Origin of the sequence: Pseudomonas syringae (assembly GCF_023278085.1) — a bacterium.
Classification (GTDB): domain Bacteria; phylum Pseudomonadota; class Gammaproteobacteria; order Pseudomonadales; family Pseudomonadaceae; genus Aquipseudomonas; species Aquipseudomonas syringae_Q.
The window spans coordinates 397,213-512,555 of the sequence record NZ_CP066265.1 but is presented as its reverse complement, the minus strand read 5'-3'; the positions used below and the strand labels follow the sequence as shown (position 1 = coordinate 512,555).

The window sequence follows — 115,343 nt, the reverse complement described above, 5'->3', positions numbered from 1 at the left end:
CGCTGGCATCTGTCGCCGTTTGTCAGCGCCGACTATGCCCATATCGATGTCGATGGCTATTCGGAAAAAGGCGAGCGCTCTACAGCCCTCACCTTTAGCGATCAAACCCGCAAATCCCGGCGTGCAGGTGTCGGTTTGCAGGGCAAATTCCAGGTGACGCCGAGCACACAGGTGTGGGGAGAAGTCGCACGGGAAAGAGAGTTCGAGACCGGTCAGCAGGACGTGACCATGGCGCTCAACAGCGTGCAGTCAGTCGGTTTCACGCTGGAAGGCTACACCCCGCAACGCGACCTGAACCGGGCAACCCTCGGCGTCAGCCAGAAGCTTACTCAAGACCTGACACTGCGTGGTAACTACAACTGGCGCAAGAACGACGACGTGACGCAGCAAGGGGTTAACGTTGCGTTGAGCCTGAGTTTCTAGACAGGCCGTTGAAGCGTAGTGGCGATACTCCGAATATCGTGCCCACGCTCTGCGTGGGCACACCATTCTGGACGCTCCGCGTCCACTCTTGAGTATGCGGTGAGGCGTAGAATTGTGACGCGGAGCGTCACGCAAAGCATTCCCACGCTGGTGTGGTATGACCCCCGAAGGTTGGATACAACCTTTGGAGGCATCATGGGTAGATATACAGAACAGGCAAAACTCGCGGCCGTGCAGGAATATTGTGCCGGCAAGGCCGGTTTGAGGGATGTTGCACATCGCCACGATGTGGATTTTTCCTGTCTTAGGCAGTGGGTTGCGGCCTATCAGATTCATGGCGTAGCGGGCCTGCAAGAGAAAAAACGCCAGCGCTACAGTGACGAGTTCAAGCTGACTGTTTTGAAGCGCATGCATGATGAGCGTTTATCTCTGCGCCAGACAGCGGCCTTGTTCGATATCCGTCAGTTCGGCATCATCGGTCTATGGCAGCGCTATTATGAAGAGGGAGCCTTTGATGCCTCCTCCAAGCCACCCACAAAAGCCGGACGCCCAAGAAAGATGACGACTGCACTTCCCCCTGTGAACGCCCCCTCAATCGACGATGAATCGCGCTCGCGTGACGAGTTGCTTGCCGAGGTGAAGCAACTGCGGATGGAGGTCGACTATCTAAAAAAGCTCGATGCCTTGGCTCAGAAGAAGCAACGAATAGCGCAACAGAAAAAGCGCAAATCGTAACCGAACTGAGACTGGGGCATTCTCTGGATGGCCTGCTGAAGCTTGCCGGTCTGGCGCGCAGCACTTTTTACTATCAACAAAAGGTACTGCAAGCGGGCGATAAGTACGCCGGGCTCAAAGACCTGATTCAGACAGCTTTCTACGAGCATAAAGGCCGGTATGGCTATCGTCGTATCACGGCAGCGTTGCGGCGCGCAGGCCATCTTGTGAACCACAAGACGGTGCAGAAACTGATGGGGCAGCTAGGCCTGAAGAGCCTGGTGCGTGTGAAGAAATACCGTTCTTACAAGGGCGAAGTAGGCAAGGCTGCGCCCAACATTCTCAAGCGTGATTTCAAGGCCCAACACCTTAATGAAAAATGGGCCACGGACGTGACCGAGTTCAAAGTGGGAGGCCAGAAGCTCTATCTGTCGCCCATCATGGATCTGTACAACGGCGAAATCATTTCCTATGCAATCGCCAGGCGCCCGCTGTACTCCATGGTCGACGAAATGCTTGAAGGAGCGTTCAAGAAGCTTGAGCCGCATGAAAAGCCTATTTTGCACTCAGACCAGGGCTGGCAATATCGGATGCCTGTTTACCAACGATTACTCAATGAGCATTCGATCACATGCAGCATGTCGCGCAAGGGCAACTGCTACGACAACGCGGCTATGGAAAGTTTTTTTGGCACGCTGAAGTCCGAGTTTTTCTATCTGAACAAATTTAACGATCTGGATGAGCTTCATGCCGGCATCGACGAGTACATTGAGTATTACAATCACTCACGCATCAAACTGAAACTTAACGGCCTGAGCCCTGTGGAATACAGAATGCAGGGGAACGATATCCCAACTATCGTGCGACGCTCCGCGTCGGCATTCCGTTCTGGACGCTCTGCGTCCACTCTTGAGTGTGCGGCGCGGCGCAGATTTGTGACGCGGAGCGTCACCCAAGGCATTCCCACGCTGGAGCGTGAGGAACGATAACTCTCTAACTACCAACTATCGTGCGACGCTCCGCGTCGGCATGCCGTTCCGGACGCTCCGCGTCCGATCTTGAGTACACGGTGCGGCGCAGATTTGTGACGCGGAGCGTCACGCAAGGTGTTCCCGCGCTGGAGCATGAAGAGCGATAAACCGACTATCGTGCGACGCTCCGCGTCGGCATGCCGTTCTGGACGCTCTGCGTCCGCTTTGGGACGCAAAGCACCAGGCCGACTCAATCCTCGGCGGTCTGCGAGGCCAAGGCTACAGCGCGGAACATGGCGCGGCGTTTGTTCAGGGTTTCTTCCCATTCCAGTGCTGGCACCGAGTCGGCGACGATGCCGCCGCCAGCCTGCACGTGCAGCTCACCGTTCTTGATCACCGCAGTACGGATCGCAATCGCGGTGTCCATGTTGCCGTTCCACGCCATATACCCCACCGCGCCGCCGTAGACACCACGTTTGACAGGCTCCAGCTCGTCGATGATTTCCATCGCGCGGATTTTCGGCGCACCGGACAAGGTGCCGGCGGGCAGAATCGCTCGCAGCGCATCCATCGCCGTCAGCCCGCTTTTCAGCTGGCCAGTCACGTTGGACACAATGTGCATCACATTGGAATAACGTTCGATCACCATCTTCTCGGTCAGTTTGACGCTGCCGATCTCGGACACCCGACCCGTGTCGTTACGCCCCAGATCGATCAGCATCAAGTGCTCGGCGATTTCCTTGTGATCGGACAGCAGGTCTTCTTCCAGCGCAAGATCCGCCTCTTCAGTGGCGCCACGCGGCCGCGTACCGGCAATTGGCCGCACGGTGATCAGGTTATCCTCGACCCGCACCAGCACTTCCGGCGAGCTGCCTACTACGTGGAAGTCACCGAAGTTGAAGAAGTACATGTACGGCGTCGGGTTAAAGCAGCGCAACGCCCGATACAGATCGATAGGCGCAGCCGCGAAATCGATGGACATACGCTGTGACGGTACGACCTGCATCACATCGCCCGCGAGGATGTACTGCTTGATCGTGTCGACCGCGGCTTCATAGTCATCCTGCGTGAAGCTGGAGCGAAACACCGGATCGGCAGCGGGAGGCCTGTCCAGATCCAGACCGCGACGCGGCGTGATCGGCTGGCGCAGCTTGTTCATCAGTTCATCGAGCAGCGCGACGCCACTGTCGTAGGCATCCTGTTGCGCCGGATCAACCAGCACGATGGCGTGCATCTTGCCCGCCAGGTTGTCGAACACCACCACCGCATCGGAGACCATCAGCAGGATATCCGGCACGCCCAGCGGGTCCGGGTTAGGACAGTTGGCCAGACGTTTCTCGACATAACGCACGCAGTCGTAGCCAAAGTAGCCCACCAGCCCACCGTTGAAGCGCGGCAGACCGGCAATGGTCGGCACGTTGTAGCGCGCCTTGAAGGTCTCGACAAAATCCAGCGGATCTTCGACATCCAGGCTTTCGATTTCGACGCCGTCATGGGTCACGCTGACGTGATGACCATGCACACGCATGACGGTGCGGCATGGCAGGCCGATGATCGAATAACGACCCCATTTCTCGCCGCCCTGCACCGATTCCAATAGATAGGAGTTCGGTTGATCGGCAAGTTTGAGGTAGATCGACAGCGGCGTATCGAAGTCAGCCAGGGTTTCGCGGGCAAGCGGGATGCGGTTATAGCCGTCAGCGGCCAAACGCAGAAATTCTTCACGGTTCATGAGCAACCTCGTGGTTTGAGGATAAAACGGTCAGTTGAGCAAACGTGCCGGCAGGCCGGCCAGAATCAAGTCAGGCGCGCCAACGCCAGCGGGCCAGGGCCTTGATGACTTTCATCCAGAGTTTGCGAGTGACCACCACGATGGATTCTCTTAAGGAGGGACGTTTGATGTCGGGCAACAGTATCTCAGCGTCCCGATCCAGGCAACCGGGAATCAGCCTGCGCAGATCATCGATCACCAGCGCCGGGTTTTCCTCGGCAATCGGCCTGCCGTGGTTGTAGCCATAACTCAGCGCCACGCAGGCTACACCGGCTGCTTTGGCGGCCTGCACATCACTGCGCGAGTCTCCGACAAACAGCGATTGCGAGGCTGGAATACCGGCCATTTTCATGACGAAGAACAGTGCAGCCGGGTCAGGCTTTTTCTGTGGCATGGTGTCGCCGCCGATGATCCAGCGGAAGAAACGCCCCAGCTTCATCTCATCGAGCAACGGCGCCACGAAACGCTCCGGCTTGTTGGTGATGAGCGCCATCTCGACGCCCATCTTCTGCAACCACTTCAGGGTTTCGCGTACGCCGGGGTAGACCGCCGTGAACTCATGCTTTTCGGCATAGGCGCGCATGAATATCTCCAGCGCCTGCGCGGCCAGCGCGTCATCGACGCCACTGTGATCGAGATCATTGGCCAGCGCCCGGCGTACCAGCACCGGCGCACCATTGCCGATCCAGGTGCGGACCGCATCAAGACCGGCGGGGGAACGCCCAAGCTCGGTCAGCGTCTTGTCCACCGCGACGGCCAGATCAGGAACCGAATCCACCAGGGTGCCGTCCAGGTCGAACATGATCAGCCTGGGCAGCTTGCCTGCAAACAGCGTTTCAAGGCCGCTCATGCGCGGGCTGACGCCAGCTCTGTGCGCATTTTATCGATCACTTCGCGATAGTCCAGCGCGTTGAAGATCGCCGAGCCTGCCACGAAGGTATCAGCACCTGCCGCCGCGATTTCGCGGATGTTGTTGACGTTGACGCCGCCGTCGATTTCCAGCCGGATATCCCGCCCGGAAGCCTCGATCAGCGCCCGCGCCTCGCGCAGCTTGTTGAGCGTGCCGGGAATGAATTTCTGCCCGCCGAAGCCGGGGTTGACGCTCATGAGCAGGATCATGTCGACCTTGTCCATCACGTACTCCAGCAGGTTCAGCGGCGTGGCCGGATTGAACACAAGACCGGCCTTGCACCCGCCCTCGCGGATCAACTGCAGCGAGCGGTCGATGTGCTGGGTCGCTTCCGGGTGGAAGGTGATGTACGTGGCGCCGGCTTCGATGAAATCGCCGATGATGCGATCCACCGGGCTGACCATCAGGTGCACATCGATGGGCGCAGTCACGCCGTACTTGCGCAACGCGCTGCACACCATCGGACCAATGGTCAGGTTCGGGACGTAGTGATTGTCCATGACATCGAAGTGGACGAAGTCAGCGCCGCAAGACAGCACATTGTCGACTTCCTCACCCAGACGGGCGAAGTCAGCGGAAAGGATCGATGGGGCAATAACGAAGGGCTGCATGACGCACCTGTTTGAGCAGAATCACGGTGCGCGGATTGTACGCCAAGCTTCGCCTGGAGCGGTAAGGTTCGAGTGGCAAGCCTGGAGCTGCAAGCCTCAAGCCTCAAGCCTTTTGATTTGCTTCTGCTTATAGCTTGCAGCTTGCAGCTTGCAGCTTGCCGCTCAAAGTTCACTGCGCCGTTCTCAGTTTTTCGCTGCGCCCCCTCAGCCACTCCAGCACCAGTAGCAACACCACCGAGAAGCCGATCAGCAGGGTCGCGGCGGCGGCGATGGTCGGGCTGAGGTTTTCGCGGATACCGCTGAACATCTGCCGAGGCAAGGTCGCCTGTTCCGGTCCGGCGAGGAACAGCGTCACGACGACTTCGTCGAACGAGGTCGCGAAGGCGAACAACGCGCCGGATATGACGCCCGGCGCAATCAACGGCAAGGTCACGCGCCGGAACGCAGTCAGCGGCGAGGCACCCAGGCTCGCAGCAGCGCGCACCAGGTTGTGGTTGAAGCCCTGCAAGGTCGCCGACACGGTAATGATCACAAACGGCACGCCCAGCACCGCGTGGACCAGAATCAACGAGGTGTAGCTGTTGCCCAGCCCCAGTGGCGCGAAGAACAGGTAGCTGGCGACACCGACGATCACCACCGGTACCACCATCGGCGAAATCACCAGGGCCATGACCAGCGCCTTGCCAGGGAAGTTGCCACGGGTCAGGCCGATCGCTGCCAGCGTACCGAAGCCCATCGCCAGCAGGGTCGCGGCCGGGGCGACGATCATGCTGTTCTTCAGCGCCCGCATCCATTCGGCAGAGTTGAAGAAGTCCTGATACCACTGCAACGAGAAACCTTGCAGCGGGTAGACCAGAAAGCTGCCCGAGTTGAACGACAGCGGCACGATGACCAGCACCGGCAGCACGAGAAACAGCAGCACCAGGGTGCAGAGGATGCGCAAGGCGTAATACCAGATGCGCTCGATCGGCGACGTGTAGGGGTTCAACATGATGAAGCTCCTCAGCTCAGACGCAGGCGGCTGGCGCCGACCAGCCAGCTATAGATCAGGTACAGCACGATGGTCGCCAACAGCAACAGCCCGCCGAGCGCCGTTGCCATGCCCCAGTTGATGCTGGTGTTGGTGTAGAACGCGACGAAATAGCTGACCATCTGGTCGTTCGGGCTGCCCAGCAAGGCCGGAGTGATGTAGTAGCCGATCGACAGAATGAACACCAACAGGCAGCCAGCGCCGATCCCGGCGTAGGTCTGCGGAAAGTACACGCGCCAGAAACTGGCAAACGGGTGGCAGCCCAGGGAAATGGCAGCGCGCATGTAGGTCGGGGAGATGTTTTTCATCACGCTGTAGATCGGCAGAATCATGAACGGCAGCATGATGTGCACCATCGAGATGTACACCCCGACCCGGTTGAAAACCAGTTCCAGCGGCTTGTCGATAATGCCCATCGCCAGCAGCGCGCTGTTGATCAGACCGCTCGACTGCAGCAGCACGATCCAGGCAGCAACGCGTACCAGAATCGACGTCCAGAACGGCAGCAGTACCAGAATCATCAGCAGGTTGCTCTGCCGTGCAGGCAGGTTGGCCAACAGGTAGGCCAGCGGATAAGCCAGCACCAGGCAGATGGCGGTGATCACCAGCCCCATCCAGAAGGTGCGGGCGAAGATATCCAGATAGATCGCCTGATCCGGGGTCGCGGGGGCCACTTCACCGAGGTCGTCGATGCGGTGATCAACGGCTGCCAGCAGGTAATACGGCGTGACGCTGCTGGTATTGCGGCGTACCGCCTGCCAATAGGCCGGGTCGCCCCAACGCTCATCCAGCGCTTCAAGCGCTTCTTTATAGGAGGCCGGTTCGGTCTTGAACGGCAGCGCGCGAGCGGTTTTGCTCAGCAGGCTGCGGTAGCCGGCCAGTTCGATGTTCAGCCGCTTGGACAGATCGCCCAGCGTGGAATTCTTGCGCGTTTCAGCCAGGTCCAGGCTCATTGCCTTGTAGACCGACTCGGGCGGCAGCCCTTTACCGTCCCATTTCTGCACTTCGACCACGGTGGTCGGCAGCGCAGTCACGACTTCGGGGTTGCCGACGCTCTTGTAGAGCAGCGCGGCGATGGGCACCAGAAACACCAACAACAGGAAAATCACCAACGGCGCGATCAGTGCCTGAGCCTTCCAGCGGTTGACCCGCTCGGCGCGAGCGAGACGTTGCTTCAAGTTGGGGCTGGCGCCTTCAGTCAAGGGCACGGCGATGGCCATAGCGAACTCCGGAATCTTTCAACAAGGGGGCGCTCCCTGCAGCAGGGAGCGCCCGGATCTGACTCAACGCAAACGGATTACTTGGCAGCCCAGGCAGTGAAACGCTGCTCCAGCGATTCGCCGTTGTCGGTCCAGAACGCTACATCCATCTGCACCTGATCCTTGATGTTTTCAGGCGTGGTCGGCATGTTCTGCAAGGTTTCCTTGTCCAGCAGCTTGACCGCCTGCGTGTTGGCCGGGCCGTAGGCAATGTTTTGCGAGTAGGTCTTCTGCTGCTCGGGGCTCAGCATGAAGGCGATGAACTTCTTCGCGGCATCGGCGTTTTTCGAACCCTTTGGAATTGCCCAGGCGTCGAAGTCATACACGCCGCCGGTCCAGACCACCTTGAGGTTGCTCTCTTTCTGCACGGCAGCGATTCGGCCGTTGTAGGCGGAGCTCATCACCACGTCGCCGGAAGCGAGGTACTGCGGCGGCTGTGCGCCGGCTTCCCACCACTGGATGCTCGGCTTGAGCTCATCGAGCTTCTTGAAGGCGCGATCTTGACCGTCTTTGCTGGCCAGTACCTTGTAGACGTCTTTCGGTGCCACGCCGTCGGCCATCAAGGCGAATTCCAGGGTGTATTTGGCGCCTTTGCGCAGGCCGCGCTTGCCTGGAAATTTCTTTGTGTCCCAGAAATCGGCCCAGCCAGCCGGCGCAGTGGTGACCTTGTCCGCGTTATAGGCCAGCACGGTGGACCAGACGAAGAAGCCTGCGCCGCAGGTGCTGATAGCGCCCGGCACGTAGTCGGCGGCATTGCCCAGCAGTTTCGGATCAAGCTCTTCGAACATGTCTTCGTCGCAGCCACGCGCCAACTCCGGCGACTCGACTTCGACCAAGTCCCAAGACACGCTTTTGGTGTCGACCATGGTTTTGACCTTGGCCATCTCACCGTTGTACTCACCGGCGATGATCTTGCCGTTGCCAGCCTTTTCCCACGGTGCGTAAAACGCTTTTTCCTGGGCAGCCTTGTTGGCGCCGCCGAACGATATGACGGTCAGATCAGTCGCGGCCATGGCTTGCGCCGCGCACATCAGGCCCAACGTGATAGCGGTGAACTTCAAGGATTTCAACATGTGTTCTTTTCTCCACGAGCAGTGTTGGTAAGCGATTGGGATGGGCGATTGGTTCGCCTCTGTTATTGCTTTTATCGGTAGATCAATGCACTTCCTGCAAGGGGTCGAGCGCGCGAACGTGCTCGACTTGCCAGCCGATCGGCACCACGTCGCCCACGCTCAACGTCGGGTCCAGTTCGGCAATCGGCTGTTTGACGAAGAAATCGGTTTTGCCGGCGACTTCCAGACGCACACGTACGTGGTCGCCCAGGTAGATGAACTCGGCCACACGACCGGAGAAACGATTGGCACAACTTTCGCTGCGGCCATTGAGGTTGATGCGCTCAGGGCGGATCGACAGGGTGACCGGGCCGCCCGTCTGGCCGACATTGATGGCCAGCGCATGCACTTTCTCGCCACGCTCCAGTTCGACGACACAACGATCACCGTCCTGGCTGACCAGACGCCCATTGAGCCGGTTGTTTTCACCGATGAAGTTGGCAACGAAGGTGTTCTTCGGTTCTTCGTACAGGCTGCGAGGTGGCGCGATCTGCTGGATTTCGCCCTGATGGAACACGGCAACCCGGTCCGACATGGTCAGGGCTTCCCCCTGATCGTGGGTCACATAGACCACGGTCACACCGAGGCGCTGGTGCAGGTGCTTGATCTCCATCTGCATGTGCTCGCGCAGTTGCTTGTCGAGTGCGCCAAGCGGCTCGTCCATCAGCACCAGCTGCGGTTCGAACACCAGCGCCCGAGCCAGGGCCACACGCTGCTGCTGACCACCGGACAATTGGGCCGGGTAGCGATGCGCAAAGCTGTCGAGCTGGACCATGCCCAGCGCCTTTTTGACCTTTTCGCCGACGTCGGTCTTGCTCATGCCGCGTACCGTCAGCGGGAACGCGAGGTTCTCGGCGACCGTCATGTGCGGAAACAATGCGTAGTTCTGGAACACCATGCCGATGTCGCGCTTGTGCGGCGGCACGTTGTTAATGGCGCGGCCACCGAGGAGGATTTCGCCTGCTGTGGGCGTTTCGAAACCGGCCAGCATCATCAGACTGGTGGTCTTGCCGGAGCCGGAAGGTCCGAGCAGGGTCAGGAACTCGCCTTTGCGAATGTCCAGGTTGAGGTCTTTGACGATCAGTGCTTCGCCGTCGTAGCTCTTCTGCACACCACGAAAGCTGACCAGAACATCACTCGCTCCAGCGCTTGTATCGACGTCGCTCATTACCCACACCTTTGTTTTGTCTGCGTGGGCTCAAGACTAGAGCAGCCCGAACACCCCGCAAATCGGGGGCCGGGAGAGAATTGCCTAGGCCAGGTGGAAGGCAGAGGGTAGGGATTGCCCTACAGCAATGGCGCGATTGGATATGTCGCTCCGCACATCTCTCGCCCCTGCGCGTGGTAATAAATTGCGTGCCACTCTGCGTCGCAAGGGACGCGGAGCGTCCGGAACGGCATGCCCACGCGGAGCATGGGCACGATAGTGTATTCCCGGCCGCCTCTCGTTCCTCACGCTCCAGCGTGGGAATGCAGCTCGCGACGCTCTGCGTCGCAAAGAGGACGCGGAGCGTCCGGAACGGCATGCCCACGCGGAGCATGGGCACGATAGTGTTTTCCCGGCCGCCTCTCGTTCCTTACGCTCCGTGGGAATGCAGCTCGCGGCTCTCTGCGTCGCAAAGAGGACGCGGAGCGTCCGGAACGGCATGCCCACGCGGAGCATGGGCACGATAGTATTTTCCCGAACGCCTCTCGTTCCTCACGCTCCAGCGTGGGAATGCAGGTCGCGGCGCTCTGCGTCGCAAAGAGGACGCGGAGCGTCCGGAACGGCATGCCCACGCGGAGCATGGGCACGATAGTGTTTTCCCGAACGCCTCTCGTTCCTCACGCTCCAGCGTGGGAATGCAGCTCGCGACGCTATGCGTCGCAAGGGCCGCGAAGGATTGGTACGAGGGTCAGCCGGATTGTCGTTTTCAGACTCAGACCAGCTTGTGTTCCATCGCATATTTGACCAAGTCGGCCAGGGAGTTGAGCTTCATTTTCTGCATCAGCCGGGCTTTGTGGGTGCTGATGGTCTTGCTGCTCAGGGCCAGTTGCTGGGCGATGTCGTTGACGTTGGCGCCTTGGGCCAGCCGTTCGAATACCGAGAACTCGCGCTCCGATAACAACGAATGCAAAGGCCGACTATCAGTGAGGCCGACTTCGAACACCATGCGGTCGGCCAGATCCGGGTCGATGTAGCGCCCGCCCGCGGCCACACGCCGAATGGCCGTCAGCAGCAACGCAGGGTCGCTGTCCTTGGTGGCATAACCCGCCGCGCCGACTTTCAGGGCGCGCGCCGCCATCTGCGCCTCGTTGTGCATCGACAACACCAGAATCGCAGGTGGATGGGTCAACGCCCGAATCCTCGGGATGGCTTCAAGGCCGTTGACGCCGGGCATGGAGATATCCAGCAACACCACTTCACACGCCACGTGGCGCAAGGTCTCAAGCAGCTGCTCGCCATTGCTGGCTTCGCCGACGACCTGCAGGTCCTTGGCCAGACCAATCAACTGTTTGATCCCCTCACGCACGATGGCGTGATCTTCGGCTACCAAAACACGAATCACGGATGTCGCTCCTGTGCGGTGGGGTCCATCGGGATGTAGGCGCGCAAGGTTGTGCCCTCACCGACCTCGCTGTCCAGTTCAAGTCTGCCGCCCAGCATCAGCACCCGCTCGCGCATGCCCACCAGACCGAACGACAGCGCCCTGCCCGACTCGACGACAAAGCCTTGCCCGTCATCGGCGATGGTCATGCATAAGATGTCGTCTTGCAGCGTCAGACTGATCTCAACGGTATGCGCCTGAGCATGGCGCATCACATTGGTCAGTGCCTCCTGCAGAATCCGGAACATACCGGTTGCCTTGGCATCACTGAGGGTCGGCAGGTTGTCCGGCACTTGCACCAGGCAGGGAATCTGCGTGCGCGCCTCGAACCGGCGCGCCTGCCATTCGATGGCCGACGCAATGCCGGCATCGAGAATTGGCGGCCGCAAGGCAGTCGCGACATCGCGTACCAGCTGGAACAACTGCGCGATGAGGCGCTTCATGCTGTCCAGACGTTCACTCAAGCCTGGGTCCAGGTCGGCGTAGGCCAGCTCGCACATTGATGTTTCCAGCTTCAATACGGTCAGCATTTGACCCAGTTCGTCATGCACTTCCCGGGCAATACGCGCCTTCTCTTCTTCACGCACGCTTTCCAGGTGCGCCGACAATTCACGCAACTGATCATGGGCGCGTCGCCGTTCGCTGACATCACTGAGGAACACCACGAGGTATTCCGCTTCGTGAAAACGCAGAAAGCTCAACGACACATCGGCGGGCAGAAAACTGCCGTCGGCGCGCAGGCAGTGGGTCTCGAACACTTGAGGGCTGTCTTCGCGGGAACGGGCGTTTTTCCACAGGTTGAGCCAGCGATCCATGTGCAGACCGGGTTCGAAATCGATCAACGGGCGCTCGACCACCTGCCCCGGCGCATAGCCCAGCATCGTCTCCGCCGCGCGATTGGCGTAACGCACGCGACTGTCCCAATTGACCCACAGAATGCCGACGGTGCTTTGATCGATGGAAAACTGCGCCAGCCGCAACGCCTCTTCACTCTCGACCCGACGGGCAAGGTTCTCGCGCGCGGTCAGTAACTCCTGTTCCAGCGCATGTTGCTGACGACGCTGCCAGATCACAATCGCAAAGCAGGCCAATAGCATTACCAGCAACAGAATGCACAGGTTCTTCCAGAGGCCGGTGGCGTCACTGAAATGCGCAGGGTTCAAGGGCATCCAGCGGGTGTGCAACTGTTCCAGCTCCCTCGCCGGAACCGCTTTTAAAGCTTCGCTGACGATCGCCGCCAGTTCCGGCACATCGCGGCGTGACGCTACCCGCAGCAGTTGCGGAAAACCGATGTCGCCGACCACTGCCAGCCCGGCGAACTCCGGCTCACGCAGCAGGCGACTCAATTGCGCCTCATCGACCACGGCATAGCGCGCCTGCTGACTGAGCAGCAATTGCAGCGCCTGGCGCTCCAGCGGCACGCCTTGCAGGTTCAGGTGCGGAAAATTGCTGCGCAGATAATCGGCGGTCGAGCCAGGCATGCGCACCGCGACTCTGGACAGGCTGTCGAGCTTCTCCAGATCCACCGCCGTGCTGCCGTCACGTTCGCCGATCAACAGTTGCGACACACGCAGATAAGGATCGGAAAACAGCCACAGACGCAGTCCGGCCGGGGTCTGCATCAAGCCCGGCGCAACATCTATTTCGCCGTTGAGCAACGCCCGTTCCAGCGCAGCCTGGTCGGCAAAGTTCCGCCACAACAACTCGACAGGCAGCGTCCGCGCCAGGGCGTTCATCAGGTCGACATTGGCGCCGGACAATTGCTGCAGGCGCTGATCGAACTGGGCGTAAGGCGCACGCAGTACCAGGCCGATCCGCAACGGGCCATGCGCCTTGAGCCAGTCGAGCTGCGCCGCGTTCAGTTGCGCAGTTGCAGGCGCTCCAGACACGTCAGCCTGCGTATTCGCCATCTGGACCATCAAGAGCAAAGCCAGGCAGCCGATAAAACCGGTGCGCAGAAGACGAATGATCAACGTGTCGTTCTCATGTGTGCGTATGACGGTCATGTGCCGCTAACGCTCAGGCCTGACAAAAGCCGATCAACCCATTAGGCTGCCGGGATAGTTTCTGGCTTGGAATATCCGATGTCCTACACCTTTCGCGCAATGTTTCCTGCATTGTTTTTGTCATTGATGCTGCCTTGCGCACTGCCTGCGATGGCGGCTGACCCGGCCCCCGGCAAGGACGCTGCCGCCGAAGCGCCGGTGGAACGCGCCCCGTTGCTCAGCCGTTCGCAAGAGGACTCGATTGCCCTGGAGCGCCAGTTGCCGCCTCAGGACCAGCAACAACTGCAAGCCGGAGACGAAAGTTTTCTGGCGCTCTGGAAGCCAGCGAACAGTGACGCGCCACAGGGCGCCGTCATCATTTTGCCGGGTGACGCAGAGTCGCCGGACTGGCCGGACGCGGTCGGGCCGTTGCGCCGAAAATTTCCGGACGTGGGCTGGTCAAGCCTGAGCATTACCCTGCCGGACGCCGAGGACGACACACTGGCGGCACGCGAGCCCGACGCCACGACAGAGGGCAGTGACAAAGACACAGCAGCCGACAAGCCTGCCAGTACAGCAAAAGACGCGCCGAAAGACGCCACTGCAAAGACGCCGGACCCGGCGGCGGAAGCAGAAGCACTGGCCAGCGCTGCAACGGCAAAAGCGGCTGCCGACGAAGAACGCAACAAGGCTCGTGCCGAACGCATCTTCGCGCGAATCGAAAGCGCGATCAGCTTCGCCCAGCAGAACAAGGCACGCAGCGTCATACTGCTCGGACACAGCAGCGGAGCCTACTGGGCAACCCGATTCCTCAGCGAACGCCCGTCCCCAACCGTGCAGAAGCTGGTGATGGTGGCGGCACGCGAACCGGTCAACGCCACCCCGTCATTACTGGACATGATACCGACGCTGAAAATCAAGACCGCCGATTTCGTCTACAAGAATCCGGCGGACCTGGCCGCAAAAGCACGGCTGCAGGCCAGCAAGCGCACCAAAGGCCCCGGCTTTACCCAGATCGCCCTGATCAATATCGTGGGCAACGAAGACACTGAGCAAGAGCAGCTGTTTCGGCGGATTCGCGGCTGGATAGAACCCAAAGAAGACAAGTAGGCACCCGGCACCAAGCCCCGTGCACGGTCATGTAAAACCGCGCCGGGCCTTGATCACTCGATAGGCGTTATGCAACTCGCTGGTTTTCTCGGTTGCCATCCGTACCTGCTGCGCATTGGCGCCCGAACCGGCGATCTTGTCCGGATGATGACGACTGAGCAGGCGCCGATAAGCCCGCTTGACGCTCAGAGGATCAGTGTCCGGCTTCACGCCGAGCAGGCTCATCGCGCCCCTGTAATCATCGCCAACGCTGATCGGCGAGCGCTTCATCGGGTCGTATTCGGCGGCCAGCGCCTCGACCTGCTGCTGTGACCAGCCCAGCCACATGCCCCAGACACCGATCAGCTCGCGCTCGACCCGCGAGGCCTTGCCATCGGCCCAGGCCATTCGCCAGCAGGCACGCAACAGCTCTTCGGCCATGTCCGGCTGACGCTGCAAACCGCGCAGGTAACTGCGCAGCCCGTCAGCACCATCCCGGCCGCGCTTGAACGCATTGATCGCGCGCAACTGGTCGGCTTCGTTGAGGTTCAGGCGGCGCATTTCGGTCCGGGCCTGATGAATGTGACTGGCCACCACCCGCCCTTCACTCTTGGCGAGTCGCCCCAGCAGTACAAACAGCAGCCCGTCCTGAGCAATCGCCGCACGGCCGCCGAGGCGCTCGCGCACCTGCGCCCAGCTATGCAGTTTCAATCGCCGGTCCAGCGCCTGACCCAACAATGCACCGAGCATCGTGCCCGGAATGCTGGCGATGGCATAGCCAATACCTGCGCCGATCAGTGTGCCGGGCCACAGCATTCAGCGTGTCTCCGCAAGCAATTGCTCGACTTCTGCCAGACGCTCATGAGTGCCGACATCGACCCAGCGCCCTTGATAATGCTCGCCCGTCACCAGCCCCTGCTGCATCGCCTCGCGCAGTAACGGCGCCAGCTTGAACGCCCCCGGCTCACAGCCAGCAAACAGGCGTGGATGCAGGATGGCGATACCGCTGTAAGTCAGGCGCGGAGCTGCCGAATCGTCGTCACGAACCTGACCGTCGATCAGCGAGAAATCGCCCGTCGGATGGTGCGCCGGGTTGTCGACCAGCACCAGATGCGCCAACCCGGAGAGCGGCACGCGCAGGGCACTGAAATCGTAGTCCGTCCAGATATCGCCGTTGACCACCAGAAAAGGCTCGAGCCCCAGCAACGGCAATGCCCTGTGAATCCCCCCGCCGGTTTCCAGCGGCTGGCCTTCAGGGGAATAGCGGATGCTCAGATCGAAACGCTGACCGTCACCCAGATGATCTTCTATCTGCTGCCCCAGCCAGGCGTGATTGATCACCAGCTGGTGAAAACCGGCTGCACCCAATGCGTTCAGGTGGTACTCGATCAGCGGCACATCGCCAACACGCACCAGCGGCTTGGGCGTGTGCAGGGTCAGCGGGCGCATTCGTTCGCCTTTTCCGGCGGCGAGAATCATCGCTTTCATGCAATCCTCTTCAACACAGTCAATATTTTTCCTGAGCGGCCAGCTGCGCGCTCAGGCAGAGATCTCTGCGGGTTGCTGCAAGCTGGTGAGCAATTGCCCCAACTGAGCCAGCTCTGGACGTCGCGACAACACCGCTTCTATATAGGCGAAGAAGCGCGGCACATCGTCCAGATAACGCGGCTTGCCATCGCGGTGGCAGATACGCGCGAAAATCCCGATGACCTTCAGATGCCGCTGCACGCCCATCAGCTCACTGGCGCGCTCGAAGGCTGCAAAATCGTCCTGCACCGGGATGCCGAGGGCGCGCGCCTGGACCCAGTACGTCTTGAGCCAGTCACTGACCCGCTCTTGCGGCCAGCTCAGGAAAGCGTCCTTGAACAGACAGGTTACGTCGTAGGTGACCGGGCCGTACACCGCATCCTGGAAATCCAGCACGCCGGGATTGGGCTCACTGATCATCAGGTTGCGCGGCATATAGTCGCGATGCACCAAGACTTTGGGCTGCGCAAGGGCGCTGTTGATCAGCAGCTCGCTGACCTGCTGCCAGTCGGCCTGTTGCGCCTCGTCCATTTCGATGCCCAGATGGCGCTTCACGTACCACTCGGGGAACAACTCCAGCTCGCGACGCAGCAAAGCCGTGTCGTAGCTGGGCAGCGGCGCGTCCATCGGCAACTGCTGGTACGCCAGCAGCGCCTGGATCGCGTCGGCGAACAGTGCATCGGCGTTATTGGCGTCAATCACGTCCAGATAGGTCTGGCGACCCAGGTCATTGAGCAACAAAAAGCCTTGCGTCAGGTCTTCGGCATAAATTTTCGGAACATTAATGCCCGACTTTTCCAGCAAATGAGCAATATCCACGAACGGTTTGCAGTTTTCCTGCGGTGGAGGGGCGTCCATGACAATAAAAGTTCGACCGGCGCCCTCCCAGCGAAAATAACGGCGGAAACTTGCATCACTGCTGGCCGCAGTCAACGTGGCCGGGGGCACGGCGCCCCAATTCTGCGCTGCAAACAACGCTGGCAGCTGCTCATCGAGCCAAACTTTCAAGGATTGAAGGCGTATATCTTGATCTGACATTACAAGGGTCTCCGACGGCGCTAGCCGTCAAGCGGGTCATGCTTTATTATCCGGAATCTTTTTCAGCCCATCGAGAGGCGTGCGGCCCCCCCGCGGGCAGATGGCGCGCAGGAAGCCCGGACTAATAAGATGGCATTGAAATCCCCCGCGTTTCGTAAAAAATTTCCGTTGCTCGTAACCGGCAGTCTGCTGGCGATGCAACCTCTGGCCACTCAGTTCGTGGTCGCCGCGGAACAGTATGACTGCTCAGTCTCTGCTTCGGGTGCCTGGAACTGTGCGCCGAAATCCAGTACTGCTGCTGTAGACCTGCCTCCGCGCCCCGTGCATGACACGACGTCGGTCAGTTCCAACGGCACGGTCTCATCAGAGAGCACCTCTTCTTCGAGTGGGCAGGCTGCGGGCACGCAACTGGTCACCGAAGCCAAGGGCAAAGGCCTGAAGTCGCGTAGTGCTGACTACAGCCACCTCGATTGGGTTCCTCGCGACAAGCTTACCGCAGCACAACTGGCCGAAACCGGCCCGTATTGCTCGGGCGCTTACGTCGAGCCTGTTCGCCCGGGCATGGACGACAAGACCAAGATGAGCGAAGCGCCGATGTTCGTGGGAGCCAAGGCTTCGCGATACGAACAGGACGCGCAGGTCGCGACACTCGCCGGTGATGTCGTCATGCGTCAGGGCAGCATGCAGGTAGAGGCCCAGGAGGCCGCTCTGCATCAGGCCGAGAACCGTGGCGAGCTGAACGGCAATGTCCGTTTGCGCGACAACGGTGCGCTGATCGTCGGTGACAAGGCAGAGTTGCAGCTCGATACCGGCGAAGCCCGTGTCGACAACGCCGAGTACGTCCTGCACAAGTCGAATATTCGCGGTAACGCCCTGTACGCCAAGCGTGCAGAGAACGCGATCATCCGCCTCAAGGACGGCACGTACACCACGTGCGAACCGAACAGCAACGCCTGGACACTCAAGGGCAACAACATCACGCTGAACCCGGCCACCGGCTTTGGTACAGCGACCAACGTTACCCTGCGGGTCAAGGACATACCGGTACTCTACACGCCGTATATCTACTTCCCGATCGACGACCGCCGTCAGTCCGGCTTCCTGCCACCGACCATTGCGGCAGGCGGCGATAACGGCTTCACGCTGGTAACCCCTTACTATTTCAACCTGGCGCCGAACTATGACGCCACGTTGTACCCGCGCTACATGGCAGACCGCGGTCTGCTGATGGAAGGCGAGTTCCGTTATCTGACCAAGGGCAGCGAAGGCCAGTTCGGCGGCGCGTACCTGAACGACGAGAACGACGAGCGCAAGTTGCAGTCGGACTACGACAAGACCCGCTGGATGATCAACTGGCAGCACGTTGGCGGGCTCGATACGCGCTGGCTGACCAAGGTCGACTACACCGACATCAGCGACCCGTACTACTTCCAGGATCTGGAAACCGACCAGATCGGCGTCAAGAGAACCGACTACATCACCCAGCAGGGCTCCCTGACCTACCGTGGCGACAGCTACTCGGCAGTGCTCAACGCTCAGGCCTACAAGCTGGCGACGGTCGCGAACATCACGCCTTACAACCGTCTGCCACAGCTGACGGTCAACGGCACGCTGCCGTATAGCCCGGGCGGCCTGAAGTTCGATTATCAGACCGAGGCTGTTCGTTTCGAACGTGATCTGCGCAGCGGCGCGTTCATCGACGAAAATGGCAACTCCGAGACACGCCTCGACAACAACATCACAGGTCTGGCTCGCGCCAACGGTGATCGTCTGAATCTGGCGCCGTCCGTCAGCCTGCCGATGAACTGGAGCTACGGTTTCCTGACGCCGAAGCTCAAGTATGTCTATACCCAGTACGATCTGGATCTGGACAGCAGAGGCAAGCAAACGCTTCTCGCCGGCGAAGAGTACAGCAGCAGCCAGAGCCGCAGCGTGCCGATCTTCAGCGTCGACAGCGGTCTGTATTTCGATCGCAATACCAACTGGTTCGGCAAGGATTATCGCCAGACCCTGGAACCGCGCCTGTTCTATCTCTATGTACCTGAGAAAGACCAGAACGACATCCCGGTATTCGACACCAGCGAAAGCACGTTCAACTATGCCTCGCTGTTCCGTGATAACCGTTTCACCGGTTCCGACCGCATCGGCGACGAGAACAAGCTGTCGCTGGGTGTTACCAACCGCTGGATCGAAGACAACGGCTTCGAACGTCAACGCTTCAGCATCGGTCAGGCCCTGTATTTCGAAGACCGCAAGGTGCAGTTGCCAGGTGTCGTGTTCGCAGATCGCGATGACGCCAAGGCCAACGTTTCGCCTTACGCCCTGGAATACGAATACCGCTTCAACCGCGACTGGCGCTTCAACTCCGATTTCAACTGGGATCCGGACAGCAAGAGCACCCGTTCGGGCAGCGCTATGTTCCATTACCAGCCTGAAGCCGAACCCAACAAGGTCGTCAACCTTGGCTATCGCTATCGCAACGACCAGATTCGTTACGACGAAAGCACTGGCCGCTGGGTCGTCGGTGGCGGTGACTACGGGACTCCGGGTTCACCGAACTACGTGAAGGACTACTACAAGATCCAGCAGCACGACTTCTCGGTCATCTGGCCGATTGTGCCGCAGTGGAGCGTGATCAGCCGCTGGCAGTATGACTACAACCGTCAACGCACCCTCGAAGCTTTCGGTGGGTTCGAATACGACAACTGCTGCTGGAAAATGCGTCTGGTCAACCGCTACTGGATCGACTACGACGAGTTCAGCCAGGCAGCGCCTCAGAACGAGAAAGGCGACCGCGGCATATTCCTACAAATCGTGTTGAAGGGGCTCGGCGGTGTGACTGGCGCCAAGGTAGACAGCTTCCTCGACAAAGGCATCCAAGGTTATCGTGAACGTGAAGACCAAGCTTTCTGATTGTCTGCGCCCGCTGATGCTGGGCGCGTTACTGCTGAGCGGAGCTGTACACGCCGCGGTTCAACCTCTGGACAGTGTTGTGGCCATCGTCGATAACGACGTGATCATGAAAAGCCAGATGGACCAGCGTGTTCGTGAAGTTCAGCAAACCATCGCCAAGCGCGGCTCTGGCGTACCGCCAGCCGAAGCACTGCAAAAACAGGTTCTGGATCGTCTGATTCTGGAAAACCTGCAATTGCAGATGGGTGAGCGGGCCGGCATTCGTGTCAGCGATGAAGAACTGAACCAGGCGATCGGCACCATTGCCCAGCGCAACAACATGAGCGTGGAGCAGTTCCGCGCCGCGTTGGCGCACGACGGCCTGTCTTATGACGATGCGCGCGAGCAGGTTCGCCGGGAAATGATCATCAGCCGGGTGCGTCAGCGCCGGGTGGCTGAACGTATCCAGGTCTCCGAACAGGAAGTGAAGAACTTCCTGGCCTCCGATCAGGGCAAGGCTCAGCTGTCTGAAGAGTTTCATCTGGCCAACATTCTGATCGCGACACCGGACAGTGCTTCCTCGGAGACCATCCAGGCTGCAGCCATGAAGGCCAAGAGCATTTATGACCAGCTGAAGAAAGGTGCCGATTTCGGCAAGCTCGCCACCACCAATTCTTCCAGCGAAAACGCACTGGAAGGTGGCGACATGGGCTGGCGTAAAGCCGCTCAGCTGCCGCCGCCGTTCGGTGACATGCTCAGCTCGATGCCTATTGGTGACGTGACACCTCCGGCGCGTACGCCAGGTGGTTTCATTATCCTCAAGCTGCTCGAAAAGCGTGGTGGTCAGGGTCAGGCACAGATGCGTGATGAAGTGCATGTGCGTCATATCCTGATCAAGCCAAGCGAAATCCGCAGCGAGGAAGCGACCAAGCTTCTGGCAGAGAAGATCTACGAGCGCATCCAGAACGGCGAAGACTTCGCTGCGCTGGCCAAAAGCTTCTCGGAAGATCCGGGCTCGGCGCTCAACGGCGGTGATCTGAACTGGGTTGACCCTAACTCGCTGGTTCCTGAATTCCGCGCTGTCATGAACGATACGCCGCAAGGCGTGCTGTCCAAACCGTTCAAGACCGCCTACGGCTGGCACGTCCTGGAAGTTCTTGGCCGTCGTGCCACAGATGCAACCGGTCAGGCTCGTGAGCAGCAAGCGCTGAGCGTACTGCGTAACCGCAAGTACGACGAAGAGCTGCAAACCTGGTTGCGTCAGATCCGTGACGAAGCCTACGTTGAAATCAAACTCCCTGGCGCGACCCAGGCTGCACAGTGAAACCCAAGCGTTTCGCACTGACACCCGGCGAGCCGGCCGGCATAGGTCCTGACCTTTGCCTGCTGCTCGCCACGCAGCCTCAGCCCTACCCCCTGATTGCCATCACCAGCCGTAGCCTGCTTCTTGAGCGGGCCGCGCAACTGGGCGTGGCAGTCAATCTGCTTTATGTCACCCCGGACGCCCTCCCCGACCTGCCAGCACCTGCTGGCAACCTGTACGTCTGGGACACGCCTCTGGCAGCCCCGGTCGTCACCGGCGTGCTGAACAAAGCCAACGCTGCCTTCGTACTTCAGACCCTGACCCGCGCCGGGCAAGGCTGCATCGACGGGCTGTTCAGCGGCATGATTACCGCCCCGGTACACAAGGGCGTGATCAACGACGGCGGGATCGCCTTCTCCGGACACACCGAATTTCTTGCCGAACTGACCCACACCGAACAGGTGGTGATGATGCTGGCAACCGGCGACCTGCGTGTGGCACTGGTGACCACTCACCTGCCCCTGCGTGACGTGGCCGATGCCATTACGCCTGAACGGCTTGAGCGCGTGACACGCATTCTGCACGCCGATCTGGTCAACAAGTTCGGCATCGCCCACCCGCGCATCCTGGTCTGCGGCCTCAACCCTCATGCGGGCGAAAGCGGGCATCTGGGTCGAGAGGAAATCGACATCATTGAACCGACTCTGGAGCGTCTGCGCAGCGAAGGCCTGGATTTACGCGGCCCACTGCCCGCCGACACTCTGTTTACCCCCAAATATCTGGAGCACTGCGATGCGGTGCTGGCGATGTACCACGATCAGGGCCTGCCCGTGCTGAAATACAAAGGTTTCGGCGCAGCCGTCAATGTGACGCTCGGCTTGCCGATTATCCGCACCTCTGTCGATCACGGCACAGCGCTGGATCTGGCTGGCAGCGCGAACATCGACACCGGCAGCCTGCACGTCGCACTGCAAACCGCTTACCAGATGGCCGAGACCCATTCATGACCGAGCAATACCAACACCGGGCGCGCAAGCGCTTCGGGCAGAACTTCCTGCACGATGCAGGCGTTATCGACAAGATCCTGCGGGCCATTCGGGCCAAATCCGAAGAGCGCCTGCTGGAAATCGGCCCCGGCCAGGGCGCACTGACTGAAGGCCTGCTCAACAGTGGTGCCCAACTGGACGTGGTCGAGCTGGACAAGGACCTGATCCCGATCCTCAACAGCCAGTTCGCCAGCAAGCCGAACTTCAGCCTGCATCAAGGCGATGCCCTGAAATTCGATTTCAACAGCCTCGGTGCAGCGCCACACAGCCTGCGCGTGGTCGGCAACCTGCCGTACAACATTTCCACGCCGCTGATCTTTCACCTGCTGCAAAACGCCAGCCTGATTCGCGACATGCACTTCATGCTGCAGAAGGAAGTGGTCGAGCGCATGGCGGCCGGGCCTGGCGGGGGTGACTGGGGCCGTTTGTCGATCATGGTTCAGTACCACTGCCGCGTGGAACACTTGTTCAACGTCGGGCCGGGCGCGTTCAATCCGCCGCCGAAAGTGGACTCGGCCATTGTGCGTCTGGTACCGCACGAAACACTGCCCCACCCGGCCAAGGACCACCGTGTCCTGGAGCGGGTGGTACGTGAAGCGTTCAACCAGCGTCGCAAGACCTTGCGCAACACGCTCAAGCTGCTGCTCAGCAGCGACGAGATCACCGCTTCCGGAGTGGATGGCAGCCTGCGCCCCGAACAACTGGACCTGGCCGCATTCGTGCGCCTCGCCGACACGCTCAGTGAAAAGGTTGTGACGGAGTAAGCTCCCGGGACAGGTAAACGGTTATTCAGTCGTATCTTTCCGTCTACTTGTCCTAGACTGTCCTATCTGCCGCACACGCGCGTTTTTTCGCAATGGATTTCAAGGCCTACTGCATGTCCGATTCTCGTTATCAGGTCGACGTCAGCGTCGTCACGCGCTTTCTCGCAGAACAATCGCAGCCCGAGCAGAACCGCTTTGCGTTCGCCTACACCATCACGGTACTTAACAACGGCACACTGCCCGCCAAGCTGCTGTCACGGCACTGGGTGATCACTGACGGTGACGGCCATGTCGAGGAAGTCCGTGGCGAAGGGGTCGTGGGTCAGCAGCCGCTGATCAAAGTGGGGCAGAGCCACACTTACAGCAGCGGCACGGTCATGACCACCCGGGTGGGCACCATGCAGGGCACTTATCAGATGCTGGCCGAAGACGGTAAACGCTTCGACGCCGTGATCGTGCCCTTCCGCCTTGCGGTCCCGGGTTCGCTGCACTGATGGCGGTTTACGCGGTCGGCGACCTGCAAGGTTGCCTTGATCCCCTGAAATGCCTGCTGGACCACGTCAGTTTCGACCCTTCCCGGGATCAATTGTGGCTGGTGGGCGATCTGGTCAACCGCGGCCCCCAGTCACTGGAAACCCTGCGTTACCTGTACAACATCCGGGAATCGCTGGTCTGCGTGCTGGGCAACCATGATCTGCACCTGCTCGCGGCGGCCCGCAATGTGGAGCGCCTGAAGAAAGGTGACACGCTGCGCGAAATCATCGAAGCAGCGGATCGCGATGAGTTGCTGGGCTGGCTGCGCCGACAGAAACTCATGCACTACGACGAAGGCCGCAACGTCGCCATGGTGCATGCCGGCATCCCGCCGCAATGGTCCTTGAAAAAAGCCCTCAAGTGCGCTGCCGAAGTTGAACAGGTGCTTCAGGACGACCAGGCGTACGGCGCGTTTCTGGATGGCATGTACGGCAATGAACCGGCCAAATGGGACAGTAACCTGTCCGGCGTAACGCGCTTGCGGGTCATCACCAACTACTTCACACGCATGCGCTTCTGCACCAGAGACGGCAAGCTCGATCTGAAGAGCAAGGAAGGGGTCGGCACCGCGATACCTGGCTACGCGCCCTGGTTCAGCCACCAGAGCCGCAAGACCCGAGACGTGAAAATCATTTTCGGCCACTGGGCGGCACTGGAAGGTCGTTGCGACGAACCCGGAGTCTTTGCGCTCGACAGTGGCTGTGTCTGGGGTGGCGCCATGACCCTGTTCAACGTCGATACGCTTGAACGCCATCAATGCAATTGCGATGCTGTAGGCAATGCCGCGCCCGGCCCCCTCATCATCGGTATGCAGCCCGGTAGCGCCGACACTCAGCAACCTCAGGCTCAGGAGCCCAAGCAATGACCGAATTCAAACGTATCCCGCCTGAACAGGCTCAGGCACTGCGCGAACAGGGCGCCGTACTGGTCGATGTTCGTGACGCGCAGGCTTTTCAAAGCAATCACATTCCTGATTCCCAGCACCTGGACAATCACTCGATTGCCGACTTCATCGCCAAGGCCGACCTGGACAAACCGCTCGTCGTGGTCTGCTACCACGGCAACTCCAGCCAGAATGCTGCAGCCTATCTGGTCGGTCAGGGTTTCTCTGACGTGTACAGCGTGGACGGTGGTTTCGAACTGTGGCGCGCCACTTATCCGGCCGAAACCGCACAAGGCTGATACAAAATATTTTTATGACAGCTGATCCCGCGTTATACGCGGGCTCGCGCTGCATCTGACGAACGGTCAGCCCCTCTTCTCGCGCATCCCTTCTTTATCTTTCCGAATCCGAACTATCCTAAGCCTCAGGCCATCCGTATTCAGGGGAGAGCCGGTACACCGGCGCGTGGGTCATCGGTAGTTACTTTTATGGTGTTCTGGGGGGTAAACAGCATCTGGATGCTCAGACGCTGCCAGCATCGACTGATGATTCGCCGCCGGCTCTACGTATCGAGCGAGGTGACGTCATGAGTATATTCAGCCACTTCAAAGACCGCTTTGAAAGCACACGACAGGAAGAGCTCTCGTTACAGGAGTATCTTGAGCTCTGCAAACAGGATCGCAGCGCCTATGCCTCTGCCGCAGAACGTCTGCTGCTCGCCATTGGCGAACCCGAACTGGTGGACACGTCCGTCAATTCCCGGTTATCGCGAATATTCTCCAACAAAGTCATACGCCGCTATCCGGCCTTTGCCGACTTCCACGGGATGGAAGAGTGCATCGACCAGATCGTCTCGTATTTCCGCCATGCCGCCCAAGGCCTGGAAGAGAAGAAACAAATCCTCTATCTGCTCGGCCCGGTGGGCGGTGGTAAATCGTCCCTGGCTGAAAAACTCAAGCAACTGATCGAAAAAGTCCCGTTCTACGCCATCAAGGGCTCGCCGGTTTTCGAATCGCCCCTGGGCCTGTTCAATGCCAGTGAGGACGGTGCGATTCTCGAAGAAGACTTCGGGATTCCGCGACGCTACCTGAGCACCATCATGTCGCCCTGGGCGACCAAACGTCTGGCTGAGTTCGGGGGCGACATCAGTCAATTCAAGGTCGTAAAACTCTACCCTTCTGTTCTCAATCAGATCGCTGTCGCGAAAACCGAACCGGGCGACGAGAACAACCAGGATATCTCCGCGCTGGTCGGCAAGGTCGATATCCGCAAACTGGAAGAATTCCCGCAAAACGACGCCGATGCATACAGCTACTCGGGCGCACTGTGCCGGGCCAACCAGGGCCTGATGGAATTCGTCGAGATGTTCAAGGCGCCGATCAAGGTCCTCCATCCATTGCTGACCGCCACCCAGGAAGGCAACTACAACAGTACCGAGGGGCTGGGGGCGATTCCGTTCACCGGTATTCTGCTGGCGCACTCCAACGAATCGGAATGGCACAGCTTCCGCAACAACAAGAACAACGAAGCCTTCATCGACCGTATCTACATCGTGAAGGTGCCGTATTGCCTGCGCGTCAGCGACGAGATCAAGATTTACGACAAGCTGCTGTTCAACAGCTCGCTGGCCAAGGCGCATTGCGCGCCAGACACCCTGAAAATGCTCGCGCAGTTCACCACGCTGTCGCGCCTCAAGGAGCCGGACAACTCCAATATCTACTCGAAGATGCGCGTTTATGACGGCGAGAACCTGAAGGATACCGATCCAAAGGCCAAGTCGATTCAGGAGTACCGCGACAGTGCGGGCGTCGATGAAGGCATGAACGGCCTGTCCACGCGTTTCGCGTTCAAGATCCTGTCCAAGGTCTTCAACTTCGACCCGCACGAAATCGCTGCCAACCCGGTCCACCTGCTCTATGTGCTGGAACAGCAGATCGAACAGGAGCAATTCCCGGCCGAAACCCGCGAACGCTACCTGCGTTTCATCAAGGAATACCTGGCGCCGCGTTACATCGAATTCATCGGCAAGGAAATCCAGACCGCGTACCTGGAATCCTACAGCGAGTACGGCCAGAACATCTTCGATCGCTACGTGCTGTACGCAGACTTCTGGATTCAGGATCAGGAATACCGCGACCCGGAAACCGGCGAAATTCTCAACCGCGTGGCCTTGAACGAGGAACTGGAGAAGATCGAGAAACCGGCCGGCATCAGCAACCCGAAAGATTTCCGCAACGAAATCGTCAACTTCGTGCTGCGTGCTCGCGCCAATAACAACGGCAAGAACCCGACCTGGCTCAGTTACGAAAAACTGCGTGTGGTGATCGAGAAGAAAATGTTCTCCAACACCGAGGACCTTCTGCCGGTTATCAGTTTCAACGCCAAAGCCAGCAAAGAGGATCAGCAGAAACACAACGACTTCGTCACACGAATGGTCGAGAGGGGCTACACGGACAAGCAGGTACGGCTGCTATCCGAATGGTATCTGCGCGTGCGCAAGTCGCAATAAGGCAGGTGCAAGCTTCAAGCTATCGGCTGCAAGCGAACTGCGGTCAAGCCCTGAATGGAGGGCTGACGCCGCATTCGCTCGCAGCTTGAAGCTTTCAACTTGAAGCTCCCCGGAGGGGCCTATGAGTTATGTGATCGACCGACGTCTCAACGGCAAGAACAAGAGCACGGTAAACCGGCAGCGGTTTCTGCGCCGTTACCGTGACCATATCAAGAAGGCAGTGGAGGAAGCCGTCAGTCGACGCTCCATTACCGACATGGAACATGGCGAACAGATCAGCATTCCCGGGCGCGACATCGACGAGCCGGTGTTGCATCACGGGCGTGGTGGCAAACAGACGGTGGTTCACCCCGGCAACAAGGAATTCACCACCGGTGAGCACATCGCCCGCCCGCAAGGCGGCGCTGGCGGCAAGGGGCCTGGCAAGGCGGGTAACTCCGGCGAAGGCATGGACGAATTTTCGTTCCAGATCACCCAGGAAGAATTTCTTGAGTTCATGTTCGAGGACCTGGAACTGCCCAACCTGGTCAAACGCAACCTGACCGGAACCGACACCTTCAAGACTGTGCGCGCCGGGATCAGCAACGAAGGCAACCCGTCTCGCATCAACATCATTCGCACCCTGCGCTCGGCTCATGCACGGCGTATCGCACTGTCTGGCAGCAGCCGCGCCAAACTCAGGGAAACGACCAGCGAACTCGAGCGCATGAAGCGCGAAGAGCCCGACAATTTCGGTGACATTCAGGAGCTGGAAGTAGAAATCGAACGCCTGAAGGCACGCATTCGACGCGTCCCTTATCTCGACACGTTCGACCTCAAGTACAACCTGCTGGTCAAACAGCCCAATCCCAGCTCCAAAGCGGTCATGTTCTGCCTGATGGACGTCTCCGGCTCCATGACCCAGGCCACCAAAGACATCGCCAAGCGATTTTTCATCCTGCTGTACCTGTTCCTCAAGCGTAACTACGACAAGATCGATGTTGTGTTCATTCGCCACCACACCAGCGCCCGCGAAGTGGACGAGGAAGAGTTTTTCTATTCCCGGGAAACCGGCGGCACCATCGTCTCCAGCGCCTTGAAACTGATGCAGGAAATCATGGCGGCACGCTACCCGAGCAGCGACTGGAACATCTATGCAGCACAGGCCTCGGACGGCGACAACTGGAACGATGACTCGCCGATCTGCCGGGAAATCCTCACCAAACAGATCATGCCCTTCGTGCAGTACTACACGTACGTGGAAATCACGCCGCGTGAACATCAGGCCTTGTGGTACGAATACGAGCGCATCGGCGAAGAGTATGCCGATACGTTTGCCCAGCAGCAGCTGGTCTCTGCCGGTGATATCTATCCGGTATTCCGCGAACTCTTCCAGCGAAGGTTAGTGTCATGACCGCCAGAGAGCAGAAACGCCAACCCCTTTCCACCGGGTCAGAGTGGACATTCGAACTGATACGGGCCTATGACCGGGAGATCGGCAGGATTGCCGAGCGTTACGCCCTGGACACTTACCCCAACCAGATCGAAGTGATCACCGCCGAGCAAATGATGGACGCCTATGCCTCGGTAGGCATGCCACTGGGCTACCACCATTGGTCCTACGGCAAACACTTCCTCAGCACTGAAAAATCCTACTCACGAGGCCAGATGGGTCTGGCCTACGAGATCGTGATCAATTCCGATCCGTGCATCGCTTATCTGATGGAAGAAAACACCATCTGCATGCAGGCATTGGTCGTTGCCCACGCTTGCTATGGGCACAACAGCTTCTTCAAAGGCAATTACCTGTTCCGCACCTGGACTGACGCCAGTTCGATCATCGATTACCTGGTGTTCGCCAAGCAGTACATCATGCAGTGCGAGGAACGCCATGGCATCGACGCCGTGGAGGACTTGCTCGACTCCTGCCACGCGCTGATGAACTACGGCGTGGACCGTTATAAACGCCCCTACCCGATTTCTGCCGAAGAAGAACGGCGTCGCCAGAAGGACCGCGAGGAGCACCTGCAACGGCAGATCAACGATCTGTGGCGGACCATTCCGAAAAGCGCTGACAAGGCCGGCAAGGAAGACAACGCCCGCTTCCCTGCCGAACCACAGGAAAACATTCTTTACTTCATCGAGAAACACGCGCCGCTGCTGGAGCCCTGGCAGCGCGAAGTGGTGCGGATCGTGCGCAAGATTGCGCAGTACTTCTACCCACAGCGCCAGACCCAGGTGATGAACGAAGGCTGGGCGACCTTCTGGCATTACACGCTGATGAACGACCTGTATGACGAAGGCCTGGTCACCGACGGCTTCATGATGGAGTTCCTGACGTCGCACACCAGTGTTATCTACCAGCCGGGCTTTGACAGCCCTTACTACAGCGGCATAAACCCCTACACCCTCGGGTTTGCCATGTATCAGGACATCCGGCGGATGTGCGAACACCCGACCGATGAAGACCGGCAGTGGTTTCCGGAAATTGCCGGCACTGACTGGTTGACGGCGATCAAGTTTGCGATGAGCAGCTTCAAGGACGAGAGCTTTATCCTGCAGTACCTGTCGCCCAAGGTCATCCGCGACCTCAAGCTGTTCAGCATCATGGACGACGACCAGAAAGAAGACCTGCTGGTGCCCGCCATTCACGATGAAAACGGTTATCGGACCATCCGCGAAATCCTCGCGGCGCAGTACAACCTCGGCAATCGTGAGCCCAACATCCAGATCTACAGTATCGACCGGCGCGGCGACCGCTCGCTGACCCTGCGTCACCAGCAGCACAACCGCAAACCACTGGGTGACTCGACCGACGAGGTGCTCAAGCATCTGCATCGGCTATGGGGTTTTGATATCCACCTGGAAACCCTTCAGGGCGATGAGGTGGTCAAAGTCCATCACGTTCCCCCGAAAGGCGAGCATGCCGACAGTGAGTTTTCCCGGCGTGATCTGGCGGTCGTACACCTGTAGTTGCTGGACGCGAGAATGACCAGACCACCATTCATGCAGTTTTAGCCTCCGTAAGCGCGACGCAAGGTTTATCCTGTCGCGCTTACGGAGGTTTTTTATGCAGATTTATAAAGTTGGCGGTGCTGTACGTGATCGCCTGCTGGGACAGCCTGTCACTGATATTGACTGGGTAGTGGTGGGTGCAAGTACTGAAGAAATGCTGATCAAGGGCTATCGCCCGGTCGGCACAGACTTTCCGGTGTTCTTGCATCCGCTGACCAACGAGGAATACGCGCTGGCACGCACCGAGCGTAAAAGCGGCGTCGGCTACGGCGGGTTTGTTTTTCACGCCAGCCCGGAGGTTACCCTTGAGCAGGACCTGATCCGCCGTGACCTGACCATCAATGCCATGGCGGAAGACAAGGACGGCAATCTGACCGATCCCTACAATGGCCAGCAGGATCTAGAAGCGCGTATTTTACGCCACGTTTCGCCCGCATTCGCCGAAGATCCGCTCAGGGTCTTGCGCGTCGCCCGGTTTGCCGCACGCTACGCCGACTACGGTTTCACGATTGCGCCCGAGACCCTTGACCTGATGCGGCAGCTCAGTGAATCAGGCGAACTCAAGGCGCTGACCGCTGAGCGGAGCTGGAAAGAAATCTCCCGCGCACTGATGGAAAAGCAGCCTCAGGTGTTCATCCAGGTGCTGCATGACTGTGGCGCGCTCAACGAATTGATGCCTGAAGTCGAAGCGCTGTTTGGCGTGCCGCAACCGGCTGCGCATCACCCGGAAATCGACACCGGCGCACACGTGCTCAGCGTGCTTGAGCAGTCAGCCATTCACCAGCACCCACTCAGCGTGCGCTGGGCGTGCCTGCTGCATGATTTGGGAAAGGGGCTGACGCCTGAGGCCGAATGGCCCCGACACATCGCCCACGAGCACACGGGCTTGCGGCTGATCAAGGCGGTCAACGAGCGCTTTCGCGTGCCGAGGGAATGTCAGGAACTGGCGTTGCTGGTTGGTCAGTACCACACCCATGGGCACCGGGCGCTGGAACTGAAACCCTCGACCTTGCTGGAGCTGTTACACAGCTTCGACGTCTACCGCCGCCCGCAGCGGTTCGAAGAGTTCATTGCCGCCTGCGAGATGGACGCGCGCGGACGGCATGGCTTTGAACAGCGCAGTTATCCACAGGCCGACTACCTGCGCGGCGCAGCCGAGGCGGCCCGGGCAGTGTCGGTGCAACCACTGCTGGAACAAGGCTTGAAGGGCAAGGAACTGGGCGACGCGCTGAAGAACGAGCGCTTGAAAGCGCTGAAAGCCTACAAAGCGGAGCATGCTGCCTGACTGCTTCGCGCACAAGTTATCGCTGCCACGCTCCAGCGCTCGGCGTTATACATAAGTCTCGATGAGCCTGAAAATCGGGCTGAAACCTCGATAAATCTCGTTCCCACGCTCCGCGTGATAATGCATTTCGTGACGCTCCGCGTCACATTGCAGCCATGGCGCATTACTCAACCCGGCCCGAGATACAGGCTGCACCAAAGCCTGAGAATCCTTGGCGCTTGATACCGCGTCAGGCTGCAGATTTGTGACGCGGAGCGTCACCCAATGCATGCCAACGCGGAGCATTGGCAAGATAGTCAGTTGGACTTGCGTGTAACGCGGAGCATTGGCAAGATAGTCAGTTGGACTTGCGTGTAACGCGGAGCCTTGGCAAGATAGTCAGTTGGACTTGCGTGTAACGCGGAGCCTTGGCACGAGAGGGATTCGCTGGAGCGTGATTGCGACCTCAACTACGCAGCAAATCCTCAGGCGTCAGCGGCACACCGCGCCACTCAAAAGCCACAGGCCAAAGCTGCTGGTCAATCTGCGCATCAGCCCAGAGTGTGCTGAATGACGCACCCACCCCAGGATGCAGACGTTCGGGGGCGATCAACGCCAGCGGGCGCAGTACGAAGGCATTCTTCAGAATCTCTGCCCTGGGCAAAATCAGCCCGTCGAAGTTACCGACCTGCTCGCCATACAGCAGCACGTCGATGTCCAGCGGCAGACCGACTCGGTTCGGGGCATAGCGACCGTTATCGGCTTCGATGACTTTCAGGCGGCGATCCAGCTCCGCCAGCGGCAGGTCGGTCAGCGCCGACACCACCAGATTGAAGAATGGCCCGCTCTTGATGCCCACCGCATGGCTCTCGAAAACCGGCGAGCAGCGCATGTCGGTCAGAAAGCCATCCAGCGCATCCAGCCCTGCCTGCAGATGCCGTTCGCGCTCGATATTGCTCCCCAGGCCGAGGAAAATCCGCGTCAGCGACATCCGCGCTCGATCTCCACGCCGACACCGGCTGCCGCAGCAACAGCACCGGGCTTGGTCAGTTTCAAACGCAACCAGGGGATGTTGAATTCGCTCATCAACACTTCAGCCAGACGCTCGGCGAAGGTCTCGACCAGTTGAAACTGCGCCTGCTCGGCGAAAGCCTGAATTCGCGCTGAAACACTGGCGTAGTCGAGTGCCTTGCTCAGGTCGTCACCCGCAGCAGCGGGTCGGTTGTCCCAGGCAAAACTGAGGTCCAGACGCAGGCACTGGCGAATGCCACGTTCCCAGTCGTAAGCGCCGATGACCGTATCGACCTCAAGACCCTCGATGAAAACTCTGTCCAAGCCTGTTCTCCACTGCACGACAAGGGCGCGATGCGCCGTTAGAATCAGGGCATCCTCGCCCGGAATGGTTAGCATGTTTTGGTTACTGGCGACCTTCGCCTACCTGCTCGGCTCGCTGTCCTTCGCCATCCTGCTCAGTCGCCTCAGCGGCAGCCCGGACCCTCGTGCCAGTGGCTCCGGCAATGCCGGTGCGACCAACATGCTGCGTCTGGCCGGAAAAAAACTGGCCATCCTGACCTTGCTCGGCGACCTCTGCAAAGGCCTGATTCCGGTATGGCTCGCCGGTAGCTGGGGCCTTGATCCATCACAGCAAGGCTGGATCGGCGTCTGCGCAGTGCTGGGCCATCTCTTCCCGCTGTACTTTCGGTTCCGCGGTGGCAAAGGCGTCGCAACCGCCGCCGGCGTGCTGCTCGGCCTTTACCCGCCAGCGGCAGCCCTGGCGATAGCGGCCTGGCTGCTGACGCTGTACCTGACCCGCACCAGCTCACTAGCGGCACTGATCGCCACACCCCTGACGCTGCCATTACTGGCCTGGCAGGAACCGCATGCGTTGCTGCCAATGAGCGTGCTGACCTTGCTCATCGTCTGGCGCCATCGCGGCAATCTACGCGACCTGCTCGCCGGGCGCGAACGGCATTTCTGAGAGGGGACGTGAATGCCGCTCACCGTTGCCTGCCTTCGCAGCCCCGACAACTACAGACCCGACAACTACAGCGGCAACAACTGCTCCATGGGCCAGCGCGCCTGCACGCTGATACTCAAGTCTTCCTTCTGCCCAGCCTGCAAGCGCTGACAGCCGGCAAAGGCGATCATTGCGCCGTTGTCGGTGCAAAACTCCGGGCGGGCGTAGTAAACATGCCCATGCAGATCGCTCAGCATACTTTCCAGTGACACCCGTAGCGCCTTGTTGGCGCTGACGCCGCCAGCGATGACCAGGCTCTTGAGCCCGGTCTGCTTGAGCGCGCGCTTGCACTTGATGGTCAAAGTCTCCACCACCGCCTGCTGGAACGCCAGCGCGATGTCGCAGCGGGTTTGCTCACTGTCGTCTCCGGCACTCTGGCACTGCTGCCAGGTATTGAGCGCCGAGGTTTTCAAGCCGCTGAAGCTGAACGCCAGGCCCGGACGATCCGTCATTGGCCGGGGAAAGACAAACCGTCCCGGCACACCCTGCATGGCCGCTTTTGATATTTCCGGACCACCCGGATACTGCATGCCCATCATCTTGGCGGTCTTGTCGAACGCCTCGCCCGCAGCATCATCCAGCGTCTCGCCCAGCAGCTCGTACTGACCGATTCCGTCGACGCGCACCAACTGCGTATGACCACCGGACACCAATAAAGCGACGAACGGAAACTGCGGCGGGTTTTCTTCCAGCATCGGGGCCAGCAAGTGGCCTTCCATGTGGTGAACGCCCAGCGCCGGAATATCCCAGGCAAACGCCAGCGCCTGGGCGCATGACGCACCGACCAGCAGCGCACCGACCAGACCGGGCCCTGCGGTGTAGGCAATGGCATCGATATCAGTGGCCACGCAGTCCGCTTCGGCCAGCGTCTGACGAATCAGGGGCAGCATGCGCTTGACGTGATCGCGCGATGCCAGCTCCGGCACCACGCCACCGTAGGCGCGGTGCAGGTCGATCTGACTGAATAAAGCATCCGCCAGCAAACCGCGTTCGCTGTCGTATAACGCGACGCCGGTTTCGTCGCAGGAGGTTTCTAATCCCAGTACTAGCATGGGTTTGCGCCTTGTAGGGGGCAGATTTGAAGGCGCGCATAATAGTCGCCGCCCGAGGTGCCGACCAGCGGTTTTCGATCAGAGGCTTTGCATTCCTCTCAATGAGGGGTTAACATCCGCAACCCTTAAAAACCGACGTACTTTTGTGCAGTGTTTGCACGAAGCGTTGACCCCGGTAATGAATGAAGGTAGCTCTGGATGCCAGCCGTCAAAGTTAAAGAGAACGAACCCTTCGACGTAGCTCTGCGTCGTTTCAAGCGCTCCTGCGAAAAAGCCGGTGTTCTGGCTGAAGTTCGTAGCCGCGAATTTTACGAGAAGCCGACTTCGGAGCGTAAGCGCAAGGCAGCAGCTGCTGTCAAACGCCACGCCAAGAAAGTCCAGCGCGAACAGCGCCGCGCCGTTCGTCTGTATTAATTTACAGACGTGCGTCGCAAGCTTCTGCCTTGCCCAGCCAACCAGCTGGGCTGTCGGCAGTTGCAGCACTGTTAGAGCTGTATAGCAGCGAGAGCCTCGCGCTAGCTAATTGACAGATGTCCAGGCCGCACATGCGACCCGGGTTTCAGTCAAGCACGTCCGGCCTGCTTGCAGGCAACACTGGTCATGCCCACACGGGCAACAAGACGGCCAGTGAACAAGACGAGTATGCCTTGATGACTTCGCAAGAAGCTCAGCCAAGGCAGCGTCTCGTTTGATATCAGATGAACATCCAAGGCTGCGGCCCGATGATCAACTCGACCATCATGCACTCAACTCCTGCCGATTTCAGCGCCGACCTTCGGACACAAAGACGTGCCCGCGTATTGCTGTCGTCGCACAAAAGACGGCTGACAGGCTGACGGAAGACTCGTAGAGTCATCCGATATTTTTGTGACACGCTTGAATGACGAGAACGCCATGGCCGGGCTGATTCCCCAGAGCTTTATCGACGACCTTCTGAACCGCACCGACATCGTCGATGTTGTCAGTTCTCGCGTGCAGCTCAAGAAATCCGGGAAGAATTACAGCGCGTGCTGCCCGTTCCACAAAGAGAAAACCCCCTCTTTCAGTGTCAGCCCGGACAAACAGTTCTATTACTGCTTTGGCTGCGGCGCGGGCGGTAACGCGCTCGGCTTCATCATGGATCACGACAACCTGGATTTCCCCCAGGCGGTCGAAGACCTGGCCAAAGCCGCCGGCATGGAAGTGCCACGCGAACAAGGCGTAAAAGGCCAGAAGCCACGCCAGCCGACAGACTCCCCGCTCTACCCGCTGCTGAACGCCGCTGCCGAGTTCTATCGTCAGGCCCTGAAAAGCCATCCGGCGCGCAAGGCAGCAGTGGATTACCTCAAAGGGCGCGGGCTGTCGGGCGAGATCGCACGGGACTTCGGCCTGGGCTTCGCGCCACCCGGCTGGGACAACCTGTACAAACACCTGAGCAGCGACGCGCTACAGCAGAAAGTCATGATCGACGCAGGCCTGCTGATCGAAAACGCAGAGACCGGCAAACGCTACGACCGCTTCCGCGACCGGGTGATGTTTCCGATCCGCGATTCGCGCGGGCGCATCATTGCCTTCGGCGGCCGCGTCCTCGGCGATGACAAACCCAAGTACCTGAACTCCCCGGAAACCCCTGTGTTCCACAAGGGTCAGGAGCTGTACGGGCTGTTCGAGGCGCGCAAATTCAATCGCAACCTCGACGAGATCATTGTCGTCGAAGGCTACATGGACGTCATCGCCCTGGCCCAGCAAGGTCTGCGCAATGCGGTGGCAACACTGGGCACGGCGACCAGTGAAGAACATTTGAAACGCCTGTTTCGAGTCGTGCCCAACGTGCTGTTCTGCTTCGACGGCGATCAGGCCGGACGCAACGCCGCGTGGCGAGCGCTCGAGGCTGCACTGCCATGCCTGCAGGATGGCCGAAGGGCGCGCTTTCTGTTTCTCCCGGAAGGCGAAGACCCGGATACGCTGGTGCGCTCCGAAGGCACCGACGCGTTCAAGGCGCGTATCAATCAGCACGCGCAGCCGCTGGCCGATTACTTTTTCGAGCAATTGACCAAAGAGTCCGATCCGCGCTCGCTGGAAGGCAAGGCACACATGGCCACCCTCGCGGCGCCGCTGATCGATAAAGTACCGGGCGCCAACCTGCGCACGCTGATGCGTCAGCGCCTGAGTGAAATTACCGGGCTTAGCGGGGAGGCGGTCAGTCAGCTGGTGCAGAGCGCACCGGCGGACGCACCACCCAGCTATAATCCATATGTCGACTACGACGCGATGCCTGACTTCGCCGACTATCAGCCACAAGGCGGTTACGAAGCACAGCAGGAATGGACGCCAAAGAAAAACGGCGGCCCGAATCAGAAAAAGTGGGACAACACGTTCTCGGGCAAAAAAGGCAAGCGGCAGGACTTCGGACCGCGCACGCCGCGTGTACCGACCGCCGTCGAACCGCCAATGCAGGCCGCACTGAGAACACTGCTGCATCACCCGGAACTGGCCGAAAAGGTCGAAAATGCCAGCCACTTCGCGGCAGAAGACCAGTCAAACGCACAATTACTGGTCGCGCTGATTGAAGCCAGGCAAAAGAATCCCAACCTTCGGTCGTTACAGTTGATAGCACGCTGGCACGGGACGGAACAGGGTCGATTGTTACGCGCCCTGGCCGAAAAGGAATGGCTGATTGAGGCCGATAACCTTGAACAACAGTTTTTCGACACTATAACTAGTCTATCCGCTCGCCAACGCGAGCGCAGTCTGGAACATCTGATAAGCAAAGCTCGTCAAACCGAGCTGAGCCCAGAAGAGAAAATTCAGCTTCGGGAACTGCTAAATCGCAATGTTCCAGCACAAACCCCGACCTCAACTGGCGCGTGAGGTCATAGCTCGGGTATAATCCTCGGCTTGTTTTTTGCCCGCCAAGACCTTCAGTGGATAGGGTGTTATGTCCGGAAAAGCGCAACAGCAGTCTCGTATCAAAGAGTTGATCACCCTGGGTCGTGAGCAGAAGTATCTGACTTACGCAGAGGTCAACGACCACCTGCCCGAGGATATTTCAGATCCTGAGCAGGTGGAAGACATCATCCGCATGATCAACGACATGGGGATCCCGGTACACGAGAGTGCTCCGGATGCGGACGCCTTGATGCTGGCCGACGCCGATACCGACGAGGCGGCCGCAGAAGAAGCGGCTGCAGCGTTGGCAGCGGTCGAGACCGACATCGGTCGTACCACCGATCCCGTTCGCATGTACATGCGGGAAATGGGCACCGTTGAACTCCTGACCCGTGAAGGCGAGATCGAAATCGCCAAACGTATCGAAGAAGGCATCCGTGAAGTGATGGGCGCAATTGCGCACTTCCCTGGCACGGTTGACCATATCCTCTCCGAATACACACGTGTCACGAGCGAAGGCGGTCGTCTTTCCGACGTTCTGAGCGGTTACATCGACCCGGATGACGGCATTGCGCCGCCTGCCGAAGTGCCTCCGCCTGTCGACCCTAAAGCCGCCAAGGCTGAAGGTGATGACGAGGAAGAAGAAACGGCCGATGCCACCGATGACGAGGAAGAGGTCGAAAGCGGCCCTGATCCGGTCATTGCCCAGCAGCGCTTTGGTGCCGTTTCCGATCAAATGGAAATCACCCGCAAGGCGTTGAAGAAATTCGGTCGCAGCGACAAGCACGCTATTGCTGAACTGGTTGCGCTCGCCGAACTGTTCATGCCGATCAAGCTGGTTCCAAAGCAGTTTGAAGGTCTGGTAGAGCGTGTGCGCGGTGCCCTCGAGCGTCTTCGTGCTCAGGAACGCGCCATCATGCAGCTGTGCGTACGTGATGCACGTATGCCGCGCGCCGATTTCCTGCGCCAGTTCCCGGGCAACGAAGTTGACGAAAGCTGGACCGATGCCCTGGCTAAAGGCAAAAGCAAATACGCTGAAGCCATTGCGCGTCTGCAGCCAGATATCCAGCGTTGCCAGCAGAAGCTGTCGGCACTGGAAGAAGAGACCGGCCTGAAAATCGCCGAGATCAAGGACATCAACCGTCGCATGTCGATCGGTGAGGCCAAGGCCCGCCGCGCGAAGAAAGAGATGGTTGAAGCGAACTTGCGTCTGGTGATCTCCATCGCCAAGAAGTACACCAACCGTGGCTTGCAATTCCTCGATCTGATCCAGGAAGGCAACATCGGCTTGATGAAGGCAGTGGACAAGTTCGAATACCGTCGCGGCTACAAGTTCTCGACTTATGCCACCTGGTGGATCCGTCAGGCGATCACTCGCTCGATTGCCGACCAGGCACGCACCATCCGTATTCCGGTGCACATGATCGAGACGATCAACAAGCTCAACCGTATTTCCCGGCAGATGCTGCAGGAAATGGGTCGTGAACCGACCCCGGAAGAGCTGGGTGAGCGCATGGAAATGCCTGAGGACAAGATCCGCAAGGTATTGAAGATCGCCAAAGAGCCGATCTCCATGGAAACACCGATCGGCGACGACGAAGATTCGCACCTGGGTGACTTCATCGAAGACTCGACCATGCAGTCGCCAATCGATGTCGCCACTGTTGAAAGCCTGAAAGAAGCGACACGCGAAGTGCTGTCGGGCCTCACCGCCCGTGAAGCCAAGGTTCTGCGCATGCGCTTCGGCATCGACATGAATACCGACCACACGCTTGAAGAGGTCGGTAAGCAGTTTGACGTAACCCGCGAGCGGATTCGTCAGATCGAGGCCAAAGCACTGCGCAAACTGCGTCACCCGACCCGAAGCGAGCACCTGCGCTCGTTCCTCGACGAGTAATCGCACCCGCGAGTCAACAAAACCCCCGGCATGCCGGGGGTTTTGCGTTTCGGCTCGTCGACATCAAAACGTGCGGACGAACACACATCTGATAAACCCTGGCACTGTCAGACTTCAATCTAATTGCAGGCCCTGACGAATTGACCTACAACTAGGTAATACAACAGACACAATGCTTCGGGTAATCCTTGGCTCAATGTTTTCCGCAAGGGTCATGTCACATCAGCGATAGTCCGAGACGGACGTGAGCCCCCTATGCGTGAAGTAATAATCGATAACAGCGTCCTGGAAGCGTTGCGCCTGTCGGAATGCAAGTTCGCCACGGTTTTCGCGCAATGCCCGGACATCATGATTATCGCCAGCCTTGTCAACGGGCACATCATGGATGCCAACGCGGCGTTCGCGAAGCAAACGGGTATTGAGATTGACGAGGCGATTGGCAGAACCCCTACCGCGCTGAATCTGTGGGCAGTGCCCGGCATGGGGCCAAACATTCTGGAGCAACTGCAAAAAGGCATTATCCACAACCTGGAAGTCCCTTTTCGGTGCAAGAACGGCTACACCTTTTCGGGCCTTATGTCAGCCCAGCCCCTCGATTTTTGCTCAACGCCAGCCGTGCTGGTAATCGTCCGCGACATTACCCAGCTCAAACAAGCCCAGCAGCAGTTGCAATTCTCCGAAGAGAAGTTTGCCAACGCCTTCCACAACTCGCCCGACGGACTGGCAATAACCCGCCAGGAGGACGGGATGGTATTGGAAGTCAATGAAGGGTTTTGCCGCATTACCGGGTACAGCGAACAGCAATGCGTTGCGCACTCGACGTTCGACCTGGGCATCTGGGCTGACCTGAATGATCGGCACACCCTGATTGAGCGACTTAAAAGCCATGGTTCCGTGCGCGACTTGAGAGCCCGCCTGCGCGACGCCAGTGGCAACATCCGGATTTGTGAATTGTCATCGCAGCCGATTGTGATCGCGGGTGAAGACTGCCTGCTGACGATCTCGCGGGACATCACCCAAAACCAGCAAATGCAGGAAAAACTGCATCTTGCGGCCACGGTCTTCGAAAGCACTGCCGAGGGCGTACTGATCACCGACACCGATCAGCGCATCACGGCTGTCAACCGGGCATTCAGTGCGATTACCGGATACAGCGAGAGCGAAGCCATCGGCCAGACACCGCGCCTGCTCGCCTCAGGTCAGCATGACAGCGCATTCTATGCAGCGATGTGGCATCAACTGAGCGCCGAAGGTCACTGGCAGGGCGAGATCAGTAACCGCCGCAAGAATGGCGAGATCTACCCAGGCTGGCTGACCATCAGCGCCGTGCGCAACAAAGATGACCTCCTGACGCATTTCGTCGCAGTATTCGCCGACATCTCCAGCCTTAAACAGGCGCAGGCAAGACTGGACTATCAGGCGCATCACGACCCGCTTACCGGCCTGCCCAACCGAACCCTGTTCGAGAGCCGCCTGCAGTCAGCGCTGCTGCACAGCGAGGAGTCAGGCGGTCTTGGTGCTGTGTTGTTTCTGGATCTGGACCGCTTCAAGCATATCAACGACAGCCTGGGCCATCCGGTCGGCGATCTGCTCCTCAAGGGCATTGCACATCGCCTCAAGGAGAGCCTGCGGGATATCGACACCGTCGCGCGGCTCGGTGGTGACGAGTTCATCATCCTGCTGCCCGGTCTGCTGCAACCCGGCGACGCACTGACCATCGCCCATAAACTGCTGGCCTGCTTTAGCGCACCCTTTCAGGCCGGTGAACACGAGCTCTTCATCAGTCCCAGCATCGGCAGTTGCCTGTTCCCCACAGACGGCAGTGACGTCACGACGCTGGTCAAAAATGCCGACGCCGCCATGTACCAATCCAAGGCAAAGGGCCGCAACCGGGTCGAAAGCTATACCCGTGACCTGACGGAGCAGGCCAGCCAGCGCATCGCACTGGAGCAGGAGTTGAGGCGCGCACTGGATCGCAATCAGTTGAGCCTGTTCTACCAGCCCAAGATCAGCCTGCTGACCCAGACGCTGGTGGGTGCTGAGGCACTGATTCGCTGGAACCACCCGACCTTCGGCGACGTGCCCCCTGACAGCTTCATCGCGCTGGCCGAAGAGAACGGCATGATCCTGCAAATCGGTGACTGGGTGCTGGAGCAAGCCTGCCGTCAAATGGGCAAGTGGCGCAAAACCTTTCAGCCGTTCGGCCCGCTATCGGTCAACCTGGCAGGCGCCCAACTGCACCAGCCAAACCTGGTCGAACACATCGAAAAGCTACTGGCAGACAACGGACTGGTGCCCGATTGTCTGCAACTGGAAATCACCGAGAACTTCATCATGAGCCAGACGCAGGAAGCACTGGAGGTGCTGCACAAACTGAAAAAACTCGGCGTGCAACTGGCCATCGACGACTTCGGCACCGGCTACTCATCACTGAGCTACCTCAAACGCCTGCCACTGGACATCCTCAAGATCGACCAGTCCTTCGTCCGCGGCCTGCCCGACGACACCCACGACGCCGCCATCGTCCGCGCCATCATCGCACTGGGCCGAAGCCTGCAACTGACCGTGATCGCCGAAGGCGTCGAAACCCGCGAACAGCAACAATTCCTCGCCACCGAAGGCTGCGAACAGATGCAAGGCTACATCAGCAGCCTGCCCCTCCTCCCCGAAGAATTCAGCGCGAGGTTTCTTCTTATGAATCTTTCGGACGTTTCGGATAGCACAGCCGCGAAACCGCCGTTATAATCCGCGGCCTACTGAGGGCCCATAGCTCAGTTGGTTAGAGCAGAGGACTCATAATCCTTTGGTCCACGGTTCGAGTCCGTGTGGGCCCACCATACTCAAAGCCGCGCATTGCGCGGCTTTTTGCTGCCCGCGACAAAAACAGCTGGACCAATCCTATGGTCCACAGGTACAAAATCAGTACAGTGCCAAAACAACGGTACGTTTTTGGAGCAGAAATAGCATGGCCACCATCGTCAAAACAGACGCCGGCACCTGGAAAGCCCTGGTGCGGAAAACCGGCTGGCCCGCCAACGCGAAGACCTTCCGTACAAAGCGTGATGCCGAAGACTGGGCCCGCCGCACAGAAGATGAAATGATCAGAGGCGTGTACATTCAACGAAGTGGCTCCGAGCGCATGACACTGGCCATTGCATTGAAGCGATATCTAGCCGAAATCAGCCCAACGAAGAAACTGAGCACACAGCGGGCTGAGGCAACTAAGGCTCAGCAACTGATTAGCCATTTGGGTAAGTACTCGATGGCTGCGCTATCTGCGGAAATCATCGCTAAGTATCGGGACACGCGCTTAACATCGATCACCAATCGCGATAAACCGACAAGCAACAATACAGTGCGCCTTGAGCTGGCCCTCCTGAGCCATCTTTTTACCGTAGCGATTCAGGAGTGGGGGTTGGGGTTGAGCTTCAACCCGGTTCTGAACATCCGCAAGCCAAGCCCGGGAGAAGGAAGAGATCGACGGCTCTCTGCCGAAGAGGAACGGCGGTTGCTGGCCGCAGTGAATGCGCACAGCAATCCAATGCTTGGCTGGATTGTTAGAATCGCCTTGGAGACAGGCATGCGTTCGTCGGAGATAACCTCGTTGCGCCGACATCAAGTCGATCTGAAAAAGCGCGTGGTGCGACTCTCTGATACCAAAAACGATAGCTCACGTACCGTGCCGCTGACCCGGCTGGCCACTGACACGTTCCAACTGGCGATGAGCAATCCTATTCGCCCAATCGACTGCGATCTGGTTTTTTTTGGGGAGCCTGGCAAAGAGGGCAAGCGCAGCGCATATGCCTTCACCAAAACGTGGGGCAAGCTGAAAACGAAGCTGGGCATGCCGGACCTTCGCTTTCATGATCTTCGCCATGAGGCAGTCAGCCGGTTGGTAGAGGGTGGCCTTTCTGACCAAGAGGTGTCCGCCATCAGCGGGCATAAGTCAATGCAGATGCTCAAGCGCTACACGCATCTGCGCGCGGAGGATCTAGTTGGCAAATTAGACAAACTCCCGGCAAGACGCTAATAACTGGGTAATCGCATGGGCTTGCTCGTCGGTACACATTCTACGTGACCAATCATTCGGATAAAATTTCGGGGCAAAAGCAGGAAATCCAATGCGCCAGGAGGGACCTAACTGCGGGATCTCGGTGAACTTCAAGCCCTATAACCGCTGCTATGCACCCTATGGCCCAAGTTCTGAACCATTAAAAAACGGTACATGAGAATTATGACGGATCAAGATCTTACGAGGAGCCAGCACTATGTTGCGCGCACCTATCAGAAAGGATGGTCGCCGCGTCGATGGCAGGTAGACGGTTACCCCAAGGACTGTGTAGTGTGGATTCATGACCTTGTAAAAAAACAAGAGCGAGACACAGGCCCGAATGCTCTGCTGACTTCAAATTGGTTCTACGAGTCCAACAAAGCAGCTCCCGATAACGAGCATGAGAAGTGGTTTGGAGATTTCGAGTCTGCATATGCGAAGACGATGCGTTTCATAGACTCGATCCTTACAGAGGTCGAAAAACAAATGCCGCTTCAGGACCTGGGGCACGGCCTCGCATCCGCGCTTGCAGAAATTGCTAAACGATCACCTGAGCTCATGATTGTGCTGAAGGAGTTTGCCGCACTCTCTTATGCACGTACTCCTGCGATGATGTTGTTTAAGCATGGGGAGCTAAAAGCAGATGCCACGGTCGGGCCTGAACTAGCGAATGTCTTGACCGAGCCATATACTTTTATCCAGCACTTCCGAGAGTCGACACTGTTGCAGCGGTTCAAATCGCTCAACATTCAGTTCTGGATATCTCCAGAGAAAGGTTTTTTGACATGTGATCGCCCGTGCTATGACTTTGGCGATGTCGCCTCGGGGCACTGGCCGCTTTCAGGGTATGATATTGGCCGTCGGGATGACGTAGCGGCATTCATGCCGCTCACACCCCGGGTGGCTATGCTTATGGCACCTGCCACAGCGGTATTCCTTGGCAAAAAAATGAATTTCGCGCCCTTCAGCACCAAGGTTATAACGAACGAATCGTTGGATGCCGCCAATACGATGACCATCAATATGGCAATGCGATGGGTTATTGGGAGTGAAAGACTCCTAAACATTTACGAACGGCGGGAAATGCCTCTGAGGAAAGAGTAGGGATTGGCTAATCCACCCCCTAACTCCAGGGATACGAAAAAATTAGTAATCTTTAATCCCTCCTAGAGTGCAAACAGGTATCTGGTTGTATATCGCGAACGTCTGCCACTGGCAGGTATCTGCCGCTCGTAAAATGCAATGCGCTAGTCAGATCAGATGCAAACGTTCGCTTAATCAGAACGCAATTGTACTGGTCGATAAATGCACGGACGAGTGGGCAACTCAGTGACCCACCTGACCCAACGCCATCGTCACTAGTCAAAGCTTCAGCCGCTTTTGCCCCGGCTGAAAATCCGCCGGAGCAAAAGCGGCTAGCACTGTGCTTTTGCTTTTAGCCCTCCATCAGACGTACCAGACCATCGACAGTACCCTTGCTGAGCCCCACCTCCTTAGCGATTACCGTGATCGATAGCCCTTTCATGGTGGCATCCCTTATCGCCTTTCTAATTGGTTCCGGAACCTGCGCCTCGCCGGTTAGCGGGTTGATGTAGCTGCCTGCATGGTGCGTATTCATCAATGACTCTAGGCTTTTCTTGGCTTTTGATATCGCCTGACGCGATATTCCCAACCGTCTTGCCATCTCTGATTGGCTGATACCCTCTTCGTGCATGAGCCAAACTTTTTCGCGTAGCCCAAGTGATGAGGGCTTACCTGTCGTCACAACGTGCAAGCCTGAGTGCACCTGGTCATAGGCGAGCTTTCTTATTTCCTGAATATCAGGGGAGCTGGGAGGCAGAAAATTGAACGCAAACTCAGATCTTCCCGACCTGCCGAGCGCAGATAGATGATTATGAAACGCAGCCTTGTAGCGTAAGTCAGCATGGTATTTAGCCGATCCGGGCTTGTGTACGGCGCAGTACCGGTAGCTTAGGTTCCCCGCCACGATTTTCTCGATACGAAACCGCTCGAATACGACGCGTAACTTTGCAGCCTCTGCTTTCGATATCAAAGTACTGGATGGAGAAAGCTTGAGGCTGCTTTCCAGCAACCAAGCCTCTGCCAGCCTGGCGTCGTGTTCTTCAGCAGAGAGCTGGCACTGACCTGAACGGACAATTTCGCCGACCTCGTAACGCTGCTGGGCTGCAAGCTCCTGCAGTCTGCTGGACCGAATGCTTACACGCCAGCAAAGCTCACAGTAACCGCCATCCTGTGGACGGGTCCGGTCATCTATAGCGGCATCAAAGTCCCTCAGTGCCTTTGTACGTAAAGGCCTGAAGTGGCGCATTAATCGAAACAAGTCACGTACAGACTCCAAAGCCCCACAAAGCGGTTCCGCGCCTTCGAACGGTGCACCCTCCGGATTGAGCAAGCTACAAATTGCGAACTTAATATTCGAATCCCAGCGATCCAAGTTCTGGAGCTGCCAGTCGATCTCCGGCATATTTTCTGGCCTATCGGGTATCACACCGCGAGCCAGAACATCTGCTGTCAGACCGCCGTCATCCGTTTCAGGGTGCGCAACGTAAGGTGCTGCATAAAATGGTGGGGGGATATGGGCCATTTCCGACAGCCGAGCACCAGTCAGCAAGCTCTTGGCCCACTCGCCCTCGTAGCTAGCTAGGCACTGTTCAAACGGCCCATCCAAATTCGTCCTTACCAGAGGCCAGATAGGATAGCGCCTTGAGGTCAGGCTCGAGGATGCGTTAAGCCGACTTAACACCGCTCTGTAGCCAGAAGCAAACTGGACTGGGCAACGAGGATCGTGATCGTAAACATTGAGCAGATTCGTCAGATAATCGAGGCGCGCCATGTCAACCTAGAAGTTAAAAACATTCGCCTCATTCTAGGCGTAATTACTCGTAATGTTCTACCTACATTACTCACTGTAGGCAAAGAAACATGACGACCGAAGAACTCATTCTGACCAGCAACGGAGGATCTCCCCTCCTGTCACTTTCTCAGGTTGCAGAGATCCTTCATCGCAGCCCTGAAGGGCTGCGCATTACATTGTCGGGGGACAACGAAATCGCGCGAAACTTAAAACCCTGCAGGATCAAAATTGGCCGACGCGTCTATTTCCGCGTAGCTGGCATAGCTCGCTTTATCGACGAAGCGTAAGACTAGCCCATGTCAGCAGTGACCAAACTATCGCGATTAGTGGAGCGGGCATCCAAGCTGCCACCCAATCCGACGGTGGTATCACTGGAACCAATCCGGTCTGAAAAGGTGCTGACGAGCTGGCCAGACGAAGTGAGAGGCGTACCCAATATCACTCTCCGATCTGCGCTTTTCGGGTCCAGTCGCTCGGCTAGCAACGCATTCCTACAGCGCGCCGAAATTTACACTCAGAGGCCTACGCAAATGAGATACACAGGGCCACGTTTAGACCAGGGCGATTTAGATGTCTGGATTACGTTGTTGCATATCGCTCGCCGAAAGCCAATGGGAAAATCTTTTAAAACCAGCGCATACGAGCTTCTGAAACTACAAGGGAAGACAGATGCCGGAAATAATAGAAAAACGCTCTACAAGCGCCTGTTCCGCCTCGCTGCGGGCACGCTTGAGTTAAGTACTAAACAGCATTCCTATACAGGCGGCCTGATTGACTCGATCTATAGAGACGATATGGAGCAAAAGCTCATTATCACTTTGAACCTTGAGCTTTCTTACCTGTTTGGACCAAATGACTTTACCCATATTGATTGGGCCGTTCGCAGAAGTCTGAACTCGAAACCACTAGCACAGTGGCTACATGGGTATTTATCGAGCCATGCTGAGCCCTTCCCTGTATCTATTGATACGCTAATGAAGATGGCTGGCAGTCTCGACAGCTCTACATCAAGCCGTGAGCAAAATATCCGAAGGGCTCTGGACGCATTGCAGCACGCAAGCAATCTGCACGGCCAGCCGCTCAGCTACGAAATCAGCGGTGGCAACGTGCATTTCACAAAAACCCCAACCAGCAGCCAGGCTAGGCACATTGCGAGAAAAAGCAGCGGCTCTAAATCAAAAAATAAGTACCGTACCATTGGCTAGACAGCCCCGTACCGTTGGCTCGGATGTACCGTACCGTCGGCTAACAACTACCGTACGGTTGGCTAAATTATTCACAACCCAAAATGGCTACAAGCCTCACCACTGAAGGGTTGCGCAGATAATCCACAGCGCCTTAATCCTTTTATAATCATCTTAATACAGCTTGGGGACCACCATAATGATTGAGGTCGAAGCAAGCAGCGGGAACGTATACGCGGATCTTGGCGATCCTGAAGCGGAGGAAATGCTGGCCAAAGCACAAACGGTCTCCTCAATAATCCGACTCATCGAGGAAAAAGGGCTGTCACTTGGTGACGCAGCACGATTGGCGGACGTTCCACAGCAGCAGCTAAGCAAGCTTCTAATCGGTCGCTTTCAAACTAACGCCCTGATCGACTTGGAAGAGATACGAAAAAAAATCGAGGATTACAAAAAATATGACGACCGCATCTATCGAGCAACCTAGCTACTGGCGAGACTATTTCATCACCTTGGACAAAACCCCGCTCAGCCTTGCCATTTGGCGAGGAATTTTCGACGATTCGGAGCTTTGTGAATTCAGCACGCTACCAAAAGAATCACTCGAAGATGCTCTTCAGAGACACCGTCGCAAGTTGGAAGCCATGCTGCAGGCCCTTGAGGAAATCAATCTTCCTGAATTGGATTGGCTACCGCCCAAGGTGCGGCAGCAGCTAGAGATGTGATAGCTAAATGACGTCAGCGTTCGATGTCTGTCTCATTGGAATTCTGCTCTTTCGCAAGACGACGTGTCTCGGCGTCGGACCTAATCTGCTCAAGCGTTTTAGAGACACTGGGACGGTCGTGGTCGGGCTTTAGGGCCTGATCCTTGAAGTGACCTCGCTCGATTGCCCTGGTTCGCATTTGCTCAATGCTGGAAACGTTCTGACCGTTTACATGGCCGCGATCCAGTGCCTTTCCACTACGGGCCGACTGGGCGTTCATCTGCTCCATCGCGTTAGGTACGCAGGCACTTCCTCCCTCCCTCTCCTGCTGCAGTTGGTTAATCAAACGATCTCCTTCATCGCTTCGCGCTTGCTCCATCCTACGGACCTGATCGCGGATGCTCTTCTCTTGGTCTGATCGTTCTTTTTGATCTCGCAACTCTTGAGCTGACTTTTCCGCCTGCGGGATTTTTTCGATCTGTCGTATGGTTTCAAGATTCTCGCGGCGCTCATTTTTTTGGGAGAGCCCGGTAGCGATTCGTCCAGCCTCCTCTCTACTCATTCGCTCAGCTCTTTTTTTATCAGTAGAACTACGATTGGAAGTATTTGACACGTCGCTTTGCCTCTCGACTGGACCGGTCGCAATGATGGTCTGTTGCGGGCTACCGCCCGAGTTTTTTTGCATGTGGGTTCGCCGCTCACGCTCTTTCTCAAGGCTAATAATCTCAGCTCCAGCGCTAGGCACTTCACGCCGTAAATCATCACGAGATCGGGAAAGCTCTGCTCGGGCCTGTCGGAAGTCGATCACTTTTGCGCGTAGCAACGGATCTCTCCACTCGCTAGGCAAATATTTCCGCTCTGGGGTTAACCCAGTCTCCCGTTCGGTATGACTGCGCATGTCGATCCTCTCTGCAAACCCTGCTCGTTGTAGATGTGTGTTGCAGCTCGTCTCCCAGCGGTATCGCAACTGACGTAACTCTGCTTTACGTTCAGCCGCACTCAGCGTGAGTCCGGCGCTTGGGCCATAGCCCTTACGAGCACCACCAATCGCTGGATTCTTAGAGTTATAGCGCTTGAAGTACTGCTCAGGATCACGTGCAAAGCCATCACACTGCCTTTCACTGAACATCAAATGCAGATGGGGCTGCTCGTTGCCGTCTGCTGCTTTCGGCGAGTGAATTGCCCACTGATATGCGTGGCGCGTTCCTATTTCTTGGCGCACAAAGTCATGCACCAGATCAGCGCGTTGCTGTGGTGAAAGCTCACGAGGCAACGCTATTTCCATCTCGCGATAAGTAGTGCCATTTTTGCGCTCATTCGCGTCGGCGGCATTCCAAAACTCTTGGGGACAATGCTGAGCCCAAGCCGGCATGTTCCCGGACTCGGTCGCCTCCAGTTTTTCGTTTCGATCTAGCCGCGCGGCATACTTACCTTCACGGGCGATATAGGCCGCATGTGGTCCTGCCTTTCCAACCTTTCCCACCTTCATGCTTAAACGGCCAATAGCCATATGCGGATTATCTCGACGTGTCTAAATTTTCGCGCCCGCGAAAATAAGTCTTAGCACTACGCTTCATTTTCGCGCCCGCGAAAAATCCGCTTTTGATTTTCGCTTCTGCCCCCGGCAGGGCGCGCTGTTTCTGAGGAACGAAGAAACAACTAAGCGCGCCTTCCAATACTGGAAGGATAAAGCAGTCCGCGCGCACATCAAACATATAATAGTTATAATTAAAACCCTAAAAGCAAACTTAGCGTAATTAAGCGAAATGAAAGACAAATGGCTTAGCGAAAGAATTCTCCACATAAAAAATCTGAAATCGCCAAGTGATCAACAGCGATTACTACTGATGCTTTCAGAGAAAATTCCTAGAACAAATGACGAGGAGCGAAAGCTCAGTTTTCTCATCAAGGCAGAGTGGGCAGAAGCCAAGGCACAGAAGGCCAGAAGCGATGTAGCTCGTATTGTTAATGCAGAGAAAGAATCTGCACGTAAAGCCCGGGACCGCGAGCTCTATCAAGCAGCGGGCCTACTCATATTGGCGGGCCTCGTCGATACGAAGACAGGAAGCCCGTTGATTGATCGTGGCGAGTTACTAGGCGCTCTGATTGGGATTGAGGAAACGTCCGTCACCGATGCGGTAAGGACTGAGTGGAAGCGAACGGGAGACGCACTCCTCGCAAGCCGTGAGCGGCCAAGAAAAAATTAGCGTTTACCGACCGCACCTTAATCACTTTTTGTATAGGCGATAACAATGAGCATTTCAAAAAATCGTTTTTTTGATGACCCTGTGTCAAAGACAAAGTACTGGCTTCTACATCACGAGCAGGAACGAATGCGTACTGTCATCATGCGCAAATATGAGGGTGTGCTAGATCCACAAGTTTACTGGATCAGCGGGACGGATACTGAGCATGATGGATTATCAAATGATCATATCGAAAGGATGGCTCAGAGGCTTTCGCTGTCTCAAATTGGTGTTTTCCTCGCGCAACGTATTTGGGCAAAACGAACGTGGTTGGTTATTCCTGCGCTGATGCTCATCGGATTATTGTTTACCTATATTTTAGTAAACAAAGCAGGAACGACGACAAATGACACTCTCGTCCCACTGGCGTTTACTATCACTGTATGGCTTAGCGTTTTGCTGTGTTGTTCTGCAACACTATTTGGCCCTCTGATCGCTCAAGTACTCCTGCCAAAAACACCCGTGCGTCAGGATGAAATCGACTCAGTGAAAAGCATCATTTCCCGGTGCGTTATTCGTGATTTGGAGCCAGGAACTCCACCCGATTTGGCAGACCGCGCGCGGCTTTTGGTGACAGACTCCAACGGCCAGTCTGTCACGGGACAAGTACTAGCCACCGACCTAGAGTTTTCAGCTGTTCGTTCTGAGTGGATGACCACCAAGGCTGTGCTGTTCATGGTTGGCTTGGTAATGCTAACTCCGGCTCTCGCAATCTCATCGCCCATGCTTGCGGTCCTGGATTATTTCGCCCTTTTGGTGTGGAAACGTTTTGCCTTCTGGATTCCACGTGATCAGGAAAAAGCACAACCGGCACAGAAGGAAACGGACCCGTCTGTATTCCTCCTCGTCATCAAAATAGTCATCATTCCAGCCCTGATTTTTGTGGGACTCTCGGCGTCCTATCGTGAACATCTCGACACATTCATTCGCCTGGATGCTCAGCTGATTAATTGGCTATACGTTTTAGGTATGTGGGGTTTCGCAATCTATCTTACCTTCACGGCCAAATCCCCTCTTACGGTTCGCGCAATGCTGCTTGATCAAGCCGTACGTGAAAGCGGTACCGAACTGTTAATCGACAAAGCCGGGCGCGCGTATTTCCAGCACTTGGAGGAAGCACGGAATGAGCAAATTAAAAACGCCAAAACGGACAGCTCTCCTTTCATCCAACTCGGAACCAGTACTGGCTTGTTAGCGCAACGACGTGACCCCCTAGCGCCTACTGAAGCGGGTATACCGTTTGGCCTGTCGGTTACAGATCTGGCTACTCATGTCGGTGTGCTAGGAGCTAGCGGCACGGGCAAAACTTCAGGGGTCATTCGTCCGCTCACCAAACAGTGGATCGATGGCGATCTAGGAGGTCTTCTGGTTCTCGATGGCAAGGGTGCACTGCCGCTTGAGTTCCATGGTATCGACGGTTATACGCTCATCAGCCCAGACCACGGCCCATTCAATCCTATCTATGAGATGACGCCAGATGCTCTGGCTGATGTGTTGCCCGACGTTTGCGACGACGGGAAAGGAGATACCTTCTGGCGAGACTCTGCCCGCCTGATGCTGCGTATGGCGGCAATCCTAGTGGAAGCCCATCCTGATCTTCCCTATACGCTGACACAAATCCAGCAATTTTGCCTGGCAAGCCATCAGGAGCGAGCGGACTGGCTAGATTCCATCTCAAATGAGATTGACCATAGCGGGCGCCTGCTCGCAGCCGCTCACTATTGGTTGTTGGAGTATCCGGATTTCCCAGAGAAGACTGCAGGTTGCATCAGTAACATGCTGCGGACTTGGTTGGGGAACATCCTGCTTCAAGAAAAGCTCGGGCCATGGGTCAATACTACTAATACCCAGTTCAGGGTTGAGGGTGTAATGACCGGCCAGAAAATCGGACTTCTATTACCGGAGTCGGAATATGGTATTGGCGGGGTTGCGATCTCGGCCCTATGCATGCGACGAGTCTACGACGCGGTGAAAAAACGCGGCGACAATTGGAAAAGTCTGGAAGGTCACCGGCCCGTGCTACTTGCCGCTGACGAAGTTCAGAACCTATTGACCAAAGCAGACTTAGAGACTGTTCCTGTAGCACGCAGCCTGGGCCTGTACCTAATGTTTGCAACGCAAAACGTCGACGGTTTATACAAACGCCTGGAGCGTGATGGTGCGGTTCAGATGCTCGGTAATCTGGCCAGTATCATTGCTTTAGCACCCCGTACAGACGATTCAAACAATTACGTTTCCAAGCGCAGTGGCCATGTGTGGAAGGCCTCAACGCAAAGCTTCCAAGGACTACCAGACGCGGCAAGCGACCTTGGCCTATACGCTAACTCCGGTACGGATCAAGCAATGCAATCGACAACGCTGAACAGACAGAGTCGCTTTGGCGCGCCACGTCTGTCTTACGCTATCGGCCTCTGGCACCGTCAGTGGACTCCCAAGGCCATGAACTGGCTGAATGGAATGGTAGTGCCGGATGACTCAACTCAAGCACCGCAGCGTCCCTCGCTACAGCTAGAGCTGTCGCCCCTTATCCAGCCTGATGAGATTGATACGTTGCTCGCCATACCTGGTACTGCGATAGCAATCATCAATCGTGGACGTATTCAACGTCGTGACGTAATCCGGTTGTACCCGAAACAACACGGGGGTACTGCATGATGACTACTGAAATCCGAATGCCCGTGATGCGTGAAAAAGAGGGTTGCTGGTATTGGCCAGGGTCCACTTCTCCAGCCACCCTCCTCGCATTGGCCCTGCTTCTAGCTGCAGTCGTGTATGCCTACCGATACCCCGCCATGAAAGCTGACGAGGCCGTTCAACGCCTTGAAGCAATCAATGCGCTAAGCGCCCAATCGGTGCAACACACTGAAGCAGCACTTTCTCGCCTGCAAGTTTTGATAGCGGACCAGCCTGAGTGGCTGCGAGAAGTTGCAACCCAACAAACGTCTAACCTCCAGGCGCAGCTGTCACGTATCAAAGCTCCAAGCCAGGAACAGGTCCTTCAGAAAGCAGCGGCACAACAGGAAAAATACGATCAGGCACAGCAGCTTATCGAGACATCACCGTTCAAAAATCTTACGAAACAACAGGTGCCGCTGAGCGTCGAGGGAAAATTATTTCTAAGCGCGCTTGAGGTCAAGCGGCCCTCTCGCTTCGACTATCAGCGCTTGTCAGATGGCGTACTTGATGCCCTACCAGTGCTGCAAGAGGGATTCAAGCTACAGGCTCAGACTGAGAACCTGGTTCATCGGCTAGATGTGCAATTGAACGGCGATAAGGCAGGGGCGCTCGGGCCAGCAGCAGTGGCAGAGCAAACTTCCGATGATTACGATAGAGAACAGCCATCTGAGCGGAAGCAGCCGATACCTACACCTGCAGCATCGATTGACACGCTCAGCAGCGCGATCCGTAAAGCGGAGAGAGACGCAGAAAGGCAGGCGCAACAGGCAAAGCTAGACGCTCAGAATCAAGCACGTCAGGTAGAGCGAGACGCTCGACAGGCAGAGCAGCAGGCAGAACGTGAGCAACAGAGACTACAACGCCTGTCTATTCAACGCCAACGTGACACTGATCGCCAGGCCAGCTCAGCCGCCGAGGCTACTCGCCGAGTAGAGCAAGACTCCGAGCGCCGACTAGCGGCGGCAAAACGCCAATCGGAAGCTGCGGCAGCAGCGAAGCAGAGGGAATGTACGGCCAGCATCATGGCGAGAGCCAGATGCGCTGCCCAAGGCTACAACCCGCTGACGGGAGCTAAAAATTGATAGCCGTGACAGAACGCCGGGCTGTTTCTACTTCATCGGGGTCTCTTCATTTTCTCGCGCGCGAAAATCATGGACGGTTCGAAACCTCATCTGCGCGGTGAGCAAATAGTGCTTGGAGCTCGTTTGGACACTCAACACTGTGCTTCCAAACGAGCTGGTGAGAGCCAGGGTGACTTGTCGCGCTGGGTATCACCAGCAACGATAGATTTTCGCGCCCGCGAAAAAACCGGTGACACGAGCCATTTTCGCGGGCGCGAAAATCTGAACAGTACGAGAAGTGAAGACAATGGCAGACCAAGCTACTAACGACACTGAAACACACAGACCAAAAATGTGGCACCTCTTTTGGGGGAATCACGGTTTGGCCTTGATGCCGTGGCTGCTCATAGGCCCTGCCGTCTACGTGATTTACCGGCAGCTCGTTAAGCTGCTCATGAAACATACTCCATACACCACTCTGATTGCCTATGACATCCCTATTCTCTATGGACCACCTGCAGCTTTACTCGTCATGACGCTGTTTCTGCAGAAGCGATTCAACCCACACCTAAGCTTACTAGGCACCATCAAGAGCCGTCATCTAGTCATCGGACTAACATCGGTGGCAATCGCTTACGCTGTGAGTATTGGTATTTCCATCTCACTCGGTCTCGGGAGAGAACTGACGATGCAAGGGCTTGGATTAGGCAAAAGTGAGCCGCAGTTTTTACTGATGATTCTCTCGCTGTTAGTACTGCCGCCTATCGTAGAGGAGATTATATTCAGGCATTTCATCCTTGGGATCTTACCTTTTAAGAATAATATTTACATAGCAATATCTGCAGTGATCATGTCAGCTGTTTTTTTCATGTATGCCCACTTCAAAAGTTATAGTTTCTGGCCAACGCATGCGCTAATGCTATCTCTCGGATTGATTTTTGCCGTCGCTCGCATTCAATCAGGGGGACTATCACTCCCAGTAATTCTGCATAGCTCTGCCGTGGCCATCGCTTTGAGCGCCAATTATGCCTGGAGATCTTTAGGGGGATAATTTCCACCTGACATCGTCATGACTTGGAGTGCTTTACGTATCGGAGAATCGAGGGTGATGAAGAACTCCCAAGAATCGTCCCTGAAGGATCACCTAGGATCCAGGAAAGGCGTGCTCCTAGCTAAGCATTCTGCTGACGGACACAAGCAAGCCCCCGCGCCCGTCCAATGAGCAAGGTGAGCTTGTTGATCGCTAAAACCGCCATGGTCATCAAGCAACAGGAAATCCGATTGGGGGGAATGAGGCTTTTGGCAATATTCGAGACTAGCCAATTCAATGCAGCCTAAACCCTGTACTGCACTGGGGATATTCGCTTCAGCTAACCGCTCCTAGACTCGCTCGGTTAGGGTTGCAGGAGTGTGGATGAGGCCCTGGCCTGACCCAGATGTGACTAATGGCAAGCTGTCCGCCTCTAGCGCTGCGTAGGTGAGTGGACAAAGTACCTCTGATAGCCGACCTCAATCGCCGACATAATTATCGTCAAGACTCTGCGACCTGGCTCTAACCCCTTCGGGTCAGGCATAATTGCGCAGACGCACCCATAACTCCTAAAGATCTGAAAAAACGATGCCACGATCACCTACCAAGCCACTGACCTTTATTGACGCGTTCGCGGGTTGCGGAGGTCTGTCTCTCGGGTTGATGCAAGCGGGCTTGACTGGCCGTTTTGCTATAGAGCGTGATAGGTTCGCTTTTGCCACACTACAGACAAACCTGCTAGCGGAAGGATCACCCTTTCGATACGCATGGCCGCAGTGGCTCCCTGAAGAGCCCTTAGGCATCGTCGAGCTTCTCACCAATTACCGAGAAGAGCTTGAAGAGATTTCTGGTGAGATCGATATCCTTGTCGGCGGGCCTCCGTGCCAAGGTTTTTCTAGCGCAGGTAGGCGTCAGCATGATGATCCACGTAATCAACTATTTGACTCTTACTTAAACCTGGTCGATATCATAAAACCCAGGGCGGTCTTGATAGAGAACGTGCGAGGATTCACACTTGATTTCAATGCAGAAGGGGAGATCAAGAATTTTTCGCAAGCACTCAAAGCTCGATTGTCTAATGCCTATACGGTGCATGAGCAGCTTATTGACCTTTCGTGCTTCGGTGTGCCGCAGAGAAGAACACGCTACTTTGTCCTCGCTTTTCGCTCAGAACTAGATGTACCTGACCCTTTCATACACCTACAAAACAGCCTTCCCTCATTCCTGCGCTCTCTGCGCCTGAAAGCACCGGTATCATCCGGTTCGGCGATTTCCGATTTTGAGACGGCGCACTGCGGCACCCGGCCATCTACAGAGAGTAAGGGTTTCGAGGAAACTCGTTATGCCGGTCCGCTCACTCACTACCAAAAGCTGATGAATGCAGGGTGCGAATCTCCTGACAACCTACGCTTAGCTCGTCATAACGGAAACATCGTATCCCGCTTTAAGGAAATCATCGCGCTTAGCCATGCAGAAGGTCGCCTCAACGTAAGCATCGGTGCAGAAATGCGCGCTCGTTTTGGCCTCAAAAAGCTTGCTCTTCGGGTTCTAGACCCTGATCGCCCATCACCGACAATTACAAGCATGCCTGACGACCTCCTTCACTATTCTGAGCCACGGACACTAACCGTTAGAGAGAACGCGAGACTGCAAAGCTTTCCGGATTGGTACTCGTTCCAAGGTAAGTACACCTCCGGTGGGCATCGTCGCAAGCAGGAAGTACCTCGTTTCACGCAAGTGGCTAACGCAGTACCACCACTTGCTGCACGCGCAATTGGGGAGATGTTGGTAGATCTGCTGACAAGAGAGACCGCTGCTGTAGGACTCAGTAAAACAGAGGTGATCTCAAGACTGCATGGCGTCCAGAAGGACGCGGAAATCTGTGCGCAGACCTAGAATTAGTTTGCGAAGCTCTCGCATCTGCGCAATATCAACAGCTTTACCAGTGTCGTCGATGACAGTGTCTGGCTTTCCTTGAGGGACTAAAACCGCATGTCCGAGGGTATTACGCTCATGGACAACGCCCTCGCGATACGCTTTAACCGTAGCCACGGAGCCTGCAAAGGGCGTGAATTCGGCCATCCCCAGAATATTTGCCAGCATGCGAAGACGATGATCAGACGTAAAAAGCATGTGAGTCTTGAATAGGGCCTCGACGCTAGGTGTCCCCTTCAGCTTCTCTCCCTGCCTTGTAATATTCTCAACCTGCTCCACTACCCGCTTCATCGCCTCCTCTATAAATCTAGCCTTGCCTGCGTCATCGAGCTTGCCGTGAGCTAGAGTCAAACAAGTGTTGACCATATGATCTATGTCACTCGTAGCTCCCATGACGATGCCCCGAGTATGATCAAGGTCGAGAACCTTCTTAATAAGTGACTCGAAGACCCCAACTACCTCCTCAACAAGTTCAGCCCGACTGGCACAGTAGACGCCTTCAAGCTCCTTGTGGAAAGCTTTCTCACGCAGCTCTACGACAGTAGCCTGGCCGGAGTAAAACACCACGTCTTTATACTGAACAATTTGCCGAATGCGATCGATTGCGTCCTCACCAACTACGCCGCCACCAAGATCCCAGTCCACAAGAATTAGGTCCACCTCATCTGTAAATACGTCATCGGAAATGACTTGTTCCATCTGGGTAATCGTCGTGCACTGCCGGGGTCTGAATTCAAAACCCTCTGCGGCCATTCTCGACCTGATACTCCTGATTTGTGCGGCCACGCCATCTGGCTGGTCGTCCACCCACAGCACGTTAAAATCCAGTCTCACGATTTTCTTCCTTTCGCGGCGATTTTGATGACGAAGCCCAAACCCTTTTCCAATTGATCGTCGAGTTCAATACTTCCACCCATTTCGCCAAGTGCCTGCCGTACATGATACAAGCCAATACCTGACCCTTGAGTGGTTGTGTATCCCATTTCAAATATACGTGAGCGATTCGTACCAGCGGACAGACCACGTCCATTATCACTAACATGGATCGTTAGGCCACTTTTATCCTGTTGTGTCAGAACAAATTTAATAGAGGGAGCCCTGACTCTTCTTGCATTACTTATTAAATTATCCACTATTACCGAAACGTCTATCGGGTTAAACCTTCGCGTCATACCGGGGTGAAGATTCTCAACAACTATTTGCAGCCTTACGCTGCCGGTTGTACGGGCGATTTGGTCGATGTAATCATAAAAAAACGCAGCGAGATCGGTCTCGATTTTTTCGGAGTCGAGTTTGAATTTTGCTCTTGCTGCAAACTTCGTTACCGACATGACCTTTTTATTAAGGTAAGCCATCTGCTCTAGCGTTTTGAGAACAGTTTCACGCGACACCATTGTCTGATCGGCAGTTTCGGTTAGAAAATTCTCTATCTGCTGAGCAATGTCCACAGCATAGATCGTTACCTGATGATGCAGGTTAAGGATCGTAGCCGAGTCAACGTTTACGAAAGACTCAAGAAAATGTGCACGACGCCGCTCCGTTTCTACCTCAGCCTCTGCCGTGTCAGCGCGGCGGTTCGCGGCTTCAGCCGCAGCCAAAGCAGTATCAGCTACCCGTCGGGCGTCGTTCTCAGACTTCTTTAAATCATCAAAACGACGCTCGGCCGAATCAAGTCGATCAAGAAGGTCCGGGTCGCCGGTTTTTTCAGCAATTGCACGCAGACCAACTAAAGATGTCTCAAAATCGCTGGAGCGCTCGTTAATCAAATCTACGAGTCGCTTGCTGTACTCAATAAGCTGAACCTTATCGTTGTCCACGAGGTTAGCTACAGCAGCTGTTACGCGAGCTCTACCTGGGTCAGTCATCAATCTAGAAAGATCATCGGTATTCGCATCGGGCTTATCAACCCACGATACTGGAACTACATACTTCTCCAGCCGCTTTAAGCAATGCTCCATCACGGCCTTTTGCAACTGCTCTACCGCAGGCGTCTCAATCAATCCCTGGTTGCGGCTGGAGGCTTCTTGAAAATCTTCATCAGCACCAGAAACGTCTACCCGGCCGATGATTTCGCGCGTGCCCAAAAAGCGCGCATAGCCCTGCTGCTTGCGCCTGGCAAACCCAAACCAGTCATCACCATCTTCACCGATTGGGTAGACGCGGAAACTATTCCTAAACAGAAACACGGATCCGAACTGAACTGAAGGAAGGCCAACACGTCGAGCGAAGGTTATTTTAGCTGACTGGTTGAGATAGTAGATCTCACATCTAAAATCTGCAGTTGATAAATGAGGATACGGATTTGGCTCCACAATCCTGTAGATAACCTCGCCACGGTCAGTGAGCGCGGTATGCAGCTCATCGCCCTCAATGCTAACCCGAATAAAAGTAGTCTTGTCTTGCAAGGTTGCAAAAATGAAATTACCGATCTGGCCGTTGACCAGATCTTTGGGAAGAGGCTCGTCGCCTTCCTTGGAATGAGCGGCAATAAGCCTCTTGTCCTCCTCATCCTCAGACGGGGCGGTTATGTGAATGCCAAATCCGTCAGTTTCTTCGCCGAAAGGGTTTATCAGCTTCGCTAACGACGCTTTTAGATTAAGAATTCGAGACCGGGACCAGGGTCGCCTCAGCCGATTGATAGTGACTGCCGTGCCATGTCTGACAGTAGCCTCGAATTTGCTCAGCTCACTTGGCAATTGGAATGAGCTTTGCTCTAAATAACGGACTGGGATTTTCTCGAAATGCTCCTTAGCATCCTTTTCGAACAGTCCCCAGTCGACCGTCAGACGATGGACAACTTTAGATTTTCCTTTGGGTCGGCTTTGTATGACAACCTCTTCTCCTAACCGATCAGACGAGAAACGCCCTATACCCTTGCTGCCGGCATAGTGCCGGCGCTCAGCGGCTACGTTACGGAAGTCGTCTTCCGGACGATCACTGCGTTTAGCGGAATAGGCGACGAACAGCCACTTGCCTGTAAGATCTTCATAGGACATACCCGAGCCGTTGTCCGCGATGATGATGCTGTCGTCGCTGAAATGGAGCTGGACGCTGTCAGCGCCAGCGTCGAATGAGTTTTTGACGAGCTCAAAAATTGCAACCTCGTCATCCGTGATGAGTTCCCGACCTAATACCCGCTTGAGGCCAGTGCTCACGTCAAAGTGTAAATCGTCCTTTTGAGCCAAGCTCGTCTTCCCCTTTCGATCTCTAACAACGCGGGTCATTCCAGGTCGTTGCGTAAGGCATTTTGCTATATTTTAACTGGGACAAGCTCCGGGTTATTACATTATTTTCGGATTGAATCTGCTCTGGATCTGCCACCTTCGCCAGACGCTTGCAGGCACGCCCAGTGACGCCGCAGCCATTCCCTAAGCACGCTTGCACCCTATGTCTAACCCAAGAATAAGCGACCAGGATGCGCGCGATGGCAAGCTCTACAAATCCTCAAGACACACGGAGACGTCGCTCCCCATCTACCAAAAATGACGTCGTATCTTTCGACACAAAAAGGTACACCAGCGGTACAGACCTTAGCTCTCACCCATTTCGCTAAGTTACGCTTAACCCACTAATCACGCTACTTTCAGCTCACTGTACCTACGTCAGGCTGCGCCTGATTTAGCTTGGTTAACAGCGTTTCTAGGCAACTCATAATCCTTTGGTCCACGGTTCGAGTCCGTGTGGGCCCACCATACTCAAAGCCGCGCATTGCGCGGCTTTTTGCTGTCTGCGAGAAAAACAGCTGGACCAGTCCTTCGCTGGCACCTGGAAAGCCTTGGTGCGGAAAACCGGCTAGCCGGCCAATGCCAAAGCCTTTCGCACCAAGCGCGACGCCGAGGACTGGGCTCGCCGCACAGAAGACGAAATGGTGAGGGGTGTGTACATCCAGAGAAGTGGCTCCTAGCGAATAACTCTGGCAATGGCCTTGAAACGCTATCTGGCTGAGGTCAGCCCGACAAAGAAGCCGGCTACTCAGGGCGCTTAGGCAACCAAGGCTCAGCAGTTGATAAGCCATCTGGGCAAGTATCCAATGGCAGCGCTCTCTGCAGAGATCATCGCCAATTACCGAAATACGCGCCTAGCCCCTATCACCAGTCGTGGCAAGTCAGGAAGGGGGGTTGGAGCTAAGTTTCAACCCGGTGCTTAACATCCGAAAGCCGAGCCCAGGCGAAGGCAGAGATCGGCGCCTATCTGCGGAAGAGGAACGTCGGTTGCTGGCTGTCGTAAACGCGCACAGTAATCCAGCGCTAGGCTGGATTGTTCGAATCGCACTGGAGACCGGCATGCGCTCGTCAGAGATAACATCCTTGCGCCGGCATTAGGTTGATCTAAAAAAGCGTGTGGTGCGCCTCATAGAAAGCGTAAAACCTCGATAGGCGCCGAAGCATTGTGCCACCATGACATATACCGTTAAACTGGGCCAACTCTAAATCCTAAGATGATGAGAAATGGACTTCGTTGTACTCATCAAAAGCAGGTGCTGCAGGCTTAGCTCGCTGAGCTTTTTAGCAATACTGCCAGTCACGCTCAGGGCGTTCAAGAAAGAAACATTGACCGGAGGGGTAGCAGCTTGGCTCAGCGCTTACCATCACGTCCTACCGTAGCCCGCGAGCAATCGGGATATTCGTGCTGGAAAAAAATTGGTACTTCTGGAGCCTGATGGCGAGCAGCGGCGGAGATGTCCATGATCTCCACAGATAGCAACTCAGCTTCGATCCTTAGCGCGTCACAAACTCGGCCCGCAACAAACACAGCTAACCGATCAACCGCTTTATAATATGTGCGAGCTTATTCCCACATGAAAACCTAAGAGCCATCCCATAGATTTCGCACTAGCAATGGTTTATTACCATTTTTCAATGGTTGCAAGACCACAAGGAATTAATGATGCGCAGGGAAGAAAAGCTTAGACAATTTGATATAAGAACAAGAAACCAACTAAGGGCGATACTAAGCGATAAAGACGGAAACGCTATTACACGCTTAGCCAAACTCAGCAAGAATTTTGGAAACGCACAACTCAAAGCTTTAGAAGCCATTTTAAATAGCTCAGCCCTGACAAAAGCAGTAAGAAAATCTGATTTATTTCCAAGAAACCCACCTTTTTTTGACACTCTTCAAGAGTATAGAAACTTAGATCTCAACGAATTACTAGGTAGCATTGAAGACAGCACGCGTACAAATAGAAAAAGGTTACTTCAGCTTACCAACTCACTATATAACATAGACTTATTATACTCCACCAAAAGTTTTTCGGCTTGCGTAGAAAAAATAATTGAAACACTGAAACATGATGGCTGGAGCCACTCACTGTTAAGACGCATAGTTCTTATACGAGAGAACCTTGAAGAGGGAAACGTTGACGAGCGAATTGAGAAGCTAATACTACAGGCTGGAATTAAAGGAGTAGTGACATCATCATTAATCCACACCTACACTCAAGACCAGAGTATTTTAACAAGTAAAAGAGCTGTTCTGAACATTGTGGATCGAGGCACCATAAACCGTTACACCCGGACTCTATCAAAACTTAGCATTCAACCATTTGCCTCCTCTGTAAAAGATTTTGAAGAATATCTAAAAGAGATATTAAAATGTTCTCTACTCGACGCTATAATTCTGATAAAGTTCAACAGACACTTTCTTAAAATAGAAAAACTTCCAGCAATAAATGAGATCGCGGACACTCTCGGCCAGCCTAGGCTTTTCGAAAATTTAATAAACACCTACGACGCTACAGCAAGCGAAAGTGAATATATTTTTTTCAAACAAAGCAGTGCTTGGCTGGAATATGAAACAGTTAGAGAATATCGAATCTTAACTGACAATTACTACGACACTTCACGTGAACAGACAGACTTGCTACCTGGCGAGCTGAAAGAAAAGCTATCTGCCTGGATCGGTAACGGTACCGATCTGAATGAACTCGTGGGGGACTCCCAGTTTACGAAACATAAGCACTCTACTTTAGCCAATCTTGAGATGTCAGGTAATGTTACTAGATCCGCGCTATTCAATTACTGGCTCACTGAATCAGAGGGTCAGATAGGTTTTAATAAAGAAGACCTACTTACTCTTATGGGGCTGACTGGCGAGCTTGCTCGTACGGTTCCTATTAATTCGGTTCGCACAGCAGCCAAGCTCGCCAAGGACGAGTTAGTCAAATTAATCTTATTTCTGCTTCTTGGCAAGCGAAGTAAAAACGAACTTGATAGCTTCCTTTTGAGAAAACTCTTAGAAGACATAGCGTTCAAATATCACGAAGGCTCACTAGTTAAGCTCGTGAAATACTACGAAGACTCTCATCCATATATCGCAGAATATATATATGATATTGCTACTGAGGATTTCTTAGCGAAGCTTACTAAGCTCGCACCACATCGTGCTGACATTCCAGAAATCCGAGCATCATTACACGAATGGATGGCTGAATTTACCAAGGACGAGCACTATTTTCAGCGAGCTCGCGCTGTACGAATTGATCATCAAATCAATAGAGTTCGAAACGAGATTGATGACCATCGAATCTATGTCGACCCGTCTCGCTTTTCCTCATGGATTGAAGATGAAATGATGATTGAGCTAGGTAGCGCTCTTACATCAACGGGACTGGGGAAAAAAGGCACATCTGTCACCTGTGACGAGACAATAATTTCGATGGTGATGACTCAGAGCTATAATGCGTTTTGTTCTAATGCAGTATTCGGTATCGCTTCATACATAGGCCGCAGAATTCGCCATGGCACTTTTCACGGACATGTATATTCGAGCGTTATAAACTCGGTAGAAAAATCTACAAAATTCAAGCCTTTGTTTGAAAACTCGCAATTCACAGCCAAGTGGAACACTTGGAAAGATAATTATAATAATGCTATTGAAAAAATCATCACCGAACGTTTGCATGTTCACTCAAAATCTAAGCCATTAGGGCTTCTGACGCCCGAAATGTATAGCTCCAGCAAACAAGATGTACTGGCGGCCGCCGTCACAAATATCAGCAATAGCTATGTTGAAAGCGCGTCAACTGCTGATGTTAGCCCAGTCATAATCGATTATTGCTGGCGTCTTGCAGAGCTAGATTTGGTAGCAGTGATTCGCTACCTGAAAGCACAGCAAACACCGTTAAAAAATGAAAAGTTTTTGCACGAAGAGTTGGTTCCAATTGCAGCAACAGTCAATAATGCACTTGCAGAAACTTTCAGAAGAGAGTTGGAAATAGCAATTGATAGAAAACTTTCCACAATGCTGGGTTGGTTTAAGCGACCGTCGATTGTAGCACCCAAAGCGTCAGTATCTTTGCTTTTCGCTGCAACGGTTGCAGAAGTAAAAGACACAATACCAGATTTTGATCCGGGAAACGCTGATCCTGGGGAGGAGGACATTGAACTTGTCGGAAATTTCTATCATTTAATTTACGACTCCCTTGCTATTGTAGTTGGCAATGCGGCCAAATACGCAGATCGTAACCGACCACTCAAACGAAAGTTTGAAATAATCCCAGGAGTTAAAAAACACTTAATTATAGAAATTAGCTCTTTCATTAAACCAACGGACGACCCGACTGAAATATCACTGCAAATAGAAAATAGAAAAAATGCGGGTTTTCAAGATGCAAATCTTTACGACAAAAAGAGCGGCATATCAAAATTGCTTCTTCTTGCAAGCAATCGTCCGGACTTTGAGCTTGACCAATATGCAGTCTTAGGCAACGAAGTACAAGCGAGGCTCGTATATGCTCTTGAACATTGACAAACTGAAATGCCTGGTCGTCGAAGACGATCAATTCAAAATGGAAGGCATTCGCTCGCATTTAAGCAGCATATTTAAGTTAAAAATAGAAATAATAGAATGTCAGGCACTTGCGTCGGCGACTGCATTATTAGCATCACAAATATTTAACCTGGCAATCATCGACATGTCCATTCACAGCCACGAGCCTCAGGCTGGAGCAGGTTCCCCATTCCCTCTGTCTTCGGGCGGGCTAGATGTATTATTTGAAATAGCGAGTACTTCAAACCATACCCACTGTATTATTCTAACTCAGTATCCTGACATTGAGATAGAAAGCCTTCCGATACCTGTGAACATGGCCAAACAGGAAATATCAGATAAGTTTGGAATAGAGGTTGCTGGTTGCGTACGATACGTTGAGGACGATGACCAATGGAAAATAGATATCATTGAGATACTGGAGCAACTATGAATATCTTGATACTAGAAGATGAAGACGAAAAATATGAACAGATTCATGCGTATGTTATTGAAATCAAACCCGACGCTGTCATTCAAAGAAAGAAGAACTGGCTAGATTACGCACGCGCGGTTTCTGATGTACGTTTCGATCTAATACTTCTAGACCTGCTAGTACCGCGTTCAGCTAAAGATAATTCCATTGAAGATCATCATGAACAATTAGTTGAAACCACACGAGACTATCAGAGCAAATCTTTTAAGACGCCGGCTATCGTTTTGACTCAACATGCCCTCGATGATGGAGATTTTGTGCACGACCTTAATCTAGTTGATATCAATGTCATTCCGTTCAATGATCATGGTAAGTGGCGAGAAGCTCTGAAGATAAAATTGATGGCGGCTCAGCCAGCAAAAAAATTCGATGTGGTCATTGTATGTGCGTTGGAGAAAGAAGTCGATGCATTCGAAAAGCTCACTGATACTTGGGGATCGGTAACTACAATTTCAGGCCTAAGTTGCCGAGAAGTCAGGATTGGTAATTATAAATCTGTAATTGTTCGAGCGAACCGCATGGGACTCGTTGGTGCTGCAATCGCTGCTGCTTTCGCACTGGAAAGATTCGAGCCCCGGCTGGTATGCATGAGTGGAATATGCGGCGGTGCTGCTGGAGAATCACAGATATACGATTTGTTAGTGACTCAGAGCTGCCATCAACATGACGCAGGCAAATGGAGCACAGAGGGCTTCAAATCCGAGCACTATGACGTGCAGCTTGAAGTGGACGTGCATAACAAACTGGTAGAGGTAGCATCAGGGCCGACAATGTCGACTCTCCAAGCCAATCTAGATCCCGGCAAGTCAGAATTGCCGAAAGGCAGCGAGCGAGTGACTTGCAGAATTGTATCTGATGCGATCACCAGCAGCGGCAGCGCCGTAATCGCCGAGGAAGGCAAAACCTCTACATTGAGGGTCGGGCAGCGAAAGCTAACGGGGTTTGATATGGAGATTTACTCCATCTACGAGGCCGCTAGGCATGCTCGTAAACGTACTGCTTTCTTCGCGGCGAAGGCTGTCGTCGATGACGGCGGCAAGAATAAAGGGGACGCTTTTCATCGAATCGGCTGCCTCCTCTCCGCCAAATTTGTGGTGGCCGCAATCCGCGCTGGAACTGCTGATGTCTGGGGAGAGTGAGCGTTTGGCAACGCAGACATTTTTTCGAAGTCGGTGCTACCGGAGCAAACCGGTCATTACTAAAACTGGATTGGCCTTGCTCGCCTTTAGCACCAGTCCTTTTGGGCCCTTAAAAGGTACATCTGCGGTACAGCACCAAGCTTTTGAAAAACCTGCTCAATTACGCTTAGCTCCAATAAATGCACTACTTTAAGCTAATTGTACATAGGCTAGGTCACACGAGTTTTTGCTTAGCTTTCAGTGTTTCTAGGCAACTCATAATCCTTCAGTCCACGGTTCAAATCCGTGTGGGCCCACCACCTTTGAAAGCCAAGCATTGCGCGACTTCTGTGTGTTTGGACGATTCAATTGCAGCTCATCTGGTATCTATAAAAGAAACGCATAAACACCTCCCCCAAAAGCAATCCGTCGCAGCACACGAAACAGAATCTACCAGACCTCACCATCCCTACCCCACTGCCAAGCCCACCGGACTCCTGAGCCTCAGCAACCTGCTCACCAACCCCACCATGAGCCCAACCCGCACGGAAGTATCCTGAGTCATTGACCCTTTCAATCAGTTGATCAAAACATCCGATTAGCCATCTTCCGAAACATTCCGTAACGTTCTCGCTTGGTGCGACAGATGCGCGTACCGCTTGAGCTTTTAGTCCTCATGCTCAGCCCACGACCACGCACGAGCCCATCATGTCTCTGAACACCCCGCAGCAAATTGCTGAAATTGCCGTCGAAAGCGGCGTCAAGAAGGCTCATTTGAGCCTTTCCTCGTTAATGATTCTGGGCTTTCTGGCAGGGGCTTTTATCGCTCTCGGGTTTCTCCTCGACATTCATGTCAGCACCATGATCCCCCACGAGTGGGCGTCGCTGGGCAATCTGCTTGGCGCTGTGGTGTTCCCGGTCGGGCTGATTCTGGTGGTGCTCGCTGGCGGCGAGTTGCTGACTGGCAACATGATGAGCCTGCCAATGGCGCTGTTCGCCGGGCGTATCGGCCTGGGCCAGTTGGTGCGTAACTGGGTGCTGGTGACGCTGGCCAATCTGATCGGCGCGCTGTTCGTCGCCTATTGTTTCGGCCATCTGGTGGGCCTGACTGAAGGCCCCTTCATGGCCAAGACCGTAGCCATCGCCAATGCCAAGGTGGGTGCCAGTTTTGAACAGGCCTTCATCTCGGGCATCGGCTGCAATTGGCTGGTGTGCCTGGCGGTGTGGCTCAGCTACGCGAGCAAGGACGTGATCGGTAAAGTGGTCGGCATGTGGTTTCCGGTGATGGCATTCGTCGCAATCGGCTTTCAGCACATCGTCGCCAATATGTTCGTCATACCTGCAGCGATCTTCGCTGGCGCCTTGAGCTGGGCGCAGTTCGGCGACAATTTCGTTCCGGTATTTTTGGGCAACGCGGTGGGCGGCGCGGTCTTCGTCGGCCTGGCCTATCATTTGGCGTTCTTCAATGCGGCAACCCGGCCTGCTGAGCTGTCCAGGACCAGCGGCGCACAAACACCGGAATAATCCGATCCAACGCCATACAGACGCTGCGGTGATAATAGATCATGATCGCAGAGCGAAAAGCTCTGCGGGGGGCTGCGGGGATTAGCGTCGATGCGACTCAGCAGGCCGAAAACCCTGATAGCGGAGAGCACCGCCTGAGCTCAGAGGACGAGATCAATCAAGGTGCCGTGCGCCGCTGAGTTGATCGCGCGGATCGGATTACGCGCGCGTCAAAGCAGACGCCACAACGTCTCACGCGTCGCAGGACTGAAAGTCAGTGACTGACGATCCATGACCCTCCTCAGCCCTTCGCCAATGTGAGCGTCCGGCATGGGACCAAAGCCATGCGTTCTGAACCACGGCCCGTTCCAGAGCGGTTCACGAAAAGTCGTCAGGCTTACTCCCTGAACCGGAATGTCACGCGCATACGCTACAACGGAGGACAGCAGAGCTGTCCCGATGCCATTGCCCGAAGCGCGAGGGTCAACGGAGACATTGTCCAGGTACAACAAACCATCGAGAAGTCGCGAGGCTGCGAAGCCAATGATTTCATCACTACTCTGATCGACAGCAACGACCACCCGGCAGACCTGGAATCGGTCTGCGCTCAGCGCAGGAATGTCGGCAACGTGAGCCAGTGAGGGAATTGTCTTGTAGCGAGCCCGGGCCTGCGCCGAGATACGCATCAACTCTTGTAGATCGCTGTCTTTCGACAGGCGCAGGTCATATGCGATCACCGTTTTCTCCTGATTATTGCGGCTAGCGTGAATAACATACGAAGCCCGACGTCGATGGATTTGAACAGCCTGCGACGTAAAGCCCACAGCCACAACTGGACGATGAGCCGAATAGCTCGCACATTCGGCTCATCTCATGAGCCGATTAATCCTCTTATTCGGCTCACCGCACAGGTCAAAGTGCTCAATCGCCTGCTTGACGGTGGCGGGCGCAGTACGCGCTATCAGATCAATTGGCCTACGCGGTAAAGAATTCCGGTACGGCTCCGAAAACCTGTCGGACCTACTCGAAAGCCATGGAAAGGAATCCCATGAATTACAGCGCCATCTTCGCCCCGGCCATCAACATCATGACGTGGTTGCTTCCCGCCTTGCTGGTGCTCTCACTGCTCAAATCATCATGGGCCAAAGGTCATATTGGCGAGCTGTGGGTACGCCTGCTTGCGCACTGGAAACTGGATAAAGCCGTCTATCGCCGCGTACACAATGTCACTCTGGACACGGCAGACGGCACAACGCAGATCGACCATGTGTTCATCTCGCCCTTCGGCATCTTTGTGCTGGAAACCAAGAATATGCGTGGCTGGATTTTTGGTAGCGAACAGCAGGCGCAATGGACGCAGAAAATCTACCGACAGACACTCAGGTTCCAGAACCCGTTACGGCAGAACTACAAACACCTCAAAGCACTGGAAGCGACTCTCGGCGTAGACATGGCCTGCCTGCACTCGGTGATCAGTTTTATGGGGGACAGCACGTTCAAGACGCCAATGCCCGTGAACGTGACCCATGGAGCAGGCTTCATTCGCTATATCCGCTCGTTCCAGCAGCCGGTCTTCAATGAAGCGCAGGTGGAGGCCCTTGTGAACGCACTGCTAACCAACCGACGACAACCCAACCGGGCGACCCATCGTGAGCACGTGCGAAACCTCAAGCGTCGAGGATGATTGCTAACGCTTCAAGCGTGCCCCGCTGGTCGCGGTGACCGCAGCATCCAGTTCTGCTCCAGCAAGGAACTGGCTGTAATAGTCATGCAATTCAGCTTCCCAACCCGCTACTTCATCCAGCGCGGCTTCGGCTTCTGACCTGCTCAGTCCAAAGTGACGGTACTGGCTCAACAGGTTACCTCGATTGAGCCGCGGCCCTTCGATGCCGACGGACATGGCGAGTGCCTGAGCAGGCCCTACGTCCAGTATCGGCAATACGTCGTACATGGGCGAAAGCCGCCAGGTGCCGTCTTTCCAGATAACCGCGTGGTTGCGGGGATGGTCATCGGCGTTGCCGACCAGCACGTTGTAAGCCATGCGCCGATACAACTCTCGCCGGTCCTGACCCGGGGCACCACGACGATAGAGCTCATCAGCGAGCGCTGCGTATTGCCAATCAGGATGGCTACGCGCTTTCCACTCGGCATCCAGAAGAGTCAGCCCACTGAGCATCGGCAGCCTTCTGAAACGGCCGGTCTGCTCATCAAACGTCCGGTCGAAGCGCTCGATCAGAAGCGTATTGATTCTTTCGCCACGGTATAGGGAGGTGTTGGCTGCCTGAAGCCCTTTAAGCCCTGCGAACGTCATGCAGGCATGTTCCACAGAGGGCAGATCATAGTGATCGAATGTATCCCTAGGCTTTGCCAGAATCAGTTTTTTGTCCCCCAGATAGGTACGCTTTGGACGAGCGCCACCCGCTGAAGATCGCTGATCCCTGACCTTCAGGGCTTCCAGTTGCTCGGCACTGAGCTGGCTGTCATAGATTGCTTCGCAGGCGTCGATGAACTGATCAAGACCTTTGGCGTGTAAGGCTTTCGGAGGCGTCTGACCCAACCCGGGCTGCGGCTCGCGAGCCACGCCAGCCATGATATTGCCCGCTCTGTCACCGTTCGGGGATTTGAGCAGCAGTTGAATAGAATCCAATGGGCCCCTTTCGACGCGGTGCAACAACCGCTCTCCCCAGCCATCGGGCATGGCGTCATCAATGAAGCCGGGCACGCCGCCATTTTTAGTTACAGAATAAGAACGCGTGGACAATGGATACCTGAACGGATCCGGCACCCAGATATTTTCCTGCACCGCGTCAGGCGAATACTGAAACGTTCCGACCCCGGCCAGAATCGTCAGTTTGCCCAGCGTAAGCGTCTGTCCACTGACAGGGCATTCCATGTAGATGTAAGCCTGAGCCATCAGAAGTCCTCCGGCTTGTTCCTGGGCAGACGAACCCGCTTACGGTCAGCGGCCTCAAGCTGCTCCACACTGAACGATGCGTCTTCCCTGAGCCCCTGAAACAAACGCTCCGACACACCCAGGGCCCAGACCACCAACATAAAGTCGCGCAGCGATACGCCGTCTGCGCTGCCGGCTTCGATACGGCGAAACGTGCGCAGCGAAATACCCAGCCGCTCGGCGAGGTCAATCTGGCGGACGCCTTGTTGCAGCCTGGCCTGCTTCACCAGCAGAGCAATCCGCAAAAGCGTGTCAGTGCTTTGAACGGGGAAAAAAGCCTTCATCAGCAGTTACCAGCAAGCAGACACGAGGATCAACAAAGTAGCACATTCGTAATCATGAACGCGGAGATAATGAATCACGAAATCACACTTTAAACCTCATAAAGCGGCATATAAAGCAACCTTAAATAGCCTTAAAACTGCCTTTCGCCACCCGAGGAGCGCCTTTACTGTCCGATAAGCCAGGCGATAGTGCTCGTGCTGATCGGCAACAATCTCCACCCATCTCCTGTCAGATGTGGCTTACTGACAAATACCATCATCCAATCAGGGATTTCTTCCCTACCCTCGCGGTCTCTTTACGCATGACGAATTCGCGCTCTGCTTTCATACCCTCCTGGCTTCGCCCTGTTCTGCGTCCTTTGCTGGACCCGTATCGCCGTTACCGGCATGCGCGGCTGATCCATGCGGCGCGGATTGCCATCGGGCTGCTGGTGACCATCCTGCTGACCACGGGCCTCAACCTGCCGCATGGCGAGTGGGCGTCGGTCACCATGCTGATCGTGATCGGTGGCTTGCAGCACCACGGCAACATCGGCAAGAAATCCGTGGAGCGGGCCTATGGCACGCTGATCGGGGCCGGGCTGGGTCTGATTGTGGTGGTGCAGCAGGGCTATCTGGAAATGCCGCTGCTGACCTACGCGATGATGTCGGTGCTGTGCGGTTTCTTCGCTTACCACGCTATTGGCAAGGGCGGGTATACCGCGCTGCTGTCGGCGATCACCCTGTTTATCGTGGCCGGGCACGGTTACAACCCGATCAGCGACGGGCTGTGGCGCACCGTGGACATCCTGATCGGTATCGCGCTGGCACTGGCGTTCTCCTTCGCGCTGCCGTTGTACGCCGTGTTTTCCTGGCGCTACAACCTGGCCAGCGGCCTGCGTGACTGCGCAAAGGTCTATGGGCGCATCGTGCAAGGCCAGCCAGTCACGGCTGATGAGCATTTGAAACTGACCGCCAGGCTCAACGCGACCATGCTGCAATTGCGCTCGTTGCTGCCGTCGGTGTCCAAGGAAGTGAAGATGTCCATGGTCGAGCTGGACGCCATTCAGGGACATTTCCGGATGTGCCTCAGCACGCTGGAAATTCTCGCCAACATTCGCCCCGCGAACCTGAATCAAATAGCCGACGAGTCGTTGAAGGCATCGCTGGACGGTGATTACCGACAGATTCGCCGCCAACTGATCGGCATGGCCCGTGCCCTGCAAACCGGTGCGACCGAACGTCTGGCACGCACGACGGAAGCTACCGAAACGCCAGCGATGCAGCCGGTCATTCCTGCCGAACTGATGGGCTATCACTTGATGACTCAACAGTTGGGGCACAACCTGGACGGGTTGCAGGCGCGTCTTGCCAAGACCGCCAAGCGCTGGAAGTTTTAAGGAAATGCCCGTGCCTGACACACGTCCACCCGCGCTGGATGAAATTGATCGCAAACTGATCGCCGCCTTGCAAATCAATGCACGTGAAAGCGTTGCCATGCTGGCTCGCCAACTGGGCATCGCGCGCACCACAGTGACCTCGCGGCTGGCACGGCTGGAAAGCAGCAAGGCGATTACCGGCTACGGCGTGCGCCTTGGCCAGCGGGTGGTCGACGGTGGATTACAGGCGTATGTCGGCATCACCGTGCAACCCCGGTCGGGCAAGGAAGTGCTGCGCCGCCTGAGTGCGCTGGCACAGGTTCAGCAATTGTGTGCGGTCAGTGGCGAGTTCGATTACGTGGCCTGGCTGCGCACCGACTCTCCTGAACAGCTGGATGAGCTGCTCGACCTGATCGGCAGCGTGGATGGCGTCGAGAAAACCACCACATCAATCATCCTCAGCAGCAAGATTGATCGCGGGCAGCCGGTCTGACTGCGACAAGCAATCATGCCGAACCCTACAAATCGCAGCGACGCTTCGTCACTTCGCACAAATAACCATCATAGTGACGACACTTTGCGTCTTATTAACGCGCGCGTCATTCTCTAGACTGTTGTTTTTCGCCGTTGCCTACCAAGGTCAGTCATGAAAACCAATCGTCACCCCGCCAACGGCAAAAAGCCGATCACCCTGTTCGGCCCGGATTTCCCCTTTGCCTTCGATGACTGGATCGAGCATCCGAAAGGTCTGGGCAGTATTCCGGCGGAGCATCATGGCGCGGAAGTAGCGATCGTCGGTGCCGGTATCGCCGGGCTGGTGGCCGCTTACGAACTGATGAAGATGGGCCTCAAGCCGGTCGTATACGAAGCCTCGAAAATGGGCGGTCGTCTGCGCTCGCAAGAGTTCGAAGGCGCCAAGGGCATCGTGGCCGAACTGGGCGGTATGCGTTTTCCAGTGTCTTCGACCGCATTCTTTCATTACGTCGACAAGCTGGGCCTGGAGTCCAGGCCGTTTCCCAACCCGCTGACGGCGGCGTCCGGCAGCACTGTTATCGACCTGGAAGGCACCACGTATTACGCCCAGATGCTCTCGGACTTGCCTGCGCTGTTTCAGGAAGTCGCTGACGCCTGGGCTGATGCACTGGAAAGCGGCTCGCAATTCGCCGACATCCAGCAGGCGATTCGCGACCGCGATGTGCCGCGTCTCAAAGAGCTGTGGAACAGGCTGGTGCCGCTGTGGGACGACCGCACGTTCTATGACTTTGTCGCCACCTCCGAAGCCTTCGCCAAGCTATCGTTCTACCATCGCGAAGTGTTCGGCCAGGTTGGTTTCGGCACAGGTGGATGGGATTCGGACTTCCCCAATTCGATGCTGGAAATCTTCCGCGTGGTCATGACCAACTGCGACGAACACCAGCACCTGATCGTCGGCGGCGTGCAGCAAGTACCGGTCGGGCTGTGGAACCATGTGCCGGAACGTTGCGCACACTGGCCCAAGGGCACCAGCCTGTCATCGTTGCATCGTGGCGCACCGCGTACCGGCGTCAAGCGCATTGCCCGGGCCGAGGACGGCAACTTCAGTGTCACCGATAACTGGGGCGACACCCGGCAGTATGCGGCAGTGCTGACCACTTGCCAGAGCTGGCTGCTGACCACCCAGATCGAGTGCGAGGAATCGCTGTTCTCGCAGAAGATGTGGATGGCGCTGGACCGCACACGTTACATGCAGTCATCAAAAACCTTCGTGATGGTCGACCGGCCGTTCTGGAAAGACAAAGACCCGGAAACCGGTCGCGACCTGATGAGCATGACCCTCACCGACCGCCTGACTCGCGGCACTTACCTGTTCGACAACGGCGACGACAAGCCGGGCGTGATTTGCTTGTCCTACTCATGGATGAGCGACGCGCTGAAGATGCTGCCGCAGCCTATCGAAAAGCGCGTGAAACTGGCGCTGGATGCGCTGAAGAAGATCTACCCGAAAGTGGACATTGCGGCGCGCATCATAGGCGATCCGATCACTGTTTCGTGGGAAGCCGACCCGCATTTCCTAGGTGCTTTCAAGGGTGCGCTGCCGGGTCATTACCGCTATAACCAGCGCATGTACGCGCACTTCATGCAGCAGGACATGCCCAGCGAACAGCGCGGCCTGTTCATCGCCGGTGACGATGTGTCGTGGACGCCAGCCTGGGTCGAAGGCGCGGTACAGACGTCGCTGAACGCGGTGTGGGGCATCATGAATCACTTCGGTGGCAAGACCCACGCCGACAACCCTGGCCCTGGCGACGCGTTCCATGAAATCGGCCCGATTGCGCTGGCTGACTGACAGAAGGAAAACACCATGCGCGTTGCGCTGTATCAATGCCCTCCCTTGCCGCTGGATGTCAGTGGCAACCTGACCCGACTGGAACAGCAGGCTATCGTAGCCGCGGCACAAGGCGTGCAGGTGCTGATCTGTCCGGAGATGTTTCTGACCGGCTACAACATCGGCGCACAGGCAGTCAGTGAGCTGGCACAAGCGCAGAATGGCCCGGCGGCGACGCACATTGCCGCCATTGCCCAGGCCAACGGCATCGCCATCCTGTACGGCTATCCGGAGCGCGGGGCCGATCAGCAGATCTACAATGCCGTGCAACTGATCGACAGTCATGGCACACGCCTGTGCAACTACCGCAAGACGCATCTGTTTAGCGGGTTGGACAAGTCGATGTTCACGGCAGGCGAGGATCATTTCCCGGTGGTCGAGCTGAACGGCTGGCGACTCGGCTTGTTGATTTGTTACGACGTCGAGTTTCCCGAAAACACCCGCCGCCTGGCCTTGGCCGGTGCCGAGCTGATTCTGGTGCCGACGGCGAACATGGTGCCTTACGATTTCGTCTGCGACGTGACCGTACGGGCGCGAGCGTTCGAGAATCACTGTTACGTGGTGTACGCCAACTACTGCGGCAGCGAGGGCGAGATTGTCTATTGCGGGCTCAGCAGCCTCTGCGCCCCGGACGGCAGCCGCCCGGCACTGGCAGGCCCGGATAAAACACTGATGATCGGCACGCTGGACAAGGCACTGTTGACGCAAGCCAGAAGCGCCAATGACTACTTTGCGGATCGTCGGCCAGAGCTGTACGCGTCACTGAGCAAAAGCCAGAGCTGACGCTGCATGCACAGCGCGGCGTGGAGATTACGCAGAGCGTCACGAGATGCGTTCCGACGCGGAGCGTCGGCACGCTAATCCACCGATTCCCATCGTGCCCATGCTCCGCGTGGGCATGCAGTTCTGGACGCTCCGCGTCCACTCTTCAGCATGCTCGCGAACCTGGCTGCTAATCCGCTAGCATGACGCTCAGATTCCCAAGCCCTTCCGGACGCACTCATGCCTGCCCCGCAACCCGCTGACACCCGACGCATCACGCTGGCCAACGGGCTGAGTGTGATTGTGTGTCACGACTCGCGGCTCAAACGTAGCGCGGCCTCGTTGCGGGTCGCGGCGGGCAGTCATGACGTGCCGCACGCGTGGCCCGGGCTGGCGCATTTTCTGGAGCATCTGTTTTTCCTCGGCACCGAGCGTTTTTCGTCCGGGGAAAACCTGATGACGTTCGTGCAGCGTCATGGCGGCCAGGTGAATGCCAGCACCCGCGAGCGCACCACCGACTTTTTCTTCGAGCTGCCGCAAGCAGCCTTCGCCCAAGGACTGGAGCGCCTGTGCGACATGCTCGCCCGGCCGCGCATGACCCTTGCCGATCAATTGCGCGAACGCGAAGTGCTGCACGCCGAGTTCATCGCGTGGCTGGGCGATGTTGAAGCACAGCACCACATGCGCTTGCTCGCGCCGATCAATCCACAGCATCCGCTGCGCGGTTTCCATGCAGGCAATCGCTACAGCCTGTCAGTGCCCAACCCGGCATTTCAACGGGCGTTGAACGACTTCTACAGCCGTTTTTATCAAGCCGGACAGATGACCCTGTGCCTGAGCGGGCCGCAATCCTTGACTGAGCTGGAGACGTTGGCAAAAAAATACGGCGCGCTATTCGCCAGCGGAAAAAAGCTCAAACAACAGCCGCCTCCGCCGCTACACACTCGCTCAACCAGCCCTCGACAAACAGGCGACCAGAAACATCTGCTGTTCGCCTGCGAAGGTTTGCCGGAACGGGCAGACGAGGCAGTAGCGTTTCTCTGTCACTGGCTGAACAACGCACAGCCCGGCGGGCTGGTCGCCGAACTGATCGAAAGAGGCCTGACCGAATCGCTGAAAGCCTCGCCGCTGTATCAGTTCGATGGGCAACTGCTGCTGGATGTCGAGTGCAAAGGCGCCCTGGCGAACGCTGGCCTCATAAGCACCCTGCTCTTCAGCTGGCTTGAGTTCTTCAAGCCCCGTTGGCCTGCGCTGATCGAAGAATATCAGCGTCTGCAACAGCGGCGTCTGCACCTGTGCGGACCTTTGGCGCTGGCGCATCACCATTGCCATGCGCTGCCGGCGCAATTAAGCGCACACGGCGCAACGGCACTCCGCGTTTTGCTTGAACAACTCACGTCAGGCGCCCTGATCACTTTAGCGGCAGTGGATAAGTCGGACGACCAACACACTGACTGGCGTCTGCCGTCGCCCAATCCGTTTTTGAGTTCAACCCCGAATGACGGCGCTGAAGCAGCGCTTTATGTGCGCTGGGAGCTGTCATCACCACAACCCGCGCTCTGGCAGTCGCTCAATGTCAGCCTGAAAGACTTGATTGAGGAGGCCCGACAAGCCGGTGTGATCGTCACGTTCAGCGCGTATGGCCCGTTCTGGCAACTGCAGTTGAACGGTCTGCGGGCGCCCATGGCCGACATCCTCACGCACAGCTTGCGGCGGCTACGCCAACCGTCTTCGGCAACGCTTGTGCGCGAGGCCGAGCCCGCGTTGATTCCCATTCGTCAGTTGCTCAAGCGGCTTGCTGATCACGCGCTGAACACCGAGAGCAAGCAGACGGTCGACGATCTGCACACCCTTTGGGCTGACTCGCGCTGGATCAGCTTTACTCACGGCTGCTGCGCCGCCACTCAGGCGCTGATCAACGCGGCACTGGACGCAAGCCCCGGAACGCCACAAACAACCCCGTTGACGCTGCCCGCCATTCAAAAAGGCAAACGCTGGGCGACTGAAGCATCGTCCTCTTCGGAAGACGCGGTGCTGGTGTTTTGTCCCGCTCCCAGCGAATCTGCAGAAGACCAGGCCGCGTGGCGTATGCTGGCGCACCTGCTGCAGGCACCGTTCTACCAAAAGCTGCGAGTCGAATTGCAACTGGGTTACGCGGTATTTAGCGGCATCAGACAAATCGCCGGACGGACCGGTATGCTGTTTGGCGTTCAGTCGCCCACCTGTACCACCGAGCAATTGTTCCAGCACATCGAAGCCTTCATCGGCGCACTGCAGGATCTCGTTCGCGGCACCGATCTGCCCGAGCAGATCCAGGCGCTGTCAGCACAGTTCGACCCCATGAACATGCCCGATCAGCAGCACGCCGACCTGCAGTGGCACGCCTGCCTTGCAGGGCATCAAGGCGATCATGCGCAAGCACTGCGCAGTGCTCTGTCAAATCTGGATACACACTCGTTACTGGCGGCCAGCGATCAATTGATCGACGCCACGGGCGGCTGGCTGATTGTGGCCAATCGCCCGGCCCCTGCGGCCAGCATCTGATCCTTACCTGAACGGTAATGGTCTTTCATGCAGATTCTGGCCCTGCTGAATTGTTAAAATGAGTAACATAGCTCCCTAAGCATCTGAACGTATGCCTTCAACGATGCACTAAGATGTAGTCACCCACCGCTGCACTTATCCGAGGAGATTTTTATGTCGTGGACTAAACCTGCTTACACTGATTTGCGTATCGGTTTTGAAGTCACCATGTACTTCGCAAGCCGTTGATTTCAGTGCGCTGTGAAGCCTCGGTTCGCCGGGGCTTTTTTTATGGTTGTGATGGTTTTTTATTCTTGTGAGCTATTTTTTGTTCCAGATTGTGTGCCGGGAGCTGACATGTACATCCAGATTCTAGGTTCCGCTGCTGGCGGTGGATTCCCCCAGTGGAACTGCAACTGCGTCAATTGCGCAGGTTTTCGCGATGGCAGCCTGCGGGCGCAAGCGCGTACCCAGTCTTCCATTGCACTGTCCGACGATGGCGTGAACTGGGTGCTGTGCAACGCCTCTCCGGATATCCGCGCGCAACTGCAGGGCTTCGCCCCCATGCAGCCGGGCCGGGCGTTACGCGATACCGGGATCAGCGCCATTGTGCTGATGGACAGCCAGATCGACCACACCACCGGCCTGCTCAGCTTGCGCGAAGGCTGCCCGCATCAGGTCTGGTGTACCGACATGGTCCATGAAGACCTGAGCACCGGCTTCCCGCTGTTCGAAATGCTCAAACACTGGAACGGCGGCCTGAGCTGGAATCGTATCGAGCTGCAAGGCAGTTTCGTGATTCCAGCCTGCCCCAACCTGCGCTTCACGCCGTTCCCGCTGCGCAGCGCCGCACCGCCCTACTCGCCGCATCGTTTCGACCCGCACCCAGGCGATAACATCGGCCTGCTGGTCGAAGACACCCGCACCGGCGGCAAACTGTTCTATGCGCCGGGGCTGGGCAAGGTCGATGAAGCGCTGGCCGAAAAGATGCGCGATGCCGACTGCCTGCTGGTCGACGGCACGATGTGGGACGACGACGAAATGCAGCGCCGTGGCGTGGGCACCCGCACCGGCCGGGAAATGGGCCACCTCGCCCAGAACGGCCCCGGCGGCATGCTCGAAGTGCTGGAAGGCTTCCCGGAGCAGCGCAAGGTGCTTATCCACATCAACAACACCAACCCGATTCTCGACGAAGACTCCCCGGAGCGCGCCGAACTGGTTCGTCGCCACGTTGAAGTGGCCTACGACGGCATGAGCATCGAGCTTTAGGAGCTGACATGAGCGAAGCGACTGCGTTGTCCCCCGCAGAATTCGAGCAGGCCCTGCGTGCCAAGGGCGCGTATTACCACATCTATCACCCGTTTCACGTGGCGATGTACGAAGGCCGCGCGACCCGCGAACAGATTCAGGGCTGGGTCGCCAACCGTTTCTACTATCAGATGAACATTCCGCTCAAGGATGCCGCGATTCTGGCCAATTGCCCGGATCGCGAGATTCGTCGCGAATGGATTCAGCGCCTGCTCGACCACGACGGCGCGCCCGGTGAAGACGGCGGCATCGAAGCCTGGTTGCGCCTTGGTCAGGCCGTCGGGCTGGACCCGGATCAGCTGCGCTCTCAGGAACTGGTGTTGCCGGGCGTACGCTTCGCGGTCGACGCCTACGTGAACTTCGCTCGCCGTGCCAACTGGCAGGAGGCGGCCAGCAGCTCGTTGACCGAGCTGTTCGCGCCGCAGATCCACCAGTCGCGACTGGACAGCTGGCCGCAGCATTACCCGTGGATCGACCCGGCAGGCTATGAGTATTTTCGCACTCGCCTGGGTCAGGCCCGCCGCGATGTGGAACACGGTCTCGCGATCACGTTACAGCACTACACTACCTATGAAGGCCAGCAGCGTATGCTGGAAATCCTGCAGTTCAAACTCGACATTCTGTGGAGCATGCTCGATGCGATGTCCATGGCCTACGAACTGAACCGCCCGCCGTATCACAGCGTTACAGACCAGAAGGTCTGGCATAAGGGGATTACGCTATGAAGCACGATCCGAAATTCAGGGCGTTGACGCCCAAGTGGCATCAGGGCTATCGCTTTCAGTACGAGCCTGCGCAAAAGGCCCATGTGGTCCTTTACCCTGAAGGCATGATCAAACTCAACGAAAGCGCGGCCCTGATTGGCGGGCTGATTGACGGGCAGCGCACGATCGCCGCCATCATTGACGAGCTTCATCGCCAGTTCCCTAATGTTCCCGAACTGGGCATGGACGTCGACGAGTTCATGGAAGGCGCCAAAAAGAAAAACTGGATAGATCTTGTCTGACACTGTGCTCGCGACCAATAGCCCCTATATCCCGCCCACTCCCGAGGTCGGTCTGCCGCTGTGGCTGCTCGCCGAGCTGACCTACCGCTGCCCGTTGCAATGCCCTTACTGCTCCAACCCGCTGGACTTCGCCAAACAGGGCCAGGAGCTGACCACCGAACAGTGGTTCAAGGTCATGCAGGAAGCGCGGGAGATGGGTGCGGCGCAAATCGGATTTTCCGGCGGCGAGCCACTTGTGCGTCAGGACCTCGCCGAGCTGATCGCCGAAGCGCGGCGGCTGGGCTTTTACACCAACCTGATCACCTCGGGCATTGGTCTGACCGAAGAAAAGATCATCGCCTTCAAGGAAGCCGGGCTGGACCACATCCAGATCAGCTTTCAGGCCAGCGACGAGCAAGTGAACAACATGCTCGCCGGCTCGAAGAAAGCCTTCGCGCAAAAGCTGGAAATGGCCCGTGCAGTGAAAAAGCACGGCTATCCGATGGTGCTGAATTTCGTGACGCACCGGCACAACATCGACCGGATCGACAAGATCATAGAGCTGTGTCTGGCGCTGGAAGCGGATTTCGTCGAACTGGCGACCTGTCAGTTCTATGGCTGGGCGCATTTGAACCGTGTCGGCCTGCTGCCTACCCGGGATCAACTGGTGCGTGCCGAAGCGGTCACCAATGAGTACCGCGAGCGGCTGGAGGCGGAAAACCACCCGTGCAAGCTGATCTTCGTCACCCCCGATTATTACGAAGAGCGTCCCAAGGCCTGCATGAATGGCTGGGGCAATATCTTCCTGACCGTGACCCCGGACGGCACCGCACTGCCCTGTCACGGCGCGCGACAGATGCCAATCCAGTTTCCGAATGTGCGCGATCACAGCATGCAGCACATCTGGTACGACTCGTTCGGTTTCAACCGGTTTCGCGGTTACGACTGGATGCCTGAGCCGTGCCGCTCGTGTGACGAAAAAGAAAAAGACTTCGGCGGCTGCCGCTGCCAGGCCTTCATGCTGACCGGCGATGCCGCCAATGCTGACCCGGTGTGCAGCAAATCTTATCACCACGGGATCATCACTCAGGCTCGCGACGAGTCCGAAACCGCTACTCAAACCATTGAAGAGCTGGCCTTTCGCAATGACCGAAACTCACGACTCATCGCAAAATCTTCCTGAACCCCTGAGCGCCGCGCAGGCGGTTGCCGCGGGCGTCGACTTCGCCGAGCTGGACGTCAATTCCGCAGGCCTGTTCTGGAATGAATACCGGCCCGAAGACGGTGCCAGTCGCATCTGGCACTGGTCCGCGAACAGCAAGCGCTGCCTGACGCCTCAGGGTTTCAGCGTGCGCAGCCGGGTCTATGAATACGGCGGTGGTTCGTTTTGCCTGGCCGACGACGGCGTGGTGTTCGTCAATGAGCGCGATCAGCAGCTTTATCGACAGGCGCTGGACGCCAGCGAACCGGTTGCCCTGACACAGGGCGACAAACGCTACGGTGGCGTATTTTTCAGCAACGACCGGATTCTCGCCGTTGAAGAAGACCACACCACTCATCGGCTGGTGTCCATCGCCCTGGCTGACGGCCAGCGCGAGCTACTGGCCGAAGGCGCGGACTTCTATTCGTCGCCCATTATCAGCGCCGACGGCAAACGCCTGGCCTGGATCGAATGGCAGCGCCCGCATCAGCCGTGGACCCGCACCCGCCTGATGTGTGCGACCAGACAGGACAGTGGCGCCTGGGGCACTGCGCGGTGTGTTGCAGGCGATGACACAGAAGAATCCTTGCAGCAACCGCGCTTCGATGCTCAGGGCCGACTGTACTGCCTGACTGATCGCGCCGGTTTCTGGCAACCTTGGAGTGAATCGGCTTCCGGGTTAGCGCCGCTTCCGGCCGCGCCCGCTGACCATGCATCCGCGCCTTGGCAATTGGGCAGTTGCACCTGGCTGCCGATCAACGATGGCTATCTGGCCAGTTGGGCGCAGGACGGCTCCTGGGTATTGGGGCTTGGCCAGGCCGATGGCTCGACGCAAGATTACAGCGCCGGATACAACCGTTTCCGCAGCCTCGCCGTCGACGAAGATTTTATCTATTGCATCGCGGCCTCGCCGCTCAGTACGTCTGCCGTGCTGGCCATTTCACGTATCGATCACAGCGTGCAGGTGTTGGCCGGCGGCGGCTCTCCGCTGCCTGTCGAACAGATCAGCCTTGCGCAGGCGTTGCACTACCCGAGCGGCGGAGCCGAGGCGTACGGTTATTTCTATCCGGCCATGACCGGGGCGCAAAAGCCGCCGCTGCTGGTGTTCATCCACGGCGGCCCGACGTCGGCCTGTTACCCGGTGCTCGATCCGCGCATTCAGTACTGGACGCATCGCGGCTTCGCCGTGGCGGACCTCAATTATCGCGGCAGCAGCGGCTACGGTCGCGAGTATCGACAGAGCCTGCACCTGACCTGGGGCGTGGCGGATGTCGAAGATGCCTGCGCGGTCGTCACCCATCTGGCCGAACGCGGCTTGATTGATGAACAACAGGCCTTCATACGTGGCGGCAGCGCGGGGGGTTACACGACGTTATGCGCACTGGCCTTTCAGAACGTGTTTCGCGCCGGGGCCAGCCTGTACGGAGTCAGCGACCCGGTAGCACTGGCCAGGGCCACGCATAAGTTCGAGGGTGATTATCTGGACTGGCTGATTGGCGATCCGCTCAAGGACCTAGAGCGTTACGAAGCCAGAACGCCGCTGCTACACGCGAACAGCATCAATGTGCCCGTGATCTTTTTCCAGGGCGAACTGGATGCCGTCGTAGTGCCGGAGCAGACTCGTTCCATGCTCAAGGCCTTGCAGGACAGGGGCATCAAGACCGAAGCGCACTTTTACGCGGACGAACACCATGGATTCCGCAAGGCACATAACCTGGCAGATGCGCTGGAAAAGGAATGGAGGTTTTACCGGGAGGTGCTTGATGCGGCCGATTGATCGTTCCAGCTGAAGGAACGATCAACCCATGTGCAGGGGCGTTATTTACGCGAAACGATGATGTAGATCGCGTGGATGATGCCTGGGATGTAACCCAACAGGGTCAGCAGGATATTCAGCCAGAAAGCGCCAGCAAAGCCGACTTGCATGAACACGCCCACGGGCGGCAGCAGAATAGCGAAGATAATACGAATGATGTCCATGGGATGCTCCTGAGTGATTGGCTCTAAATGGCCATACAGCTAATCGACCCTGAGCCTTCACGAGGGTTCAACGGCTCTGGCACGGTGCCTGCCTTTTCCTGGGAATGTTTTCCCCCAAAAATCACCCTTGCCTGCAACCTGACACTCGCTGCGCACCTGAATCCATGTGCAGTGAAGTCTGATTTCCTGAAACGCAGACAAAGAAAACCCCGCCGAAGCGGGGCTTTCCAGACTGTTTCCCTGATTTCCCTTTCACCCCGCCATCCTGGCAGGCTTCCCTACGTGTCCCTGTTATGTCTTAGTGCGCTTCCTGCGCTACGTCCATGGAGCAAGATTAACTTTGGATCCCTTTTTTGGGAAGAGGCCAAATGGCACCACGTCGTGTAAGCAAATGCTTACACAGCTTTCCCGAACTCAGAATTGTGCCGCCTCCAACAGGAACAGCGACTCGCTGCCGGCGCGTACCGACGCATCAAGCGAGTGGATACGCGGCAGCAAACGGGCAAAGTAGAAGCGCGCGGTGCCCATCTTGCTGGCGTAGAAGTCTTCCTGCTGCTCCTTGCCCATAGCGGCTTTGGCCATCATTGCCCACATGTAGGCATAGGCGGTGTAACCGAACAGGTGCAGATACTCCACCGAAGCCGCGCCGATTTCATTGGCGTTACTTCGCGAGCGGTCCAGCACCCACGCGGTCAGTTCGTCCAGCATGTTCAGCGCAGCCGTCAACGGCCGGGTGAATTCGCCAAGCGAGCTGTCGGAAGCGCTGATGAACTGGCGGACTTCGTCGGAGAACAGCTGATAGAACGCACCGTTGGAGCCGACGATCTTGCGGCCGACCAGATCCAGCGCCTGAATGCCGTTGGTGCCCTCGTAGATCTGCGTGATACGCACGTCACGCACCAGTTGCTCCTGGCCCCACTCACGAATGTAGCCGTGACCGCCAAACACCTGCTGGCCATGAACCGTGGTTTCCAGACCGATGTCACTGAGGAACGCCTTGGCGACAGGCGTCAGCAGCGCCACCAGGTCATCAGCACGTTTACGTGCGGTGTCATCCGCGCTGAACTTGGCAATGTCGAGTTGCAGGGCAACGTAGCTGGAGAACGCCCGACCGCCTTCGTTGAAGGCTTTCATGGTCAGCAGCATGCGCCGCACGTCCGGATGGACGATGATCGGGTCAGCGGCCTTGTCCTTGTTCTGCGCACCGGTCGGGGCACGGCTCTGCAGACGATCAAGGGCGTATTCGACAGCGTTCTGATAAGACTGCACACCCGACGCCAGGCCCTGAATGCCGACACCCAGGCGCTCGTAATTCATCATCGTGAACATTGCCGCCAAACCTTTGTTAGGCTCGCCGATCAGGTAGCCGACCGCGTCGTCGAAGTTCATGACACAGGTCGCCGACGCCTGAATACCCATCTTGTGCTCGATGGAGCCGCAACTGACGGTATTGCGCTCGCCGAGGCTGCCATCGTCACCGACCATGAACTTGGGCACCAGAAACAGCGAGATGCCTTTCGGCCCGGGCGGAGCGTCAGGCAGTTTGGCGAGCACCAGGTGAATGATGTTTTCAGTCAGGTCGTGTTCACCGCCAGTGATGAAAATCTTGCTGCCGGTGATCGTGTAAGCGTCGTCAGGCTGAGGCTCGGCCCTGGTGCGGATCATGCCGAGGTCAGTACCGCAATGCGCCTCGGTCAGGCACATCGACCCGGCCCAGGCTCCCGAATACATATTGGGCAGAAATTTCGCCTTGAGCGCTTCGGTGGCGTGGGTGTTGATCGACACGCAGGCACCAGACGTCAGCATGGCGTACAGACCAAAGGCGAGGCTGGCGGAGTTGATCATCTCTTCGACTTGAGCCGAAACCACCTTGGGCATGCCCATGCCGCCGAATTCCGGATTACCGCCAACGCCCACCCAGCCACCTTCGGCGTAAGTCCGATAGGCTTCCGGAAAACCCGCCGGTGTGGTCACCACAGTGTCCTTCCAGTGGCAGCCTTCCTCATCACCATTACGGCTCAGCGGGGCAATGGTCTTGCTGGTGACTTTACCGGCTTCTTCGAGAATGGCGTCGACCGTTTCGGCGTCGACTGTTTCAGCCAGCTCAGGCAGTTGCGCCCAGAGTCTGGAAACCTCGAACACTTCATTGAGGACGAAGCGCATATCGCGCAGCGGCGCTTTGTAGTCAGCCATGGCAAACCTCGTGAACAGGTAGCAAGTAACTTGGGGGCTGATCGATGCGTTCAGCGACGAAGATCAGCAATCGGTTTTCACGAGTCTACCCGAACAACATTTCAGACACATAGGGTCGTGTCATGACTGAATAGTCACAACAGGTCACGCGAATAGAACGATTTGATCAGGTCTATGTTTCGGTTGTGCGCACAGCGCCGCGCCGGTTCAACTGGTCGAATGCGACAACGCAGTTACGGCCTGCACCCTTGGCGGCGTACAGCGCCTGATCGGCGCATTTGAGCACTTCTTCCGCGCTGCGATGCTCCGGCTGGCGCTCGGCAACACCGATGCTGATGGTCACCGACACACTGCCTGCATGTGGCCCGCCCCGTCGCTGGCGTCCTTGCTGATCGTCTTGAGGACGATGGTCCTTGTTGCGCAACTGGATCTGGTAATTGGCGATGGTTTCGCGAATCGCTTCCAGATGCGGCAGGCACTCGTCCAGCGTTCTGGCGGCAAAGACGATGGCGAACTCTTCCCCGCCATAGCGATAAGCCTTGCCGCCGCCACTGGTGATTTTCGACAGCTTGCTGGCGACCAGACGCAAGACCTGATCGCCCACGTCGTGGCCATAGGTGTCGTTGAATTTCTTGAAGTGGTCGACGTCGCTCATCGCCAGCACATAATTACGGCCCAGGCGCTGCATTCTTTCGTTGAGCGCCCGACGACCGGGCAGCCCGGTCAGCTCATCGCGGAAGGCCATCTGATACGCCTCATGCGCGACAGCCGCAGCGATCATCAACATCACCTGGCTGCACAGAATATTCAGCGTGAACGGCAGGATGAAAGTCTTGGGCAGCGCCCAGAACAGCCCCAGCAGGCCGACGATCTGCGCGGCATGCAGCGGTCGTGGCTTTTCCAGGTACTGCCAGATCAGCACCCCGAACGACAGAATAAACATTAGGTAGGACAACTGGATCAGGCTCATCCAGTTGCCATGCAAGGCAGGCCAGCGAATCTCCGCCAGCCAGGCTTGCAACTCGATCGGATAACTCTGCTCAAGGCCCAGCGCCACGCCGCCCAGTGCCACCAACACCGCCAGCCGGGCGACCATGTCCTGAAACAGATGAGTGCGCTCTTCCCATGCGGCGTACAGGCCGAACAATACCGGCAGTAACAGACAGACCAGGTGAAAAATCACCGCCGCATCTTCCCGGACCTTGCCGTTGTCGCGGTAATAGTCAGTCTGGGTATCGAGCAGGTAGTAGGCGATGTACACGGTGAGCATCAGAAACAGCTCGCGTTGTCGCCGGTAAACGAGGCAGTACGCGCCTCCCAACAGCAACACCAGTGTTGGCAGCACATTGAACAGCGAGGTGAAGAAGACGTTCAGGTCCTTTACATACGCAGCCGCAAGCCCTGCCACCAGCAACATCAGGGAGGGCAGAAAATGACTCAGACGTGCAGCGGATGGACGCAACAAAAGGGTTTATCTCCTGCCCCGGAACGAACCGATGTCATTGTGCCTTCATCCAGCGAACAATGCATTCAGCAGGATCAACAGACGAACTACTTTCTGTAACGGCAGGAGACTGGAAATGTTTATTGCATGGGCAGTTATAGACGTCACGCGCCACGCTAAGTGTTGTTGACGCTCGCGCCAATGCGCTGGACGCAGAGCGTCAAGAACGGCATTCCCACGCTGGAGCGTGAGGAACGATAACCGCAACTTCCGTGCGAGGCTCTGCGTTCTGTCTTGAGCAGGTGGCGTGGACTTGTGACGCGCAGCGTCGCGCAAGCATGCATCGCGTCCGATTTTGAAGATACCAGCCATAAAAAAACCGCCTGATCAGCAATCAGGCGGTTTTCGTGACTAAAGCAGGGCTTAGTAAGCCAAGCCGAAGTCTTCTTCTTTCATGTCCATCAGGTTGGCAGCGCCGGACAGGATGGCGGCAACGTGAGTACGGGTGCGCGGCAGGATGCGCTGGAAGTAGAAGCGTGCGGTCTGAATCTTGGCACGGTAGAACGCTTCGTCCGATGTACCGGCTGCCAGCTTCTCGGCGGACAGGCGGGCCATGTCGGCCCAGAAGTACGCCAGGCAGGCATAACCGGAGTACATGATGTAATCCACCGACGCCGCACCCACTTCTTCGCGGTCCTTCATGGCAGCCATGCCCACTTTCATGGTCAGCTCGCCCCATTCCTTATTCAGCGCAGCCAATGGCGTCACGAACTCCTGAACAGCTTCGTTGCCTTCGTTGCCCTGGCAGAACTTGTGGACGATCTTGGTGAAGCCTTTGAGCGCCTCGCCTTGAGTCATCAGCACTTTGCGGCCCAGCAGGTCGAGTGCCTGAATGCCGGTGGTGCCTTCGTACAGCATCGAGATACGGCTGTCGCGAACGTTCTGCTCCATGCCCCACTCGGCGATGAAGCCGTGACCACCGTAAACCTGCACACCGTGGTTGGCGGCTTCGAAGCCGACTTCGGTCATGAAGGCCTTGGCGATCGGCGTCATGAACGCCAGCAGCGCATCGGCCGCTTTCTTCTGCTCCGGGTCTTCGCTGTATTTGACGATGTCGACCTGCTTGGCAGTGAAGTACACCATGGCACGCGTGCCCTCGGCGAAGGCCTTCATGGTCAGCAGCATGCGACGTACATCAGGGTGAACGATGATCGGGTCAGCGGCCTTGTCCGGCGCTTTTGGTCCGGTCAGCGAGCGCATCTGCAGACGGTCACGGGCGTATTTCAGGCCACCCTGGAAAGCGATTTCGGCATGCGCCAGGCCTTGCAGTGCGGTGCCCAGACGTGCGGTGTTCATGAACGTGAACATGCAGTTCAGGCCCTTGTTCGGCGGGCCGATCAGGTAACCGGTGGCGCCGTCGAAGTTCATCACACAGGTCGCGTTGCCGTGGATACCCATCTTGTGCTCGATCGAACCACAGTGCACCGCGTTGCGCTCACCCACGCTGCCATCGGCAGCCGAGATGAACTTGGGCACGATGAACAGCGAAATGCCTTTGGTGCCAGCCGGTGCGTCCGGCAGGCGGGCCAGCACGATGTGGACGATGTTATCGGCCATGTCGTGTTCGCCAGCGGAAATGAAGATCTTGGTGCCGGTCACCTTGTAGGTGCCGTCGGCCTGAGGCTCGGCCCTGGTGCGCAGCATGCCGAGGTCAGTGCCGCAGTGCGACTCGGTCAGGCACATGGTGCCGGTCCATTCGCCAGACACCAGTTTGGTCAGGTACGCATCCTGCTGCTCGGGCGTGCCGTGCTCGGAAATCGTGTTCATCGCGCCGTGCGACAGGCCCGGGTACATGCCCCACGACCAGTTGGCCTCACCAACCATCTCACTGACCGCCAGGCCCAGCGACTCGGGCAGGCCCTGACCGCCGTGTGCGAGGTCATGCGCCAGGCTCGGCCAGCCGCCTTCGACAAACTGTTTGTATGCCTGTTTGAAACCGGTCGGCGTTTTCACGCCTGACTCGCTCCAGGTGCAGCCCTCGGTATCGCCCACCCGGTTCAGCGGCGCCAGCACCTGCTCGCAGAACTTGGCGCCCTCTTCGAGAATGGCATCGACCATGTCCGGAGTGGCATCGTGGCAAGCGGGCAGACTTTGATAATGCGCTTCATAGCCGAGCAGTTCATCACGAACAAAACGAATATCACGCAAGGGGGCCTTGTAGTCAGGCATAGCGATAACCTCTGCTGATGAATCCTGGAACGAATGACCGGGCGGTCGCTGGGGACATACCCTCAAGCACCAGACACTCTCGTATGCCTTACGGTCAAACAGGTGTTTGAAACATACGTTTACGCCCAAACCTTGTCAATAGCGAACCACGCACCATTCGTCCACGATCTTTCCACAGACCGCGCAGGCCAACGGCTCGGGGCAAACGTAAGCAGAAGTTTAGTAAAGGGCACAGCCAAGCGCAGGGGTGATACAGGACAATGATGCGGAGAAATTCATGAGGCGACGCCGTGCGCGAATGGCACGGCGGGGGGGGGCGGAGCAGGAATCAGGCGTAGGTGTCGATCAGCGTGCCGAGCATTTCGTCACTGGCTTTCTGCGCAGCAAGGCCGGCTTCAAACTGGCCCTTGCCGGCTTCGAGCTCGACAATGTTGGACGGCAGGTCAGAGCGCTGACTGCGGTCGACCGAGCGTAGATTCTCAAGCTGAAAGTCCGAAGACTGGCTTCTGCCAGACACTTCAACGTTCGAGCTAGCGATCTGGGTGGCCGCCTGATCGACACGGCTCTGCCCGACCTGCATGGCACTCAGACCTGGGTAGAGGGTGTTGTTCATGGTGATTTGCATAAGCCGATCCTCAGTTCAAAAAACGAACACGTGCCATTGAACCAGCTAATGCACGGAAATACTCAACAAACAGACTAATGGCACTAGGCCGTATGGCGAACAAAATCGTGAAAACCCGAAAGCCACTTGCGTGTCAGCTACTTAGCGGCGCTGTCAGCCCAGCTTGCCGATATCAAGATAGTGCGCCACATTTTCGGCGCTCGCGTCGTCCAGCCGGGGCACTTGCCCGAGACACGGCGCAGGCAGACGCTCGACCAGTGTGGCGAGGTTCTCCTCAAGCCGCGACGTTTCGCCGTCGATCACATTCGCCACCCAGCCCGCCAGTTGCAGGCCGTCACGAGCGATGGCTTCGGCGGTCAGTACAGCATGATTGATACAGCCCAGGCGTACACCCACCACCAGAATCACCGGCAGTTTCAAGGCGATGGCCAGATCGGACAGATTACGCTCCCCGGCCAACGGCACACGCCAGCCACCGGCGCCTTCGATCAGGGTGAAATCAGCCTGTTTGCTCAGAATATGGCGCATCGGTTGCAGCAACGACTCGACTGTCAACGCGACACCCGCCTCACGCGCGGCCAGATGCGGCGCAATTGCAGGCTCCAGTGCCAGCGGGTTGACCTCGTCGTAATCCAGCTCGACCGAGCACTCCGCCTGCAACGCCAGCGCGTCAGCATTGCGCAGCCCCTGTGCAGTCATGACGCACCCGGAAGCGACCGGTTTACCGGCCGCCGTACTCAGGCCAGCCAGGCGGGCAGCATGCAGCAGCCCGGCCGCCACGGTGGTCTTGCCAGCGTCGGTATCGGTTCCGGTGATGAAATAAGCTGCGCTCATCTCGACATTTTTTCCTTATCACGTGAAGCCATCAGGCTTTTTCAAGAACCGCGTACACCACTTGGTACGTGGCAGGCAGCCCGGCCTCCTGACGGAAGCGCTCGTAAGCCTGGACCATGCCGAGAATCCGCTCGCGACCGGTCAGGCCGTCAGGGCGCCCCGGATTGAGATTGTGTGCGCCGAGCGCCTTCAGCTCGTGGGTCAGGCTACGCACGTCCGGGTAATGCAGCACTTGCGGGCGAACGTCGAGACTGCGCACCCGCAGTCCGCTGGCGGCACACAGCTGGCGGTAATCATCTTCATGACGAAAACGGTTTACATGCACACGTCCATCAACGGCCTGCCAACTCTCGCGCAGCTCGTACAGCGTCCCCACGCACAAACTGGCGAAGGCAAACACGCCGCCCGGTTGCAATACGCGACGCGCTTCACTCAGCACCGCCGCAAAATCAGCGCACCACTGCACGGCGAGGCTGGAGAAAATCAGCTCGCAGCTCCGGTCGCGCAGCGGCAGGTGTTCGGCATCCCCGGCAACAAAGTGCTGCGCCCCGCCGAGTGGCTGCGCGTGGCGCAACATGCCTTCGGCGATATCCAGCGCGATGCCTTCGCTGCTATCGAACGTCTGCGCCAGCGCGCGGCTGAAATAACCGGTGCCACAGCCAAGATCCAGCCAGCGCGAAGGACTGAGTCCGGCGGGAAGACAGGCCAGCAATTGGTGGCCGACGCTGCGCTGCAATTCAGCAACGCTGTCATAGCTGCCTGCCGCTCGGGAAAACGACGCCGCGACCTGACGCTTGTCAGGCAGCACGGAAGGCGGTTTGGGATTGGAAAGATCAGTCATCACCCGACTCGTGCAGAAAAGCATGGATGGCAGCCGCGACGCCGTGGGGGTTTTCCAGAAGAAACGCGTGGCTGGCCTGCTCGATGAGCCCCACTTCGATATCCGGCAACAAGGCCAGCAGATCGCCCGCGGCCTCTGCCGGAACGAAGGCATCCAGCCCGGCGAACAAATGCAGTTGCGGACCACGGAAGGTTTGCAGCGCGCTGCGGGTATCCAGCTGCCGAAGTACTTTCAGCCCGTCGACCAGTGCGGTTGGCGACGTGTGCGGTGCACCGGCCTTGAGCAGCCGCGCCAGACCGCGCGGGTCTTCTGCGCCGTTGGTGCATAACAGACTGAAACGCTTGAGCGTGGCATCCGGGTCGACCGCACACCCCGCCAGAAACGCATTGAAATCCTCAGCGGGCATTGCATGCGGCCACGCGCCGTGAGTGACGAAACAGGCGTTGCTGGCCAGGGTCAGCAATCCGCAGCAGCTTTCGCCACGCCTCGCAGCCAGTTCGGCGGCGAGCATGCCACCGAGCGACCAGCCGCCCAGCCAGGCGTCGTCAGGCAGATTGGCGTCCAGTTCGTCGAGCCAGTCCGGCAGGTCGCAACTGTCGATTTCCGGCAATGGTTCGATCTCGACCCGCAAATGCTCGTCCAGCCCGCGTAACGCATCCGCGAGCGGTTGCAGCGGCGAGACGCCCAGCCCCCAACCCGGCAGCAAAATCAGTCGATCACGCATGAACGGGCTCCGTGGATTCATGAGCATCCAGCAGCGGATAACACTGCTCCAGCGCATTCAATAATAGCTGCACGTGAGCCTCACTGTGCGCCGCCGACAAGGTGACACGCAAACGGGCGCTGCCCGCAGGCACGGTGGGCGGCCGTATGGCGGTCACCAGCAAGCCGCGCTCGCGCAACAGTTGCGACAGACGCAAGGCTCGCCCGGCATCGCCGATCATGATCGGCTGGATCGGCGTGAAACTGTCCATCAGTTGCAAGCCGATCTGCTCGGCACCACGACGAAACTGCCGGATCAGAAGCGTCAGATGCTCGCGACGCCAATGCTCGGTGCGCAGCAATTCCAGGCTTTTAAGGGTCGCACAGGCCAGCGCAGGCGGCTGGCTGGTGGTGTAAATGTAAGGGCGGGCGAACTGGATCAGGGTTTCGATCAGCTCTTCACTGCCGGCCACAAATGCCCCGGAGGTGCCGAACGATTTACCCAGGGTGCCGACCAGCACCGGTACGTCATCCATGCTCAGGCCGAAATGCTCGACGATCCCCGCACCGTTTGCGCCCAGCGGTCCGAAGCCGTGCGCATCGTCAACCATCAGCCATGCGCCCTTGGCCCTTGCAGCCTGAGCGAGCGCAGGCAGGTCGGCGATATCGCCGTCCATGCTGAACACGCCGTCAGTCACCACCAGCGTATCGCCAACGGACTTATCCAGACGCGAGGCCAGGCTGTTGACGTCGTTGTGCAGATAGCGGGAGAACCGTGCGCCGCTGAGCAGACCGGCGTCCAGCAACGATGCATGATTGAGACGGTCTTCCAGCACCGTATCGCCCTGCCCGACCAGCGCGGTTACCGCGCCGAGGTTGGCCATGTAGCCGTTGGAGAACAACAGCGCGCGCGGGCGCCCGGTCAGATCAGCTAGCGCTTCTTCCAGCTCATGGTGTGGCGCGCTATGACCGATCACCAGATGCGACGCCCCGCCACCCACGCCCCAGCGCTCGGCCCCCGCCTGCCAGGCGGCGATCACATCGGGGTGGCTGGCCAGGCCCATGTAATCGTTGTTGCAGAACGCCAGCAACAGTTGACCATCAACAATGACTTGCGGGCCTTGCGGGCTTTGCAGCAGCGGGCGCTGGCGATAAAGGTGTTCGGCGCGACGGGCATCAAGGCGCGTGCGAAGATCGAAAGACATGCGGGCCCCGGTGCGGGAGATAGCGATTCAAAGCGGGCCGCTGACAACCGGCCCGCTCAAGAGGATCAGGCAGAAGCGGCGTCGTAGAACATCGCGCTGCTTTGCTGCTCGACCAGCGCCTGCTCGATGGCGGCCTGGTGCACTTCGTCGGCGTGGCCTTCGCCCGCTTCCGGCTTGATACCCAGACGCGAGAACAGCAGCATGTCTTTGTCGGCCTGCGGGTTGGCGGTGGTCAGCAGCTTGTCACCGTAGAAAATCGAGTTGGCCCCGGCAAAGAACGCCAGTGCCTGCATTTGCTCGTTCATCGCTTCGCGCCCGGCAGACAGCCGCACATGGGATTCGGGCATCATGATGCGTGCCACGGCCAACATGCGGATGAAGTCGAACGGGTCGACGTCTTCGGCGTTTTCCAGCGGCGTACCCGCCACCTTGACCAGCATGTTGATCGGCACCGACTCCGGGTGCTCCGGCAGATTCGCCAGCTGGATCAGCAGCCCGGCGCGGTCGTCAAGCGACTCGCCCATGCCCAGAATGCCGCCGGAGCAGATCTTCATTCCGGAATCGCGCACATAAGCGAGGGTTTGCAGACGCTCGCTGTAGGTGCGGGTGGTGATGATGCTGCCGTAGAACTCCGGCGAGGTGTCCAGGTTATGGTTGTAGTAATCCAGCCCGGCAGTGGCCAGCGCTTCGGTCTGCTCCTGATCGAGGCGCCCCAGCGTCATGCAGGTTTCCAGACCCATGGCTTTCACGCCTTTGACCATCTCCAGCACGTAAGGCATGTCCTTGGCAGACGGATGCTTCCAGGCCGCGCCCATGCAGAAGCGGGTCGAACCGATGGCCTTGGCGCGTGCCGCTTCTTCAAGGACCTTTTGCACTTCCAGCAGCTTTTCTTTTTCAAGGCCGGTGTTGTAGTGACCGGACTGCGGGCAGTACTTGCAGTCTTCCGGGCAGGCGCCCGTCTTGATCGACAACAGCGTGGAGACCTGAACGCGGTTGGCGTCGAAGTGAGCGCGATGCACCGTTTGCGCCTGAAACAGCAGGTCATTGAATGGCTGTACGAACAGCGCCCTGACCTCGGCTAAAGTCCAGTCGTGACGCAAAGTGGCGGTGGTGCTGGCGCTCATCGGGCGGCTCCTTGGTGTTTCTGGGCAATGCGCGAGGGCGGGAAAGACCACAGGCGCTACACGGATGTCGGGCATATTTAAGGAAGAGCCATGCGCTGTCAACCCAACCACGACCACGAGGTTTACATCTGGTTAAAAAACAAACAGACCTGTTTGTTATGCGATGAACGCAGCGAGGTGCCCACGCCCATCTGCGTGCCGTGCGAAGCCGAGTTACCTTGGCTGCGCGAGCAGTGCGACCGCTGCGCGCTGCCAATGCCTGTCGCCGGCCTTGAGTGCGTGCAATGCGGTAAACGATCACCGGGTTTCGCTCAGGTGACCGCCCCATGGCTGTACGACTTCCCGGTCGACAGCCTGATTACCCGCTTCAAACACCACGGCAAATGGCCAATGGGCCGATTGCTCGCAGAATTGTGCGGGCACTTCATCCAGCATCGCTTTGATGAAGGCCAACCGCGTCCCGATTATCTTGTACCGGTGCCGCTGGCCAACAAACGCCTGCGCCAGCGCGGTTACAACCAGGCCGCGATGCTGGCCGGGTGGCTGGGCAAACAACTGCAATTGCCTGTTGATGAACAGCATCTGCTGCGCAGCCGCGAGACAACCGCGCAACAGGGCCTCGACGCCAAGGCCCGCAAACGCAACCTGCGCGGTGCGTTTACCCTGATGGATCCTGAATGGGTGCAGGGCAAACACCTGGCGCTGGTCGACGACGTACTGACCACCGGCTCGACCGCAGACGTCATCGCGCGCTTATTGAACAGCGCCGGTGCGCGGCAGGTAGACGTGTACTGCCTGGCGCGAACGCCAAAGCCGGGTGACTAACGGCCCCTGCGCGTCCAGTTTAATATTGTTCCCACGCTCCAGTGGTAATGCCTTTCTCATCGCTCCCACGCTCCGCGTGGTAGCGCAGCCCTGGACGCTCCGCGTCCGATCTTGAGCATGCGGTGCGGCGCAGAATTGTGACGCAGAGCGTCACGAAAGGCGTGCCAACGCAGAGCATTGGCACGATAGTCATAACGCTGAGCGCTCCAGCGTGGTAATGCCTTTCTCATCGCTCCCACGCTCCGCGTGGTAGCGCAGCCCTGGACGCTCCGCGTCCGATCTTGAGCATGCGGTGCGGCGCAGAATTGTGACGCAGAGCGTCACGAAAGGCATGCCAACGCGGAGCATTGGCACGATAGTCATAACGCTGAGCGCTCCAACGTGGTAATGCCTTTCTCATCGCTCCCACGCTCCGCGTGGTAGCGCAGCCCTGGACGCTCCGCGTCCGATCTTGAGCGTACGGTGCGGCGCAGAATTGTGACGCAGAGCGTCACGAAAGGCGTGCCAACGCAGAGCATTGGCACGATAGTCATCCCAATACGTTCATCACTCCAACGCTCCGCGTCCGGTTTTCGACGCAAGCCCCGTGAGCGATCATACTGCCCTCCCCTGACCAGTCATTCCCGGATCACCATGTCCCTGCCTCCGTTACTCACGCAACACATGGTCCGTCGCCCGCAACGTATTGCGCTTTTGCAGCACATTGCCGAGCAGGGCTCGATCACCCGTGCCGCGAAGAGCGCAGGGTTGAGTTACAAGGCCGCGTGGGACGCTATTGATGAGCTGAACAATCTGGCGCAAAAGCCGCTGGTGGAGCGTAGCGTCGGTGGACGTGGCGGGGGCGGCGCGAAGTTGTCGGTCGAGGGCGAACGAGTGCTGCGGCTTTATCAGCGCGTGCAGACATTGCAGGCGCAGATACTGGAAGCCGCCGAAGACAGCAGCGATCTTGACCTGCTCAATCGCCTGACCCTGCGCACCAGCGCGCGCAACCAGTTGCTGGGGCGCATCGTCAGTATCACTCGTCAGGGGCATCACGATCAGGTGCGCCTGCAACTGGCCGATGAGGTGTTCATCGACGCGCAGGTGACCCACGACAGCACGCTGCATTTAGGTCTGGAAATCGGCACCGACGCCGTGGCACTGATCAAGGCGGGCTGGCTGGAACTGCACGCGCAAAGTGCTAAAGGCGCCAAAGAAACAAATGGAAACAATTGCCTGACCGGACAGATCGACAGCGTGATCGACGCCGAAGACGGCCCCAGCGAAGTGCGCATCACCCTCCCGAGCGGCCAGACGCTATGCGCCCTGGCGACGCCTCAGCAGTTGCATGCACAGCAGTTGCAAACCGGCGTCACGGTGCAGGCGAGATTCGCGGCTTCGTTCGTGCTGCTGGGGATACCGTCGTAAGCGCCGGGAAGTCATGACCGCGACACAATTCCGTCATATGCGCGCACTAAGGTGGCTGCCATATTAGAGGGAGCCGTGATGATGAAACTATTAGAAGAAAATCAAACCACCGATCTGGAAAACCTGGTCGGCGCAAACAGGGTCGGCCTGACGCGTCGTGGTTTCATCAGCGCGGGCGCTTTGTGCGGTGCAGCGATGTTCCTTGGCGGTAACCTGTTGAGCCGCTCGGTGCTGGCCAACAGCGTCAGCGCAGCGTCCGGAGCCCTGCTGGGTTTCGACAGCATCCCGACGGCAACCGCCGACAGCATCAGCCTGCCGAAAGGCTACACATCCTCCGTGCTGATCAGTTGGGGCCAGCCATTGCAAGCAGGCGGCCCGGCGTTCGACCCGAGCGGCAAAGGCACCGCCAAGGCTCAGGAAGTGCAGTTCGGCGACAACAACGACGGCATGTGCCTGTTTCCGATGCCGGGTCACAAAGACCGCGCGCTGATGGCGATCAACAACGAGTACACTAACTACCGCTACCTCTTCGATCACGGCAAGGAGCCGCAGTCGGCCGAAGACGTGCAGAAGGCACTGGCCGCAGAAGGCGTGTCAGTGATCGAAGTTCAGCAGAAAGACGGCAAATGGCAGTTCGTTCAGGGCTCGCGCTATAACCGTCGCGTGCACGGCAACACGCCGATCAGCCTGAGTGGCCCGGCAGCCGGTCACGACTGGCTCAAGACCGACGCCGACAAGAGCGGCACCCGCGCGCTGGGAACGTTCCAGAATTGCTCCAGCGGCCAGACGCCGTGGGGCACTTACCTGACCTGTGAAGAGAACTTCACTGATTGCTTCGGCAGCAGCAACCCGGAGCAGAAGTTCGACGCGGGCATGAAGCGCTACGGCGTTGTGGCCGCGAGCAAAGAGATCAACTGGCACCCGCACGACCCGCGCTTCGACGTTGCAAAAAATCCTAACGAAGTGAACCGTCACGGCTGGGTGGTCGAGATTGACCCCTTCGATCCCGAATCGACGCCGGTCAAGCGCACGGCGCTCGGACGCTTCAAGCATGAGAACGCTGCGTTCACGCAAACCAAGGGCGGCCGTGCCGTGGTGTACATGGGCGACGACGAGCGTGGCGAGTTCATCTACAAGTTCATCAGCCGCGACAAGATCGATCACCAGAACCCGAAAGCCAATCGCAACCTGCTGGACCACGGCACTTTGTATGTCGCTCAATTCGACGCGGGCGACAGTAATCCGGATCATCCAAAAGGCAAAGGCCAATGGGTCGAGCTGACTCACGGCAAAAATGGCCTCGATGCCGCAGCCGGTTTCAATAATCAGGCAGAAGTGTTGATTCATGCCCGTCTGGCGGCCAGTGTCGTCAAGGCCACGCGCATGGACCGCCCGGAATGGATCGTGGTCAGCCCCAAGGACGGCCAGGTGTATTGCACCCTGACCAACAACATCAAGCGCGGCGATGAAGGTCAGCCGGTTGGCGGACCGAATCCCCGCGCCAAGAATCAGTACGGGCAGATCCTGCGCTGGAGTGAAGAAGGCAGCAATCCTTCGGCGATGGCGTTCGACTGGGACCTGTTTGTGGTCGCAGGCAACCCGACCGTGCATGCGGGTACGCCGCAGGCCGGGTCGAGCAACATCAACCCACAGAACATGTTCAACAGCCCGGACGGCCTGAGTTTCGATCAGGCAGGTCGCCTGTGGATTCAGACCGATGGCGACTCCAGCAACAAGGGCGACTTTGCCGGGATGGGCAATAATCAGATGCTCTGCGCAGACCCTGCCAGCGGCGAGATTCGTCGCTTCCTGGTCGGCCCGGTCGGTTGCGAAATCACCGGTATCAGCTTTGCGCCTGACTACAAAACGATGTTCATCGGCATCCAGCACCCTGGCGAAAACGGCGGATCCACCTTCCCAGAGCACCTGCCCAACGGCAAGCCACGCTCGTCAGTGATGGTCATCACCCGCGAAGATGGCGGCATCATCGGCGCCTGATCGAGTAGCATTGATCACTATCGTGCCCGCGCTCCGCGTGGGCATGCAGTTCGTGACGCTCCGCGTCATCTTCAGAACAGGACGCAGAGCGTCCGGAACAGCGCTACCACGCAGAGCGTGGGAGCGATAGGAACGCTCATCGGCGCCTGATTGAGTAGCATTGATCACTATCGTGCCCGCGCTCCGCGTGGGCATGCAGTTCGTGACGCTCTGCGTCATCTTCAGAAGAGGACGCAGAGCCTCCGGAACAGCGCTACCACGCAGAGCGTGGGAGCGATAAACCATCAATCGATCAACCCAGCCTCATCATAAAACGGGTACGGCCCTTCAAAGTCGCCGAACACTGCGTTATGGCTCACCAGACCTTGCTCGGAATGCCAACGGTGCAGTACGTAGCCTGCCGGTTCAAGATTGAAATGCGCCGGAGCCTCCTCATCGAGGTCGAGGACGATCTGGTGCGAGGTGCCAGGGCAGATGCTCGCCACGCTGCCACCAAAACGCCGCTGCATCGGTCGATGCAAATGCCCGCACAGTAAACGCTCTACTTGCGGGTGCTGGGCAATCACACGTTCCAGCGCTGACGCATTGCCGAAAGGTGCACGGTCCATGTGGCCGATGCCGGTCATGAACGGCGGATGGTGCAGGATGATCACGGTGGGCACATAGGGGCGACGCGACAGTTGGGCATGTAACCAGTCCAGCTGACAGTAATCCAGCTGCCCACCATGTTCGCCGGGAATGGTCGTATCCATGCCGATCAAACGAACCGGGTATTTCTCCACCACCCAGTCCAGCGGCGCATTGGCTGACAGCGGCAGGTACACCTGATCGGCAAACGCTGCCAGCAAGTGCTCACGGTCATCGTGATTGCCGGGCACCAGATAGTAAGGCATGTGCAAGCGCTCCAGCTCAGGCTTGAGCACCGCGTATTCATCCTCACGACCGAAGTCCACCAGGTCACCACTGATCACCACGATGTCGGGGCGCTGCTTGCTGGCATTGATGTGCGCAACAGCGCGACGCAGCGCGCCAAGCGTATCGACCACGCCATAAGTCAGGCGCCCGTCGGCTTTGAGGTGCAGGTCGCTGATCTGGGCAATAAGAAACGGACGATTCAAAATAATCTCTCGCTGGAAAAACGGTTTACGAATGCAGGGTGAACAGCACTTGCGGTTCGACGCTCAGGGCGATGGCTGCGTTGGCGGCATAAATCACGTTGTCGGTGCTGTCCACCAGCAATGGCTGCGGACCGCCGACATCCACCAGCAAACGACTTTGCGCGCCCTGAAAGAACTGCCCGACCAGACGCCCCTGAAGATGTCCGCTGCCAGGCATCAAGCGCAGGTGCTCGGGACGGCAATAGACAGTGCCCGGCATATCGGCACCGCTCCACGGCAGCTCGCCGCCGCTCACCTTGAGCCCCGATGACGTGCGCGCAAGTACGCTGAACGCATTCAGATTGCCGACAAAACCGGCGACAAAAGCATTGGCCGGCTGTTGATAGATTTCCCGTGGCGTTGCCAGCTGCGACACGCAGCCTTTTTCCATGACCAGAATCCGGTCGCCCAAGGCCATCGCCTCACCCTGATCGTGAGTGACGAACACCGAGGTGATGCCGAGCCCACGCAGCAGTTGATCCAGTTCGCTGCGCAAGCGCTCGCGCAGCTGTGCATCCAGCGCGGCCAACGGCTCGTCGAGCAACAGCACCCGAGGCCGCGGCGCCAGAGCGCGAGCCAGCGCGACCCGTTGCCGCTGGCCGCCAGACAGCTCGTTGACACGGCGATTGCCGTGCCCGGTCAGGCCGACCAGCTCCAGCAATTCGTCGCAACGCTTGTTGCGCTCGGCCGCCGACAGGCCACGAATCTTCAGGCCGTAGACAATGTTGCCGGCCACATCGAGATTCGGGAACAGTGCGTAATTCTGAAACACCATGCCGACATCGCGCTTTTCGATAGGCAGACGCGTGACGTCCTGATCATCGAACAACACCTGACCCACGTCCGGACGCTCAAGCCCGGCAATCAGCCGCAGGGTGGTGGTTTTGCCGCAACCCGACGGGCCGAGAATCGCCAGCGTTTCGCCGGGCTCGATGGTCAGGTGCAGATCCTGTACAGCAACGGTGCCGTCGGCAAATGCCTTGCGGCAGCCTTTCAGGCGAATGGTGGTTCCGCTCATCGGCTCTCTCCACGGGCAAGACGCGCACTGATGGCCTGCAACGCAATCAGCAGCGGCACAATCAGCAACAGAAAAAGAAGGGTGTAGGCGCTGGCGACTTCGAGCCGGGCCGAGGCGTAACTGTCGGCCAGGCCGACCGGCAGGGTCTTGGTCATCGGTGTGTGCAGCATCCAGGTCAGGTTGAATTCACCCAGTGACAGGGTCACGACCATCAGCACACCGGCCAGAATCCCGGCCCGGCAATTGGGCACCACCACGCTGAAGAAACGCTTGATCGGCCCGGCGCCCAGACTGGCGGCGGCCTCCTCGAGCACCGGCAATTGCTGACGCTGCATCACCGCCATCACCGGTCGCACCAGAAACGGCAACGTGAACAGCACATGACCCACCAGAATGAACAGCCAACTGCTGCGAAAGCTGCCGAACTGGCCGTAGGTCAGTAGCAACGCCAACGCGCTGGCCAGACCGGGCATGGCGACCGGCAGCACCATCAGTTCTTCAAAGGCCCGACTGAAGCGATTGTTCATACGCACCAGCGCATACGCCGCCGGAACACCGACCACGCAGACGCAGATCGCACAGGCGACAGCCAGTTGCAGCGACAGCCAGACCGTCGGCGAATAGGCCTGCCAGACCTGCACCAGCCAGTCGAAGGTCAAGCCGCTCGACAGGCCGAGAAAATAATTGCGGGTCAGACCGGCCAGCAGCGACAACACCACCGGAACCAGCATGAACGCGCAGACCAACAGCGTGAACGCCAGTTGTGCAGCGAACAATGGAGAGCGTTTCACAGGGCGACTCCCGATTTCCCGACCATGCGGCGGGCCAGCAACAGCACCGCCCAGGTCACCAGGCCGAGGATGACCGACAGCGCGGCGGCCACGGTGAAGTTGGCGTAATTGGTGAACACGTTGTAGATCGCCACAGGGGTGACGTTCAGACGTGTGCCCAGCGTGAACGCCGTGCCGAAGGCACCCATCGAGGTGGCGAAGCAGATCGCACCGCAGGACACCAGCGCCGGAGTCAGGCCCGGAACGATCACATCACACACCACGCGCCAATGACCGGCACCCAGTGAATGAGCGGCCTCTTCAAGGCTGCGGTCCAGACTCTCGCAGGCCGCCATCACGGTGAGGATCACCCGTGGTATCGAAAAGTACAGATAGCCGATGAACAGCCCGGTGAGCGAGTAGGCAAACACCCAGCGCTCACCGGCCAGTTGCAGACCGAGCGCGGCGAAGATCCCTTGGCGACCGGCCAGCAGAATCACCAGAAAGCCGACCACCACGCCGGGAAACGCCAGTGGAAAGGTCAGCAACGCCACCAGCGCAGAGCGTCCGAAAAAGTGATTGCGGGCCAGAAACACGCCGCTGATGCCACCCACCAGCAACGCCGCCAGCGTCACCACCAGCGCCAGCACACAAGTCTGCGCCAGACTGCCCAGGTACTGAGCACTGCTCAACACCTGCCAGTAACCGCTGTCGTTGCCATCAATGCTTTTCGCACCGAGCACAATCAGGTGGGTCAGCGGCAGCAGCCAGAAGGCCAGCAATACCGCCATCGCCGGAGCCAGCGCCACCGCAGCGGTCGGGCGCAGCCGCAGCCTGAAGAATCCGCCCTTGCGCAGAGCCAGCGCTTGTTCCGGCGAGGCTGACATTACTTCACCTCACGCAGATAACGGGCAGCGAAGGCTTCCTGCACGGCAGCCATGTGCTGGTAATCCACCACACCGGCACGCGCGTAATCGCTGTCCGGCAGGAACTGCGCGGCGACTTCGGCCGGCATTTTCGAGCGCACCGGACGCAGATAGGCCTTGGCCCACAGCGCCTGACCTTCATCGGACAGCACGAAATCCAGCACCTTCTCGGCGTTGGCGCGATGCGGCGCCTTGGCCACCAGGCTCATCACGTACGGAACACCGATGGTGCCTTCCTTCGGGATCACGAACGCGACGTTGGCTTTGTCCTTGTAGCGAGCGCGGTAGGCGTTGAAGTCATAGTCGACCAGAATCGGCAGCTCGCCGGACAGCACGCGGGCATACGCAGTTTGCTTGGGCACGATGGGCGAGTTCTTCGCCAGTTTCTGGAAGTAGTCGATGGCCGGGCCGAAGTTGTCCAGCGTGCCACCCATGGCCTGGTTGATCGCCACGGCGGAAACGTAGCCGACGAACGCGCTGGAAGGGTCGAGGTAGCCGACCATGCCCTTGTACTCGGGTTTGAGCAGATCTGCCCAGCTCTGCGGCACCGGCAGACCGCCCAGTGCGTCGACGTTGACCATGATGCCGAGGGTGCCGGAGTGAATGGCAAACCAGTGCCCTTGCGGGTCTTTCAGGCCGGCCGGAATATCGTCCCAGTGCTTGGGTTTGTAGGTGTCGACCACATCTGCCTTCTGCGCCTGCAAGCCGAAGGTCACACCGTAATACACAACGTCGGCAACCGGTGCGGCTTGTTCGGCGACGATCTGTGCCAGCGCCTGCCCGGAGTTCTTGTTGTCCAGCGGCACCTGAACGCCGGTGCTGTCGGCAATCGCCTTGAGCTGAGTGCCCCAGTCGGCCCACTCGGGTGGGCAGTTGTAGCAGATGGCGGTTTCGGCGGCCTGGGCGAGGCTGGCCGCACCGCATAACAGCAGTGCCGCGAGGGTTTTACTGAGGCTGAGCATGAAGCATCTCCTGGTAGGGCTGGGTGCTTTCGCCGGGCCGGATGTGGCACGGCAGACAATGAGAAACCGGTACTGCGCCAGCAATCCGTGCCAGTAATTGGTCGATGACGGTGTGCGCCAGTTCGGCGATGGGCTGAACCACGCTGCACAGCGTCGGGTGCATCTGGGTGCCGAGTTCGATGCCGTCGAAGCCGATCACCGACAGGCGCTCGGGAACGCCCCAGCCGTTGCGGCGCAGTTCGGCAATCAGGCTGATGGCCAGCAAATCGTTGGAGCAGACCAGCGCGCTGGGCGCATCCGGGCCGCCTAACAAAGGTTCAAGCGCGGCGAAATCGGCGCGGGTATGAGCAGGCATTTCAATCACCGGCCGGGCCGCAAGCCCACGCTCGGCCATGGCGCCGCAATAGCCGTCATAACGCAGGCGGGCCCGGTCAGACTGCATGACCGGCCCCGCTACCATGGCGATACGCTGGTGGCCGGCGTCGATCAGATACTGCGTCGCCAGCGCCATGCCTGCGCGGTTATCCACAGACACCGCGCTGTAATCTGCATTGTCGGTCTGGTGATAGGCCAGCACGAACGGCGCGTCCTCACTGACCAGGCTTTCCAGCACACGGTTGTGTTCGGCGTCGGTCACGGTCAGCACCAGCCCGTCGACCCGCTGGCGCAGCAGCTCTTCAACCACGGCGCTTTCACGTTCGGCGCTGTAATCTGTGGTCGCCAACAGCAAGTTGTAACCCCGCGCCCGCGCGGCTCGCTCCATGGCCTGAAACTGTTCGGCAAACACCGGATTGAGCAGGTTAGGCACCACCACGCCAATCAGGTTGGTGGTTTGCAGACGCAACTGTCGGCCCAGCCGGTTAGGGCGAAAGCCTAGCGTCCGGGCGGCCGCGAACACCCGTTCACGGGTCTCGGCGCGCACCACATCGGGGCTGGCGAAAGCGCGTGCAGCGGTGGCCCGGGAAACCCCGGCCAGGCGTGCAACCTTTTTCAAATCAGTCATTGTCGCTCGCTTGAGATCGATCTCATTAGCGGCGACTGTAGGCTTCGAACATGGCTGAATGGCGAACGGAGGATGACCGTTTAATGACAATCCACCCCTTGAGCACTTTAATCGGATGGGTTTGGCGAACCGGGACCGGTCTGCGTTACCATCAGCGGTCCGACGCGGCAACCTGCTGCGCGCAGGAGTAGTCATGGCTCACCCGTTTGCAACACTTACTCCCGATCTGGTGCTGGATGCCGTCGAAAGCATCGGTTTTCTCAGCGATGCACGCATCCTGGCGCTCAACAGTTACGAAAACCGCGTGTATCAGGTCGGTATCGAAGACGGCCAACCGCTGATCGCCAAGTTCTATCGCCCACAGCGCTGGACCAACGAAGCCATTCTTGAAGAGCACAGCTTCACCTTCGAGCTGGTCGACGTCGAAGTGCCGGTTGTCGCGCCCATGCTGCACAACGGCGAAACCCTGTTCGAGCACGCTGGTTTTCGCTTCACGCTGTTCCCGCGCCGTGGCGGACGTGCGCCAGAACCGGGCAATCTGGATCAGTTGTATCGTCTGGGTCAGTTGCTGGGCCGTATTCATGCGGTCGGTTCGACCAAACCGTTCGCGCACCGCGAAGCACTGGGCGTGAAGAATTTCGGCAATGACTCGGTCAACTACCTGCTGGAAAACGACTGCATCCCGCGCAGCCTGCTGCCCGCTTACGAGTCAGTAGCCCGCGACCTGCTCAAGCGCGTCGAAGACGTTTACGCGGCCACACCGCACAGCAACATCCGCATGCACGGCGACTGTCACCCCGGCAACATGATGTGCCGCGATGAAATGTTCCACATCGTCGACCTCGACGATTGCCGTCTCGGCCCTGCGGTACAGGACATCTGGATGATGCTGGCCGGCGACCGTCAGGAGCGTCTAGGGCAACTGTCGGAGCTGATGGATGGCTACAACGAATTTCATGATTTCAATCCGCGCGAACTGGCCCTTATCGAGCCGCTGCGTGCCCTGCGCCTGATGCACTACAGCGCCTGGCTGGCCCGTCGCTGGGATGACCCGGCGTTTCCGCACAGCTTTCCGTGGTTCGGCACCGAGCGTTACTGGGGCGACCATATCCTGGCCCTGCGCGAGCAGATGTCTGCGCTGAATGAAGAGCCGCTGAAGCTGTTTTGATGCTGGCTGCACGCACTTGCGTGGAGTAACCAGAGCACGCCGTTCTGGACACTCTCAAGCCCTTGGTGAAGCGAGAACCGGTGACGCAGAGCGTCACGAAGGGCATTCCCACACTGGAGCGTGAGGAACGATAGGTGTTCGGGAGAAACCATCGTGCCCATGCTCCGCGTGGGCATGCCGTTCTGGACGCTCTGCGTCCGATCTTGAGCAGCTCCACTTGGCGTGAATCAGTCGAATATGTGTATAACAATCAGCGCACCTGCGTGAACAGGATTCAAACGATCCATCGCATCACCCCACAATAAAATCGGAAATTTCTGCATTAAAAGGGACGCTCCATGCAAGCTGCCAATCCACGCCGTGGATACATTCTGGGCCTGAGTGCTTACACGATCTGGGGCCTGTTCCCCCTGTATTTCAAAGCCATTGCCGCGGTTCCAGCCATCGAGATCATCATCCATCGTGCACTGTGGTCGGCGCTCTTCGGCTCGATCGTGCTGATGTTCTGGAAGCACCCCGGCTGGTGGCGCGACCTGCGCAACAACCCGCAACGGCTGGCCGTGCTCGCGCTGAGCGGCACCCTGATTGCCGCCAACTGGATCGTCTACGTGTGGGCCGTGAACAACGGGCGCATGCTTGAGGCCAGTCTCGGCTACTACATCAACCCGCTGGTCAACGTGCTGCTTGGCATGTTGCTGCTCGGCGAACGGCTGAGACGCCTGCAATGGGTCGCGGTCGCTCTGGCTGCAATAGGCGTCGCACAACAGGTCTGGCACGTCGGCAGCCTGCCGTGGGTGTCACTGGCGCTGGCGCTGACTTTCGCGTTCTACGGCCTGATCCGCAAAAAAGCCCCGGTCGCCGCCCTGCCCGGCCTGGTCGTCGAAACCTGGATGCTGGTGCCACTGGCGCTGATCTGGCTGGCGCTCAACCCGACGGCCGTCAGCGTGCAACCCGAGTTCTGGACCACCACGCAAGCCCTCTGGCTCGCCGCCGCCGGCCCGGTCACGCTGGTCCCGCTGGTATGCTTCAACGCCGCAGCGCGCCACTTGCCGTTCACCACGCTGGGCTTCCTGCAATACATTGCACCCACGCTGGTGCTGCTGCTGGCAGTGGCGCTGTACGGCGAGCATCTGACCACCAGCACCATTATCACCTTCGCTTTTATCTGGGCTGGGCTGGCGATCTACAGTGTGGATATCTGGCTGAAATCCCGCGGCCGTCGCTGATCAAAAAACACACAGCTCTGTGCAGGCCACGTAGAACGTGGGCTGCACAGGGTTCTCCAAGGGTTATCCACAGGCAGACTCACCTTATCTGTGCACAAGCCCTTGAAACTGTTGAATTTTTGATCAATCCGCGCCAAGCCACGGCGTGTATGGCGCGCAAGGCTCTTCCCCCAGGTTATCCACAGGCAGGTGCACGGTTAACTTGGATAACCTGACAGAGGAGTTATTCCTCAGTACGCAACACCAGTTCAACCATCAGATCATCCGCCAGGGTTTCGAGCCCGGCCTGCAGATCATCCAGTGATAACCCCAGCGGAACGCCCAGCACCGCATCGGCGTGGAACAGCAACTCGCTGCTCATGGGCGCGGGAGCTACGTCGGTAATCAGGTGCTCGACGTTAACGCCCTTTCCCGCCAGCAGGCGGGTGATGTCGCGCACGATGCCGGGGCGGTCGTTGCCGACCAGTTGCATGCTGATCGGGCGAGTGGTGCCGCTGGTCTCGACCACGCTTTCGGCCAGCAGCATGCGGATGCCGTGGGCCGACAGGTTGTTCAGCGCCTTGATCAGGTCGTCATACTGCTGCGGCTCGACGCCGACCTTGAGAATCCCCGCGAACTGCCCGGCCATGCGTGACATGCGGCTTTCCAGCCAGTTGCCGCCATGCTCGGCGATGCACTGCGCGATACGTTCGACCTGGCCCGGTTGGTCGGGAGCCACCAGCGTTACGACGAGATGATCCACAATCAATTCCTCTTTCTGTGCAGACGATTTGAAAATCGGCAATCGCCTGAGTATAGGCCTGCTTGTGCAACCCCTCATACACAGCAATCGTGTACGATTTGCCACGCTCTGTGGAACAATCCTGAGCGCTTTCGAGCGCGCGATGAAGCGTCACGTGACTCGATATTCAATTTAAGTCGTTTAATGACATATTCAGCGACGTTTTCACACGACCCGGGCTCATGTAGTATCCAACGCCACGTACTACATGACCCCTAAAACCAATAACAGAGCGCTCCCCGAGTGTGCTCGACCCTGCTGAGCAGAGTGAGGCAAGTGCAATGACTGAGTACGTTCAAGTCGGTGACCTGCAAGTCGCCAGAGTCCTGTTCGACTTCGTGCAGAACGAAGCCATCCCTGGAACCGGCGTCGATGCTGCCGCGTTCTGGGCCGGTGCAGACCAGCTGATTCACGACCTCGCGCCAAAGAACAAGGCACTGCTCACCCAGCGTGATGAATTACAGGTGCAGATCGACGCCTGGCATCAGTCGCATGCCGGGCAGGCCCACGATGCCTCGGCCTACAAAGCCTTCCTTCAGGAGATCGGCTATCTGCTGCCAGAAGCGGCAGACTTTCAGATCACCACACAGAATGTCGACGAAGAAATAGCCACGATGGCGGGACCGCAACTGGTCGTGCCGGTGATGAACGCCCGCTTCGCGCTGAATGCGTCGAACGCACGCTGGGGTTCGCTGTATGACGCGCTGTACGGCACCGACGCAATCAGCGAAGAAGGCGGTGCGGAAAAGGGCAAAGGCTATAACAAGGTGCGCGGCGACAAGGTCATCGCCTTCGCTCGTGCGTTCCTCGATCAGGCCGCACCGCTGGCCGCCGGTTCGCACGTTGACTCCACGGCCTACAAGCTGATCGACGGCAAGCTGGTCATCAGCCTCAAGGGCGGCAGCAACACCGGCCTGCGCGACGATGCGCAACTGATCGGTTTTCAGGGCGATGCCCTGGCGCCGTTCGCGGTGCTGTTCAAGCACAACGGCCTGCATTTCGAATTGCAGATCGACGCTTCAAGCCCCGTCGGCCAAACCGATCCGGCAGGTGTGAAAGACATCCTCATGGAAGCCGCGCTGACCACCATCATGGACTGCGAAGACTCCATCGCAGCCGTCGATGCCGACGACAAAGTGGTCGTCTATCGCAACTGGCTGGGCCTGATGAAAGGCGATCTTGCTGAATCGGTGTCCAAGGGCGGCGAAACCTTCACCCGCACCATGAACCCGGACCGCGTCTACACCACGGCCGAAGGTCACGAAGTCACGCTGCACGGCCGTTCGCTGCTGTTCATCCGCAATGTCGGGCATCTGATGACCATCGATGCGATTCTCGACAAGCACGGCAACGAGGTGCCGGAAGGTATTCTCGACGGCCTGCTGACCAGCCTCGCGGCGATCCACAACCTCAATGGCAATAACTCGCGCAGCAACAGCCGCTGCGGTTCGATGTACATCGTCAAACCGAAGATGCACGGCCCGCAGGAAGCTGCGTTCACCAATGAGCTGTTCGGGCGTATCGAGCATGTGCTGGGCTTGCCGCGCAACACGCTGAAAGTCGGGATCATGGACGAGGAACGCCGCACCACGGTCAACCTCAAAGCGTGCATTCAGGCCGCCAGCGAGCGGGTAGTGTTCATCAACACCGGCTTCCTGGACCGTACCGGCGACGAAATCCACACCTCGATGGAAGCCGGCCCGGTGGTGCGCAAGGCGCAGATGAAAGCCGAAAAATGGATCTCGGCGTACGAGAACTCCAACGTCGATATCGGCCTGAAATGCGGCCTGCAAGGCCGCGCGCAGATCGGCAAGGGCATGTGGGCCATGCCGGACCTGATGGCCGCCATGCTGGAACAGAAAATCGCTCACCCGCTGGCCGGCGCAAATACGGCCTGGGTGCCCTCACCGACCGCCGCTGCGCTGCACGCTTTGCACTATCACAAGGTCGATGTGTTCGCCCGTCAGGCCGAACTGGCCCAGCGCGAACCGGCGTCGGTGGACGACATCCTGACCATCCCGCTGGCGCCGAACACCGACTGGACGCCTGACGAAATCCAGAACGAACTGGACAACAACGCCCAGGGCATTCTCGGCTACGTGGTGCGCTGGATCGACCAGGGTGTGGGCTGCTCGAAAGTCCCGGACATCAACGACATCGGCCTGATGGAAGACCGCGCGACACTGCGTATCTCCAGCCAGCACATGGCCAACTGGCTGCGTCATGGCGTGGTCACTGAAGCCCAGGTGCTGGAAAGCCTCAAGCGCATGGCGCCGGTGGTGGATCGCCAGAACGCCAACGACCCGCTGTATCGCCCGCTCGCGCCAGACTTCGACAGCAACATCGCCTTCCAGGCGGCGGTCGAACTGGTGATCGAAGGCACGCGGCAGCCCAATGGTTATACCGAACCGGTATTGCATCGTCGCCGTCGTGAGTTCAAGGCGGTGAACGGGCTGTAATCCATCTGTAGACGTCATACCGAAGGGGTGGCTTGCTGCCCCTTCGGGACGATGCGGATGCATCGGTTCGTCGCTGTTTTACAGTCGAAAACGCTGGAACCCAATCCACTTCCCGACCACTTACCCTGACAGGTCCGCAAACCTCCGCGCACATCGCTCACGCGGTTTCAAGCATCTGCCACAGCTGACCATCAGAGGGTGCAACCCGCGAGTCAGCGACTTTCCCCCGCCCTTGGGCCAACACGCCTCCACGTGCCGCCTTGGCAGTTTGAAGAATACAAAGCCGACGTTATGGCGATCCCCCTTCAAACACGCTTTACCTGCCACTACATGCACAGCGTCGATTACTACCACCCCCTGTATTGATCTGTCGAACTTGATATCTGAGCCGATGGAGCCTGCTCATGACCTTAAGAATCAATACGCCTTCTGTTCCCTCCGCCATACCGCTCGAAACAGGATCAACCGCGCAGCCGAAAGCGCCTTCAACGCCGCACGAACCGTCCGAGCCTGCCCTGCTGGCAAACCCGACAGCGCCCCGATCGGCACCCGGTGTTCAGCAGGCGCACGGGTTGAAGACGCGCATCGCTGACAAGCTTTCGCAACGCCAGACCAATTTCAGCCTCGGTATCCCCGGCACCGGTCGCACGATCAACCGGCCCTTGCGAAGCGGAATTCCGGATGAGGAAGCGCACACGGCAAGTGATAAGGATCACGATCCGTTGCTGAAAGAAGCGGATCAATTGCAGCGACTTGCCGAATCGGCACTGACCAGCCTGAAAGCAGCGCCAACGTCCCTCTGGGAGCGCCCTGCGCCTTCAACTGCAAGGCGTCTAACGACCAAAATCTTTCCGTGGCTAAAGCCTGCTCCGCTGCAAGAGGTCGCCAGCACTGGCAGCCCATCCAAAGCACAAGAGCAGCAGCACAGTCCTGAAGCAATCGCCGCCGCCGTTGCGCAACTGAGCACTCGGCTCGACCATCAAAGCAAGGTACTCGCCACGGCGACCCACGCACTGGTGGCTGCGCGTGCGCATGTTGACTCGCTTGAACAGGCCGTCCCACCCTCGTCGAACGAGCGACTGGAGCAGGCCAGAGTCCGCGTCAAACACGCCGACGCCACAACGCGCCTGGCTGGCCAGCGACTTCGTGAGCTGATCCAGGGCACCGAGGTGTTGCAGCTGGGCGCGCTGAGTGAGGGGCAAGACCAGGCTGAACAGAAAGCCGGGTTCTCTCAGACATGGATTGGCGACCTGCGCACACGACTGCAGGCGCTGGATGTGCGTTTCGCGGACCGACACTCTGCGATCGCAATCGAACTGGAACTCAAAGTAGCGCAAACCCGTGAGCTGATTTCACTCGACCACGACATGACCACCGCCGAGCGCACTGCTGCGCACGCCAATGCGCAACTCCAGGCCTTGCGTACCCGGCGCCGGGAGACACCCGACGGCTCGGCCGAAGCTGGCAAGCTGGATACAGACATTGCGCAGACGCTTGCAGAGCGCTCACAGGCCATGCAGACACATCAACAGCTGGCAACAAGACTGGTACGGGTCAGTGACGATTGTGCACGCCTGAATGACGAGATAGGCGAGCTTTACCAGCGACTCAGCGTCGTCAGTGGCGAGCGTTCTGCACTCAAGATACTTGAGCAGAAACTGCCTGCATCGGAGCAGGCAACGACGACTCTGGAGGGGGAAGCCCAGGAGCGCATCGACAAAACCGCCCTCAAGAAAGTCCGCGAGCAATACCTCGCCAGTCAGATCAGCGAGGCGCATGCCTTTGCAGCCACAGGCACGGAAGCGATTCAACCGGCCCTGCAGCGCATTGGTCATCGTCTGCAACGCACGCCACCACCAACACCACTTCCAGCCTTCGCAGTGATTGAGATCGTGACATCGGCGCTGGCGGAGCTGACTGACAATGACGCCACCCGCGCCAACCGCGTGCTCGACCTGCTGAATCAGCATCCACTGGAACATTGGCCCCGCGTTGCCGAGGACATGGCAAAGTCGGTCAGGACCCGCAGCGCAACAAACCACAGCATTCAGCGGGACACCGTCGACTTTTGTCGAAAGCTGGCGAATGTGCCACGCGGAATGGAAATATTGCAGGTGCTGTCCAGCGACGGCACGCAACCGATAGCGGCCGCACGGTCAACAGCGCTGCGAGTGTTCTGGAATGCCGACGACGCTCAGCAAAACGAAACCGACAGCAAGGTGAAGGCATGGCTGCAAACAGCCAGAAAAGTGGCCCGTAGCAAGCTGGATGGGGACGAAAAAAAATTTGACGATATTGATCACGCCGCCTTCAACGCGGTCCGCAACGGCTACCTGAGCAACGCCCCCGGCACGCCCTATGCGCAACATGATCAGCGCCTGAAAAAAGCGACGACGGAATGGGTCATGCGTGCCGTGGCCGCCAATACCCCAGAGGAAAGCACGGCAACGGCCTCGGTAAAAAGCTCGTTGCCGCGCCGTCTCATACCCACGCTGAACAAGACACCCTTTGCCAAATCAACGCTGGATCGTGCCTACTCGTTGGGCGAAAGCATGGGCCTGCAGTCGCCTAGAAAACAGGTTGACCAGGTTATTTCCGCACGCATCAGCCAGTTGGAAGAGACTCTGAAAAACGCCAAGGGTGTGCCGGAACTGCAAGGTGAGGTCTCGGCAGCCCATGCCATGCTCGACCACCTGAAATCACTGGAAAAGAAAGGCATTCACCTGTCGCAGGCGACGCTTGGAAAGCGCGCTGGCAAGTCGATGCAAAGCTTGCTGAAGGCCAGAGTGCATCAGCAACGGCTGTCACAGATATGGGATAAGCCGGACGCAGACGGCAAGCGCGCGGTCAACGTACTACATAAGGCTCAGCCCATCGAACTGCCGCCGCTGTACACCGAATTGGCGAACAGCAAACTGTCGGTCTACGAGGCCATCAATCGTGTCGATGAGCACCTGCGCGAGATATTACCGCCTGCGCTACAGCCCGCTCAGTCTATTGACGATGTGCTCGCGCAGGACTTGAGCGCAGCCATAAAGCTGCTGAAAACACGGCATCTGAACGAGAAAAGCGACATCGTGACGTTCTTCAAGCCGTTCATTCTCGAAAGCCGCCTGCGCGACCGCTTGCGGCTGGGCGGTGGAGGAACGCTGGGGGCAGGCCTGCCGTCCATGCCTTATGGCTTGATATCGCCCCTCGTCTCACCGATCTTCTCGGCAGAAAAGTCCCGCAGTGACGAAGCCTTCGCCCAATTGTTCATGCCGATTCTGGGTATGGAGATGTCATTCGGCAAAGCGCGAACCGAGGCCGCCGAAGCCACTATCGGTGTGGCGGTCGGGGGTGCGGTTGCGGACGGTGTGGGAATCCAGGCTGCGCTTACTGGCCGCTTTACTGCACAGGAAACCCAAACCGGTTCAACCCTCATGCGCTTTTTCCGCACCCGACACAAAGACGATGAAATGCGCGCCAACATGCTGAACGCCCTCGACAGCATGGTGCGCTGGGACATCATCGAGCCGCAACAGGGCCAGCGCTATTCCGGGCCACTGGAAGCCATATTGGCGCGCAATCCTGAGGTCTCCATCAGCCAGATCGATGCAACCTCCAGTACCCGCAATGTAGCGGCGCGAGTGGCGTTGCGCGCCCCGGCTGCACGCTTCAAGGATGGCTCCAGCGATGCGTCCCAAACCCTGACGCTGGAACCCTCGGTGTACGTCGAAGCTGATCGGATCAAGGAAAAACGCACGGAAACCGGCGGCTTCATCAGTGTTGTCGGCGCCAAGGGCGATACCGCCCAGCAACGGGCGGGCATCACCGCCAACCTGAACTTCGCGCCGATTGCCAGCTCGGCCACGCCGGCAAAAAAGGGCGCGCATCATGGCGTTCAGGGTCAGGGGCTGGGTTTGCAACTGGGAATGTCCCGGGACCTGGCCTGGGCACTGGAAAAGAACGAAATATCGCCTTTCCTGATCGGCGACAAACAGGACGCTGATCTTGACCGGCATTACTCAACGCCGCGCGACATGCAGACCGAAATCAGCGCCAATCGCGACCTGTGGTTGCTGCGTTGTATCGAGACCCTGGAGCCGGATGAGACCGGCAACAAGAACACCCCGGAAAATCGCTTGCGTGCGGCCATGCTTCTTGACGCATTCGAGGCAAAGATCAAGCGCCTGGGCCAGGACAGCAAGTACTGCCAGTACAACGTCAACTACTCGATGAAGGGCCGGGCGGGAGCCGAGATCGACGGCTATCGCGGCATTCAGGCACTGGCGTTAAAGCGCGGAGACTTGCAGGCGGCGGAAAAGGCCAGGCAGGCCATTGATGACATTCTGCTGACCAGGGAAACGTGGCGACCACTGGTGTTGATCGTCCGTGAGCGAGCGCGGGATTCAACCTCGGTCGGCTGGCGAAACCTCCTGCGCTGGCAAAAGCTTTCCAATGTCGACGGTCAGCGCACCGCAGCCCAGTTCCCGCCACCTTGAAACCGGAAACCCGATAGAGAAGGTTGGGAATAAAGCCTCAACTCATTCCCAATTCACGCTTAACCATCTGCACCAGATGCTTGGTGTTGAGCGGCTTGAGGAGGAAATCGACCACGTTCAGGTGCATGGCATCAATGGCGTCGCGCACGTTGGCGTCGCCGGACACGATGATGATGGGCAGTTCCGCGCGCTCCGACTCGCGGACCTTGCGGATCAGGTACAACCCGTCGAACGGTGCCATGCGCAGGTCGGTGATCAGCAACCCGATGGACTGACGGGTCTGAAGCATTTCCAGCGCGATGTCGCCGCCGGGCGCAGTCATGCAGCTGATGTCGTTGAGACTCAGAATTTCAGCCAGCAGCTCGCGGGCGTCACTGTCGTCATCAACGATCAGGACCCGTTGCGGTGTGTTGCGCTCGGGCGTCAGCATCACCTCATTGAGGGCATTGCGTTCGTCGTCGCTCAGAATGTCGTGGTCAATCATTGCAGTCTCATCATTCCCTGAACTAATCCGACAGCAGACGGTGCTTAATCTGCGATGTATTTCGTCGGCTTCCCGGCCGG

The 115,343-nt window shown here is 57.6% G+C and carries 92 protein-coding genes, 1 tRNA gene and 2 pseudogenes (1 of these 95 running past the window's edge); 55 read left to right on the top strand and 40 right to left on the bottom strand.

Annotation, left to right across the window (positions count from 1 at the left end; translation table 11 throughout):
- Together estP and I9H07_RS02280 are read left to right on the top strand one after the other, a co-directional pair.
- Positions 1 to 423, top strand: partial view of an esterase EstP gene (gene estP / locus I9H07_RS02285; protein ID WP_236426281.1) — the end only. 1,500 nt of this gene lie to the left of the window's left edge; only the last 423 of its 1,923 coding nucleotides appear in the window; its start codon lies beyond the left edge, outside the window; it ends in the stop codon at positions 421 to 423.
- A 195-nt stretch (positions 424 to 618) separates the two neighbouring features.
- Positions 619 to 1,976, top strand: a pseudogene (locus I9H07_RS02280) (IS3 family transposase); the annotation flags it as partial.
- Between the two features lie 382 nt (positions 1,977 to 2,358).
- On the opposite strand, the gene trpE reads toward I9H07_RS02280, so the two are convergent.
- The 9 genes from trpE to I9H07_RS02235 all read right to left on the bottom strand — a co-directional run bounded on the left by trpE (position 2,359) and on the right by I9H07_RS02235 (position 13,395).
- Complete coding sequence (gene trpE, locus I9H07_RS02275) at positions 2,359 to 3,840, bottom strand: anthranilate synthase component I (protein WP_024672802.1); 1,482 nt, start codon at positions 3,838 to 3,840, stop codon at positions 2,359 to 2,361.
- A gap of 70 nt (positions 3,841 to 3,910) precedes the next feature.
- Positions 3,911 to 4,729: a phosphoglycolate phosphatase gene (locus tag I9H07_RS02270; RefSeq protein ID WP_236425413.1), complete on the bottom strand. Its 819-nt coding sequence runs from the start codon at positions 4,727 to 4,729 to the stop codon at positions 3,911 to 3,913.
- A complete protein-coding gene (rpe, locus tag I9H07_RS02265) occupies positions 4,726 to 5,400 on the bottom strand; it encodes a ribulose-phosphate 3-epimerase (protein WP_236425414.1) in 675 nt (224 codons plus the stop codon). Before rpe ends, I9H07_RS02270 begins: the two co-directional genes overlap by 4 nt.
- Before the next feature lie 169 nt (positions 5,401 to 5,569).
- Complete coding sequence (locus I9H07_RS02260; protein WP_024672805.1) at positions 5,570 to 6,391, bottom strand: ABC transporter permease; 822 nt, start codon at positions 6,389 to 6,391, stop codon at positions 5,570 to 5,572.
- 11 nt (positions 6,392 to 6,402) lie between these two features.
- Complete coding sequence (locus tag I9H07_RS02255; RefSeq protein ID WP_010428746.1) at positions 6,403 to 7,650, bottom strand: ABC transporter permease; 1,248 nt, start codon at positions 7,648 to 7,650, stop codon at positions 6,403 to 6,405.
- 77 nt (positions 7,651 to 7,727) lie between these two features.
- Positions 7,728 to 8,762, bottom strand: coding sequence for a polyamine ABC transporter substrate-binding protein (locus I9H07_RS02250; RefSeq protein WP_024672807.1), 1,035 nt, complete (start codon positions 8,760 to 8,762; stop codon positions 7,728 to 7,730).
- Positions 8,763 to 8,844: 82 nt separating this feature from the next.
- Positions 8,845 to 9,969: an ABC transporter ATP-binding protein gene (locus I9H07_RS02245; RefSeq protein ID WP_058824781.1), complete on the bottom strand. Its 1,125-nt coding sequence runs from the start codon at positions 9,967 to 9,969 to the stop codon at positions 8,845 to 8,847.
- Between the two features lie 751 nt (positions 9,970 to 10,720).
- Positions 10,721 to 11,350 (bottom strand): response regulator, encoded by a 630-nt coding sequence (locus I9H07_RS02240; RefSeq protein ID WP_024673913.1) that lies wholly within the window; start codon positions 11,348 to 11,350, stop codon positions 10,721 to 10,723.
- Positions 11,347 to 13,395, bottom strand: a complete 2,049-nt coding sequence (locus I9H07_RS02235; protein ID WP_236425415.1) for a sensor histidine kinase — start codon at positions 13,393 to 13,395, stop codon at positions 11,347 to 11,349. The genes I9H07_RS02240 and I9H07_RS02235 overlap by 4 nt, the downstream gene beginning before the upstream one ends.
- A 78-nt stretch (positions 13,396 to 13,473) precedes the next feature.
- Here I9H07_RS02235 and I9H07_RS02230 point away from each other — a divergent pair, with 78 nt between their 5' ends.
- Complete coding sequence (locus I9H07_RS02230; RefSeq protein WP_236425416.1) at positions 13,474 to 14,484, top strand: alpha/beta hydrolase family protein; 1,011 nt, start codon at positions 13,474 to 13,476, stop codon at positions 14,482 to 14,484.
- A 27-nt stretch (positions 14,485 to 14,511) separates the two neighbouring features.
- Here the strand turns inward: I9H07_RS02230 and I9H07_RS02225 are convergent, their stop codons facing one another.
- Genes I9H07_RS02225 through I9H07_RS02215 form a run of 3 tightly spaced genes read right to left on the bottom strand, consistent with a single transcriptional unit; the run spans position 14,512 to position 17,028 of the window.
- Positions 14,512 to 15,279: a TerB family tellurite resistance protein gene (locus tag I9H07_RS02225; RefSeq protein WP_236425417.1), complete on the bottom strand. Its 768-nt coding sequence runs from the start codon at positions 15,277 to 15,279 to the stop codon at positions 14,512 to 14,514.
- A complete protein-coding gene (murU, locus tag I9H07_RS02220; protein ID WP_236425418.1) occupies positions 15,280 to 15,951 on the bottom strand; it encodes an N-acetylmuramate alpha-1-phosphate uridylyltransferase MurU in 672 nt (223 codons plus the stop codon). It abuts the gene before it with no gap.
- Positions 15,952 to 16,002: 51 nt separating this feature from the next.
- Positions 16,003 to 17,028 (bottom strand): aminoglycoside phosphotransferase family protein, encoded by a 1,026-nt coding sequence (locus I9H07_RS02215; protein WP_058391138.1) that lies wholly within the window; start codon positions 17,026 to 17,028, stop codon positions 16,003 to 16,005.
- A 129-nt stretch (positions 17,029 to 17,157) separates the two neighbouring features.
- Here I9H07_RS02215 and I9H07_RS02210 point away from each other — a divergent pair, with 129 nt between their 5' ends.
- The 11 genes from I9H07_RS02210 (at position 17,158) to I9H07_RS02160 (ending at position 31,238) form a co-directional block, all read left to right on the top strand.
- A complete protein-coding gene (locus I9H07_RS02210; protein ID WP_236425419.1) occupies positions 17,158 to 19,941 on the top strand; it encodes an LPS-assembly protein LptD in 2,784 nt (927 codons plus the stop codon).
- Positions 19,922 to 21,244, top strand: a complete 1,323-nt coding sequence (locus I9H07_RS02205) for a peptidylprolyl isomerase (protein ID WP_024673920.1) — start codon at positions 19,922 to 19,924, stop codon at positions 21,242 to 21,244. Before I9H07_RS02210 ends, I9H07_RS02205 begins: the two co-directional genes overlap by 20 nt.
- The gene (gene pdxA / locus I9H07_RS02200) at positions 21,241 to 22,230 is read left to right on the top strand and encodes a 4-hydroxythreonine-4-phosphate dehydrogenase PdxA (RefSeq protein ID WP_236425420.1); all 990 of its coding nucleotides are present in this window, start codon (positions 21,241 to 21,243) and stop codon (positions 22,228 to 22,230) included. Before I9H07_RS02205 ends, pdxA begins: the two co-directional genes overlap by 4 nt.
- A complete protein-coding gene (rsmA, locus tag I9H07_RS02195; RefSeq protein WP_024673922.1) occupies positions 22,227 to 23,033 on the top strand; it encodes a 16S rRNA (adenine(1518)-N(6)/adenine(1519)-N(6))-dimethyltransferase RsmA in 807 nt (268 codons plus the stop codon). Before pdxA ends, rsmA begins: the two co-directional genes overlap by 4 nt.
- A 113-nt stretch (positions 23,034 to 23,146) precedes the next feature.
- Entirely contained in the window at positions 23,147 to 23,527 is a 381-nt protein-coding gene (gene apaG / locus I9H07_RS02190; protein WP_024644725.1) for a Co2+/Mg2+ efflux protein ApaG, read from the top strand.
- Positions 23,527 to 24,432 carry a symmetrical bis(5'-nucleosyl)-tetraphosphatase gene (locus tag I9H07_RS02185; RefSeq protein ID WP_236425925.1) on the top strand — a complete coding sequence of 302 codons (906 nt, stop codon included), beginning with the start codon at positions 23,527 to 23,529 and terminating at the stop codon, positions 24,430 to 24,432. The genes apaG and I9H07_RS02185 overlap by 1 nt, the downstream gene beginning before the upstream one ends.
- A complete protein-coding gene (gene glpE, locus I9H07_RS02180; protein WP_024673924.1) occupies positions 24,429 to 24,749 on the top strand; it encodes a thiosulfate sulfurtransferase GlpE in 321 nt (106 codons plus the stop codon). Before I9H07_RS02185 ends, glpE begins: the two co-directional genes overlap by 4 nt.
- Positions 24,750 to 25,036: 287 nt before the next feature.
- Positions 25,037 to 26,959: a PrkA family serine protein kinase gene (locus tag I9H07_RS02175; protein ID WP_024644722.1), complete on the top strand. Its 1,923-nt coding sequence runs from the start codon at positions 25,037 to 25,039 to the stop codon at positions 26,957 to 26,959.
- 121 nt (positions 26,960 to 27,080) lie between these two features.
- Entirely contained in the window at positions 27,081 to 28,352 is a 1,272-nt protein-coding gene (locus tag I9H07_RS02170) for a YeaH/YhbH family protein (protein WP_058391141.1), read from the top strand.
- Complete coding sequence (locus I9H07_RS02165) at positions 28,349 to 29,911, top strand: SpoVR family protein (RefSeq protein ID WP_024673926.1); 1,563 nt, start codon at positions 28,349 to 28,351, stop codon at positions 29,909 to 29,911. The genes I9H07_RS02170 and I9H07_RS02165 overlap by 4 nt, the downstream gene beginning before the upstream one ends.
- Before the next feature lie 97 nt (positions 29,912 to 30,008).
- Complete coding sequence (locus I9H07_RS02160) at positions 30,009 to 31,238, top strand: multifunctional CCA addition/repair protein (protein WP_236425527.1); 1,230 nt, start codon at positions 30,009 to 30,011, stop codon at positions 31,236 to 31,238.
- A gap of 445 nt (positions 31,239 to 31,683) precedes the next feature.
- Here I9H07_RS02160 and folK read toward each other — a convergent pair whose 3' ends face one another.
- On the bottom strand, positions 31,684 to 32,208 hold the full coding sequence (folK, locus tag I9H07_RS02155; protein ID WP_058391143.1) for a 2-amino-4-hydroxy-6-hydroxymethyldihydropteridine diphosphokinase: 525 nt from the start codon (positions 32,206 to 32,208) through the stop codon (positions 31,684 to 31,686).
- Positions 32,199 to 32,552: a dihydroneopterin aldolase gene (gene folB, locus I9H07_RS02150; protein ID WP_025388776.1), complete on the bottom strand. Its 354-nt coding sequence runs from the start codon at positions 32,550 to 32,552 to the stop codon at positions 32,199 to 32,201. Before folB ends, folK begins: the two co-directional genes overlap by 10 nt.
- A gap of 73 nt (positions 32,553 to 32,625) precedes the next feature.
- Between folB and plsY the strand changes: the two genes are divergently transcribed.
- On the top strand, positions 32,626 to 33,195 hold the full coding sequence (gene plsY / locus I9H07_RS02145; RefSeq protein WP_024673930.1) for a glycerol-3-phosphate 1-O-acyltransferase PlsY: 570 nt from the start codon (positions 32,626 to 32,628) through the stop codon (positions 33,193 to 33,195).
- 65 nt (positions 33,196 to 33,260) lie between these two features.
- Here the strand turns inward: plsY and tsaD are convergent, their stop codons facing one another.
- Positions 33,261 to 34,286 carry a tRNA (adenosine(37)-N6)-threonylcarbamoyltransferase complex transferase subunit TsaD gene (gene tsaD / locus I9H07_RS02140; protein WP_024673931.1) on the bottom strand — a complete coding sequence of 342 codons (1,026 nt, stop codon included), beginning with the start codon at positions 34,284 to 34,286 and terminating at the stop codon, positions 33,261 to 33,263.
- Positions 34,287 to 34,484: 198 nt separating this feature from the next.
- Between tsaD and rpsU the strand changes: the two genes are divergently transcribed.
- The 7 genes from rpsU (at position 34,485) to I9H07_RS02105 (ending at position 44,206) form a co-directional block, all read left to right on the top strand.
- Positions 34,485 to 34,700 carry a 30S ribosomal protein S21 gene (gene rpsU / locus I9H07_RS02135; RefSeq protein WP_002551877.1) on the top strand — a complete coding sequence of 72 codons (216 nt, stop codon included), beginning with the start codon at positions 34,485 to 34,487 and terminating at the stop codon, positions 34,698 to 34,700.
- A gap of 480 nt (positions 34,701 to 35,180) precedes the next feature.
- Entirely contained in the window at positions 35,181 to 37,136 is a 1,956-nt protein-coding gene (gene dnaG, locus I9H07_RS02130; RefSeq protein ID WP_236425529.1) for a DNA primase, read from the top strand.
- 67 nt (positions 37,137 to 37,203) lie between these two features.
- The gene (rpoD, locus tag I9H07_RS02125) at positions 37,204 to 39,051 is read left to right on the top strand and encodes an RNA polymerase sigma factor RpoD (RefSeq protein WP_024644713.1); all 1,848 of its coding nucleotides are present in this window, start codon (positions 37,204 to 37,206) and stop codon (positions 39,049 to 39,051) included.
- A 267-nt stretch (positions 39,052 to 39,318) separates the two neighbouring features.
- Positions 39,319 to 41,796 (top strand): sensor domain-containing protein, encoded by a 2,478-nt coding sequence (locus tag I9H07_RS02120; protein WP_329606143.1) that lies wholly within the window; start codon positions 39,319 to 39,321, stop codon positions 41,794 to 41,796.
- A gap of 15 nt (positions 41,797 to 41,811) precedes the next feature.
- A tRNA-Ile gene (locus tag I9H07_RS02115) sits at positions 41,812 to 41,888 on the top strand.
- 128 nt (positions 41,889 to 42,016) lie between these two features.
- Positions 42,017 to 43,081 (top strand): site-specific integrase, encoded by a 1,065-nt coding sequence (locus I9H07_RS02110; RefSeq protein WP_236425497.1) that lies wholly within the window; start codon positions 42,017 to 42,019, stop codon positions 43,079 to 43,081.
- 195 nt (positions 43,082 to 43,276) lie between these two features.
- Positions 43,277 to 44,206, top strand: a complete 930-nt coding sequence (locus I9H07_RS02105; protein ID WP_329606142.1) for a DUF4238 domain-containing protein — start codon at positions 43,277 to 43,279, stop codon at positions 44,204 to 44,206.
- 331 nt (positions 44,207 to 44,537) lie between these two features.
- Here the strand turns inward: I9H07_RS02105 and I9H07_RS02100 are convergent, their stop codons facing one another.
- Positions 44,538 to 45,707: a MarR family transcriptional regulator gene (locus tag I9H07_RS02100; RefSeq protein ID WP_236425495.1), complete on the bottom strand. Its 1,170-nt coding sequence runs from the start codon at positions 45,705 to 45,707 to the stop codon at positions 44,538 to 44,540.
- 338 nt (positions 45,708 to 46,045) lie between these two features.
- Here I9H07_RS02100 and I9H07_RS02095 point away from each other — a divergent pair, with 338 nt between their 5' ends.
- The 4 genes from I9H07_RS02095 (at position 46,046) to I9H07_RS02080 (ending at position 47,886) form a co-directional block, all read left to right on the top strand.
- The gene (locus I9H07_RS02095) at positions 46,046 to 46,264 is read left to right on the top strand and encodes a hypothetical protein (protein ID WP_054998860.1); all 219 of its coding nucleotides are present in this window, start codon (positions 46,046 to 46,048) and stop codon (positions 46,262 to 46,264) included.
- A gap of 9 nt (positions 46,265 to 46,273) precedes the next feature.
- The gene (trfA, locus tag I9H07_RS02090) at positions 46,274 to 47,182 is read left to right on the top strand and encodes a plasmid replication initiator TrfA (RefSeq protein ID WP_236425494.1); all 909 of its coding nucleotides are present in this window, start codon (positions 46,274 to 46,276) and stop codon (positions 47,180 to 47,182) included.
- A gap of 178 nt (positions 47,183 to 47,360) precedes the next feature.
- Positions 47,361 to 47,648 carry a helix-turn-helix domain-containing protein gene (locus I9H07_RS02085; RefSeq protein ID WP_236425493.1) on the top strand — a complete coding sequence of 96 codons (288 nt, stop codon included), beginning with the start codon at positions 47,361 to 47,363 and terminating at the stop codon, positions 47,646 to 47,648.
- Positions 47,620 to 47,886: a hypothetical protein gene (locus I9H07_RS02080; RefSeq protein ID WP_236425492.1), complete on the top strand. Its 267-nt coding sequence runs from the start codon at positions 47,620 to 47,622 to the stop codon at positions 47,884 to 47,886. Before I9H07_RS02085 ends, I9H07_RS02080 begins: the two co-directional genes overlap by 29 nt.
- A gap of 13 nt (positions 47,887 to 47,899) precedes the next feature.
- On the opposite strand, the gene I9H07_RS02075 is transcribed toward I9H07_RS02080, so the two are convergent.
- Positions 47,900 to 49,375 (bottom strand): MobA/MobL family protein, encoded by a 1,476-nt coding sequence (locus tag I9H07_RS02075; RefSeq protein ID WP_236425491.1) that lies wholly within the window; start codon positions 49,373 to 49,375, stop codon positions 47,900 to 47,902.
- A gap of 256 nt (positions 49,376 to 49,631) precedes the next feature.
- Between I9H07_RS02075 and I9H07_RS02070 the strand changes: the two genes are divergently transcribed.
- The 5 genes from I9H07_RS02070 (at position 49,632) to I9H07_RS02050 (ending at position 56,774) form a co-directional block, all read left to right on the top strand.
- On the top strand, positions 49,632 to 50,072 hold the full coding sequence (locus I9H07_RS02070; protein ID WP_236425490.1) for a conjugal transfer protein TraD: 441 nt from the start codon (positions 49,632 to 49,634) through the stop codon (positions 50,070 to 50,072).
- A 45-nt stretch (positions 50,073 to 50,117) separates the two neighbouring features.
- Positions 50,118 to 52,766 carry a type IV secretory system conjugative DNA transfer family protein gene (locus I9H07_RS02065; protein ID WP_236425489.1) on the top strand — a complete coding sequence of 883 codons (2,649 nt, stop codon included), beginning with the start codon at positions 50,118 to 50,120 and terminating at the stop codon, positions 52,764 to 52,766.
- Complete coding sequence (locus I9H07_RS02060) at positions 52,763 to 53,869, top strand: hypothetical protein (protein ID WP_236425488.1); 1,107 nt, start codon at positions 52,763 to 52,765, stop codon at positions 53,867 to 53,869. Before I9H07_RS02065 ends, I9H07_RS02060 begins: the two co-directional genes overlap by 4 nt.
- Before the next feature lie 286 nt (positions 53,870 to 54,155).
- Positions 54,156 to 54,899, top strand: a complete 744-nt coding sequence (locus I9H07_RS02055; RefSeq protein WP_236425487.1) for a CPBP family intramembrane glutamic endopeptidase — start codon at positions 54,156 to 54,158, stop codon at positions 54,897 to 54,899.
- A 567-nt stretch (positions 54,900 to 55,466) separates the two neighbouring features.
- A complete protein-coding gene (locus tag I9H07_RS02050) occupies positions 55,467 to 56,774 on the top strand; it encodes a DNA cytosine methyltransferase (protein ID WP_268946305.1) in 1,308 nt (435 codons plus the stop codon).
- Here the strand turns inward: I9H07_RS02050 and I9H07_RS02045 are convergent.
- Both I9H07_RS02045 and I9H07_RS02040 read right to left on the bottom strand, forming a co-directional pair.
- Positions 56,724 to 57,647, bottom strand: a complete 924-nt coding sequence (locus I9H07_RS02045; RefSeq protein ID WP_236425485.1) for a hypothetical protein — start codon at positions 57,645 to 57,647, stop codon at positions 56,724 to 56,726. The two genes, I9H07_RS02050 and I9H07_RS02045, sit on opposite strands and share 51 nt — an antisense overlap.
- Positions 57,644 to 59,998, bottom strand: coding sequence for a sensor histidine kinase (locus I9H07_RS02040; RefSeq protein WP_236427083.1), 2,355 nt, complete (start codon positions 59,996 to 59,998; stop codon positions 57,644 to 57,646). The genes I9H07_RS02045 and I9H07_RS02040 overlap by 4 nt, the downstream gene beginning before the upstream one ends.
- Before the next feature lie 557 nt (positions 59,999 to 60,555).
- On the opposite strand from I9H07_RS02040, the pseudogene I9H07_RS02035 reads away from it, so the two are divergent.
- The 5 genes and pseudogenes from I9H07_RS02035 to I9H07_RS02015 all read left to right on the top strand — a co-directional run.
- Positions 60,556 to 61,132: pseudogene (locus I9H07_RS02035) on the top strand (site-specific integrase); the annotation flags it as partial.
- Between the two features lie 568 nt (positions 61,133 to 61,700).
- A complete protein-coding gene (locus tag I9H07_RS02030; RefSeq protein ID WP_236432207.1) occupies positions 61,701 to 64,562 on the top strand; it encodes a hypothetical protein in 2,862 nt (953 codons plus the stop codon).
- Positions 64,546 to 65,016, top strand: coding sequence for a hypothetical protein (locus I9H07_RS02025; protein WP_236427106.1), 471 nt, complete (start codon positions 64,546 to 64,548; stop codon positions 65,014 to 65,016). Before I9H07_RS02030 ends, I9H07_RS02025 begins: the two co-directional genes overlap by 17 nt.
- On the top strand, positions 65,013 to 66,197 hold the full coding sequence (locus I9H07_RS02020; protein WP_236425581.1) for a hypothetical protein: 1,185 nt from the start codon (positions 65,013 to 65,015) through the stop codon (positions 66,195 to 66,197). The genes I9H07_RS02025 and I9H07_RS02020 overlap by 4 nt, the downstream gene beginning before the upstream one ends.
- A 687-nt stretch (positions 66,198 to 66,884) precedes the next feature.
- Positions 66,885 to 67,700: a formate/nitrite transporter family protein gene (locus I9H07_RS02015; RefSeq protein ID WP_058825170.1), complete on the top strand. Its 816-nt coding sequence runs from the start codon at positions 66,885 to 66,887 to the stop codon at positions 67,698 to 67,700.
- Between the two features lie 209 nt (positions 67,701 to 67,909).
- Here I9H07_RS02015 and I9H07_RS02010 read toward each other — a convergent pair whose 3' ends face one another.
- The gene (locus I9H07_RS02010) at positions 67,910 to 68,413 is read right to left on the bottom strand and encodes a GNAT family N-acetyltransferase (RefSeq protein WP_236425582.1); all 504 of its coding nucleotides are present in this window, start codon (positions 68,411 to 68,413) and stop codon (positions 67,910 to 67,912) included.
- Between the two features lie 314 nt (positions 68,414 to 68,727).
- Here I9H07_RS02010 and I9H07_RS02005 point away from each other — a divergent pair, with 314 nt between their 5' ends.
- Positions 68,728 to 69,363 carry a nuclease-related domain-containing protein gene (locus tag I9H07_RS02005; RefSeq protein WP_236425580.1) on the top strand — a complete coding sequence of 212 codons (636 nt, stop codon included), beginning with the start codon at positions 68,728 to 68,730 and terminating at the stop codon, positions 69,361 to 69,363.
- Positions 69,364 to 69,366: 3 nt separating this feature from the next.
- Here I9H07_RS02005 and I9H07_RS02000 read toward each other — a convergent pair whose 3' ends face one another.
- Positions 69,367 to 70,593, bottom strand: a complete 1,227-nt coding sequence (locus I9H07_RS02000; protein WP_236425579.1) for a type II toxin-antitoxin system HipA family toxin — start codon at positions 70,591 to 70,593, stop codon at positions 69,367 to 69,369.
- A complete protein-coding gene (locus I9H07_RS01995; protein ID WP_024673943.1) occupies positions 70,593 to 70,916 on the bottom strand; it encodes a helix-turn-helix domain-containing protein in 324 nt (107 codons plus the stop codon). The genes I9H07_RS02000 and I9H07_RS01995 overlap by 1 nt, the downstream gene beginning before the upstream one ends.
- A gap of 302 nt (positions 70,917 to 71,218) precedes the next feature.
- Between I9H07_RS01995 and I9H07_RS01990 the strand changes: the two genes are divergently transcribed.
- The 11 genes from I9H07_RS01990 to I9H07_RS01940 all read left to right on the top strand — a co-directional run bounded on the left by I9H07_RS01990 (position 71,219) and on the right by I9H07_RS01940 (position 83,195).
- Positions 71,219 to 72,295: an FUSC family protein gene (locus I9H07_RS01990; protein WP_024673944.1), complete on the top strand. Its 1,077-nt coding sequence runs from the start codon at positions 71,219 to 71,221 to the stop codon at positions 72,293 to 72,295.
- A gap of 10 nt (positions 72,296 to 72,305) precedes the next feature.
- Positions 72,306 to 72,767 (top strand): Lrp/AsnC family transcriptional regulator, encoded by a 462-nt coding sequence (locus I9H07_RS01985; RefSeq protein ID WP_024673945.1) that lies wholly within the window; start codon positions 72,306 to 72,308, stop codon positions 72,765 to 72,767.
- A 153-nt stretch (positions 72,768 to 72,920) separates the two neighbouring features.
- On the top strand, positions 72,921 to 74,600 hold the full coding sequence (locus I9H07_RS01980) for a flavin monoamine oxidase family protein (protein ID WP_236425578.1): 1,680 nt from the start codon (positions 72,921 to 72,923) through the stop codon (positions 74,598 to 74,600).
- A 15-nt stretch (positions 74,601 to 74,615) separates the two neighbouring features.
- Positions 74,616 to 75,422 carry a carbon-nitrogen hydrolase family protein gene (locus I9H07_RS01975; protein WP_236425577.1) on the top strand — a complete coding sequence of 269 codons (807 nt, stop codon included), beginning with the start codon at positions 74,616 to 74,618 and terminating at the stop codon, positions 75,420 to 75,422.
- 219 nt (positions 75,423 to 75,641) lie between these two features.
- Complete coding sequence (gene pqqF / locus I9H07_RS01970) at positions 75,642 to 77,945, top strand: pyrroloquinoline quinone biosynthesis protein PqqF (protein WP_236427105.1); 2,304 nt, start codon at positions 75,642 to 75,644, stop codon at positions 77,943 to 77,945.
- A gap of 153 nt (positions 77,946 to 78,098) precedes the next feature.
- Positions 78,099 to 78,173 (top strand): pyrroloquinoline quinone precursor peptide PqqA, encoded by a 75-nt coding sequence (pqqA, locus tag I9H07_RS01965; RefSeq protein ID WP_003422658.1) that lies wholly within the window; start codon positions 78,099 to 78,101, stop codon positions 78,171 to 78,173.
- Positions 78,174 to 78,281: 108 nt separating this feature from the next.
- On the top strand, positions 78,282 to 79,193 hold the full coding sequence (gene pqqB, locus I9H07_RS01960; RefSeq protein ID WP_024644690.1) for a pyrroloquinoline quinone biosynthesis protein PqqB: 912 nt from the start codon (positions 78,282 to 78,284) through the stop codon (positions 79,191 to 79,193).
- A gap of 8 nt (positions 79,194 to 79,201) precedes the next feature.
- A complete protein-coding gene (gene pqqC, locus I9H07_RS01955) occupies positions 79,202 to 79,957 on the top strand; it encodes a pyrroloquinoline-quinone synthase PqqC (protein WP_024644689.1) in 756 nt (251 codons plus the stop codon).
- A complete protein-coding gene (pqqD, locus tag I9H07_RS01950; RefSeq protein WP_024672217.1) occupies positions 79,954 to 80,238 on the top strand; it encodes a pyrroloquinoline quinone biosynthesis peptide chaperone PqqD in 285 nt (94 codons plus the stop codon). The genes pqqC and pqqD overlap by 4 nt, the downstream gene beginning before the upstream one ends.
- Positions 80,231 to 81,400, top strand: coding sequence for a pyrroloquinoline quinone biosynthesis protein PqqE (pqqE, locus tag I9H07_RS01945; RefSeq protein WP_024672218.1), 1,170 nt, complete (start codon positions 80,231 to 80,233; stop codon positions 81,398 to 81,400). Before pqqD ends, pqqE begins: the two co-directional genes overlap by 8 nt.
- The gene (locus tag I9H07_RS01940) at positions 81,363 to 83,195 is read left to right on the top strand and encodes a S9 family peptidase (protein ID WP_236425530.1); all 1,833 of its coding nucleotides are present in this window, start codon (positions 81,363 to 81,365) and stop codon (positions 83,193 to 83,195) included. The genes pqqE and I9H07_RS01940 overlap by 38 nt, the downstream gene beginning before the upstream one ends.
- Positions 83,196 to 83,236: 41 nt before the next feature.
- Here the strand turns inward: I9H07_RS01940 and I9H07_RS01935 are convergent, their stop codons facing one another.
- From I9H07_RS01935 to bioB, 10 genes are all read right to left on the bottom strand, one after another.
- Entirely contained in the window at positions 83,237 to 83,398 is a 162-nt protein-coding gene (locus tag I9H07_RS01935; protein ID WP_002555565.1) for a YqaE/Pmp3 family membrane protein, read from the bottom strand.
- Between the two features lie 414 nt (positions 83,399 to 83,812).
- The gene (locus I9H07_RS01930; protein ID WP_236425531.1) at positions 83,813 to 85,591 is read right to left on the bottom strand and encodes an acyl-CoA dehydrogenase C-terminal domain-containing protein; all 1,779 of its coding nucleotides are present in this window, start codon (positions 85,589 to 85,591) and stop codon (positions 83,813 to 83,815) included.
- A gap of 172 nt (positions 85,592 to 85,763) precedes the next feature.
- Entirely contained in the window at positions 85,764 to 87,056 is a 1,293-nt protein-coding gene (locus I9H07_RS01925; RefSeq protein ID WP_236425532.1) for a GGDEF domain-containing protein, read from the bottom strand.
- A 402-nt stretch (positions 87,057 to 87,458) separates the two neighbouring features.
- Positions 87,459 to 89,264 carry a phenylacyl-CoA dehydrogenase gene (locus I9H07_RS01920; protein WP_236425533.1) on the bottom strand — a complete coding sequence of 602 codons (1,806 nt, stop codon included), beginning with the start codon at positions 89,262 to 89,264 and terminating at the stop codon, positions 87,459 to 87,461.
- Between the two features lie 328 nt (positions 89,265 to 89,592).
- Positions 89,593 to 89,889: a hypothetical protein gene (locus tag I9H07_RS01915; RefSeq protein WP_024672719.1), complete on the bottom strand. Its 297-nt coding sequence runs from the start codon at positions 89,887 to 89,889 to the stop codon at positions 89,593 to 89,595.
- A 153-nt stretch (positions 89,890 to 90,042) separates the two neighbouring features.
- Positions 90,043 to 90,723, bottom strand: coding sequence for a dethiobiotin synthase (gene bioD, locus I9H07_RS01910; RefSeq protein WP_058391385.1), 681 nt, complete (start codon positions 90,721 to 90,723; stop codon positions 90,043 to 90,045).
- A gap of 31 nt (positions 90,724 to 90,754) precedes the next feature.
- Positions 90,755 to 91,564, bottom strand: a complete 810-nt coding sequence (gene bioC, locus I9H07_RS01905) for a malonyl-ACP O-methyltransferase BioC (RefSeq protein ID WP_236425534.1) — start codon at positions 91,562 to 91,564, stop codon at positions 90,755 to 90,757.
- Complete coding sequence (locus I9H07_RS01900) at positions 91,557 to 92,288, bottom strand: alpha/beta fold hydrolase (protein ID WP_024672716.1); 732 nt, start codon at positions 92,286 to 92,288, stop codon at positions 91,557 to 91,559. Before I9H07_RS01900 ends, bioC begins: the two co-directional genes overlap by 8 nt.
- Positions 92,281 to 93,471, bottom strand: coding sequence for an 8-amino-7-oxononanoate synthase (gene bioF, locus I9H07_RS01895; RefSeq protein ID WP_236426217.1), 1,191 nt, complete (start codon positions 93,469 to 93,471; stop codon positions 92,281 to 92,283). The genes I9H07_RS01900 and bioF overlap by 8 nt, the downstream gene beginning before the upstream one ends.
- Before the next feature lie 65 nt (positions 93,472 to 93,536).
- On the bottom strand, positions 93,537 to 94,595 hold the full coding sequence (gene bioB, locus I9H07_RS01890; RefSeq protein ID WP_024672714.1) for a biotin synthase BioB: 1,059 nt from the start codon (positions 94,593 to 94,595) through the stop codon (positions 93,537 to 93,539).
- Between the two features lie 90 nt (positions 94,596 to 94,685).
- On the opposite strand from bioB, the gene I9H07_RS01885 reads away from it, so the two are divergent.
- From I9H07_RS01885 to I9H07_RS01875, 3 genes are all read left to right on the top strand, one after another.
- On the top strand, positions 94,686 to 95,420 hold the full coding sequence (locus I9H07_RS01885) for a ComF family protein (protein ID WP_236424835.1): 735 nt from the start codon (positions 94,686 to 94,688) through the stop codon (positions 95,418 to 95,420).
- Positions 95,421 to 96,053: 633 nt separating this feature from the next.
- Positions 96,054 to 96,827, top strand: coding sequence for a TOBE domain-containing protein (locus I9H07_RS01880; RefSeq protein WP_236424833.1), 774 nt, complete (start codon positions 96,054 to 96,056; stop codon positions 96,825 to 96,827).
- Between the two features lie 81 nt (positions 96,828 to 96,908).
- Positions 96,909 to 98,825, top strand: coding sequence for a PhoX family protein (locus tag I9H07_RS01875; RefSeq protein ID WP_236424838.1), 1,917 nt, complete (start codon positions 96,909 to 96,911; stop codon positions 98,823 to 98,825).
- Between the two features lie 284 nt (positions 98,826 to 99,109).
- Here the strand turns inward: I9H07_RS01875 and I9H07_RS01870 are convergent, their stop codons facing one another.
- From I9H07_RS01870 to I9H07_RS01845, 6 genes are read right to left on the bottom strand one after another with little or no spacing between them, the layout of a single operon-like run.
- A complete protein-coding gene (locus I9H07_RS01870) occupies positions 99,110 to 99,943 on the bottom strand; it encodes a phosphodiesterase (protein ID WP_236424832.1) in 834 nt (277 codons plus the stop codon).
- A 25-nt stretch (positions 99,944 to 99,968) separates the two neighbouring features.
- The gene (locus I9H07_RS01865; protein WP_024672951.1) at positions 99,969 to 101,000 is read right to left on the bottom strand and encodes an ABC transporter ATP-binding protein; all 1,032 of its coding nucleotides are present in this window, start codon (positions 100,998 to 101,000) and stop codon (positions 99,969 to 99,971) included.
- The gene (locus I9H07_RS01860) at positions 100,997 to 101,791 is read right to left on the bottom strand and encodes an ABC transporter permease (RefSeq protein WP_024672952.1); all 795 of its coding nucleotides are present in this window, start codon (positions 101,789 to 101,791) and stop codon (positions 100,997 to 100,999) included. Before I9H07_RS01860 ends, I9H07_RS01865 begins: the two co-directional genes overlap by 4 nt.
- Complete coding sequence (locus I9H07_RS01855) at positions 101,788 to 102,657, bottom strand: ABC transporter permease (RefSeq protein ID WP_024672953.1); 870 nt, start codon at positions 102,655 to 102,657, stop codon at positions 101,788 to 101,790. The genes I9H07_RS01860 and I9H07_RS01855 overlap by 4 nt, the downstream gene beginning before the upstream one ends.
- The gene (locus tag I9H07_RS01850) at positions 102,657 to 103,658 is read right to left on the bottom strand and encodes an ABC transporter substrate-binding protein (protein WP_236424831.1); all 1,002 of its coding nucleotides are present in this window, start codon (positions 103,656 to 103,658) and stop codon (positions 102,657 to 102,659) included. The genes I9H07_RS01855 and I9H07_RS01850 overlap by 1 nt, the downstream gene beginning before the upstream one ends.
- Positions 103,642 to 104,661 carry a LacI family DNA-binding transcriptional regulator gene (locus I9H07_RS01845; RefSeq protein ID WP_024672954.1) on the bottom strand — a complete coding sequence of 340 codons (1,020 nt, stop codon included), beginning with the start codon at positions 104,659 to 104,661 and terminating at the stop codon, positions 103,642 to 103,644. The genes I9H07_RS01850 and I9H07_RS01845 overlap by 17 nt, the downstream gene beginning before the upstream one ends.
- Positions 104,662 to 104,854: 193 nt before the next feature.
- Here I9H07_RS01845 and I9H07_RS01840 point away from each other — a divergent pair, with 193 nt between their 5' ends.
- Positions 104,855 to 105,829: a serine/threonine protein kinase gene (locus I9H07_RS01840; protein ID WP_024672955.1), complete on the top strand. Its 975-nt coding sequence runs from the start codon at positions 104,855 to 104,857 to the stop codon at positions 105,827 to 105,829.
- A gap of 338 nt (positions 105,830 to 106,167) precedes the next feature.
- Entirely contained in the window at positions 106,168 to 107,055 is an 888-nt protein-coding gene (rarD, locus tag I9H07_RS01835; protein WP_024675238.1) for an EamA family transporter RarD, read from the top strand.
- Positions 107,056 to 107,278: 223 nt separating this feature from the next.
- Here rarD and I9H07_RS01830 read toward each other — a convergent pair whose 3' ends face one another.
- On the bottom strand, positions 107,279 to 107,797 hold the full coding sequence (locus I9H07_RS01830) for a glycine cleavage system protein R (RefSeq protein ID WP_236424829.1): 519 nt from the start codon (positions 107,795 to 107,797) through the stop codon (positions 107,279 to 107,281).
- 320 nt (positions 107,798 to 108,117) lie between these two features.
- Here I9H07_RS01830 and I9H07_RS01825 point away from each other — a divergent pair, with 320 nt between their 5' ends.
- Both I9H07_RS01825 and I9H07_RS01820 read left to right on the top strand, forming a co-directional pair.
- Positions 108,118 to 110,295, top strand: coding sequence for a malate synthase G (locus I9H07_RS01825; protein ID WP_236424828.1), 2,178 nt, complete (start codon positions 108,118 to 108,120; stop codon positions 110,293 to 110,295).
- Positions 110,296 to 111,017: 722 nt separating this feature from the next.
- Positions 111,018 to 114,779, top strand: a complete 3,762-nt coding sequence (locus I9H07_RS01820) for a type III effector (RefSeq protein ID WP_236424837.1) — start codon at positions 111,018 to 111,020, stop codon at positions 114,777 to 114,779.
- Between the two features lie 37 nt (positions 114,780 to 114,816).
- Here I9H07_RS01820 and I9H07_RS01815 read toward each other — a convergent pair whose 3' ends face one another.
- Complete coding sequence (locus I9H07_RS01815) at positions 114,817 to 115,263, bottom strand: response regulator (RefSeq protein WP_024675242.1); 447 nt, start codon at positions 115,261 to 115,263, stop codon at positions 114,817 to 114,819.
- Positions 115,264 to 115,343: the final 80 nt, after the last annotated feature.

What these genes read in the sequence shown, in the direction of transcription:
- trpE (WP_024672802.1), bottom strand. Translation starts at nt 3,840, where the DNA reads ATGAACCGTGAAGAATTTCTGCGTTTGGCCGCTGACGGCTATAACCGC.
- I9H07_RS02270 (WP_236425413.1), bottom strand. Translation starts at nt 4,729, where the DNA reads ATGAGCGGCCTTGAAACGCTGTTTGCAGGCAAGCTGCCCAGGCTGATC.
- rpe (WP_236425414.1), bottom strand. Translation starts at nt 5,400, where the DNA reads ATGCAGCCCTTCGTTATTGCCCCATCGATCCTTTCCGCTGACTTCGCC.
- I9H07_RS02260 (WP_024672805.1), bottom strand. Translation starts at nt 6,391, where the DNA reads ATGTTGAACCCCTACACGTCGCCGATCGAGCGCATCTGGTATTACGCC.
- I9H07_RS02255 (WP_010428746.1), bottom strand. Translation starts at nt 7,650, where the DNA reads ATGGCCATCGCCGTGCCCTTGACTGAAGGCGCCAGCCCCAACTTGAAG.
- I9H07_RS02250 (WP_024672807.1), bottom strand. Translation starts at nt 8,762, where the DNA reads ATGTTGAAATCCTTGAAGTTCACCGCTATCACGTTGGGCCTGATGTGC.
- I9H07_RS02245 (WP_058824781.1), bottom strand. Translation starts at nt 9,969, where the DNA reads ATGAGCGACGTCGATACAAGCGCTGGAGCGAGTGATGTTCTGGTCAGC.
- I9H07_RS02235 (WP_236425415.1), bottom strand. Translation starts at nt 13,395, where the DNA reads ATGACCGTCATACGCACACATGAGAACGACACGTTGATCATTCGTCTT.
- I9H07_RS02230 (WP_236425416.1), top strand. Translation starts at nt 13,474, where the DNA reads ATGTCCTACACCTTTCGCGCAATGTTTCCTGCATTGTTTTTGTCATTG.
- I9H07_RS02225 (WP_236425417.1), bottom strand. Translation starts at nt 15,279, where the DNA reads ATGCTGTGGCCCGGCACACTGATCGGCGCAGGTATTGGCTATGCCATC.
- murU (WP_236425418.1), bottom strand. Translation starts at nt 15,951, where the DNA reads ATGAAAGCGATGATTCTCGCCGCCGGAAAAGGCGAACGAATGCGCCCG.
- I9H07_RS02215 (WP_058391138.1), bottom strand. Translation starts at nt 17,028, where the DNA reads ATGTCAGATCAAGATATACGCCTTCAATCCTTGAAAGTTTGGCTCGAT.
- I9H07_RS02210 (WP_236425419.1), top strand. Translation starts at nt 17,158, where the DNA reads ATGGCATTGAAATCCCCCGCGTTTCGTAAAAAATTTCCGTTGCTCGTA.
- rsmA (WP_024673922.1), top strand. Translation starts at nt 22,227, where the DNA reads ATGACCGAGCAATACCAACACCGGGCGCGCAAGCGCTTCGGGCAGAAC.
- apaG (WP_024644725.1), top strand. Translation starts at nt 23,147, where the DNA reads ATGTCCGATTCTCGTTATCAGGTCGACGTCAGCGTCGTCACGCGCTTT.
- I9H07_RS02185 (WP_236425925.1), top strand. Translation starts at nt 23,527, where the DNA reads ATGGCGGTTTACGCGGTCGGCGACCTGCAAGGTTGCCTTGATCCCCTG.
- glpE (WP_024673924.1), top strand. Translation starts at nt 24,429, where the DNA reads ATGACCGAATTCAAACGTATCCCGCCTGAACAGGCTCAGGCACTGCGC.
- I9H07_RS02175 (WP_024644722.1), top strand. Translation starts at nt 25,037, where the DNA reads ATGAGTATATTCAGCCACTTCAAAGACCGCTTTGAAAGCACACGACAG.
- I9H07_RS02170 (WP_058391141.1), top strand. Translation starts at nt 27,081, where the DNA reads ATGAGTTATGTGATCGACCGACGTCTCAACGGCAAGAACAAGAGCACG.
- I9H07_RS02165 (WP_024673926.1), top strand. Translation starts at nt 28,349, where the DNA reads ATGACCGCCAGAGAGCAGAAACGCCAACCCCTTTCCACCGGGTCAGAG.
- I9H07_RS02160 (WP_236425527.1), top strand. Translation starts at nt 30,009, where the DNA reads ATGCAGATTTATAAAGTTGGCGGTGCTGTACGTGATCGCCTGCTGGGA.
- folK (WP_058391143.1), bottom strand. Translation starts at nt 32,208, where the DNA reads ATGTCGCTGACGCGGATTTTCCTCGGCCTGGGGAGCAATATCGAGCGC.
- plsY (WP_024673930.1), top strand. Translation starts at nt 32,626, where the DNA reads ATGTTTTGGTTACTGGCGACCTTCGCCTACCTGCTCGGCTCGCTGTCC.
- tsaD (WP_024673931.1), bottom strand. Translation starts at nt 34,286, where the DNA reads ATGCTAGTACTGGGATTAGAAACCTCCTGCGACGAAACCGGCGTCGCG.
- rpsU (WP_002551877.1), top strand. Translation starts at nt 34,485, where the DNA reads ATGCCAGCCGTCAAAGTTAAAGAGAACGAACCCTTCGACGTAGCTCTG.
- dnaG (WP_236425529.1), top strand. Translation starts at nt 35,181, where the DNA reads ATGGCCGGGCTGATTCCCCAGAGCTTTATCGACGACCTTCTGAACCGC.
- rpoD (WP_024644713.1), top strand. Translation starts at nt 37,204, where the DNA reads ATGTCCGGAAAAGCGCAACAGCAGTCTCGTATCAAAGAGTTGATCACC.
- I9H07_RS02110 (WP_236425497.1), top strand. Translation starts at nt 42,017, where the DNA reads ATGGCCACCATCGTCAAAACAGACGCCGGCACCTGGAAAGCCCTGGTG.
- I9H07_RS02105 (WP_329606142.1), top strand. Translation starts at nt 43,277, where the DNA reads ATGAGAATTATGACGGATCAAGATCTTACGAGGAGCCAGCACTATGTT.
- I9H07_RS02100 (WP_236425495.1), bottom strand. Translation starts at nt 45,707, where the DNA reads ATGGCCCATATCCCCCCACCATTTTATGCAGCACCTTACGTTGCGCAC.
- I9H07_RS02095 (WP_054998860.1), top strand. Translation starts at nt 46,046, where the DNA reads ATGACGACCGAAGAACTCATTCTGACCAGCAACGGAGGATCTCCCCTC.
- trfA (WP_236425494.1), top strand. Translation starts at nt 46,274, where the DNA reads ATGTCAGCAGTGACCAAACTATCGCGATTAGTGGAGCGGGCATCCAAG.
- I9H07_RS02085 (WP_236425493.1), top strand. Translation starts at nt 47,361, where the DNA reads ATGATTGAGGTCGAAGCAAGCAGCGGGAACGTATACGCGGATCTTGGC.
- I9H07_RS02080 (WP_236425492.1), top strand. Translation starts at nt 47,620, where the DNA reads ATGACGACCGCATCTATCGAGCAACCTAGCTACTGGCGAGACTATTTC.
- I9H07_RS02075 (WP_236425491.1), bottom strand. Translation starts at nt 49,375, where the DNA reads ATGGCTATTGGCCGTTTAAGCATGAAGGTGGGAAAGGTTGGAAAGGCA.
- I9H07_RS02070 (WP_236425490.1), top strand. Translation starts at nt 49,632, where the DNA reads ATGAAAGACAAATGGCTTAGCGAAAGAATTCTCCACATAAAAAATCTG.
- I9H07_RS02065 (WP_236425489.1), top strand. Translation starts at nt 50,118, where the DNA reads ATGAGCATTTCAAAAAATCGTTTTTTTGATGACCCTGTGTCAAAGACA.
- I9H07_RS02060 (WP_236425488.1), top strand. Translation starts at nt 52,763, where the DNA reads ATGATGACTACTGAAATCCGAATGCCCGTGATGCGTGAAAAAGAGGGT.
- I9H07_RS02055 (WP_236425487.1), top strand. Translation starts at nt 54,156, where the DNA reads ATGGCAGACCAAGCTACTAACGACACTGAAACACACAGACCAAAAATG.
- I9H07_RS02050 (WP_268946305.1), top strand. Translation starts at nt 55,467, where the DNA reads ATGCCACGATCACCTACCAAGCCACTGACCTTTATTGACGCGTTCGCG.
- I9H07_RS02030 (WP_236432207.1), top strand. Translation starts at nt 61,701, where the DNA reads ATGCGCAGGGAAGAAAAGCTTAGACAATTTGATATAAGAACAAGAAAC.
- I9H07_RS02025 (WP_236427106.1), top strand. Translation starts at nt 64,546, where the DNA reads ATGCTCTTGAACATTGACAAACTGAAATGCCTGGTCGTCGAAGACGAT.
- I9H07_RS02020 (WP_236425581.1), top strand. Translation starts at nt 65,013, where the DNA reads ATGAATATCTTGATACTAGAAGATGAAGACGAAAAATATGAACAGATT.
- I9H07_RS02015 (WP_058825170.1), top strand. Translation starts at nt 66,885, where the DNA reads ATGTCTCTGAACACCCCGCAGCAAATTGCTGAAATTGCCGTCGAAAGC.
- I9H07_RS02005 (WP_236425580.1), top strand. Translation starts at nt 68,728, where the DNA reads ATGAATTACAGCGCCATCTTCGCCCCGGCCATCAACATCATGACGTGG.
- I9H07_RS02000 (WP_236425579.1), bottom strand. Translation starts at nt 70,593, where the DNA reads ATGGCTCAGGCTTACATCTACATGGAATGCCCTGTCAGTGGACAGACG.
- I9H07_RS01995 (WP_024673943.1), bottom strand. Translation starts at nt 70,916, where the DNA reads ATGAAGGCTTTTTTCCCCGTTCAAAGCACTGACACGCTTTTGCGGATT.
- I9H07_RS01990 (WP_024673944.1), top strand. Translation starts at nt 71,219, where the DNA reads ATGACGAATTCGCGCTCTGCTTTCATACCCTCCTGGCTTCGCCCTGTT.
- I9H07_RS01980 (WP_236425578.1), top strand. Translation starts at nt 72,921, where the DNA reads ATGAAAACCAATCGTCACCCCGCCAACGGCAAAAAGCCGATCACCCTG.
- I9H07_RS01975 (WP_236425577.1), top strand. Translation starts at nt 74,616, where the DNA reads ATGCGCGTTGCGCTGTATCAATGCCCTCCCTTGCCGCTGGATGTCAGT.
- pqqF (WP_236427105.1), top strand. Translation starts at nt 75,642, where the DNA reads ATGCCTGCCCCGCAACCCGCTGACACCCGACGCATCACGCTGGCCAAC.
- pqqB (WP_024644690.1), top strand. Translation starts at nt 78,282, where the DNA reads ATGTACATCCAGATTCTAGGTTCCGCTGCTGGCGGTGGATTCCCCCAG.
- pqqC (WP_024644689.1), top strand. Translation starts at nt 79,202, where the DNA reads ATGAGCGAAGCGACTGCGTTGTCCCCCGCAGAATTCGAGCAGGCCCTG.
- pqqD (WP_024672217.1), top strand. Translation starts at nt 79,954, where the DNA reads ATGAAGCACGATCCGAAATTCAGGGCGTTGACGCCCAAGTGGCATCAG.
- I9H07_RS01940 (WP_236425530.1), top strand. Translation starts at nt 81,363, where the DNA reads ATGACCGAAACTCACGACTCATCGCAAAATCTTCCTGAACCCCTGAGC.
- I9H07_RS01935 (WP_002555565.1), bottom strand. Translation starts at nt 83,398, where the DNA reads ATGGACATCATTCGTATTATCTTCGCTATTCTGCTGCCGCCCGTGGGC.
- I9H07_RS01930 (WP_236425531.1), bottom strand. Translation starts at nt 85,591, where the DNA reads ATGGCTGACTACAAAGCGCCGCTGCGCGATATGCGCTTCGTCCTCAAT.
- I9H07_RS01920 (WP_236425533.1), bottom strand. Translation starts at nt 89,264, where the DNA reads ATGCCTGACTACAAGGCCCCCTTGCGTGATATTCGTTTTGTTCGTGAT.
- I9H07_RS01915 (WP_024672719.1), bottom strand. Translation starts at nt 89,889, where the DNA reads ATGCAAATCACCATGAACAACACCCTCTACCCAGGTCTGAGTGCCATG.
- bioD (WP_058391385.1), bottom strand. Translation starts at nt 90,723, where the DNA reads ATGAGCGCAGCTTATTTCATCACCGGAACCGATACCGACGCTGGCAAG.
- bioC (WP_236425534.1), bottom strand. Translation starts at nt 91,564, where the DNA reads ATGACTGATCTTTCCAATCCCAAACCGCCTTCCGTGCTGCCTGACAAG.
- I9H07_RS01900 (WP_024672716.1), bottom strand. Translation starts at nt 92,288, where the DNA reads ATGCGTGATCGACTGATTTTGCTGCCGGGTTGGGGGCTGGGCGTCTCG.
- bioF (WP_236426217.1), bottom strand. Translation starts at nt 93,471, where the DNA reads ATGTCTTTCGATCTTCGCACGCGCCTTGATGCCCGTCGCGCCGAACAC.
- bioB (WP_024672714.1), bottom strand. Translation starts at nt 94,595, where the DNA reads ATGAGCGCCAGCACCACCGCCACTTTGCGTCACGACTGGACTTTAGCC.
- I9H07_RS01885 (WP_236424835.1), top strand. Translation starts at nt 94,686, where the DNA reads ATGCGCTGTCAACCCAACCACGACCACGAGGTTTACATCTGGTTAAAA.
- I9H07_RS01880 (WP_236424833.1), top strand. Translation starts at nt 96,054, where the DNA reads ATGTCCCTGCCTCCGTTACTCACGCAACACATGGTCCGTCGCCCGCAA.
- I9H07_RS01875 (WP_236424838.1), top strand. Translation starts at nt 96,909, where the DNA reads ATGAAACTATTAGAAGAAAATCAAACCACCGATCTGGAAAACCTGGTC.
- I9H07_RS01865 (WP_024672951.1), bottom strand. Translation starts at nt 101,000, where the DNA reads ATGAGCGGAACCACCATTCGCCTGAAAGGCTGCCGCAAGGCATTTGCC.
- I9H07_RS01855 (WP_024672953.1), bottom strand. Translation starts at nt 102,657, where the DNA reads ATGTCAGCCTCGCCGGAACAAGCGCTGGCTCTGCGCAAGGGCGGATTC.
- I9H07_RS01850 (WP_236424831.1), bottom strand. Translation starts at nt 103,658, where the DNA reads ATGCTCAGCCTCAGTAAAACCCTCGCGGCACTGCTGTTATGCGGTGCG.
- I9H07_RS01845 (WP_024672954.1), bottom strand. Translation starts at nt 104,661, where the DNA reads ATGACTGATTTGAAAAAGGTTGCACGCCTGGCCGGGGTTTCCCGGGCC.
- I9H07_RS01840 (WP_024672955.1), top strand. Translation starts at nt 104,855, where the DNA reads ATGGCTCACCCGTTTGCAACACTTACTCCCGATCTGGTGCTGGATGCC.
- rarD (WP_024675238.1), top strand. Translation starts at nt 106,168, where the DNA reads ATGCAAGCTGCCAATCCACGCCGTGGATACATTCTGGGCCTGAGTGCT.
- I9H07_RS01825 (WP_236424828.1), top strand. Translation starts at nt 108,118, where the DNA reads ATGACTGAGTACGTTCAAGTCGGTGACCTGCAAGTCGCCAGAGTCCTG.
- I9H07_RS01815 (WP_024675242.1), bottom strand. Translation starts at nt 115,263, where the DNA reads ATGATTGACCACGACATTCTGAGCGACGACGAACGCAATGCCCTCAAT.